The 115,343-nt window shown below is 56.4% G+C and carries 103 protein-coding genes, 4 tRNA genes, 3 rRNA genes and 1 pseudogene (2 of these 111 only partly in view); 71 read left to right on the forward strand and 40 right to left on the reverse strand.

The features are described 5' to 3' along the window. The 3 genes from BN3796_RS08995 to BN3796_RS09005 all read left to right on the forward strand — a co-directional run. Positions 1-718 carry the 3' portion of an ABC transporter permease gene (locus tag BN3796_RS08995; protein ID WP_061708025.1) on the forward strand. 53 nt of this gene lie to the left of the window's left edge, so only the last 718 of its 771 coding nucleotides appear in the window; the start codon falls outside the window, past its left edge; its stop codon occupies positions 716-718. Between the two features lie 114 nt (positions 719-832). After that, positions 833-1,273 carry a PTS sugar transporter subunit IIA gene (locus BN3796_RS09000; RefSeq protein ID WP_061708026.1) on the forward strand — a complete coding sequence of 147 codons (441 nt, stop codon included), beginning with the start codon at positions 833-835 and terminating at the stop codon, positions 1,271-1,273. 63 nt (positions 1,274-1,336) lie between these two features. Beyond that, positions 1,337-2,581 (forward strand): polysaccharide deacetylase family protein, encoded by a 1,245-nt coding sequence (locus BN3796_RS09005; RefSeq protein ID WP_061708027.1) that lies wholly within the window; start codon positions 1,337-1,339, stop codon positions 2,579-2,581. Between the two features lie 3 nt (positions 2,582-2,584). On the opposite strand, the gene BN3796_RS20575 is transcribed toward BN3796_RS09005, so the two are convergent. The 16 genes from BN3796_RS20575 to thpR form a co-directional block, all read right to left on the reverse strand. Continuing rightward, a complete protein-coding gene (locus BN3796_RS20575) occupies positions 2,585-3,670 on the reverse strand; it encodes a fimbrial protein (protein WP_061708028.1) in 1,086 nt (361 codons plus the stop codon). A 20-nt stretch (positions 3,671-3,690) separates the two neighbouring features. Further along, positions 3,691-4,293: a fimbrial-like protein gene (locus BN3796_RS09015; protein WP_061708029.1), complete on the reverse strand. Its 603-nt coding sequence runs from the start codon at positions 4,291-4,293 to the stop codon at positions 3,691-3,693. A gap of 14 nt (positions 4,294-4,307) precedes the next feature. Then, positions 4,308-4,871 (reverse strand): fimbrial protein, encoded by a 564-nt coding sequence (locus BN3796_RS09020; protein WP_023299346.1) that lies wholly within the window; start codon positions 4,869-4,871, stop codon positions 4,308-4,310. A 26-nt stretch (positions 4,872-4,897) separates the two neighbouring features. Beyond that, positions 4,898-5,467, reverse strand: coding sequence for a fimbrial protein (locus BN3796_RS09025; protein ID WP_061708829.1), 570 nt, complete (start codon positions 5,465-5,467; stop codon positions 4,898-4,900). 38 nt (positions 5,468-5,505) lie between these two features. Continuing rightward, positions 5,506-8,100 (reverse strand): outer membrane usher protein, encoded by a 2,595-nt coding sequence (locus tag BN3796_RS09030; protein ID WP_061708030.1) that lies wholly within the window; start codon positions 8,098-8,100, stop codon positions 5,506-5,508. Between the two features lie 83 nt (positions 8,101-8,183). Beyond that, on the reverse strand, positions 8,184-8,927 hold the full coding sequence (locus tag BN3796_RS09035) for a fimbrial chaperone (RefSeq protein WP_061708031.1): 744 nt from the start codon (positions 8,925-8,927) through the stop codon (positions 8,184-8,186). A gap of 85 nt (positions 8,928-9,012) precedes the next feature. Continuing rightward, a complete protein-coding gene (locus BN3796_RS09040; protein ID WP_061708032.1) occupies positions 9,013-9,624 on the reverse strand; it encodes a fimbrial protein in 612 nt (203 codons plus the stop codon). A 270-nt stretch (positions 9,625-9,894) separates the two neighbouring features. Beyond that, positions 9,895-10,275: an aspartate 1-decarboxylase gene (gene panD, locus BN3796_RS09045; protein ID WP_061708033.1), complete on the reverse strand. Its 381-nt coding sequence runs from the start codon at positions 10,273-10,275 to the stop codon at positions 9,895-9,897. Between the two features lie 105 nt (positions 10,276-10,380). Then, complete coding sequence (panC, locus tag BN3796_RS09050) at positions 10,381-11,235, reverse strand: pantoate--beta-alanine ligase (RefSeq protein WP_061708034.1); 855 nt, start codon at positions 11,233-11,235, stop codon at positions 10,381-10,383. An 11-nt stretch (positions 11,236-11,246) separates the two neighbouring features. Beyond that, the gene (gene panB, locus BN3796_RS09055; protein WP_061708035.1) at positions 11,247-12,038 is read right to left on the reverse strand and encodes a 3-methyl-2-oxobutanoate hydroxymethyltransferase; all 792 of its coding nucleotides are present in this window, start codon (positions 12,036-12,038) and stop codon (positions 11,247-11,249) included. Positions 12,039-12,158: 120 nt separating this feature from the next. Further along, the gene (folK, locus tag BN3796_RS09060) at positions 12,159-12,638 is read right to left on the reverse strand and encodes a 2-amino-4-hydroxy-6-hydroxymethyldihydropteridine diphosphokinase (protein ID WP_061708036.1); all 480 of its coding nucleotides are present in this window, start codon (positions 12,636-12,638) and stop codon (positions 12,159-12,161) included. Further along, positions 12,635-14,032, reverse strand: a complete 1,398-nt coding sequence (gene pcnB, locus BN3796_RS09065) for a polynucleotide adenylyltransferase PcnB (protein WP_073885163.1) — start codon at positions 14,030-14,032, stop codon at positions 12,635-12,637. Before pcnB ends, folK begins: the two co-directional genes overlap by 4 nt. A gap of 42 nt (positions 14,033-14,074) precedes the next feature. Further along, on the reverse strand, positions 14,075-14,959 hold the full coding sequence (gene gluQRS / locus BN3796_RS09070; RefSeq protein ID WP_061708038.1) for a tRNA glutamyl-Q(34) synthetase GluQRS: 885 nt from the start codon (positions 14,957-14,959) through the stop codon (positions 14,075-14,077). Between the two features lie 69 nt (positions 14,960-15,028). Next, positions 15,029-15,484 carry an RNA polymerase-binding protein DksA gene (dksA, locus tag BN3796_RS09075; protein ID WP_001155232.1) on the reverse strand — a complete coding sequence of 152 codons (456 nt, stop codon included), beginning with the start codon at positions 15,482-15,484 and terminating at the stop codon, positions 15,029-15,031. A 178-nt stretch (positions 15,485-15,662) separates the two neighbouring features. Then, on the reverse strand, positions 15,663-16,367 hold the full coding sequence (gene sfsA / locus BN3796_RS09080) for a DNA/RNA nuclease SfsA (protein WP_061708039.1): 705 nt from the start codon (positions 16,365-16,367) through the stop codon (positions 15,663-15,665). After that, positions 16,357-16,911: an RNA 2',3'-cyclic phosphodiesterase gene (gene thpR, locus BN3796_RS09085; protein ID WP_061708040.1), complete on the reverse strand. Its 555-nt coding sequence runs from the start codon at positions 16,909-16,911 to the stop codon at positions 16,357-16,359. The genes sfsA and thpR overlap by 11 nt, the downstream gene beginning before the upstream one ends. 73 nt (positions 16,912-16,984) lie before the next feature. Here thpR and hrpB point away from each other — a divergent pair, with 73 nt between their 5' ends. From hrpB to fhuB, 6 genes and pseudogenes are all read left to right on the forward strand, one after another. After that, complete coding sequence (gene hrpB / locus BN3796_RS09090) at positions 16,985-19,417, forward strand: ATP-dependent helicase HrpB (RefSeq protein WP_061708830.1); 2,433 nt, start codon at positions 16,985-16,987, stop codon at positions 19,415-19,417. Positions 19,418-19,530: 113 nt separating this feature from the next. Continuing rightward, positions 19,531-22,047 (forward strand): bifunctional glycosyl transferase/transpeptidase, encoded by a 2,517-nt coding sequence (gene mrcB, locus BN3796_RS09095; protein ID WP_061708041.1) that lies wholly within the window; start codon positions 19,531-19,533, stop codon positions 22,045-22,047. A 248-nt stretch (positions 22,048-22,295) separates the two neighbouring features. Then, the gene (fhuA, locus tag BN3796_RS09100) at positions 22,296-24,503 is read left to right on the forward strand and encodes a ferrichrome porin FhuA (protein WP_061708042.1); all 2,208 of its coding nucleotides are present in this window, start codon (positions 22,296-22,298) and stop codon (positions 24,501-24,503) included. 47 nt (positions 24,504-24,550) lie between these two features. Continuing rightward, on the forward strand, positions 24,551-25,348 hold the full coding sequence (fhuC, locus tag BN3796_RS09105) for a Fe3+-hydroxamate ABC transporter ATP-binding protein FhuC (protein WP_061708831.1): 798 nt from the start codon (positions 24,551-24,553) through the stop codon (positions 25,346-25,348). Then, a complete protein-coding gene (fhuD, locus tag BN3796_RS09110; protein ID WP_061708043.1) occupies positions 25,348-26,238 on the forward strand; it encodes a Fe(3+)-hydroxamate ABC transporter substrate-binding protein FhuD in 891 nt (296 codons plus the stop codon). The genes fhuC and fhuD overlap by 1 nt, the downstream gene beginning before the upstream one ends. After that, positions 26,235-28,251 (forward strand): annotated as a pseudogene (gene fhuB / locus BN3796_RS09115) (Fe(3+)-hydroxamate ABC transporter permease FhuB). The gene fhuD and the pseudogene fhuB overlap by 4 nt, the downstream one beginning before the upstream one ends. 51 nt (positions 28,252-28,302) lie before the next feature. Here fhuB and hemL read toward each other — a convergent pair. After that, entirely contained in the window at positions 28,303-29,583 is a 1,281-nt protein-coding gene (hemL, locus tag BN3796_RS09120; protein WP_061708044.1) for a glutamate-1-semialdehyde 2,1-aminomutase, read from the reverse strand. A 176-nt stretch (positions 29,584-29,759) separates the two neighbouring features. Here hemL and clcA point away from each other — a divergent pair, with 176 nt between their 5' ends. Beyond that, a complete protein-coding gene (clcA, locus tag BN3796_RS09125) occupies positions 29,760-31,160 on the forward strand; it encodes a H(+)/Cl(-) exchange transporter ClcA (RefSeq protein WP_061708045.1) in 1,401 nt (466 codons plus the stop codon). An 85-nt stretch (positions 31,161-31,245) separates the two neighbouring features. Next, complete coding sequence (erpA, locus tag BN3796_RS09130; protein WP_061708046.1) at positions 31,246-31,590, forward strand: iron-sulfur cluster insertion protein ErpA; 345 nt, start codon at positions 31,246-31,248, stop codon at positions 31,588-31,590. Between the two features lie 52 nt (positions 31,591-31,642). Here erpA and BN3796_RS09135 read toward each other — a convergent pair whose 3' ends face one another. The 3 genes from BN3796_RS09135 to mtnN are packed head-to-tail and all read right to left on the reverse strand — an operon-like array spanning position 31,643 to position 33,773. After that, the gene (locus BN3796_RS09135) at positions 31,643-32,266 is read right to left on the reverse strand and encodes a TRIC cation channel family protein (protein ID WP_061708047.1); all 624 of its coding nucleotides are present in this window, start codon (positions 32,264-32,266) and stop codon (positions 31,643-31,645) included. Positions 32,267-32,287: 21 nt separating this feature from the next. Beyond that, a complete protein-coding gene (gene btuF / locus BN3796_RS09140) occupies positions 32,288-33,082 on the reverse strand; it encodes a vitamin B12 ABC transporter substrate-binding protein BtuF (RefSeq protein ID WP_061708048.1) in 795 nt (264 codons plus the stop codon). Further along, on the reverse strand, positions 33,075-33,773 hold the full coding sequence (mtnN, locus tag BN3796_RS09145; RefSeq protein WP_061708049.1) for a 5'-methylthioadenosine/S-adenosylhomocysteine nucleosidase: 699 nt from the start codon (positions 33,771-33,773) through the stop codon (positions 33,075-33,077). The genes btuF and mtnN overlap by 8 nt, the downstream gene beginning before the upstream one ends. 83 nt (positions 33,774-33,856) lie before the next feature. Between mtnN and dgt the strand changes: the two genes are divergently transcribed. From dgt to BN3796_RS09160, 3 genes are all read left to right on the forward strand, one after another. Further along, positions 33,857-35,371, forward strand: coding sequence for a dGTPase (gene dgt, locus BN3796_RS09150; protein ID WP_061708050.1), 1,515 nt, complete (start codon positions 33,857-33,859; stop codon positions 35,369-35,371). 131 nt (positions 35,372-35,502) lie between these two features. Next, positions 35,503-36,930, forward strand: coding sequence for a serine endoprotease DegP (degP, locus tag BN3796_RS09155; RefSeq protein WP_061708051.1), 1,428 nt, complete (start codon positions 35,503-35,505; stop codon positions 36,928-36,930). A gap of 146 nt (positions 36,931-37,076) precedes the next feature. Next, positions 37,077-38,234, forward strand: coding sequence for a CdaR family transcriptional regulator (locus BN3796_RS09160; protein ID WP_061708052.1), 1,158 nt, complete (start codon positions 37,077-37,079; stop codon positions 38,232-38,234). 230 nt (positions 38,235-38,464) lie between these two features. On the opposite strand, the gene BN3796_RS09165 is transcribed toward BN3796_RS09160, so the two are convergent. From BN3796_RS09165 to glnD, 3 genes are all read right to left on the reverse strand, one after another. Next, positions 38,465-38,854, reverse strand: coding sequence for a DUF3461 family protein (locus BN3796_RS09165; RefSeq protein ID WP_061708053.1), 390 nt, complete (start codon positions 38,852-38,854; stop codon positions 38,465-38,467). 110 nt (positions 38,855-38,964) lie between these two features. Continuing rightward, positions 38,965-39,789, reverse strand: a complete 825-nt coding sequence (gene dapD, locus BN3796_RS09170; RefSeq protein WP_061708054.1) for a 2,3,4,5-tetrahydropyridine-2,6-dicarboxylate N-succinyltransferase — start codon at positions 39,787-39,789, stop codon at positions 38,965-38,967. A 31-nt stretch (positions 39,790-39,820) separates the two neighbouring features. Further along, positions 39,821-42,493 carry a bifunctional uridylyltransferase/uridylyl-removing protein GlnD gene (gene glnD, locus BN3796_RS09175; protein WP_061708055.1) on the reverse strand — a complete coding sequence of 891 codons (2,673 nt, stop codon included), beginning with the start codon at positions 42,491-42,493 and terminating at the stop codon, positions 39,821-39,823. Between the two features lies 1 nt (position 42,494). Here glnD and BN3796_RS21085 point away from each other — a divergent pair, with 1 nt between their 5' ends. Further along, positions 42,495-42,617, forward strand: a complete 123-nt coding sequence (locus tag BN3796_RS21085) for a hypothetical protein (RefSeq protein WP_262360320.1) — start codon at positions 42,495-42,497, stop codon at positions 42,615-42,617. On the opposite strand, the gene map is transcribed toward BN3796_RS21085, so the two are convergent. Further along, the gene (gene map / locus BN3796_RS09180) at positions 42,601-43,395 is read right to left on the reverse strand and encodes a type I methionyl aminopeptidase (RefSeq protein WP_061708056.1); all 795 of its coding nucleotides are present in this window, start codon (positions 43,393-43,395) and stop codon (positions 42,601-42,603) included. The genes BN3796_RS21085 and map overlap by 17 nt on opposite strands. 320 nt (positions 43,396-43,715) lie before the next feature. On the opposite strand from map, the gene rpsB reads away from it, so the two are divergent. The 20 genes from rpsB (at position 43,716) to tilS (ending at position 67,281) form a co-directional block, all read left to right on the forward strand. Beyond that, positions 43,716-44,441: a 30S ribosomal protein S2 gene (rpsB, locus tag BN3796_RS09185; RefSeq protein ID WP_061708057.1), complete on the forward strand. Its 726-nt coding sequence runs from the start codon at positions 43,716-43,718 to the stop codon at positions 44,439-44,441. Between the two features lie 118 nt (positions 44,442-44,559). Then, entirely contained in the window at positions 44,560-45,411 is an 852-nt protein-coding gene (tsf, locus tag BN3796_RS09190) for a translation elongation factor Ts (RefSeq protein ID WP_061708058.1), read from the forward strand. A 150-nt stretch (positions 45,412-45,561) separates the two neighbouring features. Then, a complete protein-coding gene (pyrH, locus tag BN3796_RS09195) occupies positions 45,562-46,287 on the forward strand; it encodes a UMP kinase (protein WP_061708059.1) in 726 nt (241 codons plus the stop codon). A 166-nt stretch (positions 46,288-46,453) separates the two neighbouring features. Beyond that, positions 46,454-47,011: a ribosome recycling factor gene (frr, locus tag BN3796_RS09200; RefSeq protein WP_061708060.1), complete on the forward strand. Its 558-nt coding sequence runs from the start codon at positions 46,454-46,456 to the stop codon at positions 47,009-47,011. Between the two features lie 90 nt (positions 47,012-47,101). Further along, positions 47,102-48,301, forward strand: a complete 1,200-nt coding sequence (gene ispC / locus BN3796_RS09205; RefSeq protein WP_061708061.1) for a 1-deoxy-D-xylulose-5-phosphate reductoisomerase — start codon at positions 47,102-47,104, stop codon at positions 48,299-48,301. A 185-nt stretch (positions 48,302-48,486) separates the two neighbouring features. After that, positions 48,487-49,245: a (2E,6E)-farnesyl-diphosphate-specific ditrans,polycis-undecaprenyl-diphosphate synthase gene (ispU, locus tag BN3796_RS09210; RefSeq protein ID WP_061708062.1), complete on the forward strand. Its 759-nt coding sequence runs from the start codon at positions 48,487-48,489 to the stop codon at positions 49,243-49,245. A gap of 12 nt (positions 49,246-49,257) precedes the next feature. Next, on the forward strand, positions 49,258-50,115 hold the full coding sequence (gene cdsA / locus BN3796_RS09215; protein ID WP_061708063.1) for a phosphatidate cytidylyltransferase: 858 nt from the start codon (positions 49,258-49,260) through the stop codon (positions 50,113-50,115). A gap of 11 nt (positions 50,116-50,126) precedes the next feature. Next, positions 50,127-51,479: a sigma E protease regulator RseP gene (gene rseP, locus BN3796_RS09220; protein WP_061708064.1), complete on the forward strand. Its 1,353-nt coding sequence runs from the start codon at positions 50,127-50,129 to the stop codon at positions 51,477-51,479. Between the two features lie 31 nt (positions 51,480-51,510). After that, entirely contained in the window at positions 51,511-53,919 is a 2,409-nt protein-coding gene (gene bamA, locus BN3796_RS09225) for an outer membrane protein assembly factor BamA (RefSeq protein ID WP_061708065.1), read from the forward strand. Between the two features lie 122 nt (positions 53,920-54,041). Further along, positions 54,042-54,536, forward strand: coding sequence for a molecular chaperone Skp (skp, locus tag BN3796_RS09230; RefSeq protein ID WP_061708066.1), 495 nt, complete (start codon positions 54,042-54,044; stop codon positions 54,534-54,536). A 3-nt stretch (positions 54,537-54,539) separates the two neighbouring features. Next, positions 54,540-55,565, forward strand: coding sequence for a UDP-3-O-(3-hydroxymyristoyl)glucosamine N-acyltransferase (gene lpxD / locus BN3796_RS09235; protein WP_061708067.1), 1,026 nt, complete (start codon positions 54,540-54,542; stop codon positions 55,563-55,565). Positions 55,566-55,775: 210 nt separating this feature from the next. Next, positions 55,776-56,231, forward strand: a complete 456-nt coding sequence (gene fabZ, locus BN3796_RS09240) for a 3-hydroxyacyl-ACP dehydratase FabZ (protein ID WP_006817227.1) — start codon at positions 55,776-55,778, stop codon at positions 56,229-56,231. Between the two features lie 3 nt (positions 56,232-56,234). Continuing rightward, on the forward strand, positions 56,235-57,023 hold the full coding sequence (lpxA, locus tag BN3796_RS09245) for an acyl-ACP--UDP-N-acetylglucosamine O-acyltransferase (RefSeq protein ID WP_061708068.1): 789 nt from the start codon (positions 56,235-56,237) through the stop codon (positions 57,021-57,023). After that, entirely contained in the window at positions 57,023-58,171 is a 1,149-nt protein-coding gene (gene lpxB, locus BN3796_RS09250; RefSeq protein ID WP_061708069.1) for a lipid-A-disaccharide synthase, read from the forward strand. The genes lpxA and lpxB overlap by 1 nt, the downstream gene beginning before the upstream one ends. Continuing rightward, complete coding sequence (gene rnhB, locus BN3796_RS09255; RefSeq protein WP_061708070.1) at positions 58,168-58,764, forward strand: ribonuclease HII; 597 nt, start codon at positions 58,168-58,170, stop codon at positions 58,762-58,764. Before lpxB ends, rnhB begins: the two co-directional genes overlap by 4 nt. A 38-nt stretch (positions 58,765-58,802) precedes the next feature. Then, complete coding sequence (dnaE, locus tag BN3796_RS09260; protein WP_061708071.1) at positions 58,803-62,285, forward strand: DNA polymerase III subunit alpha; 3,483 nt, start codon at positions 58,803-58,805, stop codon at positions 62,283-62,285. A 12-nt stretch (positions 62,286-62,297) separates the two neighbouring features. Continuing rightward, a complete protein-coding gene (gene accA / locus BN3796_RS09265; RefSeq protein ID WP_061708072.1) occupies positions 62,298-63,257 on the forward strand; it encodes an acetyl-CoA carboxylase carboxyl transferase subunit alpha in 960 nt (319 codons plus the stop codon). Between the two features lie 99 nt (positions 63,258-63,356). Then, on the forward strand, positions 63,357-65,495 hold the full coding sequence (locus BN3796_RS09270; protein ID WP_061708073.1) for a lysine decarboxylase LdcC: 2,139 nt from the start codon (positions 63,357-63,359) through the stop codon (positions 65,493-65,495). Positions 65,496-65,553: 58 nt separating this feature from the next. After that, entirely contained in the window at positions 65,554-65,943 is a 390-nt protein-coding gene (locus tag BN3796_RS09275; protein ID WP_061708074.1) for a VOC family protein, read from the forward strand. Positions 65,944-65,994: 51 nt separating this feature from the next. Beyond that, positions 65,995-67,281, forward strand: a complete 1,287-nt coding sequence (tilS, locus tag BN3796_RS09280; RefSeq protein ID WP_061708832.1) for a tRNA lysidine(34) synthetase TilS — start codon at positions 65,995-65,997, stop codon at positions 67,279-67,281. A gap of 27 nt (positions 67,282-67,308) precedes the next feature. Here the strand turns inward: tilS and rof are convergent, their stop codons facing one another. Continuing rightward, complete coding sequence (rof, locus tag BN3796_RS09285) at positions 67,309-67,569, reverse strand: Rho-binding antiterminator (RefSeq protein WP_061708075.1); 261 nt, start codon at positions 67,567-67,569, stop codon at positions 67,309-67,311. Continuing rightward, complete coding sequence (locus tag BN3796_RS09290) at positions 67,556-67,756, reverse strand: YaeP family protein (RefSeq protein ID WP_061708076.1); 201 nt, start codon at positions 67,754-67,756, stop codon at positions 67,556-67,558. The genes rof and BN3796_RS09290 overlap by 14 nt, the downstream gene beginning before the upstream one ends. A 184-nt stretch (positions 67,757-67,940) precedes the next feature. Here BN3796_RS09290 and BN3796_RS09295 point away from each other — a divergent pair, with 184 nt between their 5' ends. Genes BN3796_RS09295 through nlpE form a run of 3 tightly spaced genes read left to right on the forward strand, consistent with a single transcriptional unit; the run spans position 67,941 to position 69,635 of the window. Then, positions 67,941-68,486 (forward strand): YaeQ family protein, encoded by a 546-nt coding sequence (locus tag BN3796_RS09295; protein WP_061708077.1) that lies wholly within the window; start codon positions 67,941-67,943, stop codon positions 68,484-68,486. Beyond that, on the forward strand, positions 68,483-68,905 hold the full coding sequence (gene arfB / locus BN3796_RS09300) for an alternative ribosome rescue aminoacyl-tRNA hydrolase ArfB (RefSeq protein ID WP_061708078.1): 423 nt from the start codon (positions 68,483-68,485) through the stop codon (positions 68,903-68,905). Before BN3796_RS09295 ends, arfB begins: the two co-directional genes overlap by 4 nt. A gap of 31 nt (positions 68,906-68,936) precedes the next feature. Beyond that, positions 68,937-69,635 (forward strand): envelope stress response activation lipoprotein NlpE, encoded by a 699-nt coding sequence (nlpE, locus tag BN3796_RS09305; RefSeq protein ID WP_061708079.1) that lies wholly within the window; start codon positions 68,937-68,939, stop codon positions 69,633-69,635. A gap of 46 nt (positions 69,636-69,681) precedes the next feature. Here nlpE and proS read toward each other — a convergent pair whose 3' ends face one another. From proS to metN, 6 genes are all read right to left on the reverse strand, one after another. Then, the gene (gene proS / locus BN3796_RS09310) at positions 69,682-71,400 is read right to left on the reverse strand and encodes a proline--tRNA ligase (protein WP_061708080.1); all 1,719 of its coding nucleotides are present in this window, start codon (positions 71,398-71,400) and stop codon (positions 69,682-69,684) included. 112 nt (positions 71,401-71,512) lie between these two features. After that, positions 71,513-72,220, reverse strand: a complete 708-nt coding sequence (tsaA, locus tag BN3796_RS09315; RefSeq protein WP_061708081.1) for a tRNA (N6-threonylcarbamoyladenosine(37)-N6)-methyltransferase TrmO — start codon at positions 72,218-72,220, stop codon at positions 71,513-71,515. Next, complete coding sequence (rcsF, locus tag BN3796_RS09320) at positions 72,217-72,621, reverse strand: Rcs stress response system protein RcsF (RefSeq protein ID WP_061708082.1); 405 nt, start codon at positions 72,619-72,621, stop codon at positions 72,217-72,219. The genes tsaA and rcsF overlap by 4 nt, the downstream gene beginning before the upstream one ends. 107 nt (positions 72,622-72,728) lie before the next feature. Next, the gene (gene metQ, locus BN3796_RS09325) at positions 72,729-73,544 is read right to left on the reverse strand and encodes a methionine ABC transporter substrate-binding lipoprotein MetQ (protein ID WP_061708083.1); all 816 of its coding nucleotides are present in this window, start codon (positions 73,542-73,544) and stop codon (positions 72,729-72,731) included. Between the two features lie 40 nt (positions 73,545-73,584). Continuing rightward, complete coding sequence (locus BN3796_RS09330) at positions 73,585-74,238, reverse strand: methionine ABC transporter permease MetI (protein WP_061708084.1); 654 nt, start codon at positions 74,236-74,238, stop codon at positions 73,585-73,587. Then, positions 74,231-75,262 carry a methionine ABC transporter ATP-binding protein MetN gene (gene metN / locus BN3796_RS09335; RefSeq protein WP_061708085.1) on the reverse strand — a complete coding sequence of 344 codons (1,032 nt, stop codon included), beginning with the start codon at positions 75,260-75,262 and terminating at the stop codon, positions 74,231-74,233. The genes BN3796_RS09330 and metN overlap by 8 nt, the downstream gene beginning before the upstream one ends. Positions 75,263-75,450: 188 nt before the next feature. On the opposite strand from metN, the gene gmhB reads away from it, so the two are divergent. The 8 genes from gmhB (at position 75,451) to dkgB (ending at position 82,733) form a co-directional block, all read left to right on the forward strand. Next, positions 75,451-76,011 (forward strand): D-glycero-beta-D-manno-heptose 1,7-bisphosphate 7-phosphatase, encoded by a 561-nt coding sequence (gmhB, locus tag BN3796_RS09340; RefSeq protein ID WP_061708086.1) that lies wholly within the window; start codon positions 75,451-75,453, stop codon positions 76,009-76,011. Between the two features lie 377 nt (positions 76,012-76,388). After that, positions 76,389-77,928 (forward strand): 16S ribosomal RNA (locus BN3796_RS09345). 68 nt (positions 77,929-77,996) lie between these two features. Further along, a tRNA-Ile gene (locus BN3796_RS09350) sits at positions 77,997-78,073 on the forward strand. A gap of 106 nt (positions 78,074-78,179) precedes the next feature. After that, positions 78,180-78,255: transfer RNA gene (locus BN3796_RS09355), tRNA-Ala, on the forward strand. 174 nt (positions 78,256-78,429) lie between these two features. Then, positions 78,430-81,332 (forward strand): 23S ribosomal RNA (locus BN3796_RS09360). Between the two features lie 189 nt (positions 81,333-81,521). After that, positions 81,522-81,637 (forward strand): 5S ribosomal RNA (gene rrf / locus BN3796_RS09365). Together the 16S, 23S and 5S rRNA genes with 3 tRNA genes alongside form the textbook arrangement of a ribosomal RNA operon. A 55-nt stretch (positions 81,638-81,692) precedes the next feature. Beyond that, positions 81,693-81,769: transfer RNA gene (locus tag BN3796_RS09370), tRNA-Asp, on the forward strand. 160 nt (positions 81,770-81,929) lie between these two features. Then, entirely contained in the window at positions 81,930-82,733 is an 804-nt protein-coding gene (gene dkgB, locus BN3796_RS09375; RefSeq protein WP_061708087.1) for a 2,5-didehydrogluconate reductase DkgB, read from the forward strand. Between the two features lie 12 nt (positions 82,734-82,745). Here dkgB and yafC read toward each other — a convergent pair whose 3' ends face one another. Then, a complete protein-coding gene (gene yafC / locus BN3796_RS09380) occupies positions 82,746-83,648 on the reverse strand; it encodes a DNA-binding transcriptional regulator YafC (RefSeq protein ID WP_061708088.1) in 903 nt (300 codons plus the stop codon). A 245-nt stretch (positions 83,649-83,893) separates the two neighbouring features. Between yafC and BN3796_RS09385 the strand changes: the two genes are divergently transcribed. Both BN3796_RS09385 and BN3796_RS09390 read left to right on the forward strand, forming a co-directional pair. Then, positions 83,894-84,694: an endonuclease/exonuclease/phosphatase family protein gene (locus BN3796_RS09385; RefSeq protein WP_061708089.1), complete on the forward strand. Its 801-nt coding sequence runs from the start codon at positions 83,894-83,896 to the stop codon at positions 84,692-84,694. An 81-nt stretch (positions 84,695-84,775) separates the two neighbouring features. Further along, on the forward strand, positions 84,776-85,546 hold the full coding sequence (locus tag BN3796_RS09390; protein WP_061708090.1) for a class I SAM-dependent methyltransferase: 771 nt from the start codon (positions 84,776-84,778) through the stop codon (positions 85,544-85,546). 49 nt (positions 85,547-85,595) lie between these two features. On the opposite strand, the gene mltD is transcribed toward BN3796_RS09390, so the two are convergent. Both mltD and gloB read right to left on the reverse strand, forming a co-directional pair. Continuing rightward, positions 85,596-86,963 carry a murein transglycosylase D gene (mltD, locus tag BN3796_RS09395; RefSeq protein WP_061708091.1) on the reverse strand — a complete coding sequence of 456 codons (1,368 nt, stop codon included), beginning with the start codon at positions 86,961-86,963 and terminating at the stop codon, positions 85,596-85,598. 71 nt (positions 86,964-87,034) lie between these two features. Beyond that, positions 87,035-87,790, reverse strand: coding sequence for a hydroxyacylglutathione hydrolase (gene gloB, locus BN3796_RS09400; RefSeq protein WP_061708092.1), 756 nt, complete (start codon positions 87,788-87,790; stop codon positions 87,035-87,037). Positions 87,791-87,821: 31 nt separating this feature from the next. Between gloB and BN3796_RS09405 the strand changes: the two genes are divergently transcribed. Then, positions 87,822-88,538 carry a class I SAM-dependent methyltransferase gene (locus BN3796_RS09405; protein WP_061708093.1) on the forward strand — a complete coding sequence of 239 codons (717 nt, stop codon included), beginning with the start codon at positions 87,822-87,824 and terminating at the stop codon, positions 88,536-88,538. On the opposite strand, the gene rnhA is transcribed toward BN3796_RS09405, so the two are convergent. Further along, positions 88,539-89,006, reverse strand: a complete 468-nt coding sequence (rnhA, locus tag BN3796_RS09410; RefSeq protein WP_061708094.1) for a ribonuclease HI — start codon at positions 89,004-89,006, stop codon at positions 88,539-88,541. A gap of 64 nt (positions 89,007-89,070) precedes the next feature. Here rnhA and dnaQ point away from each other — a divergent pair, with 64 nt between their 5' ends. The 9 genes from dnaQ (at position 89,071) to BN3796_RS09455 (ending at position 98,163) form a co-directional block, all read left to right on the forward strand. Then, the gene (gene dnaQ, locus BN3796_RS09415; protein ID WP_073885165.1) at positions 89,071-89,802 is read left to right on the forward strand and encodes a DNA polymerase III subunit epsilon; all 732 of its coding nucleotides are present in this window, start codon (positions 89,071-89,073) and stop codon (positions 89,800-89,802) included. Positions 89,803-89,932: 130 nt separating this feature from the next. Next, positions 89,933-90,009: transfer RNA gene (locus BN3796_RS09420), tRNA-Asp, on the forward strand. A 379-nt stretch (positions 90,010-90,388) separates the two neighbouring features. Continuing rightward, complete coding sequence (locus BN3796_RS09425; RefSeq protein WP_061708096.1) at positions 90,389-91,108, forward strand: FadR/GntR family transcriptional regulator; 720 nt, start codon at positions 90,389-90,391, stop codon at positions 91,106-91,108. Beyond that, entirely contained in the window at positions 91,105-92,118 is a 1,014-nt protein-coding gene (locus BN3796_RS09430) for an ABC transporter ATP-binding protein (RefSeq protein WP_061708097.1), read from the forward strand. The genes BN3796_RS09425 and BN3796_RS09430 overlap by 4 nt, the downstream gene beginning before the upstream one ends. Then, positions 92,115-93,197, forward strand: coding sequence for an ABC transporter ATP-binding protein (locus BN3796_RS09435; RefSeq protein WP_061708098.1), 1,083 nt, complete (start codon positions 92,115-92,117; stop codon positions 93,195-93,197). The genes BN3796_RS09430 and BN3796_RS09435 overlap by 4 nt, the downstream gene beginning before the upstream one ends. A gap of 2 nt (positions 93,198-93,199) precedes the next feature. Further along, positions 93,200-94,714 carry an ABC transporter substrate-binding protein gene (locus BN3796_RS09440; protein ID WP_061708099.1) on the forward strand — a complete coding sequence of 505 codons (1,515 nt, stop codon included), beginning with the start codon at positions 93,200-93,202 and terminating at the stop codon, positions 94,712-94,714. Between the two features lie 18 nt (positions 94,715-94,732). Then, on the forward strand, positions 94,733-95,674 hold the full coding sequence (locus BN3796_RS09445; protein WP_061708100.1) for an ABC transporter permease: 942 nt from the start codon (positions 94,733-94,735) through the stop codon (positions 95,672-95,674). Positions 95,675-95,676: 2 nt separating this feature from the next. Further along, complete coding sequence (locus tag BN3796_RS09450) at positions 95,677-96,552, forward strand: ABC transporter permease (protein WP_061708101.1); 876 nt, start codon at positions 95,677-95,679, stop codon at positions 96,550-96,552. Between the two features lie 9 nt (positions 96,553-96,561). Further along, positions 96,562-98,163: a gamma-glutamyltransferase family protein gene (locus BN3796_RS09455; RefSeq protein ID WP_061708102.1), complete on the forward strand. Its 1,602-nt coding sequence runs from the start codon at positions 96,562-96,564 to the stop codon at positions 98,161-98,163. Positions 98,164-98,259: 96 nt separating this feature from the next. Here BN3796_RS09455 and BN3796_RS09460 read toward each other — a convergent pair whose 3' ends face one another. Both BN3796_RS09460 and fadE read right to left on the reverse strand, forming a co-directional pair. Then, positions 98,260-99,030, reverse strand: coding sequence for an amidohydrolase (locus BN3796_RS09460; RefSeq protein WP_061708103.1), 771 nt, complete (start codon positions 99,028-99,030; stop codon positions 98,260-98,262). Between the two features lie 107 nt (positions 99,031-99,137). Then, complete coding sequence (gene fadE, locus BN3796_RS09465; protein WP_061708104.1) at positions 99,138-101,582, reverse strand: acyl-CoA dehydrogenase FadE; 2,445 nt, start codon at positions 101,580-101,582, stop codon at positions 99,138-99,140. A gap of 238 nt (positions 101,583-101,820) precedes the next feature. Here fadE and lpcA point away from each other — a divergent pair, with 238 nt between their 5' ends. Both lpcA and BN3796_RS09475 read left to right on the forward strand, forming a co-directional pair. Next, positions 101,821-102,399 carry a D-sedoheptulose 7-phosphate isomerase gene (lpcA, locus tag BN3796_RS09470; protein ID WP_061708105.1) on the forward strand — a complete coding sequence of 193 codons (579 nt, stop codon included), beginning with the start codon at positions 101,821-101,823 and terminating at the stop codon, positions 102,397-102,399. A gap of 44 nt (positions 102,400-102,443) precedes the next feature. Then, positions 102,444-103,211 (forward strand): class II glutamine amidotransferase, encoded by a 768-nt coding sequence (locus BN3796_RS09475; RefSeq protein WP_061708106.1) that lies wholly within the window; start codon positions 102,444-102,446, stop codon positions 103,209-103,211. Here BN3796_RS09475 and dpaA read toward each other — a convergent pair. Then, positions 103,182-103,922, reverse strand: a complete 741-nt coding sequence (gene dpaA / locus BN3796_RS09480; RefSeq protein ID WP_061708107.1) for a peptidoglycan meso-diaminopimelic acid protein amidase — start codon at positions 103,920-103,922, stop codon at positions 103,182-103,184. The genes BN3796_RS09475 and dpaA overlap by 30 nt on opposite strands. Positions 103,923-104,222: 300 nt before the next feature. Here dpaA and BN3796_RS09485 point away from each other — a divergent pair, with 300 nt between their 5' ends. The 8 genes from BN3796_RS09485 (at position 104,223) to dinB (ending at position 111,454) form a co-directional block, all read left to right on the forward strand. Beyond that, positions 104,223-105,566 carry a Na(+)-translocating NADH-quinone reductase subunit A gene (locus BN3796_RS09485; RefSeq protein WP_061708108.1) on the forward strand — a complete coding sequence of 448 codons (1,344 nt, stop codon included), beginning with the start codon at positions 104,223-104,225 and terminating at the stop codon, positions 105,564-105,566. Between the two features lie 3 nt (positions 105,567-105,569). Beyond that, the gene (locus BN3796_RS09490) at positions 105,570-106,805 is read left to right on the forward strand and encodes an NADH:ubiquinone reductase (Na(+)-transporting) subunit B (RefSeq protein WP_061708833.1); all 1,236 of its coding nucleotides are present in this window, start codon (positions 105,570-105,572) and stop codon (positions 106,803-106,805) included. Then, the gene (locus tag BN3796_RS09495; RefSeq protein ID WP_061708109.1) at positions 106,798-107,592 is read left to right on the forward strand and encodes a Na(+)-translocating NADH-quinone reductase subunit C; all 795 of its coding nucleotides are present in this window, start codon (positions 106,798-106,800) and stop codon (positions 107,590-107,592) included. Before BN3796_RS09490 ends, BN3796_RS09495 begins: the two co-directional genes overlap by 8 nt. Further along, positions 107,585-108,223, forward strand: a complete 639-nt coding sequence (locus tag BN3796_RS09500) for an NADH:ubiquinone reductase (Na(+)-transporting) subunit D (RefSeq protein ID WP_061708110.1) — start codon at positions 107,585-107,587, stop codon at positions 108,221-108,223. The genes BN3796_RS09495 and BN3796_RS09500 overlap by 8 nt, the downstream gene beginning before the upstream one ends. Before the next feature lie 6 nt (positions 108,224-108,229). Continuing rightward, a complete protein-coding gene (nqrE, locus tag BN3796_RS09505; protein WP_061708111.1) occupies positions 108,230-108,826 on the forward strand; it encodes an NADH:ubiquinone reductase (Na(+)-transporting) subunit E in 597 nt (198 codons plus the stop codon). Between the two features lie 10 nt (positions 108,827-108,836). Further along, the gene (nqrF, locus tag BN3796_RS09510; RefSeq protein WP_061708112.1) at positions 108,837-110,060 is read left to right on the forward strand and encodes an NADH:ubiquinone reductase (Na(+)-transporting) subunit F; all 1,224 of its coding nucleotides are present in this window, start codon (positions 108,837-108,839) and stop codon (positions 110,058-110,060) included. Between the two features lie 2 nt (positions 110,061-110,062). Beyond that, a complete protein-coding gene (nqrM, locus tag BN3796_RS09515) occupies positions 110,063-110,263 on the forward strand; it encodes a (Na+)-NQR maturation NqrM (RefSeq protein WP_061708113.1) in 201 nt (66 codons plus the stop codon). Positions 110,264-110,395: 132 nt separating this feature from the next. Beyond that, the gene (gene dinB, locus BN3796_RS09520) at positions 110,396-111,454 is read left to right on the forward strand and encodes a DNA polymerase IV (protein ID WP_061708114.1); all 1,059 of its coding nucleotides are present in this window, start codon (positions 110,396-110,398) and stop codon (positions 111,452-111,454) included. A 133-nt stretch (positions 111,455-111,587) separates the two neighbouring features. On the opposite strand, the gene pepD is transcribed toward dinB, so the two are convergent. Next, complete coding sequence (pepD, locus tag BN3796_RS09525) at positions 111,588-113,045, reverse strand: cytosol nonspecific dipeptidase (RefSeq protein WP_061708115.1); 1,458 nt, start codon at positions 113,043-113,045, stop codon at positions 111,588-111,590. 260 nt (positions 113,046-113,305) lie between these two features. Here pepD and gpt point away from each other — a divergent pair, with 260 nt between their 5' ends. The 3 genes from gpt to crl all read left to right on the forward strand — a co-directional run. Further along, on the forward strand, positions 113,306-113,764 hold the full coding sequence (gene gpt / locus BN3796_RS09530) for a xanthine phosphoribosyltransferase (RefSeq protein WP_003863205.1): 459 nt from the start codon (positions 113,306-113,308) through the stop codon (positions 113,762-113,764). Between the two features lie 103 nt (positions 113,765-113,867). Further along, positions 113,868-115,112 (forward strand): esterase FrsA, encoded by a 1,245-nt coding sequence (gene frsA / locus BN3796_RS09535; protein WP_061708116.1) that lies wholly within the window; start codon positions 113,868-113,870, stop codon positions 115,110-115,112. A gap of 57 nt (positions 115,113-115,169) precedes the next feature. Then, on the forward strand, positions 115,170-115,343 hold the start of the coding sequence (gene crl / locus BN3796_RS09540; RefSeq protein WP_061708117.1) for a sigma factor-binding protein Crl. Its footprint extends 228 nt past the window's final position; the window shows 174 of its 402 coding nt (coding positions 1-174); the start codon lies at positions 115,170-115,172; its stop codon lies off the right edge, out of view.

A 115,343-nucleotide genomic window follows, 5' to 3' on the forward strand; every position in this document is an offset into this window, starting at 1 on the left:
CCGTTTTATGCGTATCTGGGTGCAGACGCTGGTGCCACCGGTTATCACCATGACGCTCTATTTTATTATCTTCGGTAACCTGATCGGCTCCCGTATAGGTGAAATGCACGGTTTTAGCTATATGCAGTTTATCGTGCCGGGGCTGATTATGATGGCGGTTATCACCAACGCCTACGCTAACGTCGCCTCCTCTTTCTTCAGCGCCAAATTCCAGCGCAACATAGAAGAGCTGCTGGTGGCGCCGGTGCCGACGCACGTTATTATCGCCGGCTATGTGGGCGGCGGCGTGGCGCGCGCCCTCTGTGTGGGGATTCTGGTAACGGCGGTTTCGCTGTTCTTTGTGCCGTTCCAGGTTCACTCCTGGCTGTTCATCGCGCTGACGTTACTGCTGACGGCGATTTTGTTCTCGCTGGCCGGTCTGCTGAACGCGGTGTTTGCTAAAACCTTTGACGATATCAGCCTCATCCCGACCTTTGTGCTGACGCCGCTGACCTATCTCGGCGGGGTTTTTTACTCCCTGACCCTGCTGCCGCCCTTCTGGCAGGCGCTGTCGCACCTGAATCCGATCGTCTACATGATCAGCGGATTCCGTTTCGGTTTCCTCGGCATTAGCGATGTGCCGCTGGTGACGACCGTTGGCGTGCTGGTGGTCTTTATCGTCGCGTTTTATCTGCTGTGCTGGTATCTGATCCAGCGTGGACGCGGGCTGCGTAGTTAATTTTCCCTTCCCCCGGCGGCGTCTGCGCCGGGGATAAGCCGCTTTTCTTTGACTGCTATCACCGATATTTTCTTGTCACTCCGTTAAACTACTCTCCTGCTAAGGAGGGCGTTTATGTTGGGATGGGTGATCACCTGTCATGATGACGAAGCACAGGAGATGCTGCTGAAACTTGAGGCCCGGTTTGGGCCGCTGGCGCAGTGTCGGGCGGTAAATTACTGGCGCGGGCTGAGCACCAATATGCTTAGCCGGATGATGTGTGATGCGCTGCACGAAACCGATTCTGGCGACGGTGTGATTTTCCTCACCGATAAGTCCGGCGCGGCGCCCTATCGCGCTGCTGCGCTGATGAGCCATAAGCATGACCGCTGCGAGGTCATTTCCGGTATTAGTTTCCCCTTACTCGAACAGATGTATCCCTTGCGTGACAGGCTCGCCAGCGCTGAATTTCGCGGGGCGATCGTCAGCCGTGGCGGTTCCGGGGTGAGCAGCCTGTGGCATCAGCAGCAAAAGAATCCACCGTTTGTCCTGCTGCATGATCTGTATAAGTATTAAACATTGGTATTCATGGCGCTTTTGTTACAATGCGCTCAGTTTTCACGTATCGCTGTAGATGCCATGTTTATGCGCTTTCTGTTCCTCCTGCTGCTGGTCTCCGGCAGCGCATTTGCCAGTCTGATCGGCCAGCAGGGCGTTCCTGCTCAGTATATGCAAACCACCGAAGATGCGGCTATCTGGGCGCAGGTCGGTAATCATGTGGTAAACGTCGGCAATATTCGGGCAGGGCAGATTGTTGCCGTGGCGCCCATCGCGGCGGAGTATTATGAGTTTCGCTTCGGGTTTGGTACGGGCTTTATTGATAAGGGGCACCTGGAAGCGGTCCGGGGCAAACAGCGAATTGAGGACAGCCTGGGCGATCTTAAAAAGCCGCTCAGTAACCAGAATCTGATCACCTGGAAAGATACCCCTGTCTACAACGCCCCCGACAGCGGCAGCGCGCTGTTCGGGACGCTAAGCGCCAACCTGCGCTACCCCATCCTGAGCAAGCTTAAGGATAGGCTGAACCAGTCCTGGTATCAGATCCGCATCGGCAACCGGCTGGCATGGATCAGTAGTCTGGACGCGCAGGAGGATAACGGCATTCCGGTGCTGACCTATCATCATATCCTTCGCGATGAAGAGAATACCCGTTTTCGGCATACCTCCACGACCACCAGCGTGCGCGCCTTCAGTAACCAGATGACCTGGCTGCGGGATCAGGGCTATGCCACCCTGACGATGGCCCAGCTCGAAGGCTATGTGCGTAATAAAATGAATCTGCCCGCGCGGGCGGTGGTGATTACTTTTGACGATGGGCTGAAGTCGGTAAGCCGCTACGCCTGGCCGATTCTGAAGGCGTATGGCTTTCACGCCACCGCGTTTATTATCTCTTCCCGCATTAAGCGGCATCCGCAAAAATGGGACCCAAAATCGCTGCAGTTCATGAGCGTTTCGGAGCTGAAAAAGATCCAGGATGTATTTGAGATTCAGTCGCATACCCATTTTCTGCATCGCGTGGATCGCCACAAACACCCCATTTTGTTAAGCCGCAGCTATCACGTTATTTTATTTGATTATGAGCGCTCGCGCCGGGCGCTGAGCCAGTTTAATCCGCATGTGCTTTACCTCTCCTATCCTTTTGGCGGGTATGACGGTAAAGCGATAAAAGCGGCAAATGACGCCGGATTCCATATGGCGGTGACCACGGTAAAAGGGAAGGTGAAGCCGGGGGATAATCCGTTCTTACTGAAACGGTTGTATATCTTAAGAACGGACTCGCTGGAGACCATGTCGCGGCTGATCAGTAATCAGCCGCGGGGGTAATGATTAATCGTAGGAAAGGGTAAACACGCCGGTGGCTTTAAACGAACCCGGTTTCACTGCGTTTCCATTTGCTACCAGCTGGGCAACATAATGAATTTGCTTCGATTCAGGCGTTTGGTAATCCGTTATGACATAGGATGAATTCGGATTATTCGGCAAGAGTTGAGAGGTTCCGTTATACATTATTCTCACACCTGCTCCCTCTGCGCCGGACGAAAGCGTATTACCAAGAAGATCATTATTTTTTCCGGTTAGCTTTGAGGTGGTGAGTTTGGTTGTGATATTTGCCACACCGGTACAATTGCTTAAGCTAATGGAAAAAGGGATATCCTTAACCCGATTGTTTTTAATGTCTGAAACATAATATTCTCCCAGGTTAACATTATTAGTACCATCCGATAGCATGGCCATGTCGCAGGTTGGAAGAACGATCGGGATCTGGAATGAGTCCTCGTTGACCATAAATGTCCATGGTTGGTTGTCACTATCATTTGGATTACCAATACCCATTTTACCCAGAGTGCCGGGTTTGGGTCTGATTGAGGTTTCTTTGTTCGGGTTGCCTCTGTAACCTTCATCAATATAAATTTGAACTGAGGTGTTTATCCATTTTTCATCCCAGGGGTCAGATTTTCCAGAGGAGGCAACGGTAGTCCAGCCAGTAGTATTCATAGCGAAGTAACCACCCATGCCTCCAGTGCTTTCTGCGGTGTGCACCCTTACGGAATAATAAATCCCCGGAATATTTGTTTCAAACATAGCCCTGCCATAACTACTCCCCATTAGCAAGGTCGGGTTTGTTTGTGACACGAGGTTAAAACCATCGTTCCCTGCACCACATTTGGCCTGAATGCCCGGTGTCAGGTTAACGTTAAAAAGAGTACTGGCGTAGTTACCCGGAGGGGGAAGACGTACGGTGCCACCTGAGTATTCGGAATTGATCAGCGTGGTTGTGCCGCCTTTTCCATTATTCATTTGGCACTCCCCTGCCCAGCAGGAGTGGCTGAGGGTAAATAACACGCTCGCCATGGCAAACGCCATTGTGCCTTTCACGTTGAAACCCTGTCTTATAAAGTTGAACATTCTCATCCTTTTTCCTGTTCTGATTATTATTCGTAAGTGACGTCAACCAATACTTTACTGGTAACGACACCACCAGCCACTACGCCAATATTTTGATATCGGGCATAGAACTGATAATCCGTTAAAAATGCAGTATCCTGATCGCTTACGTCATAAGTGATTTTTGACGTGCCGTCGTTGTTTAAAACATTCTTTTTATATTTTTCAGAGAAAACGACGACGCCGACATTTTTTGCCGCGCCTGCGGCGGTATCATCACTTTTGAAAACCTGATTTTGTCCTGGCCAGAAACCCGACTGCGGCGAAAAGCTAAAACTCAGCTTTTTAGCCGTACCGCTGTCTCCATAGCAATCATCTACATGGATCTTAAAAGGCGTACCGCCTGCATCATCGGTTGCAGTAAAACGATCGCTACCATCCGGGTTATAAAACCAACTGCGCATCGCATTGGGGAGATAAATTTCGCCGTCATTTTCCACGGTCATCTTACAGGTGCTATTAACAATGTTAGCGGTAATATTTACCTCTAATCCTGAGCTTGCCTGGCTTACGCCAGGCAAGATGCCACCAGCCAAGCCCATAAGCAACACAAGACCGGGCTGGTATAAAATAAACGGTGATTGTTGCATACTGGTTCCTGGTATTATGGATAAGCGATAGTAAACGTGACTGGCGCTGTAACCGCCCCCGCGCCTACATCAGCAATGGTTTGGCCTTGCCCGATAACGATACGTGAATTCATCGGGAATTCACCGGTACCATCAGTAATAGTGACATCCTTAGCAGCCGGAGGCGTGTTACAGCTCATAAGCTCGCCAGTATCGACAACACCCGACCAGATCTCAAAGCCCGTTGCTAAGCCGCCAGAGTAAGAATCACCCGTCTTGTTGACGCCACTGCATTCACCACCAGCGCCTTTCGCAGCGGACACCGTTGCCTTAGTTACTCCAGAACAGTTGGTGAAACTAATCTTGAGCGGCTCGACACGGGTTTTGTTCACCAGATCGGATTTGTATACGTCGCCGAAAGCAATTTCAGTGGACGCTGTGCCTGCATCGTTAAGTACTTTTGCGGTACATGTGCCTGATACAATTTTTGATTTAATCGTTAATTCGACACTAGGGGTGCCTGTAATTGCTGCGCTTGCCATTCCCGAGAACAGAAGGGCAGAAACGGACAGGGCGATAAAAGTAGAATTGAATTTCATAATGTTGCTCCGTTTTCCTGCACTAATCACTCGTAGCTAAATTCAAAGGTCGCCACGGCCTGAAAATCACCTATGGTCATCCTGTTTTCCTGTGTTTCACGTAAGGTGGCCACCAGAGCAACTTCCTTATTCTGGATTTCTGTCGGACTCCAGACCAGGCGCTCTGTATCCACGGTAGAGTTAATGATAAAAGGAGCATTTGGTGAATCGGCTCTAGCAATTTCGGCCGCAGAGTAATCAGCGCCACCGTTAGTTTTTGCAATCTGATTAATAAGGCCGCTAGCTAAATAACCAGATTTAGTTCCTTTTACGGTTGTTTTTAGCGAGGTCAGTGATGCCGGGCATTCAACGAGCACAATTTTGAAATTGGCATTTGCCGTTCCGGCTTTGACATCATCTAAACGTACCTGACCGTTATTACCGATAGTCAGCGTTTGCTGCGTATCTGAACCCGTACCGCCGACCAGTTTCATATCGCAGGTGGTTTCGCGGATATTGGCAGTAAAGTTAACATTGAGATCGGCTGCCGCAGCAGAACCTGACATCGCTAACATTGCTAATGCGATCAATGAATAACCGCAATGATTTTTCTTCATTTTATTTCCCATGGGTGTGATTCCCTGTTTTAACATCATTACATTTGGCACTGCTGATTACTCAGAATCGTGGTTAAGCCTGCTTTCTTCGCATTTTCAGGAATCTGATAATGCACCGTGCAAGAGCTGGATCCATCGCTTCCCCATACCACCCGGAGAGCGCCTTTGTCTTCCACACCGCGTACATAAGCTTGTCCTGCCTGGCCTACCGTTCCGATAGATTCGTTTTTCTCATTCAGAACGTCAGCACCTAGCGGAATAAAGCCGTTATCAGAACGTTGTAATTCCATAACAAGCGAACGGCCTTCGTCCGTTTCAAAATTGACTAATACGACGGAACCATTGCGAGGTACGGCGACGGCGCTGGTATTTTTTATTTCGACGTCCGCTTCGAGGGTGCTGATATCAAGTGATACGCGGTTTTCGCGGTAGGCAGACATATATGGCATGATCCCATATCCGGCGCTGTTAATCCGGCTTTGACCATAACCCAGGCGGGCCCCCGTTGCGCCGCTTGCTTTTACCAATGCCAGTGAATCTGTTTCACCGATACTGCCTGCTGTAATGACGACACCACCGGAGTGGAGCACCATCCCGCCGCTGTAGCTGGCGGAATATTGTTTGCTATTGTCATCACCAAAGGATGCCGAGAGCCCAAGAGGACCATAAGGACTGTTCCAGGAGCTGTAGCCGCTGACCTGGTTCAAATTGCCGTAGTTACCGCCGCTTGAGGATGCGCTGACGGAATAACTTACTTCATTATTTTGGGCGTTACCGCTTGCCGTTGAGTTAAAGCTGGTACCGCCTTTAAAATCGGAGCGCAGGCTCATGTTGACATTGTCAAAGCCGCCAGACTGCGTGCTCTTTTTATCAAACAGGTTGAACGGGATGCTGACGTTCAGATAAACGCTGTCATCCTTTTCCCCCGATTCATCGTAAGTTCGTTGTAGCGAAACGCTGTAACTACCGTAAGTAAAGCTGTTGTTGTAGCCTATGCTATAGTCTGACGTAGAGCTGCTATCGTTCCAGTAATCCTGCCAGGTGCCGCTAATATAGAGTGAGCCATACTCTTCCCCGCTTAGGGTTAACGGCTGGTTCAGGCTAACCTGTATCTGGTTTTTGGTGCGCTGATAGTCATCATAAAGCTCGGCATTATTCTCATAGGCGCGGTTGCCGTATTCCTCATTATGAATACTGTCCTGTAAAGAGGCGGCATCGTTCAGGCTGAGATAATCTTCGGTTGAGAAGCGATAAGCCGCTACGTTAAGGGATGTATTAGTGGCTTCCACCATTTTGCTGTAGGAGAGACGATAGCTCTGACCTTTTAGCGTGCCCAGTCCGTTAATATCGGCCCTGGACTGGGTGACATCAAATGCAAATGCGCCGATACCGGTATTCATTGCCAGGCCAAGCAGACCAGCGTAGAAATCCATATCGGTATACTGCGCGCCAACGTAACCGGTAAAGGTATTATTGATGCCATACGCATAGGTTGCGTAGCCGACGTTTGGCTTGTCATGCAGCGAATCATCATTCAGCTCGCCCATACCGATATCCCAGCGGCTTGAACCAGGGCGTAGCATTTGCGTAATGGATGAGAAAGGGACGGTAAACGTTCGTTTGCTTCCGTCGGCTTCCTCGATGGTGACGATTAAATCGTTGCCATAGCCTGTGGTGCTGAGATCGTTGATCTCAAATGCTCCCGGCGGGACGGTCGTTTCGTAAATCTTGTTGCCGCTTTGCGTTACGCTGACTTTGGCGTTGCTGTTTGCTACGCCGCGAATGAGAGGCGCATAGCCTGAAGTGCCTTGCGGAAGCATACGGTCATCGTTATATATCCGCGCGCCGCGCAGGTTTACCGAGTCAAAAATGTCGCCGCGGGTAAAGGAATCGCCCAGCACCAGCTGCGCCTTCAGCGGGGTGATATCGCGCTGAAGATAGATATCCTGGCTCGAATAGTGAGAACCATTACCGCTATCCCAGTTAAGATTGCCGCGAGACCGTAAACGCCATGGCCCCATATTCAGACCATAGTGCAGCCCGGCATAGGCGGTATCGGCGCTCGTTCCGTCAGATTCACTGTGCCAGGTATTAAGATCATAAGAGAGTAATCCAGCCGGGACGCCGTCTTCCCATAAAGAGGGATCGACATATCCTGCCGGAAATTTAAGGATATAAATCTGCGGGAAATTAAGATCCATCTCCTGCTTGCTGCTGTCAAAATTAGCAGAAGCGCCCGGATAGTATTGCTTAATGTTTACGCAGGCGGTTTCGTCATCCGCGGCATTGTTATCCAACGCGCTGGTATCTATACCATTCTGTGACAGGATACGTTTCGTCAGACATGCCGTTGCACGTGGCGTCTTATTATCAATGAACGTTATCTCAACGGTGGATTTTGAGTTGCCATTTACATTCACTTTTACACGATAGGTACCCGGCAGGACCGGGTTGCCGTAAGCATAACGATCCACATTGATACTTCCACCATTACCGATAAGGAATTGATCGTTAAACTCAACAGCCGATTCGGATTCAGAAGCGGAGTCGACAGTTTTTTTTTCAATCTCGCTGGCATACAGGGGCAATGCTGCGCAGATAGCGAGACATAAAATTGAACGTTGAAATAACATGCTTCATCCAGACAAGTCGCCGTTTGAACGCTTCGCAGCATCGCAGACGTTTTATATTTATAATATGACGGTTTGGTAATAACTTAATTTACGTTAGCTTCGAAAGAATCGGATCCGCCATTGTCGTTTATGGTTTCGTAAACAACAGAACCAGCAGCGTGATTACTTAATCCTTTTACCTGCATGGTTTGCGTACTAAACGGTAAAATAGATTTATGATCCACCTGGTACGTTTTTCCTGCGGATTTCAGCGTTACGTTGGCGACCGAGACGTTATAAGGGGAATCATTGCGCGCCACCAGGCTCCAGCCACTATCTTGTTTTTGCTGCGACCAGGTTACTTTGGCTGCTGCTTCTCCCGGCGTGCCTTTCAGGCCTTCAGGACGGAAAAAGAGCTTAATACGCGTACGAAACGCCAACTGAAGCTGGTTTGGACTTTCACCCTCTTTCGGTTTGGATTTCGGTGGGATCTCGAGTACGTTGAACCAGAATAAAGATTCACGATCCTGAGGTAATTGGCCTCCAAGATAAGCTATACGAACGGATTGGCCTTTCTGCGGATCAATTCTGGATACGGGCGGCGTAATGATAAAAGGTAATTTTAATTCTTGCGGGTTGGTTTCATCACGGCCATCATCCAGCCATGCCTGTACCAATAACGGTTTCTTGCCCCGATTATCCAGGGAAACAACCACATCTTTCTGTGATTGCGGATAAACGATACGTGTTCCCGATATAACGATATCTGCGCTAGCCTGGAAAGAGGTAAATAGGGCAGCGGTGAAGCAGGCTACTTTTAATCCCTGATAAAATGATGTGCTTAACATTTTCCACTTCCTGTTGGAATGAGATGAACAATCCCCCAACAGTTGTCAGGGGACAGATCGTACTATTTAGACTATGTTCTAAAAATTAGTTGTAGATCATAGTGAAAGCAGCTTGCGCCTGGACAACGCCCGCAGTGACCGGATTGCTGGTCTTGTCCCAGTTCTGACCCTGAGTGTAAGCTACGCGGTAGTACAGTGCGCCTGCGCCAGTGGCGTCAATCGTGGCTTTCTGAGTGTTGTTTACCTGATCGATTTTAATCTGATCGGTCGCGGAGTTACCGTCGTTCGACAGAACCAGGTTTACGTTTTTAGCCGCGCCCTGGGTATTTGTAGGAGGAACCAGCAGACCGCCAGAGGTGGAAGTAGAACCCGCCCAGGAATCGAACTGAGCAGAAGCCTGCTGCACAGTCGCAGCATCGCAGCCGGTCAGGGTCAAAGAGAATTTCTTTTCGCCCAGGGTGCTGCTGGTGCTCAGTGCGTTAGAGAAATCTTTTACAAACACGGTATCCAGGTTAACGTCAAAGTCGTTACCGTCCTGGTCAATTTTCTGATCAAGGGAAACTTTACAAGTATTATTAGAAACCATACCGTGAAAAGTGATGGTGCCTGTATCTGAAGGAACATCCTCAGCCATAGCAGAACCCGTAGACAGAACTGTTGCCATCGCAATTGCCAAACCATATTTTCTAAAAGTCATGTAAATATCCATATTAAATTTTAAATAATGCTTACCAGTAGTGTTTTTTGAAATTAAATTTCAACGAGGATTATATTGATGTTTTTTTCTAAAGGTAGCGATCAATCATTATTTAAACTTAAAGATAATTTAAGCCAGGATAAAACATTGATGAATTAAATAGATGAGTGTGTAAAAGGCTGGGGGAATTAATTTATTGAAATTTTATATTAATTAATATGACCCATTATCGATTCATATTACAATAACGGGCCATTATCCGATGCAATATCAGGCAACCTGTACCGGAATAGCTTTTGCCGTCCGTTTCATTTCGTTGTCGCCCTCGAAATAAGCAACTTTCGGCTGCCAGCGGCGCGCTTCTTCGTCAGACATCATCACGAAGCTGGCGATAATAACGATATCGCCCACGTTCGCGCAGTGTGCCGCCGCGCCGTTGACGGAGATAATTTTAGAGCCGCGCTCTGCAGCAATCGCATAGGTGGAGAAGCGCTTACCGTTATTAACGTTCCAGATATCGATAGCTTCATTTTCCAGAATACCGGCGGCGTCCAGAAAATCCTGGTCAATCGCGCAGGAGCCTTCATAGTGCAGGTCAGCCTGAGTCACTTTCACACGGTGAAGCTTACCTTGCAGCATTTTGCGAATCATACTCTTACTCTTCATGCGTGGCCCCCTCAGCAATAAGGGGGCGGGGTGAGGGGAGATCTCCCCACGTTACAATGGACGCAGTATTGCCTGTTTTTTAACCGGCGTCTACTGCCCCAGCTCAATCACTTTATTATCGATAAGGCGGGCCTGGCCGAGCCATGCGGCAACCAGAATTACCGCCCGTTTGCTGGCATCCGTCAGCTCAAGCAGCGTATCGGCGTCGCGGATCTGCACGTCATCAGCGCGCAGCCCTTTTTCATTCAGCGCCTGTTCCGCGAGGGCGATAATCTCCTCGCTCGCCTGTTCGCCAGATTTCAGCTGTTCCGCCATCGCGTTCATGACCTGGCTGAGCGCCGGAGCGATTTTCCGCTGCTCAGGGGTGAGATAGCCGTTACGGGAGCTGAGCGCCAGACCATCTTTGGCGCGCACGATCGGTACGCCGACGATCTCAATGTCGTAGCCCATATCGGCCACCATTTTGCGGATCAGCGCCAGCTGCTGAAAATCTTTCTCGCCGAAGCAGGCGATGTCCGGCTGCACCAGGTTAAAGAGCTTGCTGACGATGGTCGACACGCCGCGAAAATGGCCCGGACGGCTGGCCCCTTCGAGGATGGTGGAGATCCCCGGCACGTCAACGTAGGTGGCGCTTTCCGTCCCCTGCGGATAGATATCGGCAGGCGCCGGGCAAAAGACAAAGTCCACGTGGCGTTTGTTGAGCTTTTCGCAATCTTCCTGCAGGGTGCGAGGATAACACGCCAGATCGTCCGCACGGTCAAACTGCATAGGGTTTACGAAAATACTCACCACGACCAGGTCGGCGCGGGCCTTCGCCTCGTCAACCAGCTTCATATGGCCGTCGTGCAGGTTGCCCATCGTCGGCACCAGCGCGATACGCTGACCTTCCTGGCGCGCGCGGCGGATGTGCTGGCGCAGCAGGGGCAGGGTTTCAATGATTAGCACAAGGAGACTCCTTAATGGAAACTGTGTTCTTCACCCGGATAAATACCGGATTCAACCTCGGCAATATACTGCCTGACCGCCGCGCGCATGTCGCCCGCCTCGTTCAGGAAATTTTTCGCAAATTTAGGAATGTGTCCGCCGGTGATGCCGAAGGCGTCGTGCATCACCAGTATCTGGCCGTCGGTGACGTTGCCCGCGCCGATGCCGATCACCGGAATGGTCAGCGCCTCGGTAATGCGCTTCGCCAGCTCAACCGGTACGCACTCCAGCACCAGCAGCTGCGCGCCCGCAGCCTGGATCGCCAGCGCATCGTCAAACAGCGCCTGCGCCGCATCACCGCGACCCTGGACTTTATAGCCGCCAAAGATATTAACCGACTGAGGGGTCAGCCCTAAGTGACCGCAGACCGGCACCGCGCGCTCGGTCAACATTCTTACGGTCTCTGCCAGCCAGGCGCCGCCCTCGATTTTGACCATATTGGCTCCCGCGCGCATCACCACGGCGGCGTTTTCGAACGCCTGCTCAGGCGTGGCATAACCCATAAAGGGAAGATCGGCGAGCACCAGCGCGTTAGGCGCGCCGCGACGAACCGCGCGCGTATGGTAGGCGATATCCTCTACCGTCACCGGCAGGGTGGAGTCATGTCCTTGTACCGTCATCCCTAACGAATCTCCCACCAGCATGACGTTTATGCCCTCTTCGGCGAAGAGCTTTGCAAAGCTAAAGTCATAGGCCGTGATAGTGGCGAAGCGTCTCTTTTCCTGTTTGCACTTTTGCAGAGAGGAGAGGGTGGTTGGTTTCATAATATTTCCTGATAGCCCAAGCGAATCTTTGCGCATTCTATCAGTAACATTTGGGGGAACAATGATTTTAGGCAATCGATTAACCACAAAATATTAATGGCTAAACGTGCTGAAACAAAATTACCAGAGGGCGGGTTTATCAGCGTTAAGCTGCTGGAGAATATCCTTCAACGTTTCGCCGTCAGGAAAGATAAGTTGAGGGGCGATTTCAAACAGCGGCCAGAGCATAAAGCCACGGTTTTTCATATCGTAATGGGGAATGGTGAGGCGATCGGTATGAATGACCTCGTTGCCAAAGAGCATAATGTCGAGGTCGAGCGTGCGGGGACCCCAGCGTTCAGCCTTACGCACGCGCCCCTGCTGCAGTTCGATACGCTGGGTATGATTCAGCAGCGTTTCGGCATCCAGGGCGGTCTCCAGCGCCACGGCGGCGTTGAGATAGTCGGGCTGATCCTGCGGGCCGAGCGGCGGGGTGCGGTAATAAGCCGAAACGGCAATGACCCGGCTCTGTGGGATCTCGCCCAGCGCCTGTACGGCAGCGTTGACCTGCTCCAGCGGAGAGGCCAGGTTGCTGCCGATGGCGATATAAGCGAAGGTCATGCGGAGCCTTCGCGGCGTGGCGCGCGCTTGCGCGGACGACGGTGGCGACGGCGCGGGGCTGGATCCTCGTCCAGACCGGTGAGCATATCTTTCTGCTCCGGCGGGGCAGAGACCTGAAACTCGCCCCACCATTTCGCCAGCTTCTGCAGCTCGGCGTTGTTCTCTACTTCGGCGCGCAGCGCCAGCAGATCGTAAGCGGCGCGGAATTTCGGATGTTCCATCAGCTTCCAGGCGCGTTTACCCTGACGGCGCGACATGCGCAGCTGCAGCTGCCAGATATCGCGTACCAGGGTGGTAATGCGTTTTGGAATCGCCAGCGTACGACAGGCTTCATCCAGCACATCGTTGGCCGCCAGCGCAAAGGCGTCGTAGTAGGCCAGCCCGCTCTCCTGGGCGATTTTCTGCGCCGTTTCCAGCAGGGGATACCAGAACATCGCCGCAAATAAAAACGCCGGATTAACGCGCATATCGTTATGAATACGGGTGTCGGTGTTTTTAAAGACCTGATTGATAATCCGCTCCATCGGGCTGTCGCCTCTTTCGGTGAAGTAGCGGACAATCGTCGGGAACAGAGGCTGGAAAAGGCTGTATTCGCGCAGGAGCTTATAGGTATCAAAACCGTAGCCCGCCTGCAGCAGTTTGAGCGACTCTTCAAAGAGGCGCGCCGGTGGCACGTCGTTGATAAGCGTTGCCAGACGCGGGATCGGTTCGGCGGTTTCCTCGCTGATCCGCATATTCAGCTTGGCGGCAAAGCGGACCGCACGCAGCATCCGCACCGGATCTTCCCGGTAACGCGTTTCGGGATCCCCGATCAGGCGAATCACCCCTTCCCGCAGATCCTTCATGCCACCCACGTAGTCACGCACCGTAAAATCGGCCACGCTGTAGTAAAGGCTGTTGATGGTGAAGTCGCGGCGCTGGGCATCTTCTTCGATAGAGCCGAAGATATTATCGCGCAGCAGCATACCGTTCTGACCGCGCTGGGAGGTTGTGCGATCGCTCGGAGAGCCGTCGTGGTGGCCGCGGAAGGTGGCGACTTCTATAATTTCTGGCCCAAACATGACATGGGCAAGACGGAAACGGCGGCCCACCAGGCGGCAGTTGCGGAAGAGCTTGCGCACCTGTTCGGGCGTGGCGTTAGTCGTCACGTCGAAATCTTTTGGTTTTTTGCCAAGCAATAAATCACGCACCCCACCGCCGACGAGATAGGCCTCGTAGCCAGCTTTATTCAGACGATAGAGCACCTTGAGGGCATTTTCACTGATATCTTTGCGGGAAATATTGTGCTGCTCACGCGGGATCACAGACATGTGTGACTGAGCCACGGCGTCCTGCGCCATGCTCTCTTCGCGGCTTAACACCTTACGGCAAAAATTAGCGACTCGGGTAAAAATAGTACACCTCGTAGTGTGTTTCGTTATAAAAAAAGCGGCTAATCATAGCTCAGCGAGACGCGTTTGAGAATGCTGGATTTTCGGGACCTGCAATAACGACCAGTTATCGACCGCCATTTTTAGTAGCGCGTCAACGGATAAATCGTGCCATTCGCGTGTGACATTCTGATTGAGAAAACGTAGCGCGTCGATCAAAACGGGCCGCGGATCGCCCTGCGGCAGGGCAGGCGCATGGTTCTGCTTGGAGAGCTTATTGCCCTCACTGTTCAGCGCCAGCGGCAAATGGATATACGCCGGGGGCTGCCAGCCGAACTGCTGGTAAAGCGAAATCTGCCGCACCGTGGGCTCAATCAGATCGGCCCCGCGCACAATTTCCGTAATTCCCTGAAAATGGTCATCGACCACCACCGCCAGATTATAAGCAAACAGCCCGTCACGGCGATGAATAATAAAATCTTCGCGCGCCAGCCTTTCATCGGCGTGAATTTCGCCCAGCAGCCGATCGTGAAACCGCATTACCGGCTTACGCTGCAACAGGCGCACGGCGGCGTTCTCCGGGCCGTGGTGGAGCGTACGGCAGTGGCCGTCATAGACGCCGCCCACGCTCTGTATCCGCGCCCGGGTACAGGTACAGTAGTAAGAAAGGCCCTGTTCATGCAGCCACGCCAGACGTTCGCGGTAGGCGTCATGACGCTGCGACTGCCAGAGCACGTCGCCGTCCCAGTAAAGACCGTAATGTTCCAGCTGACGCAGAATCGTCTCTGCCGCACCGGGAACTTCACGCGGGGGATCGATATCTTCAATACGAACGCGCCAGATACCCTGATTCGCCCGGGCCTGCAGATAGCTGCCAAGCGCGGCGACAAGCGATCCGAAGTGCAGCTCGCCCGACGGGGATGGCGCAAAGCGTCCGATATAGTGTGGCATGGTAGTGATCAATAAAGTAATAAGGCGGGAATCTCTCCCGCCTTTGCGATCGTGATGACCGAACCGGTCTTAACCCGCCATCTGTTTTTCGCGGATTTCAGCCAGCGTTTTGCAGTCGATGCAGAGATCGGCTGTCGGACGCGCTTCCAGGCGACGGATACCGATTTCAACACCGCAGGATTCGCAGTAGCCAAAATCTTCATCCTCAACCTTTTTCAGCGTTTTCTCGATCTTTTTAATAAGCTTGCGCTCGCGATCGCGGTTACGCAGTTCAAGGCTGAACTCTTCTTCCTGGGCGGCACGGTCTACCGGATCCGGGAAGTTTGCTGCTTCGTCCTGCATATGAGTAACGGTGCGATCGACTTCGTCCCTGAGTTGATTACGCCATGCTTCAAGAATACGCTTGAAGTGCGACAGCTGGGCTTCGTTCATATACTCTTCGCCCGGCTTCTCTTGATATGGCTCCACCCCAGCGATGGCGAGAATACTCAGGGACGATGTTTTACGGTTTTGCCCTTCTTGCATGTTGCTTCTCCTTAACACGCACTATCGATCCCCATGTTGGGGGAAAAATCAGGTCGCTATAAATAGCAGATGCTTTTCCGTATGGCAATTATCTAAACGTAACACTTGACAAGCCTGTGAGGAAAAGCGTATTTACGCCCGCGGCCAGAACACTAAATAATCAACCATCTACCCCTTATTATAACAAGACGGGAATAGATTCATTCAGAGTTATACCTGTGGCAGAAAGTTCCGCTTTGTAGGCCAGTACCTCCACCCCCTGCGTCTGTGCCTCATTCAACAGTTGTGCGTATTTTGAGTCAATGTGACGGGCAGGGGAAAATCGACTGATTGCCGAATGAAGTACGGCAAACAGTATTACGGCACGCTGGCCCGCCGCCGCAACGCTTATCAACTCTCGCAGATGCTTTTGGCCGCGTAGCGTCACCGCATCAGGAAAGTATCCCTGGTCGCGATCCGCTAACGTTGCGGATTTCACTTCAATATAGCACTCAGGTCGTCCCGGCGCCTGTAACATAAAGTCAATTCTGCTGCCCTCGGCGCCATATTTTACCTCACCTTTCAGGGCGCTATAGCCAGTCAGTTCCGCAATCCTCCCCGCGGCAATCGCCTCTTTCACCAGCGGGTTCGCACGCAGCGTATTCACGCAAATAAACGCCCCTTCCCGGGTTTCGGTTATCTCCCAGGTGTGGGGATATTTGCGCGTCGCGCTTTGGGAAGTGGAGTACCAGACCGTATCGCCCGGCGTCGCGCAGCCGGTCATGGCGCCGGTATTGGGGCAGTGGATGGTCAATGCTTCTCCCTCGGGGGTGATGACATCGGCTAGAAAGCGCTTATAGCGCTGAATAAGCGTGGCGGGCTTAAGCGGTGGGTCAAATATCATCATCTTTCCTTGTAAAACTACCCAGCGGCCAGCGCTGAAGCGGGATATAGCGGGTGCGGCCGCGTTCGAAAACAGACTCAAAAAGGGTAAATTCCGTCACCGGCAGCGACCAGCCAAAGCCCGGCGGGGGCAGGGCGACGGCATGGCTGGCATGGCGCAGCAGGGTGACATGCGGATGAAACGGCTGCGGGCTTTGATAGCAGCCGCTTCGCGCCGCCTGCGCGCGCAGCAGGTTAGCCAGCTGGAGCAGGCCGCGCGGCGGCTGGCGGGGGCCGAGCCAGACCACGCGGGAGCGCAGCCAGTGCCCGGCGTCGTCCAGCGTTAGCGTAAACCCCGGCTGGCGAATACGTCCCGCCAGCTCCGCCAGGGCGCGCCCCTTTTCCGCGCTTACTTCGCCCAAAAAGGCCAGCGTCAGGTGAAGGCTGGCGGCGGCGATCGGTCGACCCGCGTCGGGAGCAAAGTTATCGGCGCGCCAGCGGATAATCTTACGCTGCAGAGGGGAGGGGATCTCAAGGGCAAAGAACAGACGTTTCGACTCGGGCATACGGAGGACTCGGTAAAGGAATGTGCCGATGCTACAATGTATGCCGGATAAAGTTAACCCTCTGGAGCTGTTCGTGACCTCACTGCCGGTTGCCGCCGTACTTCCCGATCTTCTTGCCGCCTTACGCCACGCCCCCCAGGTTTTACTGAATGCCCCCACCGGCGCCGGTAAGTCGACCTGGCTGCCGCTGCAGATCCTGCACTCTGGCGTCGTGACCGGCAAAATTATCCTGCTGGAGCCGCGCAGGCTGGCGGCGCGTAACGTGGCGCAACGTCTGGCCGAACTGCTCCATGAAAAGCCCGGGGATACCGTTGGCTACCGGATGCGCGCGGAGAGCTGCGTTGGGCCTGCGACCCGGCTGGAGGTGGTGACGGAGGGGATCCTGACCCGTATGCTGCAAAGCGATCCTGAGCTGAGCGGGGTAGGGCTGGTGATCCTCGACGAGTTCCACGAGCGCAGCCTGCAGGCGGATCTCGCCCTGGCGCTGCTGCTTGACGTGCAGCAGGGGCTGCGGGACGACCTGCGGTTGCTGATCATGTCGGCCACGCTCGACAACGATCGCCTGCGCCAGCGGCTGCCCGACGCCCCGGTGATCGCCTCTGAGGGGCGTGCCTTTCCCGTTGAACGTCGCTGGCAGCCGCTGGCTCCCCATCAGCGCTTTGACGAAGCGGTTGCCGCGGCGACCGCCGAACTGCTGCGCCAGGAGAGTGGCTCGCTGCTGCTTTTCCTGCCCGGCGTCGGCGAAATCCAGCGCGTGCAGACGCAGCTTCTCTCCCGCGTGGGCAGCGATGTGCTGCTCTGTCCGCTCTATGGCGCCCTGCCCCTCAGCGAGCAGCGTAAGGCGATCCTTCCCGCCCCACAAGGCCAGCGCAAGGTAGTGCTGGCAACCAACATAGCGGAAACCAGCCTGACCATCGAGGGCATCCGCCTGGTGGTGGATTCGGCGCAGGAGCGGGTCGCCAGCTACGATCCGCGTACCGGCCTGACCCGGCTGCTGACCCAGCGCATCAGTCAGGCGTCGATGATCCAGCGCGCGGGCCGCGCCGGGCGTCTTGAGCCGGGGATCTGCCTGCATCTTACCAGCGCCGAACAGGCGGAACGCGCCGCCGCCCAGAGCCTGCCTGAAATTGTCCAGAGCGATCTCTGCGGGCTGGTGATGGAGCTGCTGCAGTGGGGCTGCCCCGATCCGTCGCAGCTCCTCTGGCTCGATCCGCCGCCTGCGGTCAATCTGGATGCGGCGCGCCGTCTTTTAACGCAGCTTGGCGCGCTGGAAGGGGAGCGGCTCAGCGCGCGCGGGCAGAAGATGGCGACGCTGGGCAGTGAACCGCGTCTGGCGGCCATGCTGGTGGCGGCAGAAACCAGCGACGATATCGCAACGGCGGCGAAACTGGCGGCTATCCTTGAGGAGCCGCCGCGCGGCAACAGCGATCTGGCGGGTGCCTTTGCGCGCACTATGCCGAACTGGCAGCATCGCGCGCAGCAGCTGGTGAAGCGGCTCGGCAGCCGGGGCGGTTCGCCGGACGCCGGGCGGATCCCCTTTCTGCTGGCGCAGGGCTATCCGGACCGCATCGCCCGCCGGCGCGGGCTGGACGGGCGCTATCAGTTAGCCAACGGCATGGGGGCGATGCTGGACGCAGACGACGCGCTGACGCGTCATGAGTGGCTTATCGCGCCGCTGCTGTTGCAGGGGAGCCAGTCGCCGGACGCCCGCATCCTGCAGGCCGTGGCGACAGACGTAGAGGCGCTGGCGCAGGCCTGCCCGCAGCTGGTCCAGCAATCAGACACGGTAGAGTGGGACGAGGCGCAGGGGACGCTCAGGGCGTTTCGCCGCGCGCAAATCGGACGGCTTACCCTTAGCGTGAAGCCGCTGGCGAAGCCCTCGGAGGAGGAGCTGCATCGGGCAATGCTTAACGGCATTCGCGAGAAAGGGCTCAGCGTGCTTAACTGGACGCCACAGGCGGAACAGTATCGCCTGCGTCTGCACTGTGCCACGCGCTGGCTTCCGGAGCTGAGCTGGCCTGCCGTTGACGATGAGGCGCTGCTGGCGACGCTGGAGAGCTGGCTGCTGCCGCAGATGCAGGGCGTACACTCGCTGCGGGCGCTGAAGGCGCTGGACGTTAAGGAAGCGTTACAAAACTTACTCGACTGGTCGCTACGTCAACGGCTGGATAGTGAGTTGCCCACGCATTACACTGTGCCCACCGGCAGCCGGATTGCCATTCGTTATCATGAAGATAATCCGCCTGCGCTGGCGGTGCGGATGCAGGAGATGTTTGGCGAGGCGGTGACGCCGTCGATAGCGCAGGGGCGGGTGCCGCTGGTGCTGGAGCTGCTCTCCCCCGCCCATCGGCCGCTGCAGATCACACGCGATTTAGGCGCGTTCTGGGCAGGCAGTTACCGGGAGGTGCAAAAAGAGATGAAGGGACGCTATCCGAAACATGTCTGGCCGGACGATCCGGCGCATGCCGCGCCGACGCGGCGGACAAAGAACTATTCTGCCAGATAGCGCTACGCTTATCAGGTATAAACACAGCTGAAAATTGAGAGATTTCTTCTGGCGGCTTTGGCTGTCAGAACTGAAAATCAGGCCTTTGCGCCAGAACGTTGCGGAGATAAAGCATGGCGGGGAATGACCGCGAGCCGATAGGACGAAAGGGGAGACCCGCGCGTCCGGCAAAAGAGAAAGTAAGTCGTCGCCTCAGAGATGAGGACTACGACGATGACTATGACGATGAGGAGAGAAAGCCTGCGCGCCGTAAAAAAGGTGGCAAAGGGGGGAAACCTCGCGGCAAACGTGGCTGGTTCTGGCTGCTGCTGAAGCTGTTCATCGTCTTTGTGGTATTACTGGCGATCTACGGTGTCTATCTCGATCAGAAGATCCGCAGCCGCATTGACGGTAAAGTCTGGCAGCTGCCTGCGGCGGTCTATGGTCGCATGGTCAACCTTGAGCCGGATATGCCCATCACCAAGAAAGAGATGGTGACCCTGCTGGAGGCGACCCAGTATCGTCAGGTGACGAGGATGACCCGCCCGGGTGAATTTACCGTGCAGGCGAACAGCATCGAGATGATCCGCCGTCCGTTTGACTTCCCGGACAGCAAAGAGGGGCAGGTGCGCGCGCGCCTCACCTTTGATGGCGATCGTCTGGAAACCATTGAGAACATGGACAACAACCGCCAGTTCGGTTTCTTCCGTCTCGATCCGCGCCTCATTACCATGCTCTCCTCGCCCAACGGCGAGCAGCGTTTGTTTGTAGCGCGTAACGGCTTCCCGGATCTGCTGGTGGATACCCTGCTGGCGACCGAGGACCGGCACTTCTACGAGCACGATGGCGTGAGCTTCTACTCCATTGGCCGCGCGGTGCTGGCGAACCTCACCGCCGGGCGCACGGTGCAGGGGGCGAGTACGCTCACCCAGCAGCTGGTCAAAAACCTCTTCCTCTCCAGCGAACGCTCCTACTGGCGTAAGGCCAACGAAGCCTACATGGCGCTGCTGATGGATGCCCGCTACAGCAAGGATCGTATTCTTGAGCTCTACATGAACGAGGTCTACCTCGGGCAGAGCGGCGATAACGAGATCCGCGGCTTCCCGCTGGCGAGCCTCTACTACTTTGGCCGTCCGGTGGAAGAGCTGAGCCTCGACCAGCAGGCGCTGCTGGTGGGCATGGTGAAGGGGGCGTCCATCTACAACCCGTGGCGCAACCCGAAGCTGGCGCTGGAGCGTCGCAATCTGGTGCTGCGTCTGTTGCAGCAGCAGAAGATTATCGACCAGGAGCTGTATGATATGCTCAGCGCCCGTCCGCTGGGCGTGCAGCCGCGCGGCGGGGTGATCTCGCCGCAGCCTGCCTTTATGCAGATGGTGCGTCAGGAGCTGCAGGCGAAGCTGGGCGATAAGGTAAAAGATCTCTCCGGCGTGAAGATCTTCACCACCTTCGACTCCGTGGCTCAGGACGCGGCGGAGAAGGCGGCGGTGGAAGGTATTCCGGCGCTGAAGAAACAGCGTAAGCTGAAAGATCTGGAAACCGCGATGGTGGTCGTTGACCGCTTCAGCGGCGAGGTCCGGGCGATGGTCGGCGGCGCGGAGCCGCAGTATGCGGGCTACAACCGCGCCATGCAGGCGCGCCGTTCGATTGGCTCGCTGGCGAAACCGGCGACCTATCTTACCGCCTTAAGCCTGCCGAACCAGTATCGACTGAATACCTGGATCGCCGATGCGCCGCTCGCCCTGCGTCAGCCAAACGGCCAGGTCTGGTCGCCGCAGAACGACGATCATCAGTTCAGCGGGCAGGTGATGCTGGTGGATGCGCTGACCCGTTCCATGAACGTGCCGACGGTAAACCTGGGTATGGCGCTGGGCCTGCCCGCGATTACCGATACCTGGCAGAAGCTTGGTGTGGACAGAAAGCAGCTGCATCCGGTTCCGGCCATGATTCTCGGCGCCCTGAACCTGACGCCGATTGAAGTGGCGCAGGCGTTCCAGACTATCGCCAGCGGCGGTAACCGGGCGCCGCTCTCCGCGCTGCGTTCGGTGATTGCCGAGGATGGCAAAGTGCTCTATCAGAGCTACCCGCAGGCGGAGCGCGCGGTACCGGCGCAGGCGGCCTACATGACGCTATGGACCATGCAGCAGGTTGTGCAGCGCGGCACCGGCCGTCAGCTTGGGGCGAAGTATCCGGGCCTGCATCTGGCAGGGAAAACCGGCACCACCAACAACAACGTGGACACCTGGTTTGCGGGCATTGATGGCCGTGAAGTGGTGATCACCTGGGTGGGTCGCGACAACAACCAGCCGACGAAGCTCTACGGCGCCAGCGGGGCAATGTCCCTCTATCAGCGTTATCTGGCGAACCAGTCGCCGGTGCCGCTGGATCTGACGCCGCCGGAAGATGTCGTCAATATGGGTATTGACGGGATGGGTAACTTTGTCTGCGGCGGCGGCGTGCGTACGCTGCCTGTCTGGACCACCAACCCCGATTCGCTCTGCCAGCAGAGCCAGCCGGAACAGCCTTCGGGCAATCCGTTTGAGCAGTCCCCTGAGCCTTCGCAGCAGCAGCAACAGCAACAGCAGCAGCCAGCTCAGAAGCAGGAGAGCGACGGCGTCGCGGGCTGGATCAAGGATATGTTCGGCGGTAACTAACGCCAGAGATGTCTGAGTCCAAAAAGCCGCTTCTTGAGAAGCGGCTTTTTTATTGTTCCGGCGCGATGGAAGCGATCATTTTACTAACCTCATTAACCCGCTCTTTTCATCTGGTTATTTCTTAAACCCTCACATCCCGCAGGGCCGCATATCGCTTGCTATGGCGGCGGCGTTTCGCATATTATTCTGCCTTCATAATAATCATTCTCGTTTACGTTATCATTCACTATTCCATCAGAGATATACCAATGGCGCTTTCTAATACTGCTCAGCCAATGAAAACATCGCTGCGTAAAATCGCAGTCGTTGTAGCCACAGCGGTTAGCGGCGTGTCCGCTTTTGCCCATGCGGCGGATGTTCCTAAAAAAGAAGATACTATCACCGTCACCGCCGCGCCTGCCGCGCAGGAGAGCCCGTGGGGACCTGCGCCGACCATCGCCGCGAAACGCACGGCGACGGCGACCAAAACCGACACGCCGATTGAAAAAACGCCCCAGTCTATCTCCGTGGTTACCCGTGAAGAGATGGATATGAAGCAGCCGACAACGGTCAAACAGGCGCTGGGCTATACGCCAGGCGTGTTTGCCACCCGCGGCAGCTCCTCCACTTATGACGTGATCTCTATTCGTGGTTTCACCACCTCTTCCACGGTGAACACCAACCAGTATCTCGACGGCATGAAGCTGCAGGGCGACAACTACTCTGAAGCCTCCATGGACCCCTATTTTCTGGAGCGCGTGGAGCTGATGCGCGGCCCGGTATCGGTGCTCTACGGTAAGAGCAACCCGGGCGGGATCGTCTCGATGGTCAGCAAGCGCCCGACCACCGAACCGCTGCACGAAATCCAGTTCCAGATGGGGACCAATAACCTCTGGCAGACCGGTTTTGACTTTAGCGATGCTATCGACGACGACGGCGTCTGGTCCTACCGTCTGACCGGCCTTGGCCGCAGTGAAAACGCCCAGCAGGAGATGGTCAAATCCAGCCGCTACGCGATTGCTCCCTCCTTTAGCTGGCGTCCGGACGACAAAACCGACTTCACCTTCCTGAGCAACTTCCAGAGCGATCCGGATGCGGGCTACTACGGCTGGGTGCCGCGCGAAGGGACGGTGGTGCCGTACTATGACGCTAACGGTAAGGCGCATAAAATCCCGACCGACTTCAACGAAGGTGAAGAGAACAACACCATGACCCGCCGCCAGAAGATGGTGGGCTATAGCTTCATGCATGAATTTAACGACACCTTCACCGTGCGCCAGAACCTGCGTTACGCGCAGATCAACACGCTCTACCGCTCCGTCTATGGCAACGGCTACTCCACGACCGTGCCGGGCCAGATCAACCGCGCCTACGTGCGCTCCGACGAAGCGCTGAATACCTTTACCGTGGATAACCAGCTGCAGTCCAAATTTGCCACCGGCGAAGTGGATCACACCCTGCTGACCGGGGTTGACTATCTGCGTATGCGTAACGACATCAACGCGGAATACGGTACCGCTGCGCCGATCGACATTCAGAACCCGCAGTATGGTAACGCCGACGTCAACGTCAACTTCCCGTACGCGGTGGTGAACCGTCAGGAGCAGACCGGCCTCTACGTGCAGGATCAGGCGGAGTGGAACAAGTGGGTGCTGACGCTTGGCGGACGCTACGACTTTGCCAAAACGTCTACCCTGACGCGCTCCTCAAACAGCACTTCCGAAGTGAACGACGAGCAGTTTACCTGGCGCGGTGGCCTGAACTACCTCTTTGATAACGGTATTTCGCCTTATATCAGCTACAGCGAATCCTTTGAGCCGGTCGCGGGTGCCACCAAAGAGGGTAAACCGTTCGATCCGTCACGCGGCAAGCAGTACGAAGCGGGCGTGAAGTATGTGCCGAAGGATCTGCCGGTCGTGCTGACCGCATCGGTTTATCAGCTGACCAAAGATAAAAACCTGACGCCGGACCCGGAAAACAACCAGTTCAGCGTTCAGTCCGGCGAAATCCGCTCGCGCGGCGTTGAGCTGGAGGCGAAGGCGGCGGTTAACGCCAACGTCAACGTGACCGCCAGCTACACCTTCACCGAGGCGGAATATACCCACGACACGGTCTATGGCGGCAAACGCCCGGCAGAAATTCCGCGTAACATGGCCTCCCTGTGGGCGGACTACACCTTCCACGAGACGGCGTTAAGCGGCCTGACCGTTGGGGCAGGGGCGCGCTATATCGGCTCGACCTCCAGCTTCTACACCACTGCGGACAAGAATAACGAAGCGTTTAACGTAGCGGGCTATACCCTCGCTGATGCCACCATCAAGTACGATCTGGCGCGCTTCGGCCTGCCGGGCTCCTCCGTGGGCGTGAACGTTAACAACCTGTTCGACCGCGAATATGTCTCCAGCTGCTATCGCGATTACGCCTGCTACTGGGGCGCAGAACGTCAGATTGTCGCCACGGCGACCTTCCGCTTCTAATTTTTATGGGCACGGTTCGCCGTGCCCTTTTTATTAAGTTGGCCACTATGCAGGATAATAAAACGCGCTCCGCTACCACCTTTTCGCTGCAAAACACCTCCTTTCGCGTGCCCGGACGCACTTTGCTGCATCCGCTCTCCCTGACGTTCCCGGCGGGCAACGTCACTGGCCTTATCGGCCATAACGGTTCCGGTAAATCAACGTTGCTCAAAATGCTCGGTCGCCACCAGGCGCCTTCCGGGGGCGATATTCTGCTCGACGGGCAGCCGCTTGAGAGCTGGGGCAGTAAAGCCTTCGCCCGCAAGGTGGCCTATCTGCCGCAGCAGCTGCCGCCGGCGGAGGGGATGACGGTGCGCGAGCTGGTGGCGATTGGCCGCTATCCGTGGCACGGCGCGCTGGGACGTTTTGGCGTGGCCGACCGGGAGAAAGTAGACGAGGCGATTGCGCTGGTGGGCTTAAAGCCGCTGGCTCATCGTCTGGTGGACAGCCTCTCCGGCGGCGAGCGCCAGCGGGCGTGGATTGCGATGCTGGTCGCCCAGGACAGCACCTGTCTGCTGCTCGATGAACCGACCTCAGCGCTCGATATCGCCCACCAGGTGGATGTGCTGGCGCTGGTGCATCGCCTGAGCCAGCAGCGCGGCCTGACGGTGATTGCGGTGCTGCATGATATCAACATGGCGGCGCGCTACTGCGACTACCTGGTGGCCCTGCGCGGCGGCGAGATGATCGCCCAGGGCACTCCCGCCGAACTGATGCGCGGCGAAACGCTGGAGCATATTTACGGTATTCCTATGGGCATCCTGCCTCATCCTGCCGGGGCTGCACCGGTGAGCTTCGTCTATTAATGCTGGATTCATTCTTTTTAAGCCGCCGTCGCCTGCTGACGGCGATGGCCCTCTCGCCGCTGCTGCTGAAAACGGGCAACGCCCGGGCGGCGGCCATCGACCCGCACCGCATCGTCGCCCTGGAGTGGCTGCCGGTGGAACTGCTGCTTGCGCTCGGCATCACCCCTTACGGCGTGGCGGATGTCCCTAACTACACCCTGTGGGTCAACGAGCCCCGGCTGCCGGATTCAGTTATCGATATCGGCCTGCGTACCGAGCCGAACCTGGAGCTGCTGACCCAGATGAACCCCTCGTGGCTGGTCTGGTCGGCGGGCTATGGCCCCTCGCCGGAAAAACTGGCCCGTATCGCCCCCGGTCGCGGATTTACCTTCAGCGATGGTAAACAGCCCCTCGCCATGGCGCGCCGCTCCCTAAACGAGATGGCGCAGATCCTGGGACTTCAGGCAGCGGCGAAGCGCCATCTGGATGACTTTGACGCGCAGATAGAGGCCCTGAAGCCGCGCTTTGCCGCCCGGGGCGATCGTCCGCTGCTGATGGTGACGCTGCTGGATGCCCGGCATATGCTGGTGTTCGGTAAAAACTGTCTCTTCCAGGAGGTGCTGGATCGCTTTGGCATCCGCAACGCCTGGGAAGGGGAGATGACCTTCTGGGGCAGCACGGCGGTGGGTATCGATCGGCTGGCGGCCTTCCGGGATGTGGATGTGCTCTGCTTCGACCACGGCAACCAGCGTGAGATGCAGGCGCTGATGGCGACACCGCTATGGCAGGCGATGCCCTTTGTCCGGGAAGGGCGCTTCCAGCGCGTACCGGCGGTCTGGTTCTATGGCGCGACGCTCTCGGCGCTCCATTTCTCGCGCGTGCTTGACGGCGCGCTGGGAGGAAAAGCATGAGTACGCGTATCGCGCGTTTCCCGGTGCTGCTGCTGGCGCTGCTGGTGATAGCAGGCGTTGCCCTGACCGGCTTTAACCTCTCCGTGGCGCTGCCGCGCGACCAGTGGGGGCAGGCTCTCACCCGCCCCGATATTAATCAGATTTCGCAGATGCTGTTCCACTACAGCCTGCTGCCGCGCCTGACCATTTCCCTGCTGGTCGGGGCCGGGCTGGGGCTGGTTGGCGTGCTGTTCCAGCAGGTGCTGCGTAACCCCCTGGCGGAGCCGACCACCCTCGGCGTGGCGACCGGGGCGCAGCTGGGCATCACCATTACCACGCTCTGGTCGCTGCCAGGCGTGTTAACCACCCAGTTTGCCGCGCTGGCGGGAGCCTGCATCGTCGGGGCGCTGGTCTTTGGCGTGGCCTGGGGCAAGCGCGTGTCGCCGGTGACGCTGATTCTGGCCGGGCTGGTGGTAAGCCTCTACTGCGGGGCGATTAACCAGCTGCTGGTGCTGTTTCATCACGACCAGCTGCAAAGCATGTTCCTGTGGAGCACCGGCACGCTGACGCAAACCGACTGGAGCGTCGTCCAGCGGCTGTGGCCGCAGCTGCTCGGCGGCGTGCTGCTGACGCTGCTGCTGCTGCGCCCGCTCACGCTGATGGGGCTTGACGACGGCGTGGCGCGCAATCTGGGGCTGGCGCTCTCCCTGGCGCGGCTGGCGGCGCTGGCGCTGGCGATTGTGATTAGCGCGCTGCTGGTAAATGCGGTGGGGATCATCGGTTTTATCGGCCTGTTTGCGCCGCTGCTGGCGAAGATGCTGGGCGCCCGCCGCCTGCTGGCGCGCCTGATGCTGGCGCCGCTTATCGGGGCGCTGATCCTCTGGCTTTCCGATCAGGTGGTGCTCTGGCTTACGCGCGTCTGGATGGAGATCTCCACCGGGTCGGTAACGGCGCTGATCGGCGCGCCGCTGCTGCTCTGGCTGCTGCCGCGCCTGCGCAGTATGACCGCCCCGGCGATGAATGCGGGGGATAAAGTTTATGCCGAGCGCCAGCATATCCTGGGCTACGCTCTCGCCGGGCTGGCGGTGCTGGTTATCGCCGTGCTGGTCACGCTCACGCTGGGGCGCGACGCCGCGGGCTGGCACTGGGCGACCGGCGAGACGCTGAACGCGCTGCTGGAGTGGCGCTGGCCCAGGCTCTTTACCGCGCTGATCGCAGGCGTGATGCTGGCGGTGGCGGGCTGTATTATTCAGCGCCTGACGGGCAACCCCATGGCCAGCCCGGAAGTGCTGGGCATCAGCTCCGGCGCGGCGTTTGGCGTGGTGCTGATGCTCTTCTTCGTACCGGGCGACGCCTTTAGCTGGCTGATGCCAGCGGGGAGCCTGGGGGCCGCTGCGACGCTATTGATCATTATGGTGGCTGCCGGGCGCGGCGGCTTCTCCCCGCAGCGAATGCTGCTGGCGGGGATGGCGCTGAGCACCGCGTTCACCATGCTGCTGATGATGCTGCAGGCGAGCGGCGACCCACGTATGGCGCAGATCCTGACGTGGATTTCAGGCTCTACCTACGGCGCAACGGGGGCGCAGGTGCTGCATACGGGCGCGGCGATGATCGTGCTGCTGGCGATTGTGCCGCTCTGCCGCCGCTGGATGACTATTCTGCCGCTGGGCGGCGAGACGGCGCGTGCGGTGGGCATGGCGCTGACGCCCGCGCGGCTTGGCCTGCTGCTGCTGGCTGACGCCCGCGCGGCTTGGCCTGCTGCTGCTGGCCGCCTGCCTGACCGCCGCGGCCACCATGACCATCGGTCCGCTGAGCTTTGTCGGCCTGATGGCGCCGCATATCGCGCGGATGATGGGGTTTCGCCGGACGATGCCGCACATCGTGATGTCGGCGTTAACAGGAGGGGTAATGCTGGTCTTTGCCGACTGGTGCGGGCGAATGCTGATGTTCCCCTATCAGATCCCGGCAGGACTGCTGTCGACCTTTATCGGAGCGCCCTATTTTATTTATCTCTTGAGAAAGCAGAGTCGATAAAAAAAGCCGGGTGGCGGCTTCGCCTTACCCGGCCTGTATTGCTGAAACGGCTTACAATTTTCCGAACGCCCTGCGCGCCGCGTCGATGGTGTTATTGATATCCTCTTCGCTGTGCGCTACCGACATAAAGCCCGCCTCGAACGCCGACGGCGCGAGATAGACTCCTTCCTCCAGCATCAGGTGGAAGAAGCGTTTGAAGCGTTCGACGTCGCACTTCACCACATCCTGATAGCAGGTGACGCTCGCGGCGTCGGTAAAGAAGAGGCCGAACATGCCGCCGACGTGGTTTACCACCAGCGGAATACCGGCCTCTTTCGCCGCCTCCAGCAGGCCGTTCGCCAGCTGGGTGGTGCGCGCTTCCAGCGTCGCGTGGATGCCCGGCTGCGCCACCTCGGTCAGGCAGGCGTAACCGGCCGCCATGGCGATCGGGTTGCCGGAGAGGGTGCCCGCCTGATAGACCGGGCCGGTTGGCGCCAGGGCGTCCATCACCTCTTTGCGTCCACCAAAGGCACCCACCGGCATACCGCCGCCGATGATCTTACCGAGACAGGTCAGATCCGGTACGACGCCATAGTAAGACTGGGCCCCGGCCAGCGCGACGCGAAAACCGGTCATCACTTCGTCGATAATCAGCAGCGCGCCAAACTCGTCGCACAGGGCGCGCAGGCCCGGCAGGAAGTCCGGCTGCGGCGGGATGCAGTTCATATTGCCCGCCACCGGCTCAACGATGATGCAGGCGATCTCCTGCGGGTACTGCTCAAAGGCGGCCCGTACGGAGTCGAGATCGTTATAGGTGCAGGTAAGGGTGTGCTTCGCTAAATCTGCCGGTACCCCCGGCGAGTTCGGCTGGCCGAGCGTCAGCGCGCCGGAACCTGCTTTCACCAGCAGGCAGTCGGCGTGGCCGTGGTAGCAGCCTTCGAACTTAACGATCTTATCGCGCCCGGTAAAGCCGCGCGCCAGACGAATGGCGCTCATGGTCGCTTCGGTACCGGAGTTAACCATTCGCACCATATCCATCGTCGGCACCAGCTCAGTCACCAGCGCCGCCATTTTGACCTCCATCTCGGTCGGCGCGCCAAAGCTCAGGCCGCGCTGCGCCGCTTCAATCACCGCATTGCGGATAGCCGGATGGTTGTGGCCCAGCACCATCGGCCCCCAGGAGCCGACATAATCGATATAGGCTTTGCCATCGACATCATACAGATACGCGCCGTCCGCACGTTCAATAAACAGCGGCGTGCCGCCTACGCCGGTAAAGGCGCGGACCGGGGAGTTTACGCCGCCCGGGATCAGCTCGCGCGCAGCGCTGTAGAGATTTTCAGACTTGCTCATGGCGTCGTTCCTGGTTCGTATAAAATCAAAACCCTCATTCTATGTGATTCCGTCAGGGTTATGAAAGATTTGCCCGGCGGAATCATTACAGACTTTAATTATTTTCAGGGCGACGCACGCTCCCGGGGCCGCTAAAATGCGCGCAGATTTTTTTTGTATGACTAATCAGATAAGCGATGAAAGCTGAATTTTCCTCTTTTGAACAACAGCAGTTTGCCCGCAGACGACGTCGGGCCAGCATCCGGCGACTGTTAAACCGCGATAAAACGCCGCTGGCGATTTTATGTGCGGCGGCGGTGGTCGGTACGGTCGCGGGCCTGGTGGGGGTCGCCTTTGAGCGGGCGGTGAACGCGGTGCTTGCCTGGCGGGTAGGCAAGCTTGCGGAGATGGCGCACAACCCCTGGCTCGTCTGGCCGATGGCGTTTATTTTATCCGCCTGCCTGGCAATGGTGGGCTACGTGCTGGTGCGTAAATATGCCCCCGAGGCGGGCGGCTCGGGCATCCCGGAAATCGAGGGCGCGCTGGAGGAGCTGCGTCCGGTCCGCTGGTGGCGAGTCATCCCGGTGAAGTTTATCGGCGGAATGGGCACCCTCGGCGCGGGGATGGTGCTGGGGCGCGAAGGGCCGACGGTACAGCTCGGCGGCAACGTGGGACGCATGGTGGGCGACATCTTTCGCATGCGCAGCGCAGAGGCGCGCCATACGCTGCTGGCGACAGGGGCGGCGGCGGGGCTCTCCGCCGCCTTTAACGCGCCGCTGGCGGGCATTCTCTTTATCATAGAGGAGATGCGCGCCCAGTTTCGCTATAACCTTATCTCTATTAAGGCGGTTTTTACCGGCGTAATTATGTCGAGCATCGTCTTTCGCCTCTTCAACGGCGAAGGGGCGGTGATCGAGGTAGGTAAGCTGACGAATGCGCCGGTGAATACGCTCTGGCTCTATCTCATTCTGGGGATGATTTTCGGCATCGTCGGCCCGCTGTTCAACGCCCTCATTATCCGTATGCAGGATATGTTTCAGCGCCTTCACGGTGGCAATACCACTCGCTGGGTATTGATTGGCGGCCTGCTGGGCGGGATGTGCGGAGTGCTGGGGCTGATTGAGCCGCAGGCGGCAGGAGGGGGATTCAGCCTGATCCCGCAGGCGGCGGCGGGCGAGTTTAGCATCGGGCTGCTGCTCTTTTTCTTTATCAGCCGCGTGATCACCACGGTACTCTGCTTCTCCTCCGGCGCGCCGGGGGGGATCTTCGCTCCGATGCTGGCGCTGGGAACGTTGCTGGGGACGGCATTTGGGATGGCGATGGCGGCGGGCTTCCCGGCTTATCACCTTGAAGCAGGCACTTTTGCGGTCGCGGGCATGGGGGCGTTGCTCGCCGCCTCCCTGCGCGCGCCGCTCACCGGCATTGTGCTGGTGCTGGAGATGACCGACAATTACCAGCTCATTTTGCCAATGATCATCACCTGTCTTGGCGCAACACTGTTAGCCCAGTTCCTGGGCGGGCAGCCGCTCTACTCCACGATCCTGGCGCGCACCCTGGCAAAGCAGGAGGCGGAACAGGCGGCGAAGCAGAATACTTGAATGAAATACCAGGGTATTAGATAATGAACAAAAGAGTTGGGTATTTTTTAAACCGACTCAGTAGCAGTATTCACGGGAGCAAAAAATGAGTGATGACGTAGCGCTGCCGCTGCAGTTTACCGAAGCCGCAGCCAAAAAAGTAAAAAGCCTGATTGCCGATGAGGACAATCCTGAGCTGAAACTGCGTGTCTATATTACCGGCGGCGGCTGTAGCGGCTTCCAGTACGGTTTTACCTTCGACGATCAGGTAAACGAAGGGGATATGACCATTGAGAAGCAGGGCGTCGCGCTGGTCGTTGACCCGATGAGCCTGCAGTATCTGGTCGGCGGCGCGGTGGATTATACCGAAGGGCTGGAAGGTTCCCGCTTTGTGGTAACCAACCCGAACGCGAAAAGCACCTGCGGGTGTGGCTCCTCGTTCAGCATCTGATGCTGACAGCTGGACAGACAAAAACGGCAACCTCGGGTTGCCGTTTTGCTTTTTAGCGGGTGTTCTCATCCAGAGCGAAGGTCGGCAGCTTCAGGTGCCAGCGTATCGCCGCCAGCCGTATCACCAGCGTCACCACCATGCCGAGCATGGAGGCGCTTTCCAGCGCAACGGCGAAGGTGTAAAAGGCCGTCGCATGGACGATACCGCCGATGATACAGGCGGTGGCGTAGATTTCCGTTCGCAGGATCATCGGTATCTCGCGGGCCAGTATGTCGCGGATGATCCCGCCGCCAACCCCTGTCAGCACGCCCATACAGATCGCCACCAGCGGCCCGGTTCCCGCCAGAAAGGCTTTATTAACGCCGATGCCCACGAACACCGCCAGACCCACCGCGTCCAGCACCGGCAGAACCCATTTCGGCAGCCTGCGCGGCTGACGCACCAGCAAGATGGTTAACAGGCAGGTCACCATCGCCACCACCAGATCGGTGGGATCTTTCACCCAAAAGACCGGGCCATGATCGAGCGCCATGTCGCGGATCGTCCCCCCGCCGACGGCGGTCACTACGCCAAGCACCAGAACGCCAAAGGGATCCATGCGGAGTTTCCCCGCAAGAAGAACGCCAGAGATAGCAAATACGGCTGTGCCAAGAATATCCAGCCAGTAAACGAGCATCGTGAAATCCTCGAATAAAAATTATTCTGCAAGCGCAGAGCAGAGTTGTTTTGCGGCGAGGATAATACGTGGGCTGGCGCGCTCAAACCAGTCGCTTTTAAGAGCAATAATCGGAATTTTTAACTCAGTTTGCCAGTATTGTTCTATTTTTGGGATCTCGCCCGCGCGTCCGACAACCACGATCGCCTGCGGAGACCGCGCCAGCACCTGCTCACGGCTGACCTGCGGCCAGGGAACCCGGCTTGCGGCAAAAATGTTTTCGCCGCCGCACAGCTCCAGCACCTGATTCTGTATGGAGCCCCTGGCTGTCGTAAAGAGCGGCTGGCTGCCAAACTGTAAAAAGACGCGCTTTTTCACCGCCCGGGCGTAGCGGGCCTTGAGCACGGCATAGTCGCCAAGCAGCTTCTGGGCGGCCCGGTGCGCCTTATCTGGCGCCGGGCTATAGGCGGCCAGCGCCTCAAGCGCCTGGGCAATTTGTTCGATACTGACCGCATCCACCCACATCACCTTAATGCCGAGCGCGGAGAGCTGGTTGACCTGCCGTTCGGCATTGCCGCCGCGCCAGGCGAGTACCAGATCCGGCTTAAGCGCGACGATGCGCTCCAGGTTCATGCCCTGCCAGGTGGCAACCTGCTCAATCTGACGGGCCGCGGGGGGATAGTCGGAGAAACTGCTGACGCCCACCGGCACAATACCGGCGGCGAAGGCCAGCTCCGTATTGGCCGGGGAGAGCGTAATGACGCGCGGCGCGGCAGAGAGCCACGCCGGAGCCAGCAGAAGCAGGGCGACGCACGCCCTGACAAGCCGGTTAGCCACGCGCCAGCTTCTGTACCAGGGTTTCGACCATAATGGTCGACTGTTTGGCCGCTACCGCCAGGAACTCGTCAAAGCTCAGATGTGACTGCTGATCGGCCACGTCGGAGATGGCTCGCACCACCACGAACGGCACGCCGAAATTGTGACAGACGTGGGCGATGGCGGTCGCTTCCATCTCAACGGCAATCGCCTGCGGGAAGTTGTGGCGGATTTTCGCCAGGTTGACCGAGCCGTTGATAAACGCGTCGCCGCTGACGATCAGGCCGCGTACGGCGTTCAGATTCAGTTCCGCAATGCAGTTTTCCGCAGCGGCAACCAGTTTCTCATCTGCTTTAAAGCCAGCCGGGCAGCCCGGAAGCTGACCATATTCATAGCCAAAGGCGGTGACATCGGCGTCGTGATAACGCGCTTCATCAGAAACGACGATATCGCCTACCTTGAGCGTCGGCGCCAGGCCGCCCGCTGAGCCGGTATTGATAATCACGTCAGGTTTGCAATGCTCCAGCAGCAGGGTGGCGCCCAGCGCGGCAGCGACTTTGCCGATGCCTGATTTGAGCAGCGCCACGTCGGTCCCGTTCAGCTTGCCGGTATAGATTTCACAGCCGCCGCGGGAGAAGGTTTCACGGTTCTCAATTTTGTCACGCAGCAGCGTAACTTCTTCTTCCATTGCACCAATAATGCCGATTTTCATAGATTTACTCGCGATGTGCCTTGTTAAGATGCATAGTCTATCATGCGCTTACGGGGTAGCGCATTTCTCACGCGGGGGAGCAGATGGCACAGATCGATTTTCGCAACAAAATTAACTGGCACCGGCGTTACCGTTCTCCACAGGGGGTAAAGAGTGAGCATGAGATCCTGCGTATCTTCGAAAGCGACCGTGGGCGCATCGTTAATTCGCCCGCCATCCGACGGTTGCAGCAAAAAACGCAGGTTTTCCCGCTGGAGCGTAACGCGGCGGTGCGCACGCGGCTGACCCACTCGATGGAGGTTCAGCAGGTCGGGCGCTATATCGCCAAAGAGATCTTAAGCCGTCTGAAAGAGCTGCGCCTGCTAACAGAGTACGGGCTGGATGAGCTGACCGGGCCGTTCGAGAGCATCGTTGAGATGGCCTGCCTGATGCACGACATCGGTAACCCGCCCTTTGGTCATTTTGGCGAGGCGGCGATTAACGACTGGTTCCGCCAGCGGCTGTTCCCCTCCGATGCGGCCAGCCAGCCGCTCAGCGACGATCGCTGTATGGTAAAAGCGCTCTGCCTGCGAGAGGGGGAAGAGCCGCTAAATGACTTACGGCGGAAGGTGCGCCAGGATCTCTGCCATTTTGAAGGTAACGCGCAGGGTATCCGGCTGGTGCATACCCTGATGCGTATGAACCTCACCTGGGCGCAGGTGGGCTGTATTTTGAAATATACCCGTCCGGCGTGGTGGCAGGGCGAGCCGCCCGCCTCGCACGATTATCTGATGAAGAAGCCGGGCTACTATTTCTCCGAAGAGGCTTATATTGAGCGGCTGCGTAAAGAACTGTCTTTGTCCCCTTTTGGACGCTTCCCACTTACCTGGATTATGGAAGCGGCGGATGATATCTCCTATTGCGTGGCCGATCTTGAGGATGCGGTAGAGAAACGCATATTTACCGTGGAGGAGCTTTACCAGCATCTCTACGAGGCCTGGGGGCATCATGAAAAAGGTTCGCTCTTTGCACAGGTGGTAGAAAATGCCTTCGAGAAATCGCGTTCTAATTCCTTTAGTCATAGCACTGAAGATCAGTTTTTTATGTATTTGCGGGTCAACACTTTAAATAAGCTGGTGCCTTATGCGGCATCACGTTTTATTGATAATCTGCCTGCCATTTATGCCGGTGAATTTAACCACGCGCTGCTGGAAGATGACAGTAGCTTCAGCCAACTACTTGAACTTTATAAGAATGTGGCGATGCATCATGTCTTTAGCCATCCGGATGTCGAGCAGCTTGAACTGCAGGGTTACAGGGTAATTAGCGGGCTGCTGGAAATTTATCAGCCGCTGCTGCAATTAACCACAGAGGCGTTCAGCGAGCTGGTGGAAAAAGAGCGTATTAAGCGCCTGCCTATTGAAACGCGGCTGTTTCATAAACTCTCCACGCGGCATCGTCTTGCCTACGTGGAGGCGGTGAGTAAAATCGACAGACAAAGCCCGTCATGGCCGGTAATGGAGTTTTATTTCCGCTGCCGGCTTATTCAGGACTATATCAGCGGCATGACCGATTTATATGCATGGGATGAATACCGGAAGCTGATGGCGGTGGAATAACCGCCTCGTTTTGTAAAGATGACCAATAAATTTTTACCTTTTCCAGAAACTTAATCCCGGAACTTCGCGCTATAAAACGAATCTGACATACACCGCAATTTTGTGTTACCTGAAAATCGAGATTGAGAAACATGAAAAAAACCACGTTAGCAATGAGTGCACTGGCTCTGAGTTTAGGTTTAGCGTTGTCTCCTCTGTCTGCAAGCGCAGCGGAGAGCGCCTCTTCGGCGGCAACCGCACAGCAGATGCCAAGCCTTGCGCCGATGCTGGAGAAAGTGATGCCATCGGTGGTGAGTATCAACGTTGAGGGTAGTACGACCGTTAATACGCCGCGCCTGCCGCGTAACTTCCAGCAGTTCTTCGGCGATAACTCGCCGTTCTGCCAGGATGGATCGCCATTCCAGAGTTCGCCGTTCTGCCAGGGCGGAGCGGGCGGTGGTGACGGCGGCCAGCAGCAGAAATTTATGGCGCTTGGCTCCGGTGTCATCATCGACGCGGCAAAAGGCTATGTTGTCACCAACAACCACGTGGTGGATAACGCCACCAGCATTAAGGTTCAGCTGGGCGATGGCCGTAAATTTGACGCCAAGGTCGTGGGGAAAGACCCGCGCTCCGATATCGCGCTGATCCAGATCCAGGATCCGAAAAACCTGACCGCGATTAAGCTGGCCGACTCTGACGCACTGCGCGTCGGCGACTATACCGTGGCGATCGGGAACCCGTTCGGCCTCGGTGAAACCGTGACTTCCGGTATCGTCTCTGCGCTGGGTCGCAGCGGCCTTAACGCGGAAAACTACGAAAACTTTATCCAGACCGATGCGGCAATCAACCGCGGTAACTCCGGCGGTGCGCTGGTTAACCTGAACGGCGAGCTGATCGGCATTAACACCGCGATTCTGGCGCCGGACGGCGGCAATATCGGTATCGGCTTCGCGATCCCGAGCAATATGGTGAAAAACCTGACCAGCCAGATGGTGGAATTTGGCCAGGTGAAACGCGGCGAGCTGGGTATCCTGGGGACCGAGCTGAACTCCGAGCTGGCGAAAGCGATGAAGGTTGACGCCCAGCGCGGCGCCTTTGTCAGCCAGGTAATGCCGAACTCCTCCGCCGCGAAAGCGGGTATTAAGGCGGGCGATGTCATCACCACCCTGAACGGTAAGGCAATCAGCAGCTTTGCCGCGCTGCGCGCCGAAGTGGGTTCTATGCCGGTAGGCAGTAAAGTGACCCTCGGCCTGCTGCGTGACGGTAAGCCGGTGAACGTCAGCCTGGAACTGCAGCAAAGCAGCCAGTCGCAGGTTGACTCCAGCACCATCTTCAGCGGCATTGAAGGGGCGGAGATGAGCAACAAAGGGGCTGATAAAGGCGTCGTGGTGGGTGAGGTGAAAGCTAATACCCCTGCTGCCCGTATCGGCCTGAAAAAAGGCGATGTGATTATCGGGGCGAACCAGCAGCCGGTTAAAAATATCGCTGAGCTGCGTAAAATCCTCGACAGCAAACCGTCCGTACTGGCGCTGAATATCCAGCGTGGCGACACCTCTATCTATCTGCTGATGCAGTAATCCCTCCTGCCCCTGCGTAACAAACGCAGGGGCTTTTTTTGTGACTTTTCCCACAAGTCCATATTTCTTACCCTGACTTTGTGCATCTGCACAATGCTCCCGCCATTAATCTTGCGTATGCTTGAGCCTGCTCACAGGAGGGTTACATGGCTGGCTGGCATCTTGATACCAAAATGGCGCAGGATATTGTGGCGCGCACCATGCGTATTATTGATACCAATATTAACGTGATGGATGCGCGTGGACGTATTATTGGCAGTGGCGATCGCGAACGTATTGGTGAATTGCACGAAGGGGCGTTGCTGGTACTGTCCCAGGGGCGTGTGGTGGACATCGACGATGCGGTGGCCAGGCATCTGCACGGCGTGCGTCAGGGGATTAACCTGCCGCTGCGTCTGGAAGGGGAAATTGTTGGCGTCATTGGGTTAACGGGCGAGCCAGAGTCGCTGCGTAAGTATGGCGAGCTGGTCTGTATGACCGCAGAAATGATGCTTGAGCAGTCGCGCCTGATGCATCTGCTGGCGCAGGATAGCCGACTGCGCGAAGAGCTGGTAATGAACCTGATCCAGGCGGAAGAGCATACGCCAGCGCTTATTGAATGGGCACAGCGTCTGGGCATCGATCTCAACCAGCCGCGCGTGGTGGCGGTGATTGAGGTAGATAGCGGCCAGCTTGGAGTGGACAGCGCCATGGCGGAGCTGCAGCAGCTGCAAAACGCGCTGGCGACGCCGGAGCGTAACAATCTGGTGGCGATCGTCTCCCTGACGGAGATGGTGGTCCTGAAGCCTGCGCTCAACCAGTTTGGCCGCTGGGACGCGGAGGAGCACCGGCGTCGGATAGAGCAGCTGATCGCGCGTATGGAGGAGAACGGGCAGCTACGTTTTCGCGTGGCGCTGGGTAACTATTTTACCGGGCCGGGCAGCATTGCCCGTTCATGGCGCACGGCGCGTACCACCATGATGGTGGGCAAACAGCGTATGCCGGAGAGCCGCGCCTGGTTTTATCAGGATCTGATGCTGCCGGTTCTGCTCGACAGCCTGCGCGGCGGCTGGCAAGCCAACGAGCTGGCGCGCCCGCTGGTGCGCCTGAAGGCGATGGATAACAACGGCCTGCTGCGGCGTACGCTGCAGGCGTGGTTCAGCCACAATGTCCAGCCGCTGGCCACTTCTAAGGCGTTATTTATTCACCGTAATACCCTTGAGTATCGTCTGAATCGTATTTCCGAGCTGACCGGGCTGGATCTGGGGAACTTTGATGACCGGCTGCTGCTCTACGTAGCGCTGCAGCTGGACGAGCAGAGATAAGGCTATTTGCCGGCTGTGTTGACCCTCACCCCAGCCCTCTCCCTGAAAGGGAGAGGGGGCGGTCTGTGCATAATACAGTTCAGAGAGGGCGGTTTGTGCATAAGCTGCGTTTGCGCGCAATACAATTCAGAGAGGGCGGTTTGTACATAAGCTGCGTTTGCGCACAATACAGTTCCCTCTCCCCTTTGGGGAGAGGGTTAGGGTGAGGGGAAAGCAACCCGCAGCGGGAATTATTTGTTACGGGTCAGCTTTTCCAGATCGGCTTCGATTTCACTGATCTTGTTGGTGACGACGCTCTCCAGATGGCGCAGATCGTCCAGGATCTTGCGTTTAAGATCCACGTCGCTCCGGTCGCGCTGGCAGATTTGATCAAGCTCGTCGATCACGTAGCGCAGATTCGGGCTGATCTCCTGGACCTCTTTGTACCCCTGACCAATGCCATCGGCGACGACGGTTTTACGCTGGCGTGGATATTTGAACTTCACGCTTTTGGCGAAAAACTCACCTTTATCCTTGTGAAAATAGATTTTCAAAATGTCGTTATTCGCTTCCTGACGCAGACTGTAGCGATCGATCTCATCAGGATTGGTAATGCCCAGACTTTTCAGATTGTCGTACATAACGGTATCCTTGAAAACAACATAACCTTTGAATAATTAACGAAAAAATCTATTTCCGCCACCCACAAACGTAAAAAAAGCGGGGTAGCCCCCGCTTTTTTTATAGCTTATTAATCGATAGTACGCAGTAGTTCGTTAATCCCTACTTTGCCACGCGTTTTCGCATCGACTTTTTTCACAATCACCGCGCAGTAGAGGCTATATTTGCCATCTTTTGACGGCAGGTTGCCGGAAACCACCACCGAGCCCGCCGGAACGCGACCGTAATGGACTTCCCCTGTTTCGCGATCGTAAATTTTGGTGCTCTGACCGAGGTATACGCCCATGGAGATGACCGAGCCTTCCTCAACGATCACCCCTTCAACCACTTCGGAACGGGCACCGATAAAGCAGTTATCTTCGATGATGGTCGGGTTCGCCTGCAGCGGCTCCAGTACGCCGCCGATGCCGACGCCGCCGGAGAGATGAACGTTTTTACCGATCTGCGCGCAGGAGCCGACGGTTGCCCAGGTATCTACCATGGTCCCTTCGTCAACGTAGGCACCGATGTTCACGTAAGAAGGCATCAGCACCGTGTTACGGGCGATAAACGCGCCCTGACGCACCGCCGCTGGCGGCACCACGCGAAAGCCCTCTTTCTGGAAGCGCGCTTCGTCGTAATCGGCGAATTTCATCGGCACTTTATCGAAGTAGCGGCTTTCTGCACCTTCGATAACCTGGTTATCGTTAATACGGAAAGAGAGCAGGACAGCTTTTTTCAGCCACTGATGGGTCACCCACTGCCCGTCGATTTTTTCCGCGACGCGCAGCGCGCCGGAATCGAGCAGGGAAATGACCTGATTTACCGCTTCACGCGTGACGGTATCCACATTTGCCGGGGTGATCTCGGCGCGACGCTCAAAAGCGGTCTCAATAACGTTCTGTAACTGCTGCATGTTTACTCTTTCCATCTGTGTAAAAAATTCATCACCCTTTATCGTTTGGATTGAGGGCCGCTGTCAACCGTTGTTGTACCTCAAGCTGGAGCGCATTATTAAGGGCACGCCGGTCGGCGGTGGCGATTATAAATAAATCTTCTACTCGCTCACCAATAGTTGTAATTCTGGCGCCGTGCAGCGAAATTCCCAGATCCGCAAAAACCTGGCCGACGCGGGCAAGCAGCCCTGGCTGGTCGAGCGCGATCAGCTCAAGGAACGATTTTCGCTCGGTATGGGTCGGCAGGAAGTTAACTTCCGTATCGACGGTAAAGTGGCGCAATTTGGCTGGCTGACGGCGCGGCTGCGGCGGCTGCCAGCTGCGCTGGGTAATGGCCTGCTCCAGCCCGACGCGAATCGCGTCGTGGCGATCGGCGGAGAGCGGGCTGCCGTCCGGCTCAAGCACAATAAAGGTATCCATCGCCATCCCGTCGCGGGTGGTAAAGATCTGCGCGTCGTGAACGCTCAGGTTGCGCCTGTCCAGCTCGGCGCAGACGGCGGCAAAGAGGTAAGGGCGGTCGGGACTCCAGATAAAGATCTCCGTACCGCCGCGCGTCGCTTGTGGGCTCAGCAGAATCATCGGCTTCGACAGATCGTGCGCCAGCAGATGACGGGCGTGCCAGGCGAGCTGGTTTGGGCTGTGACGCACAAAGTAGTTCGCACGACAGCGCGCCCAAATCTGATGCAGCGCCTCTTCATCAATATTCTCCATACGCAGCAGCGCCAGCGCCTGAAGCTGGTGGTGACGTACGCGCTCGCGCATGTCCGGCGTATTCTGCATACCGCGGCGAAGTTGTTTTTCAGTGGCGAAGTAAAGCTCGCGCAGCAGGCTCTGCTTCCAGCTGTTCCACAGGGTTTCGTTGGTGGCGCAGATATCGGCCACCGTCAGGCAGACTAAAAAGCGCAGGCGGTTTTCGGTCTGCACAATCTCCGCGAACTGTTTAATCACCTCGGGGTCCTGGATATCGCGCCGCTGGGCGGTGACCGACATCAGCAGGTGATGGCGCACCAGCCAGGCCACCAGCTGCGTTTCGCGGGAGTTCAGTCCATGCAGCTCGGCGAACTTCAGCACGTCCTGCGCGCCAAGTACCGAGTGGTCCCCGCCGCGCCCTTTGGCGATATCGTGGAACAGGGCGGCGATCAGAATCAGCTCCGGGTGGTTGAGGCGCGGCCAGAGCTCCACGCACAGCGGATGTTTCGCGCGCGTCTCCTCTCTGGCGAAGCTCTCTAATTTCAGCATCACGCGAATGGTATGTTCATCCACCGTGTAGGCGTGAAAAAGATCGAACTGCATCTGCCCGACGATATGCGACCACTGGGGCATATAGGCCCATAAGACGCTGTGGCGGTGCATCGGCAGCAGGCCTCGGCTCACCGCGCCCGGGTGGCGCAGCATGCTGAGAAAGAGCGAACGCGCCTCAGGGATGTAGCACAGGGGTTGCGTCAGATGGCGTCGGGCATGGCGCAGATGGCGCAGAGTGGTGGAGTAGATGCCGGTAATAGTGCTGTTGCGCACCATGGTATAGAACATGCGCAGAATCGCCTGCGGCTCACGAATAAAGAGGGTATCGTCGCGCAGATCGATAAGCGTGCCGCGCAGCTGAAATTCATCATCAATCGGGCGCGGTTTTTCATCGGCGGGGAGCGCCAGGATCGCCTCGTCAAAGAGCTGAAGCAGCATCTGGTTAAGTTCCCCCACGCGGCGGGTGACGCGAAAGAAATCTTTCATCATCTGCTCTACCGGCTCGTTGCCTTCTCCGGTGTAGTTCAGACGCTGGGCGACGCTGAGCTGGCGGTCAAAGAGCAGACGGTTATCGTAGCGGCTTACCACCAGATGAAGGGCGAAGCGGATGCGCCACAGCAGATGCAGACACTCGTTCAGCTCGTTGCGCTCCGCTTCGGTGAGAAAGCCGAAGCCGACCATCTCATCCAGCGAGGTGGCGCCAAAGTGACGGCGCGCCACCCACTGTAACGTGTGGATATCGCGCAGGCCGCCGGGGCTGCTTTTGATATCCGGCTCCAGGTTGTAGCTGGTGCCGTGATAGCGCTGGTGGCGGACGTTCTGCTCTTCCACCTTGGCGGCGAAGAACTTTTCCGAAGGCCAGAAGCCGTCGCTAAAAATATGTTTTTGCAGCTCAAGAAACAGCGCCACGTCGCCAATCAGCAGACGCGTTTCGATCAGGTTGGTGGCGACGGTGAGATCCGACAGTCCTTCCAGCAGACACTCTTCCAGGGTACGCACGCTATGGCCGACTTCCAGCTTCACGTCCCACAGCAGCGTCAGCAATTCGCCACTCTTCTGCGCCTGCTCGTCCGGCAGGCGTTTCCGGCTGAGTATCAACAGATCGATATCCGAAAGCGGATGTAGTTCGCCTCGTCCGTAGCCGCCAACGGCTACCAGCGCCAGATCGGCCTCTTGCCCGAATCCCGCCTCTATCCACAGACGTTGCAGCAGCTGATCAATAAATTCGGTACGAGCTTCAATCAGCTGTTCTGCGGAAATACCGCTGTCAAAAGCGTCGCCCAGCCACTGCTGGAACCTGTCGATGTGGGATTTAATTCCGCTGACGGTGAGTTCGTCGCGCGACCAGGCGCCAGGGTTTTGCGGCTGGCCAGGAAGGGTGGGGAGTGCCGTATTCGCGTGCTGTTCAGGAAGTGTATTCATTGTGCGCCACCCATTAAAAAAGCCGGATGTCGGCGAAACGCCTTATCCGGCCTACGGGATAGTGCCATTTGTAGGCCTGATAAGCGCCAGCGCCATCAGGCAAAAAGTTATTCGTCGTGCGTAATGACCGCCGGGATGGTGTCATCCTTGCGCAACGTCAGAATTTCGCAGCCGTTTTCCGTCACCACAATAGTATGCTCATACTGCGCAGACAAGCTCCGGTCTTTGGTTTTTACCGTCCAGCCATCTTTCATGGTGCGGATGCGGTAGTCGCCGGCGTTGACCATCGGCTCCACGGTAAAGGTCATCCCTTTTTGCAGTACGACGCCGCCGTCGTCCGCATCATAGTGCAGCACCTGCGGCTCTTCGTGGAAGCCGCGGCCGATGCCGTGTCCGCAATATTCGCGCACCACGGAGAAGCCTTCCGCCTCAACGAACTTCTGGATCGCTGCGCCAAGGGAGCGCAGGCGGATACCCGGCTTCACCATCTTCAGCGCCAGGTAGAGGCTCTCCTGGGTCACCTTGCAGAGGCGCTCGCCCAGAATGGTTGGCTTACCGACGATAAACATCTTCGAGGTGTCGCCGTGGTAATCATCTTTAATGACGGTCACGTCGATGTTAACGATGTCGCCATCTTTCAGCAGTTTTTCATCGTCCGGGATACCGTGACATACCACCTCATTAATCGAGATGCAGACCGATTTCGGGAAGCCGTGGTAGCCGAGGCAGGCGGAAACCGCCTGTTGTTCGTTGACGATATAGTCGTTGCAGATGCGATCCAGCTCGCCGGTGCTGACGCCCGGTTTAATGTGCGGCTCGATCATTTCCAGCACTTCAGCGGCCAGACGACCGGCGACGCGCATTTTTTCGATTTCTTCAGGAGTTTTAATAAGGATTGCCATGTAATCTGTCCATCAGTGTCGGTCATGCCGACAATATGAGTCTACGTGTTGTCAATGGTATCAGCCCCCTGCACCTGCTGCCAAACTGAGAATCATTAACAGCACATCGGGCCAACATTTATTGGTTTCCATCGCTAAATTGTGGTATAAAGCGCGCCGGACTTCCGATCCATTTCAACTACACAGAATGGACGGAAGCGACAAATCTCACTATGTGTAACAACACACACGTATCGGCACATATTCCGGGGTGCCCTTCGGGGTCGGTAATATGGGATACGTGGAGGCATAACCCCAACTTTTAAATAGAGGTTTTAAACATGGCAACTGTTTCCATGCGCGACATGCTCAAGGCTGGTGTTCACTTCGGTCACCAGACCCGTTACTGGAACCCGAAAATGAAGCCGTTCATCTTCGGTGCGCGTAACAAAGTTCACATCATCAACCTTGAGAAAACTGTACCGATGTTCAACGAAGCTCTGGCTGAGCTGAACAAGATTGCTTCCCGTAAAGGTAAGATTCTGTTCGTTGGTACTAAACGCGCTGCAAGCGAAGCTGTGAAAGATGCTGCCAACAGCTGCGACCAGTTCTTCGTGAACCACCGCTGGCTGGGCGGTATGCTGACTAACTGGAAAACTGTTCGTCAGTCCATCAAGCGCCTGAAAGATCTGGAAACTCAGTCTCAGGACGGTACTTTCGACAAGCTGACCAAGAAAGAAGCGCTGATGCGCACTCGTGAGCTGGAAAAGCTGGAAAACAGCCTGGGCGGTATCAAAGATATGGGCGGTCTGCCGGACGCTCTGTTCGTTATCGACGCTGACCACGAGCACATCGCTATTAAAGAAGCTAACAACCTGGGTATTCCGGTATTCGCGATTGTTGATACCAACTCCGATCCAGACGGTGTTGACTTCGTTATCCCGGGTAACGACGACGCAATCCGTGCTGTTAGCCTGTACCTGAGCGCTGTTGCTGCTACCGTTCGTGAAGGCCGTTCCCAGGATCTGGCTTCTCAGGCGGAAGAAAGCTTCGTAGAAGCTGAATAATAAGGTTTAAGCCCTTATTTAGTACCGTGTATGGATAGGGGCCTCTTAGCGGCCCCTTTTTTCAATTCAAACTGTCTGGCCGATGACCGGGCAGTTCACACCTCCCGAGGATTTTAGAATGGCTGAAATTACCGCTTCCCTGGTAAAAGAGCTGCGCGAACGTACTGGCGCAGGCATGATGGATTGCAAAAAAGCGCTGACCGAAGCGAACGGCGACATCGAGCTGGCAATCGAAAACATGCGTAAGTCTGGTGCGATCAAAGCGGCGAAAAAAGCAGGCAACGTTGCTGCTGACGGCGTGATCATCACTAAGATTAACGGTAACTACGGTATCATCCTGGAAGTTAACTGCCAGACCGACTTCGTTGCTAAAGATGCTGGTTTCCAGGCATTCGCTAACAAAGTTCTGGATGCAGCCGTTGCGGGTAAAATCACTGACGTTGAAGTGCTGAAAGCGCAGTTCGAAGAAGAGCGCGTTGCGCTGGTTGCTAAAATCGGTGAGAACATCAACATCCGTCGCGTAGCTTCCCTGGAAGGCGACGTTCTGGGCTCTTACCAGCACGGCGCGCGTATCGGCGTTCTGGTTGCGGCTAAAGGCGCTGACGAAGAGCTGGTTAAACAGCTGGCTATGCACATCGCTGCAAGCAAGCCGGAATTTGTTAAGCCGGAAGATGTGTCTGCTGAAGTGGTAGAAAAAGAGTACCAGGTTCAGCTGGACATCGCCATGCAGTCCGGTAAGCCGAAAGAGATCGCAGAGAAAATGGTTGAAGGCCGCATGAAGAAATTCACCGGCGAAGTTTCTCTGACCGGCCAGCCGTTCGTTATGGACCCGAGCAAATCTGTTGCTCAGCTGCTGAAAGAGCACAACGCTGATGTAACTGGCTTCATCCGCTTCGAAGTGGGCGAAGGCATCGAAAAAGTTGAGACTGACTTCGCAGCAGAAGTTGCTGCCATGTCCAAGCAGTCTTAATAAATGAAAAGGAGCCGCCTGAGGGCGGCTTCTTTTTGTGCCCCTCATGTAAAAATCAGACGGACTCCAGGAGTCCTGGTGCTGGTAAGCGACATAGTATGTCGTCAGAATTAACCCCATCTTAATCGTTGACAGTCTCAGGAAAGAAACATGGCTACCAATGCAAAACCCGTGTACAAACGCATTCTGCTTAAGCTGAGTGGCGAAGCGCTGCAGGGAGCGGAAGGCTTCGGTATTGACGCAAGCATTCTTGATCGCATGGCACAGGAAATCAAAGAACTGGTTGAACTGGGCATTCAGGTTGGCGTAGTCATTGGCGGTGGTAACCTTTTCCGTGGCGCAGGTCTGGCGAAAGCGGGTATGAATCGCGTTGTGGGCGACCACATGGGCATGCTGGCTACCGTGATGAACGGCCTGGCGATGCGTGATGCGCTTCATCGCGCCTATGTGAACGCCCGCCTGATGTCCGCTATTCCGCTGAATGGCGTGTGCGATAACTACAGCTGGGCTGAAGCGATCAGCCTGCTGCGTAACAACCGCGTGGTGATCCTCTCCGCCGGTACGGGTAATCCGTTCTTTACTACCGATTCCGCAGCCTGCCTGCGCGGGATCGAGATCGAAGCTGACGTCGTACTGAAGGCCACGAAGGTGGATGGCGTGTTTACCGCCGATCCGGCAAAAGATCCTTCCGCTACCATGTACGATCAGCTGACCTACAGCGAAGTGCTGGATAAAGAGCTGAAAGTGATGGATCTTGCCGCCTTCACGCTGGCTCGCGACCATAAATTGCCAATTCGCGTATTCAATATGAATAAGCCGGGCGCGCTGCGCCGCGTGGTAATGGGCGAAAAAGAGGGCACGCTGATTACGGAATAATTTCCGTCAGCGATAAATACAGGTAAGATTCCGTTCTAATTGTAGTGGTACCTTACCTGGACGCGCCTTTGGCGTTGCCATGAATTAAACGCGACTATACTTAGCACAGCCCCGCGGCTGTGCTGGCGGATAGTCTGCCTGAGACAAGCTTTCAAGGATTCGTAACGTGATTAACGACATCAGAAAAGACGCTGAAGTACGCATGGAAAAATGCGTAGAAGCGTTCAAAAACCAAATCAGCAAAGTGCGTACTGGCCGCGCTTCCCCAAGCCTGCTGGATGGCATCGTCGTGGAATACTACGGTACGCCGACGCCGCTGCGTCAGCTGGCTAACGTTACCGTGGAAGATACCCGTACGCTGAAAATCAACGTATTCGACCGCTCTATGGGGCCGGCCGTTGAGAAAGCGATTATGGCGTCCGACCTGGGTCTGAACCCAAGCTCCGCGGGCACCGATATCCGCGTTCCGCTGCCGCCGCTGACCGAAGAGCGCCGTAAAGATCTGATCAAAGTTGTGCGTGGCGAAGCAGAGCAGGGACGTGTTTCCGTACGTAACGTACGTCGCGATGCGAACGATAAGGTCAAGGCGCTGCTGAAAGAGAAAGAGATCAGCGAAGATGACGATCGTCGTTCTCAGGACGAGGTACAGAAGCTGACCGACGCGGCAATCAAGAAAATTGATGCGGCGCTGGCAGACAAAGAAGCGGAACTGATGCAGTTCTGATTCTCTTCGTATATGGATAAACGCCGTTCAGGGGGCCACTGCGCCTTGCTGGCGGCGTTTTGCTTTTATCTGGTCTAACGTGGGCATTTCATGAAGCATTTAACTCTTCTCGGCTCAACCGGCTCTATCGGTTGCAGCACTCTCGACGTTGTTCGCCACAATCCTGAACACTATACGGTAACCGCGCTGGTAGCCGGAAAAAACGTGGAGCGCATGGTGGAGCAGTGTCTGGAGTTCACTCCCCGCTATGCGGTGATGGACGATGAGGAAAGCGCGCGCACGCTTAAATCGCAACTGGCCCAGCAGGGAAGCCGGACAGAGGTGATGAGCGGACAGCAGGCAGCCTGCGAGATGGCTGCCCTGGATGAGGTGGATCAGGTGATGGCGGCAATCGTCGGGGCGGCAGGGCTTCTGCCGACGCTTGCCGCTATTGACGCCGGTAAAGATGTGCTGCTGGCGAATAAAGAGTCGCTGGTGACCTGCGGACGGCTATTTATGGAAGCTGTAAAGCAGCGCGGCGCGCGTCTTTTACCGGTCGATAGCGAGCACAACGCGATTTTTCAGAGTTTACCGCAACCTTTTCAGGAAAACCTGGGGTACGCTGACCTGGAGCAGAATGGCGTGGTATCTATTCTGCTTACCGGGTCTGGTGGCCCGTTTCGCGAGACGCCGCTGTCTGAACTGAGCGCGATGACGCCGGATCAAGCCTGTCGTCATCCGAACTGGTCAATGGGACGCAAAATCTCCGTTGACTCCGCCACCATGATGAATAAAGGTCTGGAATACATTGAAGCCCGCTGGCTCTTTAATGCGTCGGCGAAACAGATGGAAGTGCTGATTCACCCGCAATCGGTGATCCACTCCATGGTGCGCTATCAGGATGGCAGCGTGCTTGCGCAATTGGGCGAACCGGATATGCGCACCCCCATCGCGCATGCGATGGCCTGGCCGAAGCGCGTTATCTCTGGTGCAAAACCGCTCGATTTCTGCAAGCTAAGCGCGCTGACCTTCTGCGAGCCGGATTACGATCGTTACCCGTGCCTGCGTCTGGCGATGGAAGCCTTTGAAAAAGGGCAGGCGGCGACCACCGCCCTGAATGCGGCTAATGAAATTAGCGTGGAGGCCTTCCTGAATCAGCAGATTCGCTTTACGGATATCGCCGCGCTGAATCTCGCCGTTCTTGAGGCGATGGATTTGCGCGAGCCGCAAAGCGTGGAAGCCGTACTGGCGGTTGATGCGCAGGCGCGTGCCGAAGCCCGTCAACGAGTGATGCGTATCGCAAGCTGGTGATATTACCGCCACCAGTCGTCGTGCTATTTGTTAGCGTAGGGCTTCAGTGATATAGTCTGCGCCACCTGATCGCAGGTATTTGACTTTCAGTGGTCAGGTAAGCCGTGGTTTGACACGGCTTTTTTATGTAAAGGCTTCAGTATTCCTGAGTACCGTTAAATCCTTTCAGGGACTAAAAACGCGTTATGCTGTCTGCGAACCAACCAATAAGCGATAACTTGCCAGCTCATGGCTGCCGCCATGTAGCAATCATCATGGATGGCAATGGCCGCTGGGCGAAAAGACAAGGGAAGATCAGAGCCTTTGGGCATAAAGCGGGGGCGAAATCCGTTCGCCGCGCCGTCTCTTTTGCCGCGAATAACGGGATTGACGCGTTAACGCTCTATGCTTTCAGCAGTGAAAACTGGAATCGACCCGCGCAGGAAGTAACTGCGTTGATGGAGCTGTTCGTGTGGGCGCTCGATAGCGAGGTGAAAAGCCTGCACCGCCACAACGTCCGTCTGCGCATTATCGGCGATACCAGTCGATTTAACTCGCGTTTGCAGGAACGTATTCGTAAAGCGGAAGCGCTGACCGCCGGTAATACCGGCCTGACGCTGAATATCGCGGCGAACTACGGCGGACGCTGGGATATTATCCAGGGCGTTCGGCATCTGGCCGAACAGGTTCAGGAAGGGTTGTTAACTCCCGACCAGATTGATGAAGAGGCGCTGAACCGGCAAATCTGCATGAATGAGCTGGCGCCGGTGGATTTGGTAATTAGGACAGGGGGAGAGCATCGCATCAGTAATTTTTTGCTTTGGCAAATTGCCTATGCCGAACTTTACTTTACAGATGTTCTTTGGCCCGATTTTGATGAACAAGACTTTGAAGGTGCGCTGCATGCCTTTGCCAATCGAGAGCGCCGTTTCGGCGGCACCGAGCCAGGTGGCGACAAAGCCTGATGGGGGTAGCTTTTGCTGAAGTATCGCCTGATTTCCGCTTTTGTATTAATACCCATCGTTATCGCGGCGCTCTTTTTGCTGCCTCCGGTGGGATTCGCCATTGTCACGCTGGTGGTCTGTATGCTCGCCGCCTGGGAATGGGGACAGCTTAGCGGCTTTACCTCGCGTACGCAGCGGGTTTGGCTGGCGGTACTCTGTGGCCTGCTGCTGGCGGTGATGCTTTTTGCGCTGCCGGAATATCATCACGATATTCATCAGCCAATGGTGGCGGGCTCCCTTTGGGCCTCTTTAGGCTGGTGGGTTGCCGCACTGCTGCTGGTCCTGTTCTACCCCGGCTCGGCGGCTCTCTGGCGTAATTCGAAAACGCTGCGCCTGATCTTTGGTCTGCTGACCATTATTCCCTTCTTCTGGGGCATGGTTGCGCTGCGCGCCTGGCATTATGACGATAACCACTACAGCGGCGCATTATGGCTCCTCTATGTCATGATCCTTGTCTGGGGCGCGGATTCCGGCGCCTATATGTTCGGCAAACTGTTTGGTAAACATAAGCTGGCACCAAAAGTCTCCCCGGGGAAAACCTGGCAGGGCTTTATCGGCGGTCTGTTCACGGCGGCGATTATCTCCTGGGGATATGGCGTTTGGGCAAATCTGAATGTCGCGCCGTCGATACTGCTGGTATGCTCTATTTTTGCCGCACTCGCCTCGGTGCTGGGCGATTTGACCGAGAGTATGTTTAAGCGCGAAGCAGGGATTAAAGATAGCGGTCACCTTATTCCGGGTCATGGCGGTATACTGGACCGCATTGATAGCCTTACGGCGGCGGTGCCAGTGTTTGCATGCCTGCTGCTGCTGGTATTTGGGACGATTTAACGGAAGGATATATGCTGAGCATTCTCTGGAATCTGGCTGCGTTTATTGTTGCATTAGGTGTTCTGATCACCGTGCATGAGTTTGGCCATTTCTGGGTTGCTCGGCGCTGCGGCGTGCGGGTGGAGCGTTTCTCCATCGGTTTTGGCAAGGGGCTCTGGAAACGCACTGACCGCCACGGTACCGAGTTTGTTATCGCCCTTATCCCTCTGGGCGGTTATGTCAAAATGCTGGATGAGCGCGTCGAGCCCGTCGCGCCTGAAATGCGTCACTACGCTTTTAACAATAAAACCGTCGGCCAGCGTGCCGCCATCATCGCCGCCGGTCCGGTTGCAAACTTCATTTTCGCTATTTTCGCCTACTGGCTGGTGTTTATCATCGGTGTCCCTGGCGTTCGTCCGGTTGTCGGTGAGATTACCCCCAACTCCATCGCGGCCAGTGCGCAAATTACGCCAGGCATGGAACTAAAAGCGGTTGATGGCATCGAAACCCCAGACTGGGATGCCGTGCGTTTGCAGCTGGTGGCGAAAATCGGCGACGCGCAGACAAAAGTGAGCGTTGCCCCCTTTGGTTCCGACCAGCAGCAGGAAAAAGTGCTGGATCTGCGCCACTGGGCATTTGAGCCCGACAAAGACGATCCGATTGCCTCTCTGGGGATTCGTCCGCGCGGTGCGCAAATCGATCCGGTGTTAGCTGAAGTGCAGAATGATTCGGCTGCGCATAAAGCAGGTTTGCAAGCGGGCGACAGGATCGTTAAAGTCGATGGTCAGCCGTTAACAGAGTGGATGACCTTTGTTACGCTAGTACGCGATAATCCAGGCAAACCTCTGGCCCTGGAGATCGAACGGCAGGGGAGTGCGGTTGTCCTAACGCTGACCCCGGATTCCAGGTCAGTCGGTGGAAGAGCACAAGGTTTTGCAGGCGTTGTTCCAGAAGTGGTTCCGCTGCCTGATGAGTACAAAACAATACGCCAGTATGGGCCGTTCAGCGCCATTCTTGAAGCCACGGATAAAACCTGGCAACTGATGAAGCTGACGGTCAACATGTTGGGGAAATTGATTACCGGTGACGTAAAACTGAACAACCTCAGTGGGCCTATCTCGATCGCTCAGGGGGCTGGGATGTCAGCGGAGTTCGGGGTGATCTACTATCTCATGTTCCTTGCGCTCATTAGCGTGAACCTGGGAATAATCAACCTGTTTCCGCTTCCTGTCTTAGACGGGGGTCATCTGCTCTTTTTAGCAATCGAAAAGCTAAAAGGCAGACCGGTATCCGAGCGAGTTCAAGACTTTAGCTATCGCATCGGCTCGATTTTGCTGGTGCTGCTAATGGGGCTTGCACTTTTCAATGATTTCTCTCGGTTGTAAGAGAGTTAGTTAGGAAGAACGCATAATAACGATGGCGATGAAAAAGTTGCTCATAGCGTCGCTGCTGTTCAGCAGCGCCACCGTATACGGTGCTGACGGGTTCGTAGTGAAAGACATTCATTTCGAAGGCCTTCAGCGTGTCGCCGTTGGTGCGGCCCTCCTCAGTATGCCTGTGCGCCCTGGCGACACGGTTAATGATGAAGACATCAGTAATACCATCCGCGCCCTGTTTGCCACCGGCAACTTCGAGGATGTCCGTGTCCTTCGCGATGGCGATACGCTGCTGGTTCAGGTGAAAGAGCGTCCGACGATTGCCAGTATCACCTTCTCCGGCAACAAGTCGGTGAAAGACGATATGCTCAAGCAAAACCTTGAGGCATCCGGCGTGCGCGTAGGCGAATCCCTGGACCGCACCACTCTGTCCGATATCGAGAAAGGGCTGGAAGATTTCTACTACAGCGTGGGTAAATACAGCGCCAGCGTCAAAGCGGTTGTCACCCCGCTGCCGCGTAACCGCGTCGACCTGAAGCTGGTATTCCAGGAGGGCGTCTCCGCGAAAATCCAGCAGATTAACATTGTCGGCAACCACGCATTTTCCACTGACGAGCTGATCTCTACCTTCCAGCTGCGCGACGAAGTGCCGTGGTGGAACGTTGTGGGCGATCGCAAATACCAGAAGCAAAAGCTGGCGGGCGACCTCGAAACCCTGCGCAGCTACTATCTGGATCGCGGCTACGCGCGCTTTAACATCGATTCGACTCAGGTCAGCCTGACGCCGGACAAAAAAGGGATCTATATCACCATCAACGTCACCGAAGGCGAGCAGTACAAGCTTTCCGGCGTAGAGGTGAATGGCAACCTGGCGGGCCACTCTGCTGAAATCGAGAGCCTGACGAAGCTTGAGCCGGGCGAACTCTACAGCGGTTCGAAAGTAACCAAAATGGAAGACGGCATTAAAAAGCTGCTCGGCCGTTACGGTTATGCCTATCCGCGCGTGCAGACTCAGCCAGAGATCAACGATGCGGATAAGACCGTGAAACTTCACGTCAACGTTGACGCGGGCAACCGCTTCTACGTGCGTAAAATCCGCTTCGAAGGGAACGACACCTCCAAAGATTCCGTTCTGCGTCGCGAAATGCGCCAGATGGAAGGGGCATGGCTGGGTAGCGATCTGGTCGATCAGGGTAAAGAGCGTCTGAACCGTCTGGGCTACTTCGAAACGGTTGATACTGACACCCAACGCGTACCGGGCAGCCCGGACCAGGTGGATGTCGTCTATAAGGTGAAAGAACGTAACACCGGTAGCTTCAACTTTGGTATCGGTTACGGTACCGAAAGCGGCGTCAGCTTCCAGGTCGGTGTTCAGCAGGATAACTGGTTAGGTACCGGTTATTCCGTGGGCATCAACGGCACCAAGAACGATTATCAGACCTACTCTGAGTTCTCCGTCACCAACCCGTACTTCACCGTTGACGGTGTGAGCCTGGGTGGTCGTATCTTCTACAACGACTTTAAAGCAGACGATGCGGACCTCTCTACTTATACCAACAAAAGCTACGGTCTGGACGGTACGCTTGGCTTCCCGGTTAACGAGTACAACACCCTGCGTGCCGGCTTAGGTTATGTGCATAACGACCTGTCCAACATGCAGCCGCAGGTGGCGATGTGGCGTTACCTGGATTCTATCGGCCAGTCGGCAAGTACGACTTCCGATGACAACGGCTTCGCTGCTGATGACTTCACCTTCAACTACGGCTGGACCTATAACCACCTTGACCGCGGCTTCTTCCCGACGGACGGTTCCCGCATCAACCTGAATGGTAAAGTGACCATTCCGGGCTCCGATAACGAGTTCTATAAGGTGACGCTGGATACCGCCTCCTACTTCCCGATCGATGACGATCATAAGTGGGTGGTTCTGGGTCGTACCCGTTGGGGCTATGGTGATGGTATCGGTAGCAAAGAGCTGCCGTTCTATGAGAACTTCTATGCCGGTGGTTCCAGCACCGTTCGTGGCTTCCAGTCCAACAACATCGGTCCGAAAGCGGTTTACTACGGCGGTAACGACGACGATAACTGCAACAAAGGCGCCGGACAGCTCTGTAGCTCTGACGATGCGGTGGGCGGTAACGCCATGGCCGTAGCAAGCCTGGAGTTTATCACGCCGACGCCGTTTATCAGCGATAAGTATGCAAACTCGGTACGTACCTCCTTCTTCGTGGACGCCGGTACGGTATGGGATACCAACTGGAGCACGACCGGGATGCCGAGTGATGTACCGGACTATAGCGATCCGAGCAACATTCGTATGTCTGCCGGTATCGCATTACAATGGATGTCACCATTGGGGCCGTTGGTTTTCTCCTACGCCCAACCGTTTAAGAAATACGATGGAGACGAAGCGGAGCAGTTCCAGTTTAACATTGGAAAAACCTGGTAATTGCCTGCCGCAAAGGAATGCTTTAGTAGTGTAGCGCTGACAACAGGCGATCCCTCTGGCGATCGCCTTGCCACGCAAAGAACGGTACCTTCTGGTGCCAATGGGATGGTAAGGAGTTAATTGTGAAAAATTGGTTATTAGCTGCGGGTCTCGGTTTAGCGATGGCAACCTCCGCTCAGGCAGCAGACAAGATTGCAATCGTTAACATGGGTAGCCTGTTCCAGCAGGTAGCGCAGAAAACCGGCGTTTCCGCAAAAATGGAAAGTGAATTTAAAAGCCGCGCCAGCGAACTGCAGCGTATGGAAGGCGATCTGCAAAGCAAAATGCAGCGTCTGCAGCGTGATGGTTCTACCATGAAGGCGAGCGAACGCAGCAAGCTGGAAAAAGATGTGATGGCACAGCGCCAGACTTTCTCTCAGAAAGCGCAGGCTTTCGAGCAGGATCGTCAGCGTCGTTCCAACGAAGAACGCGGCAAGCTGGTTACTCGTATCCAGACTGCAGTGAAAAAAGTGGCAGCTGACGAAGACATCGATCTGGTCGTTGATGCTAACGCTGTTGCCTTCAACAGCAGCGACGTGAAAGATATCACTGCTGATGTACTGAAACAGGTTAAATAAGTAATGCCTTCTATTCGACTGGCTGATCTCGCTCAGCAGTTGGATGCAGAATTACACGGTGATGGCGATATCGTCATCACCGGTGTTGCGTCCATGCAATCTGCTAAAGCAGGCAACATTACCTTCATGGTAAGCCCGAAGTACCGTGAACACCTGGCCCAGTGTCAGGCGTCTGCTGTCGTTCTGACGCAGGACGATCTTCCGTTCGCCACGGGTAGCGCGCTGGTAGTGAAAAATCCCTACCTGACCTACGCCCGTATGGCACAAATTCTTGATACCACGCCGCAGCCGGCGCAAAACATTGCGGCCAGCGCCGTGATTGACCCGACGGCGAAGCTGGGTAACAACGTGGCAATCGGCCCCAACGCGGTAATTGAATCGGACGTTATCCTTGGCGATAACGTCGTGATTGGCGCGGGTTGCTTCGTGGGTAAAAAAACGAAAATCGGCGCAGGCTCTCGTCTTTGGGCCAACGTTACGATCTATCACGAGATTGAAATCGGCGAACAGTGTCTGATTCAGTCCGGCACCGTCATTGGCGCGGATGGATTTGGCTATGCCAACGATCGCGGCAACTGGGTGAAGATCCCGCAGCTGGGCCGCGTTATTATTGGCGATCGCGTTGAGATCGGCGCCAGTACCACGATCGACCGCGGGGCGCTCGACGATACGATCATTGGTAACGGTGTAATCATCGATAATCAGTGCCAGATTGCACATAACGTTGTGATTGGCGACAATACCGCAGTTGCGGGCGGCGTGATCATGGCGGGTAGCCTGAAAATTGGCCGCTATTGCATGATCGGTGGCGCCAGCGTGATTAACGGGCATATGGAAATATGCGACAAAGTCACGGTGACGGGCATGGGTATGGTGATGCGTCCTATCACCGAACCGGGTGTCTACTCCTCCGGCATTCCGCTGCAACCGAACAAAGTTTGGCGTAAAACCGCAGCACTGGTGATGAATATTGATGATATGAGCAAGCGACTCAAGGCGATTGAGCGCAAGATCGATCAGCAAGATTAAGCTTCATCTTTACGTCTTTTTCCGGCCTGTCGGCTTTTTTATGCAAATTCATTCGAGCCGCATCGACGCGGTGAGCAAAGAACCTCCGGAAACACGGAAGTGGATGTCAACGGGGTTTCTGAGTAGCCAACGCGGCGGCTCGAAGGATGACGTGTAAACCGGCGGGCCGTGTTATTATTGCTATTTAGTACATTTGACAGGAAGAGTATTTTGACTACTGACACTCATACTCTGCATATTGAAGAGATTTTAGAGCTTCTGCCGCACCGTTTTCCGTTTTTGCTGGTCGATCGTGTGCTGGACTTTGAAGAAGGTCGTTTTCTGCGCGCAGTGAAAAATGTTTCCGTAAATGAGCCTTTTTTCCAGGGACATTTTCCGGGCAAACCCATTTTTCCGGGCGTATTGATCCTGGAAGCGATGGCTCAGGCCACCGGTATCCTCGCGTTTAAAAGCGTGGGCAAACTGGAGCCAGGTGAACTTTACTACTTCGCAGGTATTGATGAAGCGCGCTTTAAGCGCCCTGTCGTACCAGGCGACCAGATGATTATGGAAGTCACCTTTGAAAAAACGCGTCGCGGCCTGACTCGCTTCAAAGGCGTTGCTCTGGTTGACGGCAAAGTTGTTTGCGAAGCGACTATGATGTGTGCGCGTAGCCGGGAGGCCTGATACGTGATTGATAAATCTGCCTTTATTCATCCAACCGCCATTGTGGAAGAGGGCGCCGTTATCGGTGCCAACGTTCACATTGGTCCTTTTTGTATTGTTGGACCCCATGTCGAAATTGGTGAGGGTACCGTACTGAAATCTCACGTAGTGGTGAATGGTCACACGACCATTGGCCGCGACAACGAGATCTATCAGTTCGCCTCCATCGGCGAAGTAAACCAGGATCTGAAATATGCTGGTGAGCCAACCCGTGTGGAAATCGGCGATCGTAACCGCATTCGCGAAAGCGTCACCATTCATCGTGGCACAGTACAGGGCGGTGGATTGACGAAGGTAGGCAGCGACAACCTCTTTATGATCAACGCCCATATCGCGCATGATTGTACGGTTGGAAGCCGCTGTATTCTCGCCAACAACGCAACGCTGGCGGGACACGTATCGGTTGATGATTTCGCTATCATTGGCGGCATGACCGCGGTCCATCAGTTCTGCATCATCGGTGCGCACGTGATGGTCGGCGGCTGCTCTGGCGTGGCGCAGGACGTCCCGCCTTATGTGATTGCGCAGGGTAACCACGCTACGCCGTTTGGCGTCAACATTGAAGGGCTGAAGCGCCGCGGGTTTAGCCGCGAAGCGATCACCGCCATTCGTAACGCCTACAAGCTGCTTTACCGCAGCGGTAAAACGCTGGATGAGGTGAAGCCGGAAGTGGCCGCACTGGCGGAGCAGCATCCGGAGGTGCAGGCGTTCATGACGTTCTTTGAGCGTTCAACGCGTGGTCTGATTCGTTAATGGTCGATAAGCGTCCGCTAACGATAGCCCTGGTCGCCGGAGAAACCTCCGGCGATATTCTTGGTGCCGGGCTTATCCGCGCGCTAAAGCAACGCGTACCCAACGCCCGCTTTGTTGGCGTGGCGGGGCCGTTGATGCAGGCGGAAGGCTGCGAGGCCTGGTACGAAATGGAAGAGCTGGCGGTCATGGGCATCGTCGAGGTGCTTAGTCGCCTGCGTCGTTTGCTGCATATTCGCGCCGATCTCACCCGCCGCTTTAGCGAACTCCAGCCCGACGTTTTCGTTGGCATCGATGCGCCTGATTTCAATATTACTCTCGAAGGTAATCTGAAAAAGCGGGGCATTAAAACCATTCATTATGTCAGTCCGTCCGTCTGGGCGTGGCGACAGAAACGCGTTTTCAAAATAGGCAGGTCAACGAATCTCGTGCTGGCTTTCCTGCCTTTCGAAAAAGCGTTTTACGACAAATTTAACGTTCCTTGTCGCTTTATCGGGCACACCATGGCGGATGCGATGCCGCTGGACCCGGATAAAAACGCGGCGAGGGCGCAGCTGGGTATCCCACCGGAGGCGCACTGTCTGGCACTGCTTCCTGGAAGTCGCGGCGCGGAAGTGGAGATGCTCAGCGCCGATTTCCTGAAAACGGCGCAAATTCTTCGCCAGACTTACCCCGATCTGGAAGTGGTAGTGCCGCTGGTGAACGCTAAACGGCGCGAGCAGTTTGAGCGCATCAAGGCGGAGGTCGCGCCCGATTTACAGGTTCACCTGCTGGACGGTAAGGGTCGCGAAGCGATGGTGGCGAGCGATGCGGCGCTGCTCGCCTCGGGGACGGCGGCGCTGGAGTGTATGCTGGCGAAGTGCCCGATGGTGGTGGGTTACCGTATGAAGCCCTTCACCTTCTGGCTGGCGGAGCGGCTGGTAAAAACTGACTACGTCTCCTTGCCTAATCTGCTGGCGGGACTTGAGCTGGTCAAAGAGCTGCTGCAGGATGAGTGTCAGCCGCAGAAGCTTGCCGACGCGCTGCTGCCGCTGTTGGCCAACGGCAAAACCAGCCATAAAATGCACGATACCTTCCGGGAACTGCACCAGCAGATCCGCTGTAATGCCGATGAGCAGGCGGCTGACGCGGTGCTGGAGTTAGCACAATGATGGAATTTATCTATCCGCACACGCATCTTGTAGCGGGTGTGGACGAAGTAGGGCGTGGCCCGCTGGTTGGGGCGGTGGTGACGGCTGCCGTTATCCTCGATCCGGCACGCCCGATTGCAGGCCTTAACGATTCAAAAAAACTCTCCGAGAAGCGTCGTCTGGCGCTCTTTGATGAGATCAAAGAAAAAGCGCTGGCCTGGAGTCTGGGGCGCGCAGAGCCGCATGAAATAGATGAACTGAACATTTTGCACGCCACCATGCTGGCGATGCAGCGCGCAGTTGCTGGGCTGGCGATTGTGCCGGAATATGTGCTGATTGACGGTAACCGTTGTCCTGCTTTACCCATGCCTTCGCTGGCGGTGGTAAAGGGTGACAGCCGCGTGCCGGAAATTAGCGCTGCCTCTATTCTCGCCAAAGTGACGCGCGATGCCGAAATGGCGACGCTGGATCTCTCATTCCCCCAGTATGGCTTTGCCCGGCACAAGGGGTATCCTACCGCTTTCCATCTGGAAAGGCTGGCTGAGCATGGCGCAACGGAACATCATCGGCGCAGTTTTGGCCCGGTGAAACGCGCGCTGGGACAGGTGTCCTGAATCAATACGCAAGCAATTAAGTAACGCGGAATCTGAAGATGGCTGAACCACGTTTCGTACACCTGCGGGTGCATAGCGACTACTCCATGATTGATGGGCTGGCGAAAACCGGGCCGCTGGTAAAAAAGGCGGCCGCGCTCGGCATGCCTGCGCTGGCGATCACCGACTTCACCAACCTGTGCGGTCTGGTGAAGTTCTACGGAACGGCGCATGGCGCGGGAATTAAGCCAGTTGTCGGCGCCGATTTTCACGTTCAAAGCGAGCTGCTCGGCGAGGAGATGACCCAGTTGACGGTGCTGGCGATGAACAATACCGGCTACCAGAACCTGACGCTGCTGATCTCCCGCGCCTATCAGCGCGGCTATGGTGCGCAGGGGCCGTGGATCGATCGGGCGTGGCTCGCGGAGCTGAAAGAGGGCTTACTGCTTCTCTCTGGCGGACGGATGGGCGATGTCGGTAAATGCCTGATCCGCGGCAATAGCGCGCTGGCTGAACAGTGCGTCGCCTTTTATGAAGAGCACTTTCCCGACCGCTACTATCTGGAGTTGATTCGCACGGGGCGCGCCGACGAAGAGAGTTATCTGCACGCGGCGGTTGCTCTTGCGGAAGAACGTGGTCTGCCGGTGGTGGCCACGAACGACGTACGCTTTATCAACGCCGACGACTTCGACGCGCACGAAATCCGCGTCGCAATTCATGACGGTTTTACTCTCGACGATCCCAAACGCCCCCGTAACTACTCCTCGCAGCAATATATGCGCAGCGAAGAGGAGATGTGCGAGCTGTTCGCCGACATCCCGGAGGCGCTGGAAAACAGCGTCGAGATCGCCAAGCGCTGCAACGTGACGGTGCGTCTTGGTGAATACTTCCTGCCGCAGTTCCCGACGGGGGAGATGACCACGGAAGATTTCCTGGTCATGAAATCGAAAGAGGGTCTCGAAGAGCGTCTCGAATTTCTCTTCCCCGACGAAGAGGAGCGCAAAAAGCGCCGCCCGGAGTATGACGAACGCCTGGACATAGAGCTTCAGGTTATCAACCAGATGGGCTTCCCGGGCTACTTCCTCATCGTAATGGAGTTTATTCAGTGGTCGAAGGATAACGGCGTGCCGGTAGGGCCAGGACGCGGTTCCGGCGCGGGGTCGCTGGTCGCCTACGCGCTGAAAATTACCGATCTCGATCCGCTGGAGTTCGACCTGCTGTTCGAACGTTTCCTTAACCCGGAACGTGTCTCCATGCCTGACTTCGACGTTGACTTCTGTATGGAGAAGCGCGACCAGGTGATCGAGCACGTGGCGGACATGTACGGTCGCGACGCGGTTTCGCAAATTATTACCTTCGGTACGATGGCGGCGAAAGCGGTGATCCGCGACGTGGGCCGCGTGCTGGGGCATCCTTACGGTTTCGTCGATCGCATCTCCAAGCTGGTGCCGCCCGATCCGGGCATGACACTGGCGAAAGCGTTTGAGGCTGAGCCGCAGCTGCCGGAAATTTACGAGGCGGATGAAGAGGTTAAAGCGCTTATCGACATGGCGCGCAAGCTGGAGGGGGTAACCCGTAACGCCGGTAAACATGCGGGCGGCGTGGTGATTGCGCCGACCAAAATTACCGACTTTGCGCCGCTCTACTGCGATGAGGCCGGGCAGCACCCGGTGACCCAGTTTGATAAAAACGACGTGGAATATGCCGGGCTGGTTAAGTTCGACTTCCTCGGCCTGCGTACGCTCACCATCATCAACTGGGCGCTGGAGATGATTAACAAGCGCCGGGAGAAGAACGGCGAGCCGCCGCTGGATATCGCCGCTATCCCGCTGGATGACAAGAAAAGCTTCGACATGCTGCAACGCTCGGAAACGACGGCGGTGTTTCAGCTTGAATCCCGCGGCATGAAGGATCTGATCAAACGTCTGCAGCCCGACTGCTTCGAAGATATGATCGCGCTGGTGGCTCTGTTCCGCCCGGGGCCGCTGCAGTCGGGGATGGTGGATAACTTCATCGACCGTAAGCATGGCCGCGAGGAGATCTCCTACCCGGATGTGCAGTGGCAGCACGAAAGCCTGAAACCGGTACTGGAGCCGACCTACGGCATTATCCTCTACCAGGAACAGGTAATGCAGATCGCCCAGGTGCTGTCGGGCTATACGCTCGGCGGCGCGGATATGCTGCGTCGTGCAATGGGCAAGAAAAAGCCGGAGGAGATGGCCAAGCAGCGTTCCATCTTTGAAGATGGGGCGAAGAAGAACGGCATCGACGGCGAGCTGGCGATGAAAATCTTCGACCTGGTGGAGAAATTCGCCGGGTACGGCTTTAACAAATCTCACTCCGCCGCCTACGCGCTGGTCTCTTACCAGACGCTGTGGCTGAAAGCGCACTATCCCGCCGAGTTTATGGCGGCGGTAATGACCGCCGATATGGATAACACCGAGAAGGTGGTGGGGCTGGTGGATGAGTGCTGGCGTATGGGGCTTAAGATCCTGCCGCCGGACATCAACTCCGGGCTCTATCACTTCCACGTTAACGACGAAGGAGAGATCGTTTACGGTATCGGCGCGATCAAAGGGGTCGGCGAAGGGCCGATCGAGGCGATCATCGAGGCGCGCAACAACGGCGGCTATTTCCGCGAGCTGTTCGATCTTTGCGCCCGTACCGATACCAAAAAGCTCAACCGTCGCGTGCTGGAAAAACTGATCATGTCGGGCGCGTTCGACCGGCTGGGGCCGCACCGCGCCGCGCTGATGAACTCGCTGGGCGATGCGCTGAAGGCGGCCGATCAGCATGCCAAAGCGGAGGCGATTGGCCAGGCGGATATGTTTGGCGTACTGGCGGAAGAGCCGGAACAGATAGAACAGTCTTACGCCAGCTGCCAGCCGTGGCCGGAGCAGGTGGTGCTGGACGGTGAGCGGGAAACGTTAGGCTTGTACCTGACGGGACACCCGATCAACCAGTATTTAAAAGAAATTGAGCGCTATGTCGGAGGCTACCGGCTGAAAGACATGCATCCGACGGAACGTGGTAAAATTACCACGGCTGCGGGGCTCGTGATTGCCGCAAGGGTTATGGTCACCAAGCGCGGCAATCGTATCGGCATCTGTACGCTGGATGACCGTTCCGGGCGGCTGGAGGTGATGTTATTCACCGACGCGCTGGATAAATACCAGCAGCTGCTGGAAAAAGACCGCATACTTATCGTCAGCGGACAGGTCAGCTTTGATGACTTCAGCGGGGGGCTTAAAATGACCGCCCGCGAAGTGATGGACATTGACGAAGCCCGGGAAAAATATGCTCGCGGGCTTGCTATCTCGCTGACGGACAGGCAAATTGATGACCAGCTTTTAAACCGACTCCGTCAGTCTCTGGAACCCCATCGCTCGGGGACAATTCCAGTACATCTCTACTATCAGAGGGCGGATGCGCGCGCGCGGTTGCGTTTTGGCGCGACGTGGCGTGTCTCTCCGAGCGATCGTTTACTGAACGATCTCCGTGGCCTCATTGGTTCGGAGCAGGTGGAACTGGAGTTTGACTAATACAGGAATACTATGAGTCTGAATTTCCTTGATTTCGAACAGCCGATTGCAGAGCTGGAAGCGAAAATCGATTCTCTGACAGCCGTGAGCCGTCAGGATGAAAAACTGGATATTAACATCGACGAAGAGGTGCATCGTCTGCGCGAGAAAAGCGTAGAGCTGACGCGCAAAATCTTTGCCGATCTCGGCGCATGGCAGATTGCCCAGCTGGCGCGTCATCCTCAGCGCCCGTACACCCTGGATTATGTCCGCCTGGCGTTTGATGAATTTGACGAGCTGGCAGGCGACCGCGCCTACGCTGACGACAAAGCGATTGTCGGCGGCATCGCGCGTCTGGACGGCCGTCCGGTGATGGTCATTGGCCATCAGAAAGGTCGCGAGACGAAAGAGAAGATCCGTCGTAACTTTGGCATGCCGGCGCCGGAAGGCTACCGTAAGGCGCTGCGCCTGATGGAGATGGCCGAGCGTTTTAACATGCCGATCGTCACCTTTATCGACACCCCTGGCGCCTACCCGGGCGTCGGCGCGGAAGAGCGCGGCCAGTCCGAAGCGATTGCCCGCAACCTGCGCGAAATGTCACGCCTGAAGGTGCCGGTTATCTGTACCGTCATCGGTGAAGGTGGTTCCGGCGGCGCGCTGGCCATTGGCGTGGGCGATAAAGTGAATATGCTGCAGTACAGCACCTATTCCGTTATCTCCCCGGAAGGCTGCGCCTCCATTCTGTGGAAAAGCGCTGACAAAGCGCCGCTGGCGGCTGAAGCGATGGGGATCACCGCTCCGCGTCTGAAAGAGCTGAAACTTATCGACAGCGTGATCCCGGAGCCGCTGGGTGGCGCGCACCGTAAGCCGGAGGCGATGGCTGAATCGCTGAAAGCGCAGCTGCTGGCCGATTTAGCCGATCTCGACGTGCTGAGCACAGAAGATCTGCTTAACCGCCGCTATCAGCGCCTGATGAGCTACGGCTACGCCTGAGCCTCATAAAATCTTAAAAGCCGCACGATGTTGCGGCTTTTTTTATGCCTGCCGTTTTGCTCAGCTATGCTTATCTGATGTTTTTCAAGGAGGTAAGCCGTGAATATTATTGCCATCATGGGACCGCACGGCGTCTTTTATAAAGACGAACCCATCAAGGAGCTTGAGCAGGCGCTGTATGCCCGTGGCTATCAGCTGATATGGCCGCAAAACAGCGCCGACCTGCTGAAGTTTATTGAGCATAACCCGCGGATCTGCGGCGTGATTTTCGACTGGGACGAGTATGACCTCGAATTGTGCAGCGAAATCAACAAACTGAATGAATATCTGCCGCTGTACGCCTTTATCAACACCCATTCGACGATGGACGTCAGCGCGCAGGATATGCGCATGGCGCTCTGGTTTTTTGAGTATTCGCTGGGTATTGCCGAAGATATTGCGACCCGTATCGAGCAATATACGCAAGAGTATCTCGATAATATTACGCCGCCCTTTACGCGCGCGCTGTTTACCTACGTGAAAGAGGGGAAGTATACCTTCTGTACGCCGGGCCATATGGCGGGCACCGCCTATCAGAAAAGCCCGGTAGGCTGCCTGTTTTATGATTTTTTCGGCGGCAACACCCTGAAGGCGGATGTCTCGATTTCAGTGACGGAACTGGGCTCGCTGCTCGATCATACCGGTCCGCATCTTGAGGCGGAGGAGTATATCGCCCGCACCTTCGGCGCCGAGCAGAGCTATATGGTGACGAACGGCACTTCCACCTCCAATAAAATTGTCGGCATGTACGCCGCACCCGCCGGCAGCACGCTGCTGATTGACCGTAACTGTCATAAATCGCTGGCCCATCTGCTGATGATGAGCGATGTAGTGCCCCTGTGGCTGAAGCCGACGCGAAATGCGCTCGGTATCCTGGGCGGCATACCACGCCGCGAGTTTAGCCACGACGCCATTGAGCGCAAGGTGGCCGCGATCCCCGATGCGAGCTGGCCGATCCATGCGGTGATCACCAACTCCACCTATGACGGACTGCTCTACAACACCAACTGGATCAAGCAGACGCTGGATGTTCCCTCGATCCATTTTGACTCCGCGTGGGTGCCTTACACCAACTTCCACCCCATCTACGCCGGTAAGAGTGGGATGAGCGGCGAGCGGGTGCCGGGAAAAGTATTCTTCGAAACGCAGTCGACGCACAAAATGCTGGCGGCCTTCTCGCAGGCCTCCCTTATCCATATTAAAGGCGAGTATGACGAGGAGACCTTTAACGAAGCCTTTATGATGCACACCACCACCTCGCCGAGCTATCCGCTGGTCGCTTCCATTGAGACGGCGGCCGCCATGCTGCGAGGTAATCCGGGCAGACGGCTGATCAATCGTTCGGTGGAGCGTGCCCTCCATTTTCGAAAAGAGGTGCAGCGCCTGAAGGAGGAGGCGGACGGCTGGTTCTTCGATATCTGGCAGCCGGAGGAGATTGACGAGGCGGAATGCTGGCCCGTTGCGCCGGGTGAAAGCTGGCACGGCTTCAGGGAGGCGGACGGGGATCATATGTTCCTCGACCCGGTGAAAGTCACCATTCTGACGCCCGGCATGGATGAGCAGGGCACGATGGGCGAGGAGGGGATCCCTGCGGCGCTGGTGGCGAAATTTCTCGACGAACGCGGCGTGGTCGTTGAGAAAACCGGCCCTTACAATCTGCTGTTCCTCTTCAGCATCGGCATCGATAAAACCCGGGCGATGGGGCTGTTGCGCGGATTAATGGAGTTCAAGCGCGCCTACGATCTTAACCTGCGGGTAAAAAACATGCTGCCCGATCTCTACGCCGAAGATCCCGATTTTTACCGCAACATGCGCATTCAGGATCTGGCTCAGGGGATCCATAAGCTTATCCGCCAGCATGAACTGCCGCGCCTTATGCTGCAGGCATTCGATGTGCTGCCCGTGATGAAACTCACCCCGCATCAGGCCTGGCAGCGTCAGGTCAAGGGCGAGGTGGAGACCGTTGAGCTGGAGCGGCTGGTGGGGCGCATCTCCGCCAATATGATCTTGCCTTATCCGCCCGGAGTTCCGCTGTTGATGCCCGGTGAGATGATTGCCGCAGAGAGCCGCGCGGTGCTCGACTTTCTGCTGATGCTCTGCTCCATAGGCCGCCACTATCCCGGTTTTGAGACCGACATCCACGGCGCGAAGCGGGATGAAGAGGGCAATTATTGGGTACGTGTCTTAAAAGAGGGCTAACGACTTGCACGTCTTTGGATTTAAGAGTTAACGTGCAGCATCATAAAAAGGAGAAGCTATGCTGGGTTTAAAACAGGTTCATCATATTGCGATTATTGCCACCGACTATGCCAGAAGTAAGGCCTTTTACTGCGATATTCTGGGCTTTACGCTGCTGGGTGAAGCGTACCGCGCAGAGCGGGACTCCTGGAAAGGGGACCTGGCGCTGAACGGACAGTATGTGATTGAACTCTTCTCCTTTCCTTTTCCGCCCGCGCGTCCGAGTCGCCCCGAGGCCTGCGGTTTGCGCCATCTGGCCTTTAGCGTTGAGGACATTGACCAGGCGGTGGCTCATCTGCACGCCCACGGCGTAACGTGCGAGGCGATTCGCGTCGATCCCTTTACCGACAAGCGATTCACCTTTTTTAACGATCCCGACGGTCTGCCGCTGGAGCTTTACCAGCAGTAAGGCCGCCGTTATGTGATAATGCCTGCACTGTCGGGCATTTTTTTCGTCGCTATGATCATATCTTCTGTCGCACAAGCTGTTTCTCCTTACCGCCAGCTGCTGGTGGGGTTTAGCGGCGGGCTGGATTCCACCGTACTGCTGCACCGGCTGATGCGCTGGCGCGAGCGGGAGCCTGATGTACGCCTGCGCGCCCTGCATATCCATCATGGTTTAAGCTCCCGTGCGGATGAGTGGGTAGCCCATTGTGAAACCCTCTGCCAGCAGTGGGATATCCCGCTGATTGTTGAGCGTGTCACCCTTACTGAGGAAGGGCTGGGAATAGAGGCGCAGGCACGCAAAGCACGCTACGCGGCGTTTAAAGCGCATCTTCTCCCCGGCGAAGCGCTGGTGACGGCCCAGCATCTGGACGATCAGTGCGAAACATTCCTGCTGGCGCTTAAGCGCGGGAGCGGCCCTGCGGGGCTGTCCGCCATGCCTGCGCGCGCCGATTTTGCCGGTACGCAGCTTCTGCGCCCGCTGCTTGGCGAAACGCGCGGCCAGCTGGAGGCCTGGGCGCGCGAACATCACCTGCGCTGGATAGAGGATGAGAGCAATCAGGATGACAGCTACGACCGCAACTTTTTACGTCTGCGCGTTCTCCCGTCCCTTAATCAGCGCTGGCCTCATTTCGCGCAGGCGACAGCCAGAAGCGCGGCGCTATGCGCGGAGCAGGAGAGCCTGCTGGATGAGCTGCTCAGGGAAGAGTTAGCCGCTGTTACGACGGCTGAAGGGGCGCTGCTCATCCCGCCGCTCGTCGGGATGAGCGACGTGCGCCGCGCCGCGCTGCTACGCCGCTGGCTGGCTGTTCATGGCGCGCAGATGCCCTCCCGCGCAATGCTAAGCCGTATCTGGAGCGAAGTGGCGCTGGCACGAGAGGACGCCGCGCCGCGCCTCTGTCTGAACGGATATGAAGTGAGGCGCTTCAGGGAGGCGCTCTGGTGGATAACGTCGCCGCCTTCGCTTCGGGATGACGTTCTGCACGGCTTAACCACTGGTCAGCCATTCACGTTGCCTCAGGGTGGCGGCACGGTCTGGCTGCGCGGGCAGGGCAACGTGCGCCCGCCGCAGGCGAGTGAGGAGGTGACGGTGCGCTTTCGGGCAAGTGGCCTGCTGCATATTGTCGGGCGTAGCGGCGGGCGTAAGCTTAAAAAAATCTGGCAGGAGAGTAACGTCCCGCCCTGGCGTCGCGATACTACGCCGCTGCTGTTCTATGGGGAGCAACTTATTGCGGCGGCAAACTTGTTTGTCACCCGGGAGGGTTGGGCTGAAGAGGGGCTGCGTTTCGAATGGACACAATAGCGGGCAGCCAGGCTGCCCGCTGGATTATCAGGATTCGCTCACCACAACGGTGCCGATTTGCGGATGGCTGAAGCTGGCAATTTTATCGAGGCGGAGTTCGCGCGTGGCGCCTGACTCTTCCACTACCAGGTATTCAACATTTTTACGTAAGACCAGATCGCTGGCTTTCGCCTCCAGCATCTCGCCATCTTTTAACTGCAGCGACAGAACAAGGTGATGCATGCAGGCGATTTCGAGATTATCGTAGTCATCACAGTTGATGGGTTGATAAGTTTCATTCATTGACATAATCGCTCACCAGTAAATTCGCAGCAGCGTACGCCGCTTTTTCCCTGACCGATTCTGAAAGGCTGTCATCCGAGGCCATTTCATTAAGTGTTTTTAATACACACCCCAACGCATCCGGGACGTAGCCCAGATCACCACTGGCAATTTCCGCATAGCGTTTGCGAATTAATTCACAATAATGATTCACTTAACCTCCTGCCAGTACTGACGTTACTGTGAGATACCCTTAAGCCTACGAAGTTAAACCCGGTTTAGCAAGGTGACTATATCACACCCCTTCAGGCAATTTCAGCGCCTTCCTCGGGCCGTCAACAACAGCCTTTTTAATCAATTTTCGTTACAATGCTCATCTGATTTTTAAGGAGTTCTCCATGGCGCTGAAAGCGACAATTTATAAAGCGGTGGTCAATGTGGCCGACCTGGACCGTAACCAGTTCCTGGATGCGTCGTTGACGCTGGCGCGTCATCCTTCCGAAACTCAGGAGCGGATGATGTTGCGCCTGCTGGCATGGATCAAATATGCCGATGAACGTCTCCAGTTTACGCGGGGCCTGAGCGCGGAAGATGAGCCGGAAGCCTGGCGACATAACGATCATCTTGGTATCGACCTCTGGATTGAACTCGGACTGCCCGATGAGCGTCGCATTAAAAAAGCCTGTACCCAGTCGGCGGAAGTGGCGCTGTTTGCCTATAACCAGCGGGCAGCGGAGATCTGGTGGCAACAGAATAAAAGTAAATGCGCGCAGTTTAACAATCTTACGGTCTGGTACCTGGATGATGAGCAACTGGCGCAGCTCAGCGCTTTTGCCAGCAGAACTATGACGCTGCAGGCAACCATTCAGGACGGGGCGATCTGGCTCTCTGATGCTGAGAATAATCTGGAAATTCATCTGGCCGCATGGCAGCCGCCAGTATGATTACCTTATCCCGTAGCGTCTCTCTTGCCGACGGGGAAGTAGAGATTACGGCGATACGCGCACAGGGAGCGGGGGGGCAACATGTCAATAAAGCCTCAACCGCTATCCATTTGCGCTTTGACATCCGGGCCTCCAGCCTGCCAGAGTATTATAAGGATCGTCTGATGGCCGCCCGTCATCATCTCATTAGCAGCGATGGCGTAATTGTCATTAAATCGCAGGAACACCGCAGCCAGGAACTCAACCGGGAAGCGGCGATTGCCCGGCTGGTGGCGGTGATTAAAGAGTTAACCGCGGTGCAGAAAAGCCGCCGACCCACGCGTCCAACGCGGGCATCAAAGGAACGTCGGCTCACCTCCAAGGCGCAAAAATCGTCTGTTAAGGCGCTTCGTGGCAAAGTTCGTCGGCCTCAGGATTAACGACAGGAATTGAAATAAGAAGGAATTGAGGGTGAAAAAAGTTATTTTGTCCGCCATAGCGGCGAGCACACTTTTCGTGCTGATGGGATGTAATAATCGTTCTGAAACGCAGGTGTTACACCCCACCCGGACTGAGGAACTGAAGCCGATGCAGCAAAGCTGGCGTGGCGTTCTGCCTTGTGCCGATTGCGAGGGCATCGAAACCACGCTCTATCTGGAGAAAGATGGCACCTGGGTGATGAATCAGCGCTATCAGGGGGCGAAAACGCCATCGTCGTTTGCCTCTTACGGCACCTGGGCGCGTACTGCAGAGAAGCTGGTGCTGACCGACACCGCCGGTGAAAAAATCTGGTTCCGCGCTAAAGGCGACACCATGGAGATGCTCGATCGGGAAGGCAATCCTATACAATCCCAGTTCAACTATACCCTGAAACCGGTCACCGCGGCGCTGCCATCAACGCCGATGGCGATGCGCGGCATGTATTTCTATATGGCGGATGCGGCCACCTTTACCGACTGTGTGACGGGGATAAAAGTGAGCGTGGCGGACAATGCCCAGCTGGAACGTGATTACGCCGTGGCGCGCGGCAATGACAGCAAACCGGTGCTGCTGACCGTAGAGGGACACTTTACCATCGAGCCAAATCCTGACAGCGGCGAGCTGGTGAAAACGCTGAAAGTGGATAAAGAGCCGGTATTCCTGGCGGGCAAGAGGTGCGACAGTCAGTAACCCCTTTCCGTGACATTAAAAACCCCCGCCGTAGCGGGGTTTTTTGTCAGCCTTTAACGGCTTTTACCAGATAATCGAGAATATCGCCGGTCTTAATCAGTTGTTTCTCGCCGCTGCGACGGTATTTATATTCGATATCGTCGTTGTCGAGGTTACGATCGCCAATCACCACGGTATGCGGAATACCGATCAGCTCCATATCGGCAAACATCACGCCCGGACGCTCTTTACGATCGTCCATCAGCACTTCGATACCCTGTGCGCGCAGTTCGGCGTAGAGCTTCTCGGCCAGCTCCTGAACGCGATAGGATTTGTGCATGTTCATCGGCAGGATAGCGACCTGGAACGGGGCGATATTGTCCGGCCAGACGATACCGCGTTCGTCGTGGTTCTGCTCGATAGCGGCTGCGACCACGCGGGTCACCCCGATGCCGTAGCAGCCCATGGTGAGGATCTGGTTGCGACCATCTTCACCCTGTACGGCAGCGTTAAGCGCTCTGGAGTATTTCTCACCCAGCTGGAAAATATGGCCCACTTCGATGCCGCGCTTGATCATCAGCGTGCCTTTACCGTCCGGGCTTGGATCGCCGGCAACTACGTTGCGGATGTCAGCCACGGTCGGGGTCGCCACATCACGATCCCAGTTGATGCCGAAGTAGTGCTTACCATCCACATTGGCGCCTGCGGCAAAGTCGCTCATCGCCGCAACGGTGCGGTCGATAATTACCGGCACCGGCATATTAACCGGGCCGAGAGAGCCTGGGCCGGCATTGACGATAGCGCGGATTTCCGCTTCGGTGGCGAAGGTCAGCGGGCTGGCGACCTGCGGCAGTTTCTCCGCTTTAATTTCATTCAGCTCATGATCGCCGCGTACCAGCAGAGCAACCAGCGGGCTGCTGCTGCCTTCTGCCGCTTTAACCAGCAAGGTTTTCACGGTTTTTTCGATCGGCAGAGAGAACTGTTCGACCAGCTCGGCGATGGTTTTAGCGTTCGGCGTATCAACCAGCGTCATCTCCTGCGTGGCCGCTGCGCGCGGTGTGGAAGGCGCCAGCGCCTCGGCAAATTCAATATTGGCCGCGTAGTCGGAAGAGTCGGAGAAGATCACGTCGTCCTCGCCGCTCTGCGCCAGCACCTGGAATTCATGGGATGCGCTGCCGCCGATAGAACCGGTATCAGCCTGTACCGCGCGGAAATCCAGCCCCATGCGGGTGAAGATTTTGCTGTAGGCTTCATACATCTTGTCGTAGGTTTCCTGCAGGGATTCCTGAGAAGTATGGAAAGAGTAAGCATCTTTCATCAGGAACTCGCGAGAACGCATGACGCCGAAACGCGGACGGACTTCGTCGCGGAACTTGGTCTGGATCTGGAAAAAGTTTAACGGCAGCTGCTTGTAAGAGTTCAGCTCGTTGCGGATCAGGTCAGTGATCACCTCTTCATGCGTCGGACCGAGGACAAAGGGACGTTCGCCACGATCGACAAAGCGCAGCAGCTCTGGACCGTACTGCTCCCAGCGGCCGCTCTCCTGCCACAGATCGGCGGGCTGAACGACGGGCATGCACACTTCAATCGCGCCGGCGTTGTTCATCTCTTCACGCACGATATTTTCGACTTTTTTCAGGACGCGCACGCCGGTCGGCAGCCAGGTATATAACCCGGAGGCCAGCTTGCGGATCATCCCGGCGCGAAGCATCAGCTGATGGCTAATGACTTCAGCGTCGGCAGGCGTCTCCTTCAGAGTGGAGAGCAGATATTGGCTAGTACGCATGTTGTTACGTTTCCATTTCGACGATTGGAACAGGCTGAAAGCTCTGCCTGACACAAAAAAAGTGGTTTAGTTTACCAGTGTGGCAAAGATGCCAAAAGAGAAGAGGATAAAATTAGCGGGCTTCCAGCGCAAACACTTCAAAACCGGTGCTTGTGACCCGCCAGCGCACGTTAAAATCCAGCAGCCAGACGGCATAGGTTTTACCCGCCTCTTCCTCTTTACGGTAGGCCGGACGCGGATCCTGCGAGAGCACCTCGACAATAAAATCACCGAGCCTCGGATAGTGCTTTTCGAGCCGGGGAAGCTCGGCGGCCAGTTCAGGCGTAAAGGAGACAAGCGTTTCCGCCTGGGGTGCCTCTTGCGCGTAGCTGGCGCGGGCCTCGGGCAGCGCTTCGGCAAACGGCAGATAGGGTTTGATATCGACAACCGGCGTGCCGTCAACCAGGTCCAGGCTGCCCAGCTCCAGAATCACCTGGTCCTTATGACAGCGGATGCCTTTTAGCTCAACCAGCGACATTCCTACCGGATTGGGGCGGAAGGTTGAGCGCGTGGCAAACACACCCATCCTGGCATTACCGCCCAGCCGGGGCGGACGAACGGTAGGACGCCAGCCCCCCTCCATCGTTTGATGGAAAACGAAGAGGATCCATAAATGGCTGAAATCTTCCAGCCCGCGCACGGCATCGGCCTGGTTATAAGGGGCCATTAAGTGAAGTTCGCCGCCACAGCTTTTCACAAGCCCAGGCTGACGCGGTACGGCAAACTTCTCTTTATAAGGTGAGCGGATAACGCCTATCTGCTCAAACTGAAATGCATTCATTTAGCCGATACGTTAAGCGCAGAACCAATACAGACAGCCTGGCGGTAGCAACCCGGCGTGCCGCTGGTCACTTCGCAGCTGTGCAGCAAGACGGCATTGGCTTTCATTTTAGCCGCGTTGATCTGCATACGTTTACGCGCGGTAGGAATATTGGGAGGAGAATCCTGATTGGTTGCCTGGCACGATTCGCCGGTCACCTCACCCAAATCGCGGAAAGGTTTCCCCACCAGATCTTCCGCCTTGGTATAAATTTTTACGGGAGCAGGGCGGGGCGCCTTCGGTTTGGCTGGCTCTGCTTTCACCGGGGCGGGTGTGCTTTTCACAGGTTCCACGGGAGATCTGCTTAGCATTGAACAGCCGCTCAGCATGAGTGCTAAAAGACAGATCGGTAAAGCACGCATAATATTTCCTCAATGAATAATCAAACCGTCAATTATTGAAACAGTTACCTGTATAAATGACAAGACGGGCTTTCGCCCGTCCTGAATGATATTACATAAAGGTGAGATTACCAGCCTTTAACCGCGCCGCCATTAAAGACTTTATTCGCTTCCTGGTAAACTTCATCAGACTGGTATGCCTGCACGAATTTTTTCACATTCTCCGCATCTTTATTATCTTCGCGGGTCACGATCAGGTTAACGTAAGGCGAGTCTTTACCTTCAACGAAGATGCCATCTTTTGCCGGAGTCAGGCCAATCTGGCTGGCGTAAGTGGTATTGATCACCGCCAGCGCAATCTGCGCATCGTCCAGCGAGCGCGGCAGCTGCGGCGCTTCCAGCTCAACAATCTTCAGGTTTTTCGGGTTTTCGGTGATATCCAGCGCGGTCGGCAGCAGATCTACGCCATCTTTCAGCTTGATCAGGCCCTCTTTCTGCAACAGCAGCAGGGAGCGACCCAGGTTGGTCGGATCGTTAGGCACGGCGATCTGGGAGCCCGGCTGGAGTTCATCCAGCGATTTGATCTTCTTGGAGTAGCCTGCAATCGGGTAAACAAAGGTGTTACCTACCGCAACCAGCTTGTAGCCGCGATCTTTGATCTGCTGATCGAGATACGGTTTGTGCTGGAAGGCGTTCGCGTCGATATCGCCCTTGCTCAGCGCTTCGTTCGGCAGAACGTAGTCGTTAAAGGTGACCAGCTCAACGTCCAGGCCATATTTCTCTTTCGCCACTTTCTGAGCCGCTTCGGCAACCTGCTGTTCAGCGCCGACGATCACGCCGACTTTAATATGGTTCGGATCCTTTTCATCCTGACCGCAACCCACCAGTACCAGAGAGCCGATCAGCGCGCCTGCCGCTGCAAAGGTCTTAAATTTAAACGCCATGTTAGTTCCTTAACTCAATGAGTTTGTGTTGTGTGTAACGTTATTTATGAGTCACAGCCCGACTAATGCGATCGCCTGAGAATTGAATGAGATAAACCAGCACAACCAGCAATACCAGAACCGTATTCATTACGGTTGCGTTATAGCCGATATAGCCATACTGGTAGCCAATCTGACCAAGGCCGCCAGCACCCACGGCGCCGCCCATAGCAGAATAGCCCACCAGGGTAATCAGCGTAATGGTCGCCGCATTGACCAGCCCAGGTAATGCCTCCGGCAACAGCACCTTGCGTACGATCTGCATCGGCGTAGCGCCCATTGCTCGTGACGCTTCGATCAGGCCTGTTGGGATTTCCAGCAGCGCGTTTTCGACCATACGGGCGATAAAAGGCGCTGCACCTACGGTCAGCGGAACAATCGCCGCCTGCAGACCGATGGAGGTGCCGACAATCACTCGGGTGAAGGGGATCATCCAGACCAGCAGGATAATAAACGGAATGGAACGGAAGATATTCACCACCGCAGAAAGGATGCGGTAGAGCTTCGCGTTCTCAATAATTTGCCCCGGGCGGGTGACGTAAAGCAGTACGCCTACAGGCAGACCAATCACAAAGCCAAAAAAGCCCGATACAAAGGTCATGGCCAGTGTTTCCCATACGCCGCGAAGCAGCAGCCACATCATCGGCTCAGACATAACCCAGTACCTCTACTTTTACATGGTGTTCCTGCAGCCAGGCGATGGCCGCTTGCGTCTCTTCTTGTGTACCGTGCATTTCGGTCAGCATAATGCCGAACTTCACGCCGCCGGCGTAATCCATCTGCGCGCTGATAATGTTATTGTTCACATTGAAGCGGCGCGCGGTTTCAGAGAGTAAAGGGGCATCAACAGACTGGCCGGTGAACTCCATTCGCAGCATTGGCACGCCGTCAGGCGTTGGCTGCGTTTTCAGACGCGCCACATAATCTTCCGGAATATCCAGGTGCAGGGTGGACTGAATGAACTGCTGCGCCAGCGGCGTTTTCGGATGGGAGAAAACTTCGCTGACGGTGTCCTGTTCGATAAGCTGCCCGTTGCTGATCACCGCTACGCAGTCGCAGATGCGTTTAACCACATCCATTTCGTGCGTAATAAGAAGGATCGTCAGCCCCAGGCGGCGGTTAATGTCTTTCAGCAGCTCAAGGATAGAGCGCGTAGTCGCCGGATCGAGCGCGCTGGTGGCTTCATCGCACAGCAGCACCTTAGGGTTGCTTGCCAGAGCACGGGCAATCGCCACGCGCTGCTTCTGCCCGCCAGAGAGATTTGCCGGGTAGCTGTCGTGCTTGTCACCCAGGCCGACCAGATCCAGCAGTTCGGTCACGCGACGCTTAATCTCTTCTTTAGGGGTATTATCCAGTTCCAGGGGCAGGGCGACATTGCCAAACACGGTACGGGAGGAGAGCAGATTAAAGTGTTGAAAGATCATGCCGATCTGGCGGCGCGCTTTGGTTAATTCTGCTTCCGAAAGTTTTGTCAGCTCCTGACCGTCTACCAGGACGCTGCCCTCGGTGGGGCGTTCAAGCAAATTGACGCAGCGAATGAGCGTACTTTTACCTGCGCCAGAGGCGCCGATTACGCCATAAATCTGTCCAGCCGGAACATGCAGGCTAACGTTGTTTAACGCCTGTATCGTTCGGTTTCCCTGCTGGAACACTTTGGTGATATTCGAAAGTTTAATCATCAGATTATTTTTATCGTATGTAAGTTAACCGTGGCATTTTGTTCTGCCAGAGACGGACGTTTGCCGTAAACAAAACGGATGTTAAGGCATCCAGACGTCTAAATCAATTCAACTCTGCACGATGAGCACTTTCTTGCGCAGCGATTCATGAGATACTAGCGGGAAAAGCCTTTTTCAGGAGTAACCCGGTGGCAAAATCAGTACCCGCTATTTTTCTCGATCGTGACGGCACGATAAATGTTGACCATGGCTATGTACATGAGATTGACGAATTTGAATTTATTGATGACGTGATTGACGCCATGCGTGAACTTAAGAAGATGGGCTACGCGCTGGTGGTGGTGACTAATCAGTCTGGTATTGCTCGCGGCAAGTTCACTGAAGCGCAGTTTGAAACGCTAACGGAGTGGATGGACTGGTCGCTTGCCGATCGCGATGTTGATTTAGACGGTATCTATTATTGTCCTCATCACCCACAGGGTGTCGTAGAGGAGTATCGCCAGACCTGCGACTGCCGTAAACCGCATCCGGGTATGCTGATCTCCGCCAAAGAATTTTTGCACATTGATATGGCCGCTTCTTATATGGTTGGCGATAAGCTGGAAGATATGCAGGCCGCCGCTGCGGCAGGTGTAGGGACTAAAGTATTAGTACGTACCGGCAAACCACTCACCCCGGAAGCGGAAAACGCGGCGGATTGGGTGATTAATAGCCTGGCGGAGCTGCCTCAGAAGCTCAAAACGCAGTAAAAACAGGCATTGCGGCGAAAATGTGAGCGGTTGAAATAAAAATGCATTTTTCCACTTGTCATTCTGCGGCAGCTCCCTATAATGCGCCTCCATCGACACGGCGGATGTGAATCACTTCACAAACAGCCGGTTGGTTGAAGAGAAAAAATCCTGAAAAACAGGGTTGACTCTGAAAGAGGAAGGCGTAATATACGCCACCTCGCGACGGTGAGCTGAAAGCCGCGTCGCACCTGCTCTTTAACAATTTATCAGACAATCTGTGTGGGCACTCAGGTGACATGGATTCTTAACGTCGAAAGACGAAAAATGAATACCAAGTCTCATTGAGTGAACACGTAATTCATTACGAAGTTTAATTCTTTGAGCATCAAACTTTTAAATTGAAGAGTTTGATCATGGCTCAGATTGAACGCTGGCGGCAGGCCTAACACATGCAAGTCGAACGGTAGCACAGAGAGCTTGCTCTCGGGTGACGAGTGGCGGACGGGTGAGTAATGTCTGGGAAACTGCCTGATGGAGGGGGATAACTACTGGAAACGGTAGCTAATACCGCATAACGTCGCAAGACCAAAGAGGGGGACCTTCGGGCCTCTTGCCATCAGATGTGCCCAGATGGGATTAGCTAGTAGGTGGGGTAACGGCTCACCTAGGCGACGATCCCTAGCTGGTCTGAGAGGATGACCAGCCACACTGGAACTGAGACACGGTCCAGACTCCTACGGGAGGCAGCAGTGGGGAATATTGCACAATGGGCGCAAGCCTGATGCAGCCATGCCGCGTGTATGAAGAAGGCCTTCGGGTTGTAAAGTACTTTCAGCGGGGAGGAAGGCGCTGTGGTTAATAACCGCAGCGATTGACGTTACCCGCAGAAGAAGCACCGGCTAACTCCGTGCCAGCAGCCGCGGTAATACGGAGGGTGCAAGCGTTAATCGGAATTACTGGGCGTAAAGCGCACGCAGGCGGTCTGTCAAGTCGGATGTGAAATCCCCGGGCTCAACCTGGGAACTGCATCCGAAACTGGCAGGCTTGAGTCTTGTAGAGGGGGGTAGAATTCCAGGTGTAGCGGTGAAATGCGTAGAGATCTGGAGGAATACCGGTGGCGAAGGCGGCCCCCTGGACAAAGACTGACGCTCAGGTGCGAAAGCGTGGGGAGCAAACAGGATTAGATACCCTGGTAGTCCACGCCGTAAACGATGTCGACTTGGAGGTTGTGCCCTTGAGGCGTGGCTTCCGGAGCTAACGCGTTAAGTCGACCGCCTGGGGAGTACGGCCGCAAGGTTAAAACTCAAATGAATTGACGGGGGCCCGCACAAGCGGTGGAGCATGTGGTTTAATTCGATGCAACGCGAAGAACCTTACCTGGTCTTGACATCCACAGAACTTGGCAGAGATGCCTTGGTGCCTTCGGGAACTGTGAGACAGGTGCTGCATGGCTGTCGTCAGCTCGTGTTGTGAAATGTTGGGTTAAGTCCCGCAACGAGCGCAACCCTTATCCTTTGTTGCCAGCGGTTAGGCCGGGAACTCAAAGGAGACTGCCAGTGATAAACTGGAGGAAGGTGGGGATGACGTCAAGTCATCATGGCCCTTACGACCAGGGCTACACACGTGCTACAATGGCGCATACAAAGAGAAGCGACCCCGCGAGGGCAAGCGGACCTCATAAAGTGCGTCGTAGTCCGGATTGGAGTCTGCAACTCGACTCCATGAAGTCGGAATCGCTAGTAATCGTGGATCAGAATGCAACGGTGAATACGTTCCCGGGCCTTGTACACACCGCCCGTCACACCATGGGAGTGGGTTGCAAAAGAAGTAGGTAGCTTAACCTTCGGGAGGGCGCTTACCACTTTGTGATTCATGACTGGGGTGAAGTCGTAACAAGGTAACCGTAGGGGAACCTGCGGTTGGATCACCTCCTTACCTTAAAGAACCTGCCCTGCAGTGCTCACACAGATTGTCTGATGAAAAACGAGCAGTAAAACCTCTACAGGCTTGTAGCTCAGGTGGTTAGAGCGCACCCCTGATAAGGGTGAGGTCGGTGGTTCAAGTCCACTCAGGCCTACCAAATTTCTGCTGATGCTGCGTTGCGGCGACACTCACATACTGATGTATGCTTCTTGTCACCACGCCTTGCCTCAACAGAAATTACGGGTAACGAGGTTAACTACGATGGGGCTATAGCTCAGCTGGGAGAGCGCCTGCTTTGCACGCAGGAGGTCTGCGGTTCGATCCCGCATAGCTCCACCATCACTGCCCGTTTTATGAAAACCTTCAGAGTGCACTGTGAAGTGTACTGCGAAGTTTTGCTCTTTAAAAATCTGGATCAAGCTGAAAATTGAAACGACACACGAAAGTGTGTTCGAGTCTCTCAAATTTTCGCAATCACGATGATGAATCGAAAGAAACATCTTCGGGTTGTGAGGTTAAGCGACTAAGCGTACACGGTGGATGCCCTGGCAGTCAGAGGCGATGAAGGACGTGCTAATCTGCGAAAAGCAACGGCGAGGTGATATGAACCTTTGACCCGTTGATGTCCGAATGGGGAAACCCAGTGCAATTCGTTGCACTATCGTTAGCTGAATACATAGGCTAACGAGGCGAACCGGGGGAACTGAAACATCTAAGTACCCCGAGGAAAAGAAATCAACCGAGATTCCCCCAGTAGCGGCGAGCGAACGGGGAGCAGCCCAGAGCCTGAATCAGCATGTGTGTTAGTGGAACGGTCTGGAAAGGCCGGCGATACAGGGTGACAGCCCCGTACACGAAAATGCATGTGCTGTGAGCTCGATGAGTAGGGCGGGACACGTGGTATCCTGTCTGAATATGGGGGGACCATCCTCCAAGGCTAAATACTCCTGACTGACCGATAGTGAACCAGTACCGTGAGGGAAAGGCGAAAAGAACCCCGGCGAGGGGAGTGAAAAAGAACCTGAAACCGTGTACGTACAAGCAGTGGGAGCACCCTTCGGGGTGTGACTGCGTACCTTTTGTATAATGGGTCAGCGACTTATATTCTGTAGCAAGGTTAACCGTATAGGGGAGCCGCAGGGAAACCGAGTCTTAACTGGGCGTTAAGTTGCAGGGTATAGACCCGAAACCCGGTGATCTAGCCATGGGCAGGTTGAAGGTTGGGTAACACTAACTGGAGGACCGAACCGACTAATGTTGAAAAATTAGCGGATGACCTGTGGCTGGGGGTGAAAGGCCAATCAAACCGGGAGATAGCTGGTTCTCCCCGAAAGCTATTTAGGTAGCGCCTCGTGAACTCATCTCCGGGGGTAGAGCACTGTTTCGGCTAGGGGGCCATCCCGGCTTACCAACCCGATGCAAACTGCGAATACCGGAGAATGTTATCACGGGAGACACACGGCGGGTGCTAACGTCCGTCGTGAAGAGGGAAACAACCCAGACCGCCAGCTAAGGTCCCAAAGTCATGGTTAAGTGGGAAACGATGTGGGAAGGCCCAGACAGCCAGGATGTTGGCTTAGAAGCAGCCATCATTTAAAGAAAGCGTAATAGCTCACTGGTCGAGTCGGCCTGCGCGGAAGATGTAACGGGGCTAAACCATGCACCGAAGCTGCGGCAGCGACACTATGTGTTGTTGGGTAGGGGAGCGTTCTGTAAGCCTGTGAAGGTGTGCTGTGAGGCATGCTGGAGGTATCAGAAGTGCGAATGCTGACATAAGTAACGATAAAGCGGGTGAAAAGCCCGCTCGCCGGAAGACCAAGGGTTCCTGTCCAACGTTAATCGGGGCAGGGTGAGTCGACCCCTAAGGCGAGGCCGAAAGGCGTAGTCGATGGGAAACAGGTTAATATTCCTGTACTTGGTGTTACTGCGAAGGGGGGACGGAGAAGGCTATGTCAGCCGGGCGACGGTTGTCCCGGTTTAAGCATGTAGGCTGGTTTTCCAGGCAAATCCGGAAAATCAAGGCTGAGGTGTGATGACGAGGCACTACGGTGCTGAAGTGATAAATGCCCTGCTTCCAGGAAAAGCCTCTAAGCTCCAGGTAACACGAAATCGTACCCCAAACCGACACAGGTGGTCAGGTAGAGAATACCAAGGCGCTTGAGAGAACTCGGGTGAAGGAACTAGGCAAAATGGTGCCGTAACTTCGGGAGAAGGCACGCTGGTGTGTAGGTGAAGCCCCTGCGGGTGGAGCTGAAACCAGTCGAAGATACCAGCTGGCTGCAACTGTTTATTAAAAACACAGCACTGTGCAAACACGAAAGTGGACGTATACGGTGTGACGCCTGCCCGGTGCCGGAAGGTTAATTGATGGGGTCAGCGGCAACGCGAAGCTCTTGATCGAAGCCCCGGTAAACGGCGGCCGTAACTATAACGGTCCTAAGGTAGCGAAATTCCTTGTCGGGTAAGTTCCGACCTGCACGAATGGCGTAATGATGGCCAGGCTGTCTCCACCCGAGACTCAGTGAAATTGAACTCGCTGTGAAGATGCAGTGTACCCGCGGCAAGACGGAAAGACCCCGTGAACCTTTACTATAGCTTGACACTGAACACTGGTCCTTGATGTGTAGGATAGGTGGGAGGCTTTGAAGCGTGGACGCCAGTCTGCGCGGAGCCGTCCTTGAAATACCACCCTTTAATGGCTGGTGTTCTAACGTGGACCCGTAATCCGGGTTGCGGACAGTGTCTGGTGGGTAGTTTGACTGGGGCGGTCTCCTCCCAAAGAGTAACGGAGGAGCACGAAGGTCAGCTAATCCTGGTCGGACATCAGGAGGTTAGTGCAATGGCATAAGCTGGCTTGACTGCGAGCGTGACGGCGCGAGCAGGTGCGAAAGCAGGTCATAGTGATCCGGTGGTTCTGAATGGAAGGGCCATCGCTCAACGGATAAAAGGTACTCCGGGGATAACAGGCTGATACCGCCCAAGAGTTCATATCGACGGCGGTGTTTGGCACCTCGATGTCGGCTCATCACATCCTGGGGCTGAAGTAGGTCCCAAGGGTATGGCTGTTCGCCATTTAAAGTGGTACGCGAGCTGGGTTTAGAACGTCGTGAGACAGTTCGGTCCCTATCTGCCGTGGGCGCTGGAAGATTGAGGGGGGCTGCTCCTAGTACGAGAGGACCGGAGTGGACGCATCACTGGTGTTCGGGTTGTCATGCCAATGGCACTGCCCGGTAGCTAAATGCGGAAGAGATAAGTGCTGAAAGCATCTAAGCACGAAACTTGCCCCGAGATGAGTCTTCCCTGAGACTTCGAGTCTCCTGAAGGAACGTTAAAGACGATGACGTTGATAGGCCGGGTGTGTAAGCGCAGCGATGCGTTGAGCTAACCGGTACTAATGAACCGTGAGGCTTAACCTTACAACGCCGAAGATGTTTTGGCGTGAGAGACCGATTTTCAGCTTAGATTCAGACGTCCGAAGGATTTTGCACTGAGGCAAGGCGGCCAGTGAAGGAAAGGAAGGAGCATACTGAAGTATGTGACTGACTTTACGAGCGCAGCCAACGCAGCATCAGTGGAAAAGATTCGTTCTGAGCGACAAGAATTTGCCTGGCGGCTTTAGCACGGTGGTCCCACCTGACCCCATGCCGAACTCAGAAGTGAAACGCCGCAGCGCCGATGGTAGTGTGGGGCCTCCCCATGCGAGAGTAGGGAACTGCCAGGCATCAAATTAAGCAGTAAACCGGGGCATTAAACCGGTGTGAAAAGAAGTATTCGGTGGAGCGGTAGTTCAGTCGGTTAGAATACCTGCCTGTCACGCAGGGGGTCGCGGGTTCGAGTCCCGTCCGTTCCGCCACTTATTAAGAGCCCTGAGCATCTGCTCAGGGCTTTTTTGTTGTCTCTATTTAATTATTGCTCTACAAACAAAAATCCTCTGCGTTTAACGCTCTTTATCCCTCGTTCATCAGCAGCGATACTCCTCTTAATTCGAAAACATATTGATTAAAGAGGATATTATGACAATCCCTGCATTTGGTCTCGGCACGTTTCGCCTCAAAGGCGATGTGGTTATCGCATCCGTAAAAACCGCGCTGGAGCTCGGCTACCGCGCGATTGATACCGCCCAAATTTATGATAACGAAGCGGAAATAGGCCAGGCCATCGCAGAAAGTGGCGTGCCACGCAGCGAGCTTTTTATCACCACTAAGATCTGGACTGAAAATCTCAGCAAAGAAAAGCTGATTCAAAGCCTCAAAGCGAGCCTGGAAAAACTGCGTACCGACTATGTGGACCTCACTCTGATCCACTGGCCATCCCCGAACGACGACGTGCCGGTTGAAGAGTATATGCACGCCTTACTGGAAGCTAAAAAAGAGGGTCTGACTCGCCAGATCGGGATCTCCAATTTCACCATCCCGCTGATGGAAAAAGCGATCGCGGCTGTAGGCGCAGAAAATATCGCAACTAATCAGATCGAGCTTTCGCCTTATCTGCAAAACCGCAAGGTTGTGGAATGGGCGACGCAGCATGGTATCTCTGTCACCTCCTATATGACCCTGGCGTATGGCAAGGCGCTGAAGGATGAAGTCATTGCCCGTATCGCCGCAAAACATAAGGCTACCGAAGCGCAGGTTATCCTGGCGTGGGCGATAGGGGAAGGGTATGCCGTTATTCCTTCCTCAACGAAACGCGAGAACCTGGCGAGCAATCAGCAGGCCCAGGCATTACGGCTAGATGATGAAGACAAAAAAGCGATCGCCGCGCTTGATTGCAACGATCGTCTGGTCAGCCCTGAGGGACTGGCTCCGCAATGGGACTGATCGTTCGTACCGTTACAGCCCCTTCGGGGGCTGTTTAACATGTTCGCTAAGAAAATCGATAAATGCGCGGATGCGGGTGCTCACTGCACGATCGCTGTAATAAACCGCACTGAAAGGCATTTCAACCGGCAGACGTACATCATTTAACAGTTCAACCAGTTCGCCGCTCGCAATCTCTTTATCGATCATATAATCGGAAAGGCAGGCGATACCGTTACCGCTCAGGCAAAGTTGCTTTAATGTCTCCCCGCTATTAGATGATATCCCGCTGGTTATCTCATATAGCTGCCCGTCACAGCAGGAGAGGGGCCAGGTATTGAGAGTAACCGGCTCGGTAAAGCCCAGGCATATATGCTGGCTGAGATCGGCCACCGTCTGGGGGCTGCCATGTCGGGCGATATAGTCTGGCGAGGCGACAATCTTGCGGTAGCTGGCAAAAAGCGGGCGCGCCCTCAGACTAGAATCCGTTAAAGTCCCTGCACGGATCGCCACATCCACTTTGCGCTCGATAAGGTTAATGAAGGTTTCAGAGGAAACCAGGGATAAGGTCACCTCCGGATAGCGTTCGCGAAAGGGTTTTACCAGCGGCATTAAAAAATGCAGCATTACGGGCGTGGCAGCATCGATACGCAACAGGCCACGCGGAGTGCTGCGTGACTCCATGATTTCCGTCTCTGCGGCCGCCATCTCCTGAAGCACGGATTGTACCCGGCGAAAGTAACGTTCGCCTTCTTCCGTCAGGCTTAGCTGACGCGTTGTGCGATTAAGCAAGCTTACGCCAAGCTTCATTTCCAGCTTTTTAACCGAGCGGCTTACCGCCGAATTGGCCTGTCCAAGCTGCTCAGCCGCCCGGCTGAAACTGCCGCTTTCCACCACGGCGACAAAGATTGTCAGTTCTTCTGACGTCGCTTTCATTATTGCACCTTGCGCAAAACGCTGTCGCTATTCTCTCTTTTTTTGTTATTAAAACACTGCGGCCGACACTCTGTCACCTGCATCCTGCGCTCCTTTTTGGTGGAAACGCGGGCCGGGATCGGGTGTGAGCTAAGTTATTAGTGAGCTTTATAAGTAATTGCGTTGAAAGTATGAGCTAAAATCCCTATAACAGTAGAACCCCTTCGTTATTTGATCGGGCTCACGTTGCAGAGGTTTGATCTAAAGTGCGAAAAAATACCTATGCCATGCGCTATGTCGCCGGACAACCCGCGGAGCGAATCTTGCCTCCGGGATCGTTTGCGACTATTGGTCAGGCCTTACCGGCTGGCGCGCCGTTGAGCAGCGATGAAAAAATTCGCGTTCTGGTATGGAATATTTTTAAGCAGCAGCGTGCCGAGTGGTTATCCGTACTGAAGAACTTTGGTAAAGATGCGCATCTGGTGCTGTTGCAGGAGGCGCAAACCACCCCTGAGCTGGTGAGATTTGCCACAACCAATTACCTCGCCGCCGATCAGGTGCCCGCTTTTGTTTTACCCCAGCACCCCTCAGGGGTAATGACCCTTTCTGCAGCGCATCCGGTCTATTGCTGCCCACTGCGCGAACGCGAGCCGATCCTGCGGCTGGCGAAGTCGGCCCTTGTCACGGTCTATCCGTTACCGGACACACGCCTGTTGATGGTCATTAATATACATGCGGTGAATTTTAGTCTCGGCGTCGATGTTTACAGTAAGCAGTTACTGCCTATCGGCGATCAGATCGCTCACCACAGCGGGCCGATTATCATGGCCGGGGATTTTAATGCCTGGAGCCGCCCGCGGATGAATGCCCTTTATCGCTTTGCGCGCGAAATGTCGCTGCGTGAAGTTCGCTTTACCGACGATCAGCGCCGGAAAGCATTTGGCCGCCCGCTTGATTTTGTCTTTTATCGTGGTTTGAGCGTACATGAAGCTTCCGTTCTGGTGACGCGCGCCTCCGATCACAATCCGCTACTTGTTGAATTCAGTCCCGGCAAACCTGATAAATAATGGTGAGTCAGGTCTGCCGTGGGGCAGGCCTGAGCTGGTGAGGTGCTGCCCTTTTATTTCTAACAACCAAAGGACAGTACCATGACAACGCATTCCCATCATGATCACGTAGAAAAACAGTTTGGCTCACAGGCCAATGCTTACCTCAGCAGCGCCGTCCACGCCTCCGGTCGCGATCTGGCACGTCTTGGCGATTTGCTGGCGGCTTTCCCCCGGGCGCATCTGCTGGATTTAGGCTGCGGCGCAGGGCATGCCAGCTTTGTGGCGGCGCAGCATGTGGCCCAGGTGACCGCCTGGGATTTATCCAGCCAGATGCTGGAGGTGGTTAGCCGCGCGGCAAATGAAAAGGGACTCCATAATATTACCACCCGCCAGGGCTACGCAGAGGCGCTGACCCTCGAGGACAGCAGCTTTGATGTGGTGATCAGCCGCTACTCAGCGCATCACTGGCACGATGTCGGGCAGGCGCTGCGGGAGATGAAACGGGTGCTGAAGCCGGGCGGTATGGTCATCATTATGGATATCATGTCTCCCGGACACCCGGTACGGGATATCTGGTTACAGACGGTGGAGGCGCTGCGCGACACCTCGCACGTGCGCAACTACTCCAGCGGGGAGTGGTTATCAATGCTGACCGAGGCGGGCTTAATTGCACAAAGCGTCATCACCGACAGGCTGCCGCTGGAGTTTAGTTCATGGGTTGCGCGTATGCGTACGCCTGAGGCGTTAAGTAAAGCGATCAGGCTTTATCAGCAGAGCGCGTCGGCAGAAGTAAATGCTTACTTTGAATTGCAGGAGGATGGCTCGTTTACCAGCGATACCATCATGGTGCAGGCGCACAAAGCGGCATAAATAAAAAAGGCACCGGGAATCCGGTGCCTTTTTCCATCATCAGGCGCTATCAGGAGTCTGGCGTTGTGCTGTTTTTCACAAACAGCGTCAGCTGATCTCCCGGCTGCAGGTTGTCGGTATCGTTATTCCAGCGCATGACATCTTTAATGTTGACGCCATGGGTTTTCGCGATACTGGACAGGGAATCCCCTTTGCGTACGCGATAGGTAATGCTATCGCTGTTACGTGCGAGACGCATTGCGCTGTTACCAGCGCCAATCGTCAGCTGCTGTCCTACCTTCAGCGTTGAGCCGCGCAGGGCGTTCCACTGCTTTAAATCCCTTGTGCTTACGCCCAGACGGGATGCAATGCCTGACAGCGTATCGCCTGAGCGCACTTTATAGCTCTGGCTGCTGACCGAGGAAACATCCGCGATAAGCGTTGACTGCACGGCGGCAATTTCACCCGACGCCAGCGATTCACGCAGCTGTTCAGCGTGCTTCTGCGGCACCAGAACATATTGTGGACCGTTTGCGCCAAGTGTAGAGCCTTTCACGCCGGCGTTAAACGTTTTCAGCTTGCTAACCGACATACCGGTCATATCAGCAACCTGCTTCATATCTACCGGGCTGCTCAGACGCACTCGTGCCAGCGCGCGGCTTTCGTCCGTAGACGGCAGAACCACGCCATAGCGTTTGCTGTTCTTGAGGATATCGCTCAGAGCCAGCATTTTTGGCACGTAAACTTTCGTTTCCTGTGGCAGTGAAAGCGACCAAAAGTCGGTGGGTTTCCCCCGGGCTTTATTCGCTTTAATTGCCTTTAGTACGCGACCTTCGCCGCTGTTGTACGCCGCAACGGTTAACAGCCAGTCACCATCAAACATCTTGTTCAGACGCTGCATCATATCCAGCGCGGCGGTCGTGGACGCAACAACGTCGCGACGCGCATCGTAGCTGCGAGTCTGTTTTAAACCATAATTGCGCCCGGTGCTCGGTATGATCTGCCAGATGCCTGCGGCATTGGCGCCAGACGTCGCGTGTGGGTCAAAAGCGCTCTCCACTATGGGTAGTAGTACCAGTTCCATGGGCATGTTGCGTTTCTTAACCTGCCCGGCTATCCAGTACATATACGGCTCTGCCCGTAAAGTTACATCGTGGAGATAGCTCTTATTGCGTAAATACTTCTGTTTCTGTTCGCGTATCCGGCTGTTTTCCGGAATACCCATCTTTAGCTCGTCGCCAATGGATGCCCACAAGTCCTGATCCTGCGCGAACGATGTTCCATCGTCCATCCATCGCGCCTGACTTGTGAATTTCCCTGCTTCTCCTTGACCAGCTGCAGAAAGGCTCTGTGCGTGCTGTTGGACATTGCCACCGTTCTGAGACGCCTGGCACCCAACAAGCAGGACAGAGGCGAGTAATATCGCTTTTGCCTTCATGTGTGTGTCAATAGTTGCTTAAAAGACGAGCGATGATAACGGCGAATTTTTGAAAAGGCAACCCGCAATTGTCAGAAGTTATCTTTCTTTGACCTTAACCATGCAAATCGCTCCTCAGGGTGTTGCATAAATGTTTCTTCGTTTATTTTTTTAATTAAATCAATATCATTCGTTCTTAAAAAAAGATTTATTTTACGTTCATTTTTCAGAATTACGGGTAGTGTCATTTGGTTTTTTGCGCGTAACTCCTTCACTTTGTGGTAATAATCTTTTATTGATAAATCGTGCGGAAGTATGCTCATGGCAAACTTCATGTTCGCTAATGTGTACTCGTGAGCGCAGCAAAGAATAGTGTCGTCCGGCAGGGCATTAATCTTCTGAAAAGAGTGATACATCTGGGCTGGCGTCCCTTCAAAGAGCCTGCCGCAGCCGCCGGAAAAGAGCGTGTCCCCGCAGAAAAGATAAGGTTTGCTGTAGTAAGACAAATGTCCGGAAGTGTGACCTGGCGTAGCAAACAGCGAAAATTCCCACTCATGAATGAGGACAGTTTCACCTTCCTGAACTACGCGCGTGGTTCCCTTATCCCGCGTCTCCTCAGGCCCGTAGACATCAAGATGGGGATAGCGCGCCCGCAGGGCCGGGACGCCGCCCACATGGTCATGATGATGATGAGTCAGGAGAATCGCCACAGGCGTCCAGCCATTCTCCTCTATTGCCTGTAAAACAGGCCCCGCCTCGCCGGGATCGACGATTACACAGCGTTGGTCATCATCGGCTAAAACCCAGATGTAATTGTCCTGAAATGCGGGAATACTGATAAGATTCATAAATCACCTCTCATAGCGAAGCGGGGCCTGGATGAAACCGGCAAGGATACCTCACACTATTACACCGCCCGTTCGTTGGGCCGATATGCCCTGGGGCGAATATTACCGTGAAGCGCTTGAGCTACAGCTCAAACCCTGGCTTGCCAAAATGTATGGTTTTCACCTGCTTAAGATTGGCAATCTGAGCGCGGAAATCAACTCAGAGAGTTGCGCCATTTCTCATCAGGTAAATGTGTCGCTGGCTGGCCTGCCGGTGCAGGTGACGGCCGATCCACTGCATTTGCCCTTTGCTGAAAAGTCCGTCGACGCTTGCCTGCTGGCGCATACGCTGCCCTGGTGCCCGGATCCGCACCGCCTGCTGCGCGAAGCCGACCGGGTGCTCATAGATGACGGCTGGCTGGTGCTGAGCGGTTTCAATCCGCTCAGTCTGATGGGGCTGCGCAAGCTGGTGCCGGTGCTGCGCCGCTCGATACCCTATAACAGCCGCATGTTCACGCTGACCCGCCAGCTTGACTGGCTTTCGCTACTCAATTTTGAAGTGCTCTACTGCAGCGGTTTTCAGGTGCTGCCCTGGGCACGACAGGGCGGTAAAATGTTATCCACCCATTTTCCTGCGCTGGGCTGCATGCAGCTTATTGTGGCGCGCAAACGAACCATCCCGCTCACGCTGACGCCGATGAAACAAAGTAAAGCGAAAAGGCAGCTTCGCCCGGCGGTGGGGGCGACGCGGCAGTACCGCAAGCGCTAGTCAGCTCTCCGACTGATAGCCCGTATCCTCATGCACCGGATTGAGCGCCGCGGCGCGCGCCAGTTCGTCACAGCGTTCGTTTTCGGGATGGCCGGCATGTCCCTTTACCCATTCCCACTTGATGGCGTGCTGGCCCAGCGCCGCATCCAGCCGTTGCCAGAGATCGACATTTTTTACCGGCTTTTTCTCGGCGGTTTTCCAGCCGCGTTTTTTCCAGTTATGGATCCACTGGGTGATCCCCTGGCGCACGTACTGGCTGTCGGTGCTCAGGGTTACGTCGCAATGCTCTTTTAAAGCCTCCAGCGCGACGATGGCCGCCATCAGCTCCATGCGGTTGTTAGTGGTCAGCCGGTAGCCTTCGCTAAAGGTCTTTTCATGCTGGCGATAGCGCATAATCGCGCCATAACCGCCGGGGCCTGGATTACCGAGGCAAGATCCATCGGTGAAAATTTCTACCTGTTTACGCATCTCTGGTAGACTTCCTGTAATTTAAACGATCGGTAAAACGACAAGTCTGACATAAATGACCGCTATGAGCACTGCAATTACACGACAGATCGTTCTCGATACTGAAACCACCGGTATGAACCAGATCGGCGCGCACTACGAAGGGCATAAGATCATTGAGATCGGCGCCGTCGAGGTGATCAACCGTCGACTGACCGGCAATAACTTTCACGTCTATCTCAAACCCGATCGGCTGGTGGACCCGGAAGCGTTTGGCGTTCACGGTATCGCCGACGAGTTCCTGCTGGATAAACCGACCTTCGCGGATGTCGCCGACGAGTTTATGGACTATATCCGCGGCGCGGAGCTGGTGATCCATAACGCGTCGTTTGATATCGGCTTTATGGATTATGAGTTCAGCAAGCTCAACCGCGGTATTCCTAAAACGGATACGTTCTGTAAGGTGACCGACAGCCTGGCGCTGGCGAGAAAAATGTTCCCCGGCAAGCGCAACAGTCTGGACGCGCTCTGTTCACGCTACGAGATCGATAACACCAAACGTACGCTGCACGGCGCGTTGCTCGATGCCCAGATCCTGGCGGATGTCTATCTGGCGATGACCGGCGGTCAGACCTCCATGGCCTTCAGTATGGAGAATGAATCCCAGCAAAACCAGGGCGGGACCGGGATTCAGCGCCTTGTCCGTCAGGCCAGCCGGTTACGCGTTATTTTAGCCAGCGATGAGGAGCTGATGGACCACGAATCGCGCCTCGATTTAGTTCAGAAAAAAGGCGGGAGCTGCCTCTGGCGGGCGTAACGGCGCCTTTAATGCGCTTTAAATCGCCATGTGGGTGAATTTTGCAGCAAACGATTAAAAAGATGAGAAAAAGCGTTGACGGGGTGGGAGGCAGAACGTAATATTCGCCTCGTTCCCACGGGAACACAGCGGAGCGGTAGTTCAGTCGGTTAGAATACCTGCCTGTCACGCAGGGGGTCGCGGGTTCGAGTCCCGTCCGTTCCGCCACTATTCAGAAGGCCTGAATCAGCAATGATTCAGGCCTTCGTCGTTTTAGCGGCTTGCCTTTCCTTCCTTTTTATTTTATTAACATAAATTTAATGTAAGTGGTGCAATTAATTAACAACTGATCATTTATGGTGCATCCTCTGCACTATTTTTGTGCAATTGTTATTCGGCGTCGCTTTCCGCCCCTCCCACAAAATTATCCTCCTGTAAAAAATATCGTCTCGTTTATCAAACATTTATCCATAAAAATTCCAGAATATTCCTGAACCAATTCATATTGGTTCGCTAATTGCTTAGCTATACGAACAATAAGTATCTATCTATATCAATAACTTATTGTTAATAAAAATAAAGCAATGATGAAAGCAGGCGAACCAATATGGAAAAACCGTCACGGTTTCTGGCAAATTCCAGTTCCGCGCTGGAGCAATTACGCGGTCTGATCGCGCAGCATGAGTCCAGACCAGGGAGCCCGCTGCCCACTGAACGTGAGCTGTCGGAAACGCTGGGCGTTGGGCGGCGTGAAATCCGTCGCGCGCTGGACGTGCTGGAAGAGGAGGGGCGCATCTGGCGTAAGCAGGGCAAAGGGACCTATATCGGTCCTGCTGCTCCGGTTGAGCCGCTGGCGCTTCAGGGCCTCCTCCAGCAGACCAACCTGCTGGAGGTCATGGAAGCCCGCCTGCAAATTGAACCCGGCCTGGCCCGCCTTGCGGCGCTGCGCGCCACCAGGGAAAACCTCGCGCTGATGCAGCGTATGCTGGACCGGATCGACAGCGTCAGCCCGGACGACCGGGATCTGAACGAGCTGTGGGATAGCGCCTTCCATCGCGCTATTGCCGAAGCGGCGGATAACCGGCTGCTGCTGGGACTTTTTGACGCGGTCGATGCCGTCCGCCGCGATCCCGCCTGGCAACACCTGCGCGATCTGGCCCGCACGCCGGCGCGCGTCGATAGCTATAACGACCACCACCACAAAATCATGACGGCGATTATTCATCGCCAGCCCAATGAAGCAGCCGCCGCCATGCGCGAGCACCTGCTCAGCCTGCAAACCGCCCTGATCCAGGCCACCAACCTTGAGGACGATCCCCTGCTATGACGACGATCCCTTTTAAGGAGGCGGCGCCGGTGCTTCGCCTGCGCAATCTTAATGTGAAATTCGCCGGCTCGCCGGTGAGCGTGCTCGACGGTATCTCCCTCACGCTGAAAGCGGGAGAAACGCTGGCGCTGGTGGGTGAATCTGGCTGCGGCAAAAGCATCACCTCCCTGGCGCTGATGGGGCTGCTGCCCGCCAGCGCACAGATTGTCAGCGGGGAGATGCAGTTCCGCCGCCACGATCTGCGCAAGCTCGCCCCGCGGGAATATGCCGATCTGCGCGGCAGCGAAATGGCGATGATTTTTCAGGAGCCGATGACCTCTCTCAACCCGGCCTTTACGCTTGGCGATCAGCTTAGCGAGGCGGTGATGCGCCATCAGAAAATGCCACGTACGCAGGCGATGGCGGTGGCGTTGCAAATCCTGGAGAAGGTGCAGATCCCTGCGGCAGAAATGCGCCTTAAAGCCTACCCGCACCAGCTCTCCGGCGGGATGCGCCAGCGCGTCATGATTGCTATGGCCTTAATTAACCATCCCCGGCTGCTGATTGCCGATGAGCCGACCACCGCGCTGGATGTCACCATTCAGGCGCAAATCCTGGCGCTGCTCAATACCCTGAAAGAGGAGACCGGCACCGCCGTGCTGATGATCACCCATGATTTGGGCGTGGTGGCGGAGGTGGCGCAGCAGGTGGCGGTCATGTATGCCGGGCAGGTGGTGGAGCAGGGGAGCGTGGAGGCGATTTTTGCCGATCCTCAGCACCCTTACACCATCGGCCTGATGGGGTCGATCCCTTCGCCAGGCGCGCGCAAGGGCCAGCTCTCCACCATTCCCGGCGCGGTGCCGCTGGCGGAATCCATGCCGAAAGGCTGTCGCTTTGCCACGCGCTGCCCGTTTGCGCAGACGCGCTGCCACGAAGAAAAACCGCCCCTCGACACCCTGGGCGCCGGTCATCAGGTCGCCTGTTTCCGCGTGCCTCTCGAACACCACATTGCGCTGGGAGAAATCGCATGACTCAACCGATACTGGAAGCCCACGATCTCAGCAAACGCTTCCCCGGCCCGAAAAAACTCTTTGCTCCCGCCCGCTTTGTTACCGCGGTCGATCGCGTTTCGCTATCGGTCCTGCCGGGGGAAACGCTGGCGATCGTTGGCGAGTCCGGCTCCGGTAAGTCGACACTCGGACGCCTGCTGTTGCGCCTGCTGGCCGCCAGCGAAGGGCGCATCTTTTATCAGGGGGAAGAGATTACCCGCGCTGAGGGGGCGCGGCTCAATCAGCTGCGGCGTGAGCTGCAAATTATCTTCCAGGATCCCTTCGCCTCGCTTAACCCGCGCATGACGGTGGAGCAGATTGTAGGGGAGCCCCTGTGGCTGCACCAGAAGATGAATAAAGCGGATCGTCACTATCGCGTGGCGGAGCTGCTGAAAACCGTCGGTCTGCCCGCCGCCTGGGCAGACCGCTACCCGCATGAGTTCTCTGGCGGCCAGCGCCAGCGTATCGGTATCGCCCGTGCGCTGGCCTCCGGTCCAAAGCTGCTGCTGGGGGATGAGCCGGTCTCCGCGCTGGATGTCTCGGTACAGGCGCAGGTGGTCAACCTGCTGGAAAGCCTCAAGTATCAGCTTGGCCTGACAATGGTCATTGTTGCCCACGGCCTGGCGGTTATTCGTCACATGAGCGACCGCGTGGCGGTGATGTATCTCGGGCAGATTGTCGAGCTGGCTACCGTCGATGAGATTTTCGACGCGCCGCTGCATCCCTATACCCAGGCGCTGATCGCCTCCGCGCCGCAGATGCAGCCGGGCACACCGCGCACCATACCGCTTCTGCAGGGGGATCTGCCCAATCCGGCTAATCCGCCGTCGGGCTGTCGTTTTCACACCCGCTGCCCTTTTGCGACCGACCAGTGCCGTCAGCAGGAACCGATTAATCAGGTACTCGAGGGCGGGCGCCAGGTAGCCTGCCACCGCTGGCAGGAGATCAACCGCGATCGCAGCGCGATCCTGGTTGCCCCGCCGTCAGCCGCCTTTTTGCGCCGCCGCGCGCTGTTTGAACACGCGGCATCCCACTCCTCTTTTCCAGCAAGGAACTCATGATAATGACAATACGCAATGCTCTTTTTGCCATACTGGGAACGTCTCTCCTGACCGGCGCGGCGCTGCCCGCCCATGCGGAATCGGTGCTACGGGTGGGGCTGGGTGCCGATCCCGATATGCTCGATCCGCACCTGGCGCGCACCTACTACGGTCGCTTTGTCTTTGCCTCCCTCTGCGATCGGCTGGTGGATGTCGATGAAAACCTGAAAGTCGTGCCGGGGCTGGCAAAAGACTGGTCATGGAGCGCGGATGGAAAAACCCTGACCATGAATCTGCGGGAAGGTGTCACGTTCCACGACGGAGAGAAGTTTGACGCCGCGGCGGCGAAATATAACCTCGACCGCGCGCTGACGTTGAAAGGCTCCCTGCGCAAAAGCGAAATCTCCTCCATCGAATCGGTCGAGGTGGCCAGCCCGACGCAAATTGTGCTGCACCTCAAAACCCCGGACGCGGCGCTGCTGATGCAGCTCACCGACCGCGCTGGCGCGATGATGGCGCCGGAGGCTGCGAAAAAGCCCGACTTTGCCGCCCATCCGGTCTGCTCAGGCCCCTATAAGTTTGAGAGCCGCGTCTCGCAGGATCGCATTGTTCTGACCCGCTTTGACAACTACTGGAACAAAGGGGCTTACCACTTCGACAAAATTATCTATCTGCCGATCCCGGACGCCTCGGTGCGGCTGGCAAACCTGCGTGCGGGCGATCTCGATCTGACCGAAGGCATTGCCGCCAGCGACGTTAAAACCGTTGAGGCGGACAGCAAGCTGGCCCTGGCGAAGGTGACCGGTCTGGGCTATCAGGGGATCACCTTTAATATCAATAACGGCAAGGTGCCCGCCAGCGATCCGTTTAAAGATGCCCGCGTGCGGGAGGCCTTCTCGCTGGCTATCGATCGCGAGGCGTTAAACCAGGTGGTCTTTGAAGGGCTTTACACCCCGGCCAACCAGCCGTTCTCCCCGGTTAGTCCTTATCACGTCAAACTGCCGGTACCGCCACGCGATGTGGAAAAAGCCAAGGCGCTGCTGAAAGCGGCGGGCGTCGCGACGCCGCTGACCGTCAACCTGCTGGTGCCGAACAACCCCACCTCGCAGCAGGTGGGCCAGGTGCTGCAGGCGATGGTCGCGGAAGCCGGTTTCACCCTCAACCTGCAGATGACCGAGTTCGCCACGCTGCTCGATCGCCAGCAGAGCGGAAATTATCAGCTGAGCTTCTCCGGCTGGTCCGGTCGCCCGGATCCCGACGGCAGCATCTACGGCTTTATTCACAGCAAAGGCACCCTTAACGACGGGCGTTACAGCAATGCCCAGGTCGACACGTGGCTGACCCAGGCGCGTCAGAGCGTCGATCAGGCCGCGCGTCAGCCGCTCTACGACAAGGTGGTCAACCAGCTGCAAACCGATATGCCCATCGCTTACCTCTACTTTGAGCCGCGTATTTTCGGCATGAGCAAAAGCGTCCAGGGCTTCAAACCCTACCCGGACGGCATCGTGCGCGTTGCGGGCGTAACGCTTGCGAACTGATCCGTATAAGGAGAAACCATGCTGGAACTGATAGGCAAACGTCTGTTGCTGGCTATCCCCACGCTGCTGCTGGTCAGCATGATGGTTTTCGGGCTGCAAAAGCTGCTGCCCGGCGACCCGCTGATTGCGATGGCGGGGGAGGAGCGCGACCCGGCGGTAATTGCGCAGCTGCGCGCGGAGTTGAATCTGGACGCGCCGATACCGGTGCAGTACTTCCACTGGCTGACGCGGGCGCTGCAGGGCGATCTCGGCGTCTCCCTGCGCACCCATGAGCCGGTGACTGAGCTTATCGCCAGCAAACTGCCGGTGACGCTGGAGCTGTCGCTGCTGGCGATGATCGTTGCGCTCGTTTTCGGCATCAGCATGGGGATCCTGGCGGCGGTAAACAAAAATAGCTGGATCGATCACGGGGCCAACTTTGTGGCGATCTCCGGGATCTCCATTCCCCACTTCTGGCTGGGGATCCTGCTGATCCTGGTCTTTTCCGTCAACCTGCAGTGGCTGCCCGCCTCCGGCTACGTGCCTTTTAGCGAAGATGCGGTGCAAAACCTGCGCACGCTGCTGCTTCCGGCGTCGGTGCTGGGGACGGGGCTGGCGGCAACGCTGATGCGCCACACCCGCGCCTCGATGATCGCGGTGCTGAAAGCGGACTACATCCGCACCGCCCGGGCGAAGGGGCTGTTGCCGAAAGCGGTGATTTTAAAGCACGCCTTTCGTAACGCGCTGGTGCCGGTGATCACCCTCACCACGCTGCTTTTTGGCGAGCTGCTGGGCGGCGCCGTTCTCACCGAGCAGGTCTTTACCATTCCGGGCTTCGGCAAAATGATCGTCGACTCGGTGTTTAACCGCGACTACGCGGTAGTGCAGGGCGTAGTGCTGATCGTAGCGATCGGCTTTCTGCTGCTCAATCTGCTGGCTGATGTGCTCTACGTGCTCATTAACCCGAAAATGCGAGGCTAGAGATGGCGGAACTTACAACGCAAAGCGTGGTGGTAGTCAAACCGCGCGCGCAAAACCGGGTGCTGAAGAAATTCCTCGCCAATAAAAGCGCGGTGATCGGCGCGGTGGTGGTCACCTTTTTTGTACTGCTGGCCCTGCTGGCGCCGTGGATTGCGCCGTTCGATCCGGTCGGCGCGAACTTTCTGGCGGTGCGTAAGCCGCCGTCGGCGCTCTACTGGTTCGGCACTGACGAGCTGGGGCGCGACATCCTTTCACGTATCGTCTGGGGAGCGCGCACCTCGCTGATGGCGGGATGCGCATCGGTGATCATTGCCGTGGTTATCGGCGTGCCGCTGGGGCTGGTGGCGGGCTATTTTCAGGGGATCTGGGACGGCATCATCTCGCGCTTTATTGAGGCGCTGCTGGCCTGCCCGTTTCTGATAATGGCGATCGCGCTGGGCGCTTTTTTAGGGCCAAGCCTGACCAATGCGATGATCGCCATCGGTCTCTCCTCCATGCCGATTTTCGCCCGCCTGACCCGCGGGCAGGTGATCGCTATCCGCAATGAAGAGTATATCGACGGCGCGCGGGCGATTGGCCTGCCGGATCGCTGGATCATCATCAAATATGTTCTGCCGAACGTGATGTCGCCCATCCTGGTACAGGCCACGCTGGCTATCGCCTCCGCCATTATCGCCGAGGCGAGCCTCTCGTTTCTCGGGCTGGGCCAGCAGCCGCCGAATCCCTCCTGGGGGTCGATGCTCAACACCGCGAAGGGGTTCCTTGAGCAGGCGCCGTGGATGTCTGTTTTTCCCGGTATCGCCATCTTTCTGGCGGTGCAGGGCTTCAATTTACTGGGTGACGGACTGCGCGATGCGCTCGATCCGCGCCACGACTAAGGAGTCATGATGACCAAAGCGCTCGATTTTTCTACCGGTTACCCCTCAAGACGCCCGCCGATGATGGGCCATAACGCCGTCGCCACCTCCCAGCCGCTGGCGGCGCAGGCGGGGATGCGTATGTTGCAGCAGGGCGGAAACGCCGTGGATGCCGCCATCGCCACGGCGATCGCGCTGACGGTCGTGGAGCCGACCGGCTGCGGTATCGGCAGCGACGCCTTCGCCATCGTCTGGGACGGCAAAAAGCTGCACGGTCTTAACGCCTCCGGCCGCTCGCCTGCCAGCTGGCACGCGGATATGTTCGCCGGTAAAACGGCGGTGCCGGAGATCGGCTGGGATGCGGTAACGGTGCCGGGGGCGGTCTCCGGCTGGGTGGCGCTGGCGGAACGCTTCGGCACGCTGCCGCTCACCACGCTGGCGCAGCCTGCGATTGACTATGCCCGCCACGGCTTTCCTGTGTCGCCCCTGATCGGTCATCTCTGGGAGCGCGGCTACGCAAAGCTCAAGGATCAGCCCGGCTTCAGCGCCTGCTTTGCTCCCGAGGGACGCGCGCCGCGCATCGGCGAAATTTTCCGTAACCCGGCGCAGGCAACGACGCTGGAGCTTATCGCCAGAACCAACGGCGAAGCCTTCTATCACGGCGAGCTGGCGCAGAAGATCGCCGCCTTTGCGCGGGAGCATGGCGCGCACCTCACGCAGGAGGATCTGGCGAACCACCGGGCGGAGTGGGTGGAGCTATTATCCCGTGATTTCGCCGGCGGATCGGTACAGGAGCTGCCGCCGAACGGGCAGGGGATCGCCACGCTTATCGCCCTCGGTATTCTGGAGCAGTGCGGTATCGATCGTTACGATCCCGACTCCGTGCAGGCACTGCATCTCTCCATAGAGGCGATGAAGCTGGCGCTGGCGGATCTCGATCGCTACGTGGCGGATGAAGAGCATATGGAGTTTGCCGCCAGCACGCTGCTGAGTGATGAGTACCTTAAAACGCGCGCCGCGCTTATCGACCCGGATAACGCCTCTGACTTTACCTACGGCTCGCCCACTCAGAGCGGCACGGTCTATCTCTCCACCGCCGATGCCAGCGGTATGATGGTGTCGTTTATTCAGTCTAACTTTATGGGCTTTGGCTCCGGGGTGGTGGTACCGGATACCGGCATCAGCCTGCAAAACCGCGGCTGTGGCTTTGTACTCGATCCGAATCACCCGAACGCACTGGCGGGCAGCAAGCGTCCGTTCCATACCATTATTCCGGGCTTTGCGATGGACGGCAGCGGCCAGCCGCTGATGTCGTTTGGTGTTATGGGCGGGCCGATGCAGGCGCAGGGGCATATGCAGATGGCGCTGCGCGTGATGCTGCACGGGCAAAATCCCCAGGCGGCCATCGACGCTCCGCGCTGGCGGGTAGTGAAAGGCCGGGAGGTGATTGTTGAGTCAACCTTCGATCGGAACACCATCGCCGGGCTGCGCGCGCGCGGCCATACGATTGTGGTGGAAGATCCGTTACAGGAGTATAACTTCGGCGGCGCGCAGATAATTTATCGCATGCCGGAAGGACATTACGTCGCCGCAACCGAAAGTCGTAAAGACGGGCAGGCGCTGGTGAGTTAACAACATGCCCGGTGGCGCTTCGCTTACCGGGCATGCGATGTCACAAATTCCGCGATCCTGTAGGCCGGGTAAGGCGTAGCCGCTACCCGGCTTTTTTCAGCCAATGCGAAAGGGGTCCGCATCCTGCCAGGCCGGGAATTTCTCCCGATACTCCCGCAGCGCCGTAAGCGACAGCTCGGCGTCAATGCGCGTCGCCTGGTGCGGCTCGGCGCTGGCGATAATCTCCCCTTGCGGGTTGATCACCCGGCTGTCTCCCCGGTAGTGATGGCCGTTGCCGTCGGTACCCACGCGGTTACAGCCCGCCACATAGGCCTGATTTTCAATCGCGCGGGCCGCCAACAGCGTCTGCCAGTGCAGGGAGCGCGGCGCGGGCCAGTTGGCGACGTAGATCGCCAGATCGTAATCGTTGCGGTTGCGCGACCAGACCGGAAAGCGCAGGTCGTAGCAGACCAGCGGCAGAATGCGCCAGCCGCGCCACTCGCAGACGACGCGCTCGCGCCCCGCCTGGTAGTGGTGATGCTCATCCGCCATGCGGAACAGGTGGCGTTTGTCGTAAGAATGGACCTTGCCTTCCGGCTCCACCAGCAGAAAACGGTTTACCGCCCCATTCTCCCCCTGGAGGGCCGCGCTGCCCGCAATCAGCGCGTTAGTCTGCTGCGCTTTCGCCTGCATCCAGGCCACCACCTCCTGTTGAGGTAGCGACTCCGTGGCCGCCTCCATCGCAAAACCGGTGGTAAACATCTCCGGCAGGATAATCACGTCCCTGCCGGTTATCTCTTCAAGCTGGCGATCGAAATGGCGCAGGTTAGCGGGGCCATCCATCCACACCAGCGGCTGTTGCAACATCGTCATCTTCAAACCAGGCACAGTCAGACTCCTCACAGGACAGCATCTTGACACTGTAGCACGCCGGAAAGGGAAAATGTGGCAATAAAAAACCCCGCACGCGGCGGGGTTTATGGTGTGCTTATGCATCAGGCCGCTTCAGGCTTTCGCATCGTCTCCGGCAGCTTTACCGGCTGCGTACCCAGCGCGTCGGGTTCGAAGTCGTCAACGTTAATACTGCGCAGACGGCTCGCTTCCGCTTTCACCAGCAGGTCCGCCTCGTCGTTAGTGATGATACCGCCCGCCAGCGCCTGGCTTGCCAGCTCATCCAGACGGGTAAACGGCAGGTTTTTGCCCAGCTGTTTGCAGATCTTCTGATGAATCGGATCGGCGGCCATCACGTCACGCAGCGCCTCTTCCAGCAGGCCGACCGGGTTATGCTCGCTCGGCTCCAGATACTGGCCGCGACCAATGCGGGAGCGCGTAGCGCACGGCACCTGCAGGATCTTCGCCACCTTGTGGTCCAGCTTGTCGGACGGCGCAAGATAGTGGCGACCGGTAGGGAAGATGGTCGCTCGCAGGAGGCCTGCCACGGCGCGGTTCGGGAAGTTCGCCAGCAGATCGTCAATCGCCTGCTCCGCCTGCCAGAGCGCATCCTGCACGCCCCAGTGAACCAGCGGCAGATCCGCCTCATGACGGCCCTCATCGTCGTAGCGCTTCAGGGTCGCGGAGGCGAGGAAGAGCTGGCTTAACACATCCCCCAGACGGGCGGAGATACGCTCGCGACGCTTCAGGCTGCCGCCCAGTACCGCCATCGAGACGTCTGACAGCATCGCCAGGTTCGCGCTCAGGCGGTTCAGGTGCTGGTAGTAACGTTTGGTGGCATCGCCGGTCGGCGTGGCGCTGGTGAGGCCGCGCGTCAGGCCGAGCCAGAAGCTGCGTACCGCGTTGCTACCCACATGGCCGATATGTTTGAACAGCAGTTTATCGAAGGCGTTAGCGTCGTTATTTTGCGCGGCGGCCATCTCTTCCAGTACATAAGGATGGCAGCGAATCGCCCCCTGACCGAAGATCATCATGCTGCGGGTGAGGATGTTCGCCCCTTCCACGGTGATGGCAATCGGTGCGCCCTGGTAGCTGCGCGCCAGGAAGTTGCCTTCGCCAAGCATGATCCCTTTACCGCCTGCGATATCCATCGCGTCAATAATGGAGCGCTGGGCGCGGTGGGTACAGTGATACTTCACAATCGCGGAGAGGACGGCCGGCTTCTCGCCCAGCATAATGCCGTAGGTGATAAGCGATGCGGCGGCGTCCATCACGTAGGCGTTGCCCCCGATACGCGCCAGCGGCTCCTCGATACCCTCCATCTTGCCGATGGAGATTTTGAACTGACGGCGGATATGGGCGTAAGCGCCAATGCCCAGCGCCACCGACTTCAGGCCGCCGGTAGAGTTTGATGGCAGGGTAATACCGCGACCGACGGAGAGGCACTCCACCAGCATACGCCAGCCCTGACCGGCCATTTTCGGCCCGCCGATGATGTAGTCGATCGGCACAAAAATATCCTGGCCACGGGTCGGTCCGTTCTGGAACGGAACGTTCAGCGGGAAGTGGCGACGGCCAATCTCAACGCCCGGTGTGGAAGTAGGGATCAGCGCACAGGTGATACCCAGATTCTCCTCGCCGCCCAGCAGTCTGTCGGGATCGGAGAGCTTAAACGCCAGCCCCAGCACGGTGGCGACAGGCGCCAGGGTAATGTAACGCTTGTTCCAGGTCAGGCGCATGCCCAGTACCTGCTGGCCCTGCCAGTCGCCCATGCAGACCACGCCGGTATCCGGAATAGCGCCCGCATCGGAACCCGCTTCCGGGCTGGTCAGCGCAAAGCAGGGGATCTCCTGCCCACGCGCCAGGCGCGGCAGGTAGTGATTTTTCTGTTCGTCAGTACCGTAGTGTTGCAGCAGTTCGCCCGGCCCTAAGGAGTTCGGTACACCCACGGTGATCGCCAGGATGCCGGAGACGCCCGCCAGTTTTTGCAGGACGCGCGCCTGGGCATACGCGGAAAACTCCAGCCCGCCATACTCTTTCTTGATGATCATCGCAAAGAAGCGATGCTCTTTTAAGAATGCCCACAGCTCCGGCGGCAGATCGGCCATCTCGTGGGTGATCTGGTAATCGTTCGCCATGCGGCAGGCTTCTTCTACCGGGCCGTCAATGAACGCCTGTTCTTCAGCGGTCAGGCGCGGCTGCGGGTAGTTATGCAGCTTTTTCCAGTCCGGGTTGCCCTGGAACAGATCGCCTTCCCACCAGGTGGTGCCCGCATCAATCGCCTCTTTTTCGGTGCGCGACATGGGCGGCATCACCTTACGGAAGCTGCGAAACACCGGCACGGAAATCATCGATTTACGCATCGGCGTGAGGTTAAACGGCAGCAGGATAATCGCCAGCGGCAGCAGTACCCAGATATTCCAGATGCCTGCAAAACCGAGCGCGGCGGTCCACGCCAGTAAAATCAGGCTGCTCAATGGCAAACTGACGCGATGATAAAACAGCGCGCCGAGCAGAATGACGGTTGCGACAATACTCAAAATCATCATAAAGAAAAGCTCCCTTGCTTGTAGGAGGTCTGACCACTTGTGATGATATGGTTGTAGTGGATGTTATTTCCTTTAGCAATGTGTTTACAAAATAATTACAACACGGTTCACATTGTTTAAATTTAAAGCGGCACGAAAAAACAAAACCCCGGGGGATTTGCATGGCTTTAGCTTCTCGCTTTTACCGCTATCCGGTAAACTGCCGGGGTTATCTCATCAATACTGAAGGATTATCCTCATGTACCAGGATCTTATTCGTAACGAACTGAACGAAGCGGCAGAAACACTGGCAAACTTTCTGAAAGATGATGCCAATATTCACGCCATTCAGCGCGCGGCGGTCCTGCTGGCGGACAGTTTCAAAGCCGGCGGAAAAGTGCTCTCCTGCGGCAACGGCGGTTCCCACTGCGACGCGATGCATTTTGCCGAGGAGCTGACGGGGCGCTATCGCGAAAACCGTCCGGGCTATCCGGCGATTGCGATTTCCGACGTGAGCCACATCTCCTGCGTGAGTAATGACTTCGGGTACGATTATGTCTTTTCCCGCTACGTGGAAGCGGTAGGCCGTGAAGGGGACGTGCTGCTCGGTATCTCCACCTCCGGCAACTCCGGCAACGTGATCAAAGCGATTGAAGCGGCGCGCGAGAAAGGCATGAAGGTCATCACCCTGACCGGGAAAGATGGCGGCAAAATGGCGGGTACCGCCGATGTGGAAATTCGCGTTCCACACTTTGGCTACGCCGACCGTATTCAGGAGATCCATATCAAGGTGATCCATATCCTGATCCAGCTCATCGAAAAAGAGATGGTTAAGTAAGATTTCGTCGGGGGCGTAAGCCCCCGCTGTTGTGGAGGTGAACGATGTGCGAACTGCTCGGGATGAGCGCCAATGTACCTACCGATATCTGCTTTAGCTTTACCGGGCTGGTACAGCGCGGCGGGGGAACCGGGCCGCATAAAGATGGCTGGGGCATCACCTTCTACGAAGGCAAAGGTTGCCGCACGTTTAAAGATCCGCAACCCAGCTTTAACTCTCCCATCGCCAGGCTCGTGCAGGATTATCCCATCAAATCCTGCTCGGTAATCGCCCATATCCGCCAGGCGAATCGCGGCGAAGTGGCGCTGGAAAACACCCATCCTTTTACCCGCGAGCTGTGGGGGCGCAACTGGACCTACGCGCACAACGGGCAGCTGACGGGCTATAAATCGCTCGAGACCGGCAACTTCCGCCCGGTGGGCGAAACTGACAGTGAAAAGGCGTTTTGCTGGCTGCTGCACAAGCTGACCGAGCGTTACCCGCGCACCCCGGGCAACATGACGGCGGTGTTTCGGTATATCGGCTCGTTAGCCTGCGAACTGCGGGAGAAAGGGGTCTTTAATATGCTGCTGTCGGACGGGCGTTACGTGATGGCGTTTTGCTCCACCAACCTCTTCTGGATCACCCGTCGCGCGCCGTTTGGGGTTGCCAAGCTGCTGGATCAGGATGTGGAGATCGACTTTCAGACCGAAACCACACCCAACGATGTGGTCACGGTCATTGCCACCCAGCCGCTGACGGGCAATGAAACCTGGCAAAAGATTATGCCAGGCGAGTGGGCCTTATTTTGTCTCGGGGAGCGTATAGTTTGACGCCAGCTGTGGATGGACCACCTCGTGGCTCAGCGGCTTGCTGACGACGTAGCGACCATCCACCACCGAAACGACTGGCGGCTTATGGGTCTGCTCAAAGTAGTCATAACCCGGCTTTAACTGCTTCCAGAAATCGGCGTAGTACGAGAACTTGTGGCGCTGCATATTGGCGTCGGTCATGCGGAACGGATAGATGCTCACCTGCACGTAAGGCTGGCCGAACACCAGCGCGCCGGTGACAAACTGGAAAATCTCATCAATGCCGCTGTCGGTCATGGCGTAACAGCCCACCGAGACGCAGGCGCCGTGGATCATCAGGTACTTGCCGTCATAGCCGTGCGCGCGATCGTACGCGTTGGGAAAACCAATATTAATGGCTTTATAAAAGCGGCTGTCGGGCTTGAGCTGGCTGCGCTGGACGGTATAAAACCCTTCCGGGCTTTTGAAGTCCCCCTGGCGCTGTTTCGGGCCGAGACCGCCGGAGTAATTACAGATTTTATAGCTGTCGAGCAGCTGATAGTTTTCGCCCATCTTCACATAGAGATCGAGCGTGCGTTCTTCTTTAAAGATCTGGATGTAGACCTGAGAGCCCATCAACTGCTGCTTATATTCTTTGCTGACCGGCGTGGTAGGGCTGTTACTGCTGAGCAGCCCGGCAAATGAAACGCACGGAATCAGAAGCATCGCAATGAACAATGCGATTTTGCGCATACAACGTGTTCCTTGATAAAACGTTACTAACTTGCCAGGACGGCAAAAGAGACCCGAAATCAGACTAATCTGGATTAGGAGCGCTCACATTAGCATCAATAAAGTTTTTCGCAAGTTCCAGCGACAGAGTTTACAAAATAGTTTTCTCTGTATACCCCATTTCGCGTCCGCTGACTGTAAGAACTTTGCGTAATAGCTCGCATTTTGGCGCCAGCCGCGGCGGTTTACATGCCGTCTGGCTGGCAAAAATGGTACACTGTGCGCCTTCTGTTTTGTCGTTTATGGATGCTTGCTAACCACATGTTTAGAATCAAAAAAGGACTTGATCTACCGATCGCGGGCCAGCCTGAACAGCTTCTCTCCCCGGGCGCCAGCATTCGCCATGTCGCCATCCTCGGCGACGATTACGTCGGTATGCGTCCTTCCATGCTGGTGCAGGAAGGAGAGCGCGTTGTACGCGGTCAGCCGCTTTTTGAGGATAAAAAAAATCCCGGCGTCCTCTTTACCGCGCCCGCCAGCGGAATGGTAACGGCGATTCATCGCGGCGAGCGCCGGGTGCTACAGTCGGTAGTGATCCGCATCGAAGGGGATGAGCAGCGTGAGTTTACCCGCTACGCGCCCGAAGAGCTGATCTCCCTCAGCCGGGAGACGGTGCAGGCCCAGCTGCTGGCCTCCGGCCTCTGGACGGCGCTGCGCACAAGGCCTTTCAGCAAAACGCCGGTACCCGGAACGACGCCTGCCGCGATCTTTGTAACCGCCATGGACACCCATCCGCTGAGCGCCGATCCGCAGCCCATTATTCATGCGCAGCGCCCGGCGTTTGACGCGGGGCTGAGCGTGCTGACGCGCCTCACCGAGGGTAAAGTGCACGTCTGCCAGGCGAGCGGCGGCAGGCTCGGCGGCCATCCGCTGGGGCAGGTGGCTTACAATGAGTTCTCAGGCCCGCATCCGGCGGGGCTGGTGGGCACACATATCCATTTTCTTGAGCCGGTGAGCCTCGCAAAGCAGGTCTGGCATCTCAACTATCAGGATGTGATTGCCATCGGCAAGCTCTTTACGACCGGGGTGCTCTGTACTGAAAGGGTGGTGGCCCTCGGCGGCCCGCAGGCCGCGCATCCGCGCCTGGTTCGTACGCTTGTCGGCGCGGATATTAATGAACTGCTCGCTGGCGAAACGCTGGCCGGTGAAAACCGCCTGATTTCCGGCTCGGTACTTAGCGGCAGACAGGCGACCGGCGCGCTGGCCTACCTGGGGCGCTTCCATCTGCAGGTGAGCGTCCTGCGCGAAGGGCGTGAAAAAGAGCTGTTCGGCTGGGTAACGCCGGGCAAAGAGAAGTTCTCCGTGACGCGCACCACGCTTGGCCATTTCCTGCGCCATAAGCTCTTTAACTTTTCGACCAGCACCCACGGCGGCGCGCGGTCGATGGTGCCTATCGGCAGCTATGAGCGCGTGATGCCGCTCGACATCCTGCCGACCATGCTGCTGCGCGACCTGCTGGCTGGCGATACCGACGGCGCGCAGGCGCTCGGTTGCCTTGAGCTGGATGAAGAGGATCTGGCGCTCTGTACCTACGTCTGCCCGGGCAAATATGAATATGGTCCCGTGCTACGCGACATCTTAACCCGCATTGAGCAGGAAGGATAAATGATGGGTTTGAAACATCTCTTTGAAAAAATGGAGCCGCATTTTACCGAGGGTAAGCTGAAAAAGTACCACCCCCTGTATGAAGCGGCGGTAACCATCTTTTATACGCCAGGGCAGGTCACCACCGGCGCGGCGCACGTGCGTGACGCCATCGATCTGAAGCGCATGATGATCCTCGTCTGGTTTGCGGTATTCCCCGCCATGTTCTGGGGAATGTACAACGTGGGGCAGCAAACCCTCCCGGCGCTGCATCACCTTTATCAGGGCGAGCAGCTTGCGCAGGTGATTGACGCTAACTGGCACTACCGTCTGGCGCAGATGCTGGGGGTCAGCTTCGCGCCGGACGCGGGCTGGCTCAGTATGATGACGCTGGGCGCGGTCTGGTTCGTGCCGATCTACCTGACGGTCTTTATCGTGGGCGGCTTCTGGGAAGTACTCTTCGCCATTATCCGCAAGCATGAAATCAACGAAGGGTTCTTTGTCACCTCTATCCTCTTTGCCCTGATTGTGCCGCCGACGCTGCCGCTGTGGCAGGCGGCGCTGGGCATCAGTTTCGGCGTGGTGATGGCGAAAGAGATCTTCGGCGGGACGGGGCGCAACTTCCTTAACCCGGCGCTGGCCGGACGCGCGTTCCTGTTCTTTGCCTATCCGGCGCAAATCTCAGGCGACCTTGTCTGGACCGCCGCCGACGGCTTTTCCGGCGCCACTCCGCTCTCTCAGTGGGCGGCGCACGGCGGCGAAACGCTGGTCAATAACGCCACCGGGCAGCCGGTCACCTGGCTCGATGCCTTTATCGGCAACGTGCCCGGCTCCATCGGCGAGGTGTCGACGCTAATGATCCTGATTGGCGGCGCCATCATTCTGTTTGGGCGCGTGGCGTCATGGCGGATCGTGGCGGGAGTGATGCTGGGCATGGTGCTGACCGCCACGCTCTTTAACCTCATTGGCTCCGCCACTAACCCGATGTTCTCCATGCCCTGGTACTGGCATCTGGTGCTGGGCGGCTTTGCCTTCGGCATGATGTTCATGGCCACCGACCCGGTTTCCGCCTCCTTTACCGACAAAGGCAAATGGTGCTACGGCGCGCTGATAGGGGTGATGTGCGTGCTGATCCGCGTGGTCAACCCGGCGTACCCGGAAGGGATGATGCTGGCCATTCTGTTTGCCAATCTCTTTGCACCACTGTTCGACTATCTGGTGGTGCGTGCCAACGTGAAACGGAGGAGAGCGCGTGGCTGACGTAAAAACCAATGACAGCATCGGCAAAACGCTGCTGGTGGTGCTCGTGCTCTGTCTGGTCTGCTCCGTTATCGTGGCGGGTTCTGCGGTGGGGTTAAAACCGCGCCAGCAGGAGCAGCGGGCGCTGGATAAGCAGCGCAACATCCTGGCGGTTGCAGGCCTGATGCCGCAGGCGATGAGCGCGGAAGAGGTGGCCAGCACCTTTGCTGAACGTATTACGCCGAAGCTGGTGGATCTGAAAACCGGCAAGCTGCTGGATAAAGACCCGGCAAGCTGGAATCAGGCGCTGGCGCTTAAAGATCCGGCGCTGAGCACCGAACTGACCGCCAGTGAAGATCCGGCCGGCATTAAGCGTCGCAGCAACGTGGCTGAAATCTATCTGGTGCGCGATGCGCAGCAGCGGGTTCAGGAGATGGTCCTGCCCATTTACGGCAACGGCCTGTGGTCGATGATGTACGCCTTTGTGGCGCTGGATACCGACGGACGCACCATCAAGGGCATCACCTACTATGACCAGGGCGAAACGCCGGGGCTCGGCGGTGAAGTGGAAAACCCGAACTGGCGGGCGCAGTTTGTTGGTAAAAAGGTGCTGGATGACCAGGGACAACCGGCGCTGAAGGTGGTGAAAGGCGGGGCGCATCCCGGCGATGAGTACGCCATTGACGGGCTGTCCGGCGCCACGCTCACCTCCAACGGGGTACAGCACAGTTTTGATTTCTGGATGGGCAAGCTCGGCTTTGGCCCATTCCTGAAAAAAGTACGTGAAGGAGAGCTGAACAATGGCTGACGCAGGCGAACTGAAAGAGGTCAAACGGGTACTGGTGGGGCCGCTGCTTGCCAACAACCCGATTACGCTGCAGGTACTTGGGGTCTGCTCCGCGCTGGCGGTCACCACCAAGCTGGAAACGGCGCTGGTCATGACCGTGGCGGTGACGCTGGTGACAGCATTTTCCAGCATGTTCATCTCCATGATTCGGCACCACATCCCCAACAGCGTGCGCATTATTGTGCAGATGGCGATCATCGCCTCGCTGGTAATTGTGGTCGATCAGCTGCTACGCGCCTACGCCTACGAGACCTCGAAACAGCTGTCGGTCTTTGTCGGGCTGATTATCACCAACTGTATCGTGATGGGCCGCGCGGAAGCCTACGCCATGAAGATGCCGCCCCTGGCGAGCTTTATGGATGGCATCGGCAACGGCCTGGGCTACGGCGTGATCCTGCTGACGGTAGGATTTTTGCGCGAGCTTATCGGCAGCGGCAAGCTGTTTGGCATCACGGTGCTGGATACCGTGCAGAACGGCGGTTGGTATCTGCCTAACGGCCTGTTCCTGCTGGCTCCCAGCGCCTTTTTCATTATCGGTTTGCTGATCTGGGCGATTCGCACCCTCAGGCCCGCACAGCAGGAAAAGGAGTAACCGATTGTGGCTCATTACCTGAGTTTATTTGTCCGCGCGGTGTTTGTTGAAAACATGGCGCTCGCCTTTTTCCTCGGCATGTGTACCTTTCTTGCCGTCTCGAAAAAGGTCTCGACGGCCTTTGGCCTTGGCGTAGCCGTCACCGTGGTGCTCGGCCTTTCAGTGCCAATTAACAACCTGGTCTTTAACTACGTGCTGCGCGACGGGGCGCTGGTGGATGGCGTCGATTTAAGTTTTCTGAACTTCATCACCTTTATCGGGGTGATTGCGGCGCTGGTGCAGATCCTGGAGATGATCCTCGACAGATACTTCCCGTCGCTCTACAACGCGCTGGGGATCTTCCTGCCGCTGATTGCGGTCAACTGCGCCATTTTCGGCGGGGTCTCCTTCATGGTGCAGCGCGACTACAACTTCAGTGAATCTATTGTCTACGGCTTTGGCTCCGGCATCGGCTGGATGCTGGCGATTGTCACTATGGCCGGGATCCGCGAAAAGATGAAATATGCCAACGTGCCGGCAGGGCTGCGCGGCCTGGGGATCACCTTTATCACCACCGGACTGATGGCGCTGGGCTTTATGTCCTTCTCCGGCGTGCAGCTGTAAGGGAATCGATATGGAAATTATACTTGGCGTCGTGATGTTCACGCTTATCGTGCTGGTGCTGTCAGGATTGATCCTGATTGCCCGCTCGAAGCTGGTCAATTCCGGCGACGTAATCATTGAGATTAATAACGAGGCGGATAAACAGATCCGCACCCCGGCGGGGGATAAGTTGCTCAATACCCTCTCGGGGAACGGGATCTTTGTCTCCTCGGCCTGCGGCGGCGGCGGCTCCTGCGGGCAGTGTCGCGTGACGGTCAAAGAGGGGGGCGGCGATATCCTGCCCACCGAACTGGCGCACATCACCAAACGCGAGGCCAAAGAGGGCTGTCGCCTGGCCTGCCAGGTGGCGGTGCGGCAGAATATGAAAATAGAGCTGCCGGAAGAGATCTTCGGCGTGAAGAAATGGGAGTGCGAGGTTATCTCCAACGATAACAAAGCCACCTTTATTAAAGAGCTTAAGCTGCGGGTACCGGAGGGGGAAGATGTTCCTTTCCGCGCCGGCGGCTATATTCAGATCGAATGCCCGCCGCACACGGCGGCTTATGCAGATTTCGACGTGCCGGAAGAGTACCGCGCCGACTGGGATAGATTTAATCTCTTCCGCTATGTGTCTGAGGTTAAAGAGCCCGCGCTGCGCGCCTATTCCATGGCTAACTACCCGGACGAGAAGGGCATAATTATGCTCAACGTGCGTATCGCCACGCCGCCGCCGGGCGTACCGGACGCGCCGCCAGGAGTGATGTCCTCTTATATCTGGTCGCTGAAGCCCGGCGATAAAGTGACTATCTCCGGCCCCTTCGGCGAGTTCTTTGCCAAAGAGACGGAAGCGGAGATGGTCTTTATCGGCGGCGGCGCGGGCATGGCGCCGATGCGCTCGCACATTTTCGACCAGCTTAAGCGCCTTGGCAGCAAGCGGAAGATCAGTTTCTGGTATGGCGCCCGCTCGCGGCGTGAAATGTTTTATGACGACGAGTTTGAGCAGCTGGCGCGTGAAAACCCTAACTTTACTTTCCACGTGGCGCTTTCCGATCCGCAACCGGAAGATAACTGGATGGGCTATACCGGCTTCATCCATAACGTGCTCTATGAAAATTACCTCCGCCAGCATCCGGCGCCGGAGGATTGCGAGTTCTATATGTGCGGCCCGCCGGTCATGAACGCGGCGGTTATCCGCATGCTGAAAGATCTCGGCGTGGAGGATGAAAACATTCTGCTGGATGATTTTGGAGGCTGACGATGGTGGTATTCGTGGCGACCTTTGCGATCTTTGTGCTGGTGATTTTTGGTATGTCGCTGGGCTGGATCATAAAGCGAAAAAGCATTCAGGGAAGCTGCGGCGGTATAACCGCGCTGGGGATGGAGAAGGTTTGCGACTGCCCTGAGCCGTGCGATGCGCGCAAAAAACGGATGGCGCGCGAGGCCCGGCGTATTCTGTAATTTTACCCGGCAGCGCTGCGCGGGCCTGCGTTTGCAGGCCGGCAAGCTGCCACCGCCCGACATTTTTTTGACATACTTCTCAACCCTTATTTCTTTACTGTATACTCATCCAGTAATAAGTGAGGGTTTACAATGCGCAAAATAATCCATGTCGATATGGACTGCTTTTTTGCCGCAGTGGAAATGCGTGATAATCCGGCATTGCGGGATATCCCCATCGCGATTGGCGGCAGCCGCGAACGACGCGGCGTGATCAGCACCGCGAACTATCCGGCGCGCAAATTTGGCGTGCGCAGCGCCATGCCCACGGCGATGGCGCTCAAGCTCTGCCCGCACCTCACCCTTTTGCCGGGGCGTTTTGACGCCTATAAAGAGGCCTCCCGGCATATTCGTGAAATCTTCTCCCGCTACACCTCGCTAATTGAACCTCTCTCGCTCGACGAAGCCTATCTGGACGTGACCGACAGCCTGCACTGCCACGGCTCGGCTACCCTGATGGCGCAGGCGATCCGCCAGACAATTTTTGATGAGCTGCAGCTTACCGCCTCGGCGGGGGTGGCGCCGGTGAAGTTTCTGGCAAAAATCGCCTCGGATCTTAATAAACCGAACGGCCAGTATGTGATTACCCCTGACGAAGTGCCCGCTTTTTTAAAGACGCTGCCGCTGGCCAAAATCCCGGGCGTTGGCAAGGTGTCTGCCGCGAAGCTGGAAAATATGGGGCTGCGCACCTGCGAGGATGTGCAGAAAAGCGATCTGGCGATGCTGCTCAAACGCTTTGGCAAATTTGGCCGCGTGCTGTGGGAGCGCAGCCAGGGAATTGACGAGCGCGACGTCAACAGCGAGCGGCTGCGTAAATCGCTTGGCGTGGAGCGTACCCTGGCGGAGGATATTCACGACTGGTCGGCATGCGAGGCCATTATCACTGGCCAGCTTTACCCGGAGCTGGAGCGCAGGCTGGCGCAGGTGAAGCCGGACCTGCTGATCGCCCGTCAGGGGGTTAAGCTTAAATTTAACGACTTTCAGCTCACCACACAGGAGCATGTCTGGCCACGGCTCAATAAAGAGGATCTGGTGGCGACGGCCAAAAAAACCTGGGAGGAGCGTCGGGCAGGGCGCGGAGTGCGGCTGGTGGGGTTACACGTTACGTTGCTTGACCCGCAGCTGGAACGTCAGCTGGTGCTCGGGCTATAAAAAAGCCGGGTGGCGGCTACGCCTTACCCGGCCTACAAAAGCAGAACCGCAGATCCCGTAAGCGAGTACCACCGGGCAACAAAGCACGTTCCCGTAGGCCCGGTAAGCGCAGCGCCACCGGGCGAGATACTACTTACTTAGCAGGAATCGCCTTCAGCAGTTCCGTCAGCAGCGTCCAGTAGTGGCCGACGCTTTCGATATGGACCTGCTCATCCGGAGAATGCGGACCGGTGATGGTTGGCCCGATTGAGACCATATCCATATCCGGGTACGGTTTTTTGAACAGACCGCACTCCAGCCCGGCGTGAATCACCTGAATGTTCGGCGTGCTGTTAAACAGACGCTGATAGGTTTCGCGCACCAGCGCCATTACCGGCGAGCTGGCGTCCGGCTGCCAGCCTGGGTAGCTGCCTTTCGCTGAGATCTCTGCCCCTGCCAGCTTGCCAAGGGAGGTCAGCATACTCACCACGTAATCTTTACCGCTGTCGATAAGGGAGCGGATCAGGCAGATGATCTCCGCGCTCTCGTCGCTCATGGTTACCACGCCCACGTTCAGAGAGGTTTCCACCACCCCTTTCGCCACGTCGGAGTTGCGGATCACGCCGTTTGGCGTGGCGTTCAGCAACTGCATGAAGCTGTCGCGGGAGCGGGTGGTCAGCGCCGCTTTGTCGCTGCTGGCCGGTTCGAGGATGACGGTCAGGTTCTTCTCTTTCTCTGACAGTTCGTTTTTCAGGATCGCCAGATAGTCATTCGCCAGCGCTTTAAGAGCATCTGCTTTGTCGGCGGCAACCGCGACGGTTGCAAAGGCTTCGCGCGGAATGGCGTTACGCAGCGTACCGCCGTTGAAATCCACCAGGCGCAGATCCAGCTCTGCCGCGTGGCCTGCCAGGAAGCGCGCCAGCAGTTTGTTGGCATTGCCCAGGCCTAAGTGGATATCGCCACCGGAGTGGCCGCCTTTCAGCCCTTTCAGCGTCAGCTTAAAGGTCTGGAAGCCCGCCGGAACCGCTTCACGGGAGAGCGGCAGGGTGGAGATGAAGTCGATCCCGCCGGCGCAACCCATATAGATTTCGCCCTCTTCTTCGGAATCGGTATTGATGAGAATATCAGCCTGCAGCCAGTTCGGTTGCAGCCCGAACGCGCCGTCCATACCCGCCTCTTCAGTCATCGTCAGCAGCACTTCCAGCGGACCATGCTCTACGCTGTCGTCTGCCAGTACCGCCAGCGCGGAGGCCATACCGATGCCGTTATCCGCGCCGAGAGTCGTGCCGCGCGCTTTTACCCACTCGCCGTCGATGTAAGGCTGAATCGGGTCTTTGGTAAAGTCATGCTCGGTGTCGTTATTTTTCTGCGGCACCATGTCCAGATGCGCCTGGAGGACCACCGGTTTACGGTTCTCCATGCCCGCGGTGGCGGCTTTGCGAATCAGAATGTTGCCCACCTGGTCACGCTCGGCATGCAGTCCTTTTTCCTTCGCCCAGCCCATAATGTGTTCGGCAAGCTGTTCTTCGTGATAGGAAGGGTGAGGAATAGAGCAAATCTTGGCAAAAATATCCCACAGCGGCTGCGGGGATAGCTGAGACAGTTCAGACACGATAAGTCTCCTTGTCAGCGGCCTGCAAACAGGCTTGCAGGTCACAGGGTTAGCGGGTTAATAGACACCACAAGACGGGCTTGCGAGATGAAAGGGAGAATACCACTTTATCTTCCGTCGGGTAGCATAAAGCGAGTAAAAACTCAGGCGCGGGGCGCTAAACACTGGTTTTTAGTGCGCCAGATCTCTATAATCTCGCGCAACCTATTTCCCCCTTGAACACTTTTTAAGCCGTATACAAACAGGCTGGGACACTTCACATGAGCGAAAAATACGTCGTCACCTGGGACATGTTGCAGATTCACGCACGCAAACTGGCCGCACGCCTGATGCCTTCCGAGCAGTGGAAGGGCATCATCGCTGTTAGCCGTGGCGGTCTGGTACCGGGGGCGCTGCTGGCACGTGAGCTGGGTATTCGTCATGTCGATACCGTATGCATCTCCAGCTATGACCACGACAATCAGCGTGAGCTGAAAGTGCTGAAACGCGCCGAAGGCGACGGCGAAGGGTTTATCGTTATTGACGATCTGGTGGATACCGGCGGTACCGCCGTGGCAATCCGCGAAATGTACCCTAAAGCGCACTTCGTTACGATCTTCGCTAAACCTGCCGGTCGCCCGCTGGTTGACGATTACGTTATTGATATTCCGCAGGATACCTGGATTGAACAGCCGTGGGACATGGGCGTGGTCTTCGTGCCGCCTATTTCAGGCCGTTAATTCTTCAGGAAACTTTACACGCCCGGCCACGCCGGGCGTTATTTTTTAGCCTGCTCCACGTTACAATAGTCTTAATGTGACGTATCCATGGAGGCAGCGCGCAATGACACAGCCTAATCTCAGCGAAACCCTTTTCAAGCCCCGTTTTAAACATCCCGAAACCTCGACGCTGGTTCGTCGCTTTAATAGTGAAACGCAGCAGTCGGTACTCTCCACGCTGGACGGTAAAAATGTGCCGCACTGGTATCGCATGCTTAACCGCTTAATGTGGGTCTGGCGCGGTATCGATCCGCGCGAAATCCTCGATGTGCAGGCGCGCATCATCATGAGCGACGCCGAACGGACCGACAGCGAACTGTACGATACGGTGGTGGGCTACCGCGGCGGCAACTGGATTTTTGAATGGTCAAAGCAGGCGATGGTCTGGCAGCAGAAGGCCAGCCAGGAAGAGGATGCGGCGCTGAGCGGCAAATACTGGCTGCGCGCCTCGAACCTCTACAGCATCGCCGCCTATCCGCATCTGAAGGGCGACGATCTGGCCGAGCAGGCCCAGGCGCTGGCCAATCGCGCCTATGAAGAGGCGGCGCAGCGGCTGCCTGGCCGCCTGCGTGAGATTCAGTTCGCGGTGCCCGGCGGCGCCCCCGTGACGGGCTTTTTACATATGCCGGAAGGGGAGGGGCCATTCCCGACGGTGCTGATGTGCGGCGGTCTCGACGCCCTGCAAACCGACTATTACACCCTCTATGAGCGTTATCTGGCACCGCTGGGGATCGCCATGCTGACGCTGGATATGCCCTCTATCGGCTTCTCGTCAAAATGGAAGCTCACCCAGGACTCGAGCCTGTTGCACCAGCAGGCGCTGAAAAAGCTGGAAAATATTCCCTGGGTTGACCATACCCGCGTGGCGGCGTTTGGCTTTCGCTTTGGCGCAAACGTCGCCGTGCGTCTGGCCTATCTGGAATCCTCCCGGCTGAAAGCGGTCGCCTGTCTGGGGCCGGTGGTCCATGCGTTGCTCAGCGAACCAAAGCGGCAGGGCAGCGTGCCGGAGATGTACCTCGACGTATTCGCCAGCCGCCTGGGGATGCATGACGCCTCGGATGAGGCGCTCCGGGTAGAGCTTAATCGCTATTCGCTGAAAACCCAGGGGCTGCTGGGCCGCCGCTGCCCTACGCCTATGCTTTCCGGCTTCTGGAAGAACGATCCCTTCAGCCCGGAAGAGGAGTCACGTTTAATTACCTCGTCATCTGCGCAGGGCAAACTGCTGGAGATTCCCTTCAGGCCGGTGTACACCAATTTTGACAAGGCGCTTAAGGAAATTGCCCACTGGCTCGCAGAGAGAATGTGTTAAGAGATTGCTAAATTCTGATGGTTTGGTAAAACAGTGACTTCACAAAAGGAGATCGCAATGACGTTACCGAGTGGACACCCGAAGAGTAGACTGATTAAGAAGTTCATGGCTCTTGGCCCCTATATCCGTGAAGAGCAGTGCGAAGAGAATCGCTTTTTCTTCGACTGCCTGGCAGTTTGCGTCAACGTGAAGCCTGCTCCCGAGAAACGTGAGTTCTGGGGCTGGTGGATG

Origin of the sequence: Pseudenterobacter timonensis, assembly GCF_900021175.1 — a bacterium.
GTDB classification, from domain to species: Bacteria; Pseudomonadota; Gammaproteobacteria; order Enterobacterales; family Enterobacteriaceae; genus Enterobacter; species Enterobacter timonensis.

Excerpts from the sequence above, each read along its gene's own strand:
- BN3796_RS09000 (WP_061708026.1), top strand. The coding sequence starts at position 833 with ATGTTGGGATGGGTGATCACCTGTCATGATGACGAAGCACAGGAGATG.
- BN3796_RS09005 (WP_061708027.1), top strand. The coding sequence starts at position 1,337 with ATGTTTATGCGCTTTCTGTTCCTCCTGCTGCTGGTCTCCGGCAGCGCA.
- BN3796_RS20575 (WP_061708028.1), bottom strand. The coding sequence starts at position 3,670 with ATGAGAATGTTCAACTTTATAAGACAGGGTTTCAACGTGAAAGGCACA.
- BN3796_RS09015 (WP_061708029.1), bottom strand. The coding sequence starts at position 4,293 with ATGCAACAATCACCGTTTATTTTATACCAGCCCGGTCTTGTGTTGCTT.
- BN3796_RS09020 (WP_023299346.1), bottom strand. The coding sequence starts at position 4,871 with ATGAAATTCAATTCTACTTTTATCGCCCTGTCCGTTTCTGCCCTTCTG.
- BN3796_RS09025 (WP_061708829.1), bottom strand. The coding sequence starts at position 5,467 with ATGAAGAAAAATCATTGCGGTTATTCATTGATCGCATTAGCAATGTTA.
- BN3796_RS09030 (WP_061708030.1), bottom strand. The coding sequence starts at position 8,100 with ATGTTATTTCAACGTTCAATTTTATGTCTCGCTATCTGCGCAGCATTG.
- BN3796_RS09035 (WP_061708031.1), bottom strand. The coding sequence starts at position 8,927 with ATGTTAAGCACATCATTTTATCAGGGATTAAAAGTAGCCTGCTTCACC.
- BN3796_RS09040 (WP_061708032.1), bottom strand. The coding sequence starts at position 9,624 with ATGACTTTTAGAAAATATGGTTTGGCAATTGCGATGGCAACAGTTCTG.
- panD (WP_061708033.1), bottom strand. The coding sequence starts at position 10,275 with ATGATTCGCAAAATGCTGCAAGGTAAGCTTCACCGTGTGAAAGTGACT.
- panB (WP_061708035.1), bottom strand. The coding sequence starts at position 12,038 with ATGAAACCAACCACCCTCTCCTCTCTGCAAAAGTGCAAACAGGAAAAG.
- folK (WP_061708036.1), bottom strand. The coding sequence starts at position 12,638 with ATGACCTTCGCTTATATCGCCATCGGCAGCAACCTGGCCTCTCCGCTG.
- gluQRS (WP_061708038.1), bottom strand. The coding sequence starts at position 14,959 with ATGCCACACTATATCGGACGCTTTGCGCCATCCCCGTCGGGCGAGCTG.
- dksA (WP_001155232.1), bottom strand. The coding sequence starts at position 15,484 with ATGCAAGAAGGGCAAAACCGTAAAACATCGTCCCTGAGTATTCTCGCC.
- sfsA (WP_061708039.1), bottom strand. The coding sequence starts at position 16,367 with ATGATATTTGACCCACCGCTTAAGCCCGCCACGCTTATTCAGCGCTAT.
- thpR (WP_061708040.1), bottom strand. The coding sequence starts at position 16,911 with ATGCCCGAGTCGAAACGTCTGTTCTTTGCCCTTGAGATCCCCTCCCCT.
- mrcB (WP_061708041.1), top strand. The coding sequence starts at position 19,531 with ATGGCGGGGAATGACCGCGAGCCGATAGGACGAAAGGGGAGACCCGCG.
- fhuA (WP_061708042.1), top strand. The coding sequence starts at position 22,296 with ATGGCGCTTTCTAATACTGCTCAGCCAATGAAAACATCGCTGCGTAAA.
- fhuC (WP_061708831.1), top strand. The coding sequence starts at position 24,551 with ATGCAGGATAATAAAACGCGCTCCGCTACCACCTTTTCGCTGCAAAAC.
- fhuD (WP_061708043.1), top strand. The coding sequence starts at position 25,348 with ATGCTGGATTCATTCTTTTTAAGCCGCCGTCGCCTGCTGACGGCGATG.
- hemL (WP_061708044.1), bottom strand. The coding sequence starts at position 29,583 with ATGAGCAAGTCTGAAAATCTCTACAGCGCTGCGCGCGAGCTGATCCCG.
- clcA (WP_061708045.1), top strand. The coding sequence starts at position 29,760 with ATGAAAGCTGAATTTTCCTCTTTTGAACAACAGCAGTTTGCCCGCAGA.
- erpA (WP_061708046.1), top strand. The coding sequence starts at position 31,246 with ATGAGTGATGACGTAGCGCTGCCGCTGCAGTTTACCGAAGCCGCAGCC.
- BN3796_RS09135 (WP_061708047.1), bottom strand. The coding sequence starts at position 32,266 with ATGCTCGTTTACTGGCTGGATATTCTTGGCACAGCCGTATTTGCTATC.
- mtnN (WP_061708049.1), bottom strand. The coding sequence starts at position 33,773 with ATGAAAATCGGCATTATTGGTGCAATGGAAGAAGAAGTTACGCTGCTG.
- dgt (WP_061708050.1), top strand. The coding sequence starts at position 33,857 with ATGGCACAGATCGATTTTCGCAACAAAATTAACTGGCACCGGCGTTAC.
- degP (WP_061708051.1), top strand. The coding sequence starts at position 35,503 with ATGAAAAAAACCACGTTAGCAATGAGTGCACTGGCTCTGAGTTTAGGT.
- BN3796_RS09160 (WP_061708052.1), top strand. The coding sequence starts at position 37,077 with ATGGCTGGCTGGCATCTTGATACCAAAATGGCGCAGGATATTGTGGCG.
- BN3796_RS09165 (WP_061708053.1), bottom strand. The coding sequence starts at position 38,854 with ATGTACGACAATCTGAAAAGTCTGGGCATTACCAATCCTGATGAGATC.
- dapD (WP_061708054.1), bottom strand. The coding sequence starts at position 39,789 with ATGCAGCAGTTACAGAACGTTATTGAGACCGCTTTTGAGCGTCGCGCC.
- glnD (WP_061708055.1), bottom strand. The coding sequence starts at position 42,493 with ATGAATACACTTCCTGAACAGCACGCGAATACGGCACTCCCCACCCTT.
- map (WP_061708056.1), bottom strand. The coding sequence starts at position 43,395 with ATGGCAATCCTTATTAAAACTCCTGAAGAAATCGAAAAAATGCGCGTC.
- rpsB (WP_061708057.1), top strand. The coding sequence starts at position 43,716 with ATGGCAACTGTTTCCATGCGCGACATGCTCAAGGCTGGTGTTCACTTC.
- tsf (WP_061708058.1), top strand. The coding sequence starts at position 44,560 with ATGGCTGAAATTACCGCTTCCCTGGTAAAAGAGCTGCGCGAACGTACT.
- pyrH (WP_061708059.1), top strand. The coding sequence starts at position 45,562 with ATGGCTACCAATGCAAAACCCGTGTACAAACGCATTCTGCTTAAGCTG.
- ispC (WP_061708061.1), top strand. The coding sequence starts at position 47,102 with ATGAAGCATTTAACTCTTCTCGGCTCAACCGGCTCTATCGGTTGCAGC.
- ispU (WP_061708062.1), top strand. The coding sequence starts at position 48,487 with ATGCTGTCTGCGAACCAACCAATAAGCGATAACTTGCCAGCTCATGGC.
- rseP (WP_061708064.1), top strand. The coding sequence starts at position 50,127 with ATGCTGAGCATTCTCTGGAATCTGGCTGCGTTTATTGTTGCATTAGGT.
- bamA (WP_061708065.1), top strand. The coding sequence starts at position 51,511 with ATGGCGATGAAAAAGTTGCTCATAGCGTCGCTGCTGTTCAGCAGCGCC.
- lpxD (WP_061708067.1), top strand. The coding sequence starts at position 54,540 with ATGCCTTCTATTCGACTGGCTGATCTCGCTCAGCAGTTGGATGCAGAA.
- lpxB (WP_061708069.1), top strand. The coding sequence starts at position 57,023 with ATGGTCGATAAGCGTCCGCTAACGATAGCCCTGGTCGCCGGAGAAACC.
- rnhB (WP_061708070.1), top strand. The coding sequence starts at position 58,168 with ATGATGGAATTTATCTATCCGCACACGCATCTTGTAGCGGGTGTGGAC.
- dnaE (WP_061708071.1), top strand. The coding sequence starts at position 58,803 with ATGGCTGAACCACGTTTCGTACACCTGCGGGTGCATAGCGACTACTCC.
- accA (WP_061708072.1), top strand. The coding sequence starts at position 62,298 with ATGAGTCTGAATTTCCTTGATTTCGAACAGCCGATTGCAGAGCTGGAA.
- BN3796_RS09275 (WP_061708074.1), top strand. The coding sequence starts at position 65,554 with ATGCTGGGTTTAAAACAGGTTCATCATATTGCGATTATTGCCACCGAC.
- tilS (WP_061708832.1), top strand. The coding sequence starts at position 65,995 with ATGATCATATCTTCTGTCGCACAAGCTGTTTCTCCTTACCGCCAGCTG.
- rof (WP_061708075.1), bottom strand. The coding sequence starts at position 67,569 with ATGTCAATGAATGAAACTTATCAACCCATCAACTGTGATGACTACGAT.
- BN3796_RS09295 (WP_061708077.1), top strand. The coding sequence starts at position 67,941 with ATGGCGCTGAAAGCGACAATTTATAAAGCGGTGGTCAATGTGGCCGAC.
- arfB (WP_061708078.1), top strand. The coding sequence starts at position 68,483 with ATGATTACCTTATCCCGTAGCGTCTCTCTTGCCGACGGGGAAGTAGAG.
- proS (WP_061708080.1), bottom strand. The coding sequence starts at position 71,400 with ATGCGTACTAGCCAATATCTGCTCTCCACTCTGAAGGAGACGCCTGCC.
- tsaA (WP_061708081.1), bottom strand. The coding sequence starts at position 72,220 with ATGAATGCATTTCAGTTTGAGCAGATAGGCGTTATCCGCTCACCTTAT.
- rcsF (WP_061708082.1), bottom strand. The coding sequence starts at position 72,621 with ATGCGTGCTTTACCGATCTGTCTTTTAGCACTCATGCTGAGCGGCTGT.
- metQ (WP_061708083.1), bottom strand. The coding sequence starts at position 73,544 with ATGGCGTTTAAATTTAAGACCTTTGCAGCGGCAGGCGCGCTGATCGGC.
- BN3796_RS09330 (WP_061708084.1), bottom strand. The coding sequence starts at position 74,238 with ATGTCTGAGCCGATGATGTGGCTGCTGCTTCGCGGCGTATGGGAAACA.
- metN (WP_061708085.1), bottom strand. The coding sequence starts at position 75,262 with ATGATTAAACTTTCGAATATCACCAAAGTGTTCCAGCAGGGAAACCGA.
- dkgB (WP_061708087.1), top strand. The coding sequence starts at position 81,930 with ATGACAATCCCTGCATTTGGTCTCGGCACGTTTCGCCTCAAAGGCGAT.
- yafC (WP_061708088.1), bottom strand. The coding sequence starts at position 83,648 with ATGAAAGCGACGTCAGAAGAACTGACAATCTTTGTCGCCGTGGTGGAA.
- BN3796_RS09390 (WP_061708090.1), top strand. The coding sequence starts at position 84,776 with ATGACAACGCATTCCCATCATGATCACGTAGAAAAACAGTTTGGCTCA.
- mltD (WP_061708091.1), bottom strand. The coding sequence starts at position 86,963 with ATGAAGGCAAAAGCGATATTACTCGCCTCTGTCCTGCTTGTTGGGTGC.
- gloB (WP_061708092.1), bottom strand. The coding sequence starts at position 87,790 with ATGAATCTTATCAGTATTCCCGCATTTCAGGACAATTACATCTGGGTT.
- BN3796_RS09405 (WP_061708093.1), top strand. The coding sequence starts at position 87,822 with ATGAAACCGGCAAGGATACCTCACACTATTACACCGCCCGTTCGTTGG.
- rnhA (WP_061708094.1), bottom strand. The coding sequence starts at position 89,006 with ATGCGTAAACAGGTAGAAATTTTCACCGATGGATCTTGCCTCGGTAAT.
- dnaQ (WP_073885165.1), top strand. The coding sequence starts at position 89,071 with ATGAGCACTGCAATTACACGACAGATCGTTCTCGATACTGAAACCACC.
- BN3796_RS09425 (WP_061708096.1), top strand. The coding sequence starts at position 90,389 with ATGGAAAAACCGTCACGGTTTCTGGCAAATTCCAGTTCCGCGCTGGAG.
- BN3796_RS09430 (WP_061708097.1), top strand. The coding sequence starts at position 91,105 with ATGACGACGATCCCTTTTAAGGAGGCGGCGCCGGTGCTTCGCCTGCGC.
- BN3796_RS09435 (WP_061708098.1), top strand. The coding sequence starts at position 92,115 with ATGACTCAACCGATACTGGAAGCCCACGATCTCAGCAAACGCTTCCCC.
- BN3796_RS09440 (WP_061708099.1), top strand. The coding sequence starts at position 93,200 with ATGACAATACGCAATGCTCTTTTTGCCATACTGGGAACGTCTCTCCTG.
- BN3796_RS09445 (WP_061708100.1), top strand. The coding sequence starts at position 94,733 with ATGCTGGAACTGATAGGCAAACGTCTGTTGCTGGCTATCCCCACGCTG.
- BN3796_RS09450 (WP_061708101.1), top strand. The coding sequence starts at position 95,677 with ATGGCGGAACTTACAACGCAAAGCGTGGTGGTAGTCAAACCGCGCGCG.
- BN3796_RS09455 (WP_061708102.1), top strand. The coding sequence starts at position 96,562 with ATGACCAAAGCGCTCGATTTTTCTACCGGTTACCCCTCAAGACGCCCG.
- fadE (WP_061708104.1), bottom strand. The coding sequence starts at position 101,582 with ATGATGATTTTGAGTATTGTCGCAACCGTCATTCTGCTCGGCGCGCTG.
- lpcA (WP_061708105.1), top strand. The coding sequence starts at position 101,821 with ATGTACCAGGATCTTATTCGTAACGAACTGAACGAAGCGGCAGAAACA.
- BN3796_RS09475 (WP_061708106.1), top strand. The coding sequence starts at position 102,444 with ATGTGCGAACTGCTCGGGATGAGCGCCAATGTACCTACCGATATCTGC.
- dpaA (WP_061708107.1), bottom strand. The coding sequence starts at position 103,922 with ATGCGCAAAATCGCATTGTTCATTGCGATGCTTCTGATTCCGTGCGTT.
- BN3796_RS09485 (WP_061708108.1), top strand. The coding sequence starts at position 104,223 with ATGTTTAGAATCAAAAAAGGACTTGATCTACCGATCGCGGGCCAGCCT.
- BN3796_RS09490 (WP_061708833.1), top strand. The coding sequence starts at position 105,570 with ATGGGTTTGAAACATCTCTTTGAAAAAATGGAGCCGCATTTTACCGAG.
- BN3796_RS09500 (WP_061708110.1), top strand. The coding sequence starts at position 107,585 with ATGGCTGACGCAGGCGAACTGAAAGAGGTCAAACGGGTACTGGTGGGG.
- nqrF (WP_061708112.1), top strand. The coding sequence starts at position 108,837 with ATGGAAATTATACTTGGCGTCGTGATGTTCACGCTTATCGTGCTGGTG.
- nqrM (WP_061708113.1), top strand. The coding sequence starts at position 110,063 with ATGGTGGTATTCGTGGCGACCTTTGCGATCTTTGTGCTGGTGATTTTT.
- dinB (WP_061708114.1), top strand. The coding sequence starts at position 110,396 with ATGCGCAAAATAATCCATGTCGATATGGACTGCTTTTTTGCCGCAGTG.
- gpt (WP_003863205.1), top strand. The coding sequence starts at position 113,306 with ATGAGCGAAAAATACGTCGTCACCTGGGACATGTTGCAGATTCACGCA.
- frsA (WP_061708116.1), top strand. The coding sequence starts at position 113,868 with ATGACACAGCCTAATCTCAGCGAAACCCTTTTCAAGCCCCGTTTTAAA.